This is a genomic window from Paenibacillus medicaginis (assembly GCF_042138635.1).
In the GTDB taxonomy this organism is placed as follows: Bacteria; Bacillota; Bacilli; order Paenibacillales; family Paenibacillaceae; genus Paenibacillus; species Paenibacillus medicaginis.
On record NZ_JBHIRY010000007.1, the window covers coordinates 1 to 115,343 of the forward strand.

The following is a 115,343-nucleotide window of genomic DNA, read 5'->3' on the forward strand; positions in this document are numbered from 1 at the left end:
AATAAAAATACCCGGCTACATCAGTAAAATCAATGCTTCCGGGTAATTAGACGATTAGATGTGCTGCAAAACTAGGGCGATTATGTATTGGATCCTGAAGAGGGCAGGCTGGTTGTGCAGGCCAGGTTGACAAACAAATGAAACCGTTATATTCTAGACACATCAAACAGAATAACAACCTAGGATTGTTACTGGTTATGCAGGCAAAACCTAAGTCGTGATGAATAGTGGAGCAGAAATGCCAACCCTATAATCATGGCTTAGGTTTTTTGTTTGTCTTGATTTCCTGTAATGTACTTTTCAACCACAAAATGGGGGTAATAGCTGTGAGCTACGAAAAATTAGCCAAAGAGATTGTGGAGGGCGTCGGCGGCGAAAAAAACGTCGACACGCTTGTTCACTGTGCAACACGGCTGCGCTTTGTCCTCAAGGACAACGCCAAAGCAGACAAAGCCAAGCTGGAGAAGACTGACGGAATTATTACGGTAAAGGAAAATGGCGGACAGTTTCAGGTTGTCATCGGGAATACCGTTCCCGAGGTGTACGCAGCCATCGGCAAGATTAGCGGCATTCTCGACGAATCAGGCTCCGGCTCAAAGGAAAAAGCGGACAGCGGCAAAAAAGGGCTTGGAAACGTCATCGAGGTGATCTCCAGTATCTTTGCCCCGCTGATGGGAGTAATGGCCGGTGCCGGTATTCTTAAAGGCTTGCTGCTCATTGCCAGCAATTTTGGCTGGCTGGACAAGGCTGGCTCGACTTATACGATCCTGTACGCTGCGGCAGATGCCTTATTTTACTTCCTGCCTATAATGTTAGCGGTTACTACAGCCAGAAAATTCGGCGGCAATACGTTTACTGCCGTAACGATTGCAGGCGCCTTGCTTTATCCTTCGGTCATTGAGCTGAAAAATGCAGGGACGGCAGCGGACTTCTTCGGGATTCCTGTTATTATGATGAGCTACTCGTCCACGGTTATTCCGATCATCCTGGCGGTCATCGTCATGAGCAAGCTGGAGAAATTCTGCAACCGTGTCATCCATGAGAGCGTTAAGAACTTCGTCACACCACTGATCTCACTGGTCGTAATGGTGCCGCTTACTTTGCTGGTTTTTGGACCATTCGGGGTCTATGTCGGAAACGGCATTGCAGCTGCATTGCTTGCAGCATTTTCCTTCAGCCCGCTCATTGCGGGGGCTATTCTGGGTGCAACCTGGCAGATGCTCGTTATTTTCGGCGTTCACTGGGGCCTTATTCCGGTGTTCATTAACAACATCGCAGTATATGGCAAAGACGGCATCAAGCCGGCGGCAACCGCTTCCGTCTTTGCCCAGGCTGGTGCTTCTTTAGGTGTCATGCTGAGAACGAAAAACAAGAAGCTGAGAACACTTGCAGGTTCCACTACGCTGTCTGCTCTGTTCGGCATTACCGAACCGGCCGTTTACGGGGTAACCCTGCCGCTCAAGCGCCCGTTCATCGCAGGTATTATTGGCGGTGCTGTTGGCGGCGCCATCATCGGCCAGGCCGGTACGCAGGCGTTTGCTTCCGGGGCTCCGGGTCTGCTGACCCTGCCGATTTTCTACGGTCCGGGCGGACAGGGCTTCCCGGGTTTGATCATGGGGATCACGGCATCATTCTTGATCTCGGCTGTTCTGACTTATATCCTTGGCTTTAAGGATCCTGTCGAAGAGGAAGTTGCCGCTCAAGCTGATGTTGAAAAAGACAATCATTTAAGCAAAGCTGACGGTAAAGCTAGTGATAAGGCGTTTAGCCCGCTGAGCGGAACTGTAGTTCCATTGTCGGAGGTCCCAGATCCGGCCTTCGCTTCAGAAGCCATGGGCAAAGGGGTTGCAATTGAGCCGGCTTCCGGACGGATCGTCGCCCCGTTTGACGGAACGGTAACGGTTGCATTTAAGAAAAAACATGCTTTGGCTGTCGTTTCGGATAAAGGTGCGGAAATTCTGGTTCATGTCGGGATTGATACGGTAAAGCTGGACGGTCAGCACTTCACATCCCACATTCAGGAAGGCGACCGAGTTAAGGCGGGACAGCTGCTGCTTGAATTTGATATGGAAAAAATCAAGGCTGCCGGTTATCATACAGTTACGCCGATCATTGTAACCAACAGTCATGATTACACAGATGTGCTCCCGCTCCAGCAAGGAAAGGTACGCGAGGGGGATGAACTGCTGCAGATCATTGGCGGTGGAGATGAAACTGACGTCCAATAAACATGTGTGATTCGTTAAGAATATAAACTTATTTTTTAGCAAAAACTATTATAATAGAACGGTAAGACATTCCGACACTGAGGTGATCATATTGGCATTAACATCCGAACATATCTTTGTAAACCTTCCGGTAAAGGATTTGCAAGTGTCCATGCAATTTTTTAGGAATCTCGGCTTCGAGTTCAATCCGCAGTTTACCGATGATAATGCAGCGTGTCTCGTCATCGGCCAAAACATATTTGCGATGCTGCTGGTTGAACAATATTTTAAAACCTTTACGAAGAAGGAATTAACGGATACCCATAACACCACAGAGGTGATCCTGGCTATTTCCGCTGCAAGCCGGGAACAGGTGGATGAGATCGTGAATAAAGCACTCGAAGGCGGTGGCAAGCACTTCAATGATCCTGTCGATCATGGTTTCATGTACAACGGCAGCTTTCAGGACCCTGATGGGCATCTTTGGGAAGTTGTCTATATGGAAGCAGGGGAGCAGTGATCAGAATTGCCGCAGAGATCGGTCCTTTATGAGAGGGCCGATTTTTTCATTATAATACCAATGTACCATGTTTATTCTGAACAAAAGAGGGGAGTTCATCGAAATGGAAGCTAATGCAAACGAAAGCAAGCCTTTTTTCACCAATTATATCAATCAGGTCCCGGAGGGAAATATCATTGAGATTGTTGCGACTCAAATTAAAGAAACGCTTTCCATTCTGCAACCTCTGAACGAGGAACAAGCAAACTTCAAATACGCCAGTGACAAATGGAGCATTAAAGAAGTGGTCGGTCATTTGACGGACAATGAGCGGGTATGGACTTATCGGCTGCTTCGGATCGCGCGTGGCGACAATCTGAATTATCCGGGATATGAGCAGGAACAGTTTGTCAAAGAAGCGCAGTTTGATCATGTTCCTTTTAAGGATTTGCTCGAGGAGTTTGAATCGCTCAGAAAATCTACGATTTTTTTGCTAAAAGGGCTTCCGGCAGAAGCGTGGCAGCGGCAGGGTGTGCTCAACCAGGACCCGCTGACGGTACAGCAGGCGGCTTATGTCATTGCTGGCCATGAGATTCATCACCGGACCATTCTTAAAGAGCGTTATCTGCCTGGAATCAAAAATTAAGTATATATGAATACAGTTGTATCCTTGAAGGAAATCATAAGACCCCTGTCTCTTGTTTATTTAAACAAGTCAGACAGGGGTTATTTTCATCCTTCCGTAACCAAATCCGGTGCTCATACGTCTTCCATATATCCGCTATTGACATGCTTTAATGGAACTGCTTTAATTATGTAGACCAGTTGTTATAATTTTAAGGATGTGGTTCCATTGGGTGAAAAATCTAACCCCAAAGAAGCGATTGTCACTACAGCGGCAAGGCTTTTCTTTTCCCAGGGATATCATGCTACCGGCCTTAATCAGATCATCAAGGAAAGCTGTACGCCGAAGGGGTCGTTGTATCATTATTTTCCGAACGGCAAAGAGGAGCTCGCGCATGTGTGCATCGGGAAGGCGAATGAGCATATTGTTCACAAATTTCGGGACACATTTGCCGCATATGACAATACAGGGGATGCGATCCGGCATTTTATTCATGAGACGGCAGATGAGGCGGAGGCTGCCGGTTTTACCGGATTTTTACCATTCAGCTTCTGGGCGGCAGTTGAAACTTCCTGCATAAGCGACAGGCTGCGCAAAGCTTGTCAGGAAGTGTTTACAGCCTGGCAGGAGATCGTAGCGGAGCGGCTTCGTTTGGACGGTTTTCATGAAACAAAGGCTTATGAGCTGGCGCTGCTGATCCTTTCCATGATGGAGGGCGCGCTGATTATCAGCCTGACCCATCAGACCAAAGAACCGATGCTGAATGCTGCTGATTATTTGTCAGTTCTGACGAAGAATGCTGATTTGATGAATTAAACAACTAGAAAGAGATAGATACACCAAGGAGGATGGAAACGTGGAGGCAACCATGAAAGCTGGTTCTGCAAAGGATCAGCAAGCTACAAAGCAATACAAGGTTATTCCGATATTATTTGCAATGCTGCTGAGCGGGTTTATCGGCCTGTTCAGTGAAACGGCCCTTAATGTGGCCATGACACCATTGATGGGCATCTTGCAGGTAGGGCCAACCACGATTCAATGGCTCACTACCGGCTATTTGCTGGTGATGGGCATACTGGTACCGGTTTCGGGACTGCTGCTGCAGTGGTTCACGACCCGGCAGCTGTTTACTGCATCATTGGTATTCTCAATTGCAGGAACTTTGGTTGCTGCGATGGCCCCGAGTTTTGAGCTGCTGATGGTCGCACGGGTGCTGCAGGCGGCAGGTACGGCGCTGCTGCTTCCTTTGCTGTTTAACACCATACTGGTCATTTTCCCGATTGAAAAGCGCGGCTCCGCGATGGGATTTATTGGTCTCGTCATCATGTTCGCGCCAGCCAGCGGACCGACGATTTCCGGATTGATCCTTGCCAATCTGACCTGGCACTGGATTTTCTGGATTTCACTTCCGTTTTTCATAATTTCCCTGATCTTCGGATTAATGTTTTTGCCCAATATTTCAAATCTGACCAAGCCTAAAATTGATATTGTATCCATCATTCTGTCTACCATCGGCTTTGGTGGAATCGTATATGGTTTCAGCAGCGCCGGCGGTCATGGCGAAGGCGGAGGAGGCTGGTCAAGTCCGGTTGTTATTGCCACCGTGGTCATTGGCGGGGTGTCGCTGCTGCTGTTCAGCATTCGCCAGCTGAGAATGAAGGAACCCATGATGGATCTGCGCGCATTCAAATATCCGATGTTCACGATTGGTCTGGTCCTGATCTTTATCTGTATGATGATGATGCTGTCATCCATGCTGATGCTGCCTATGTATTTGCAGCAAGGTCTTGCTTTGAGTGCTCTCACCGCCGGTCTGGTGTTGCTGCCTGGCAGCTTGCTGAACGGATTTCTATCTCCAGTAATGGGGCGTCTGTTTGACAAATTCGGTCCTAGATGGCTGGTCATTAGCGGCATGGTCATCGTATCGGCTATTCTGTTTGTGTATTCCAGAATCCAGCCGACAACGCCTTATGGATTGATCGTTGCCATGCACATACTTATGATGATCGGCATCTCGATGATTATGATGCCCGCTCAAACCAATGGCTTGAATCAGCTGCCACCTGCGTATTATCCTCACGGTACGGCGATCATGAACACGCTGCAGCAGGTAGCCGGAGCGATTGGTACAGCGGTTGCGGTTAGCATTCTCAGCGCTGGCCAGACGAATTATCTGAGCCATGCAGCCAATCCTCAAAGTGCTGAAAGCAAGCTGGCGGCCTTTACGGCCGGTGTACAGAACGCGTTCACTTTTGCCTTGATTCTGGCATTGATCGGGCTGGTATGCTCGTTCTTTGTAAAACGGGTTAAAGTAAATAAGCAAATGGGCCAGCAAGGCTCCATGCATTAAAATCATCATATATCCGCATAGACCATTTTAGCTGTGACAAAAAGCCTCCGGCAATTGCGGATTTCGCGTGGTTGCGGATATCGATTAAACTTCAAACAAGCAGGCTATCTCTATTAGGTTAGAGATGGCCTGCTTTTTGCTTGCCATATCATCCTAAATCTTCTCACAATCCCCTGTACGGATTCTTTGAAAGCGGTTATAATGGTGCCCACGCAGCCGGAGTTTTACAGGTTTTACCGGAAAATATAAAGAATACAGGTGTGAAGTTCAGTATGATTAAACTTAATTTTTATACAAAAATCGTCACATTGGCCGTCATTATGATGATTCCCATTATGCTGCTCTATTTTTATTCCAATAAAATCACGACCGATGTTCTTAGCGAGGAACTAGGCGCTTCCAACATCAATCAGCTGGTATTCTTTCAAAACCAGGTGAATACGAACATTGAGCTGGTGTCTTCCTGGCCCAATCTGCTTATCCATGACCCTGATATCCTGAGCTTTCAGGATATTTTTCTGGAGGACGAGTACCTGAATCTGGATGCCATCAATCTGGTCAAGCGCATCCAGACCAAGCTGAGCCTTCAGGAAAGCTCATCCAACTGGGACAGCAGCATTTCCATTTATTCTCCATCGCTGGGCAGAGTGGTATCGGAGCGGGATGCGCAAAGGTATGAAGCCAGCGACTTGAATAAGCAGATCAGGCCGGGCTGGCAGGTCGAGAAAGTCGCGGGTGATGAGGGAGAGCGGTTTGTGTTTTCCTGGTACACGGTGTCTCCATTCTCCGCGGAGCAGCATCCGGAGACAGCCAATACGATTATTAAAGTGGAGTTTGACAGCAGCAACATTCAGGATATGCTGGACCGCTTCAAAAGCGACGGGCGTGGTGATCCGTTTTATTTCAGAAAGGATATGGGGGTCATCTATAACCGCACTGCAAATTATGAGCTTATTGACCAACTGCTGCGCGGGTTGGGAGACGGCGAGTTTAAGATGAATGAAAACAGGACGCTGGAGGTGAATGGCAAACAGTATATGGTCAGCCTCGTTTTATCTGAGGATACCGGATGGTATTTGATCGACTATATGCCTCTCTCCGAAATTATGGCTCCTATCGATCAATCCAACCGTTTGTTCTATGTATCCGCAGGCGGGCTGCTGCTGTTCAGCTTCCTTGCCGCTTATATGCTGTATTCGCAGGTGCAGGTTCCCATCCGCCAGCTGGTCGCCGGCTTTAAGAGGCTTGCGGCCGGAGATTACGCTGTGCGCATGCAGCGCAAGGGCAGCCATGAGTTCAGCTTTGTGGCGGATCGGTTCAATCAGATGGTGGAGCAGATTCAGCAGCTTTTTGAAAAGGTGTATATGGAAAAGATTCATGTGCGGGAAGCACGGCTGAAGCAGCTGCAATCGCAGATTAATCCCCATTTCTTCTATAACTGCTTCTCATTCATGACCAGCATGGCGAAGCTGAAGAAGCACGAGGCGGTGATTGCCATGTCCCATCATCTGTCGAGATATTACCGTTATACGACAAGACAGGAGCGGGAGCTTGTGCCCTTGGAAGAGGAGATTGAATTTGTCACCCACTATCTGGAGATCCAGAACATGCGCATGCCCCGTCTCAGCTACAGCATTGATCTGCCGCAGCGAATGGACAGGCTGTCTGTTCCGCCGCTCATGCTGCAGCCTCTTGTGGAAAATGCGGTTATTCATGGCATCGAGCAAAATGCCGAGAATGGTCTGATTCACGTTACGGCGGAATTCGATCAAGGCTGTGTAAGAGTACATGTGGATGACAACGGCAAAGGCATGAGCGGGATGGACATCTTCGCGCTGGAACAGAAGCTGCACCGACAAATGGACGAAAATATGGGCTGCGGCGTGTGGAATGTATACCAGCGCATGCGGCTGCGGTTCGGCGAGAAGGCGGGTCTCGCTTTTTCCCGCTCTGTATACGGCGGCTTAAGGGCAACCCTGTACTGGACTGATCCCGAATCTATAAGTGCGCGTTCAAACCTCTATAAGTGTACTGGAGGAGGATGAAAGTGATTAATATATTGCTGGTTGATGATGAAATCTATGTAACGGAAAGCTTGGCCCTTACTCTTCCGTGGGAGGAAATGGGCATCAGCGGGATTTTCCAGGCGGCCTCGGGCACAGAGGCACTCACCGTTATGGAGCAGCAGGATATCGATATTCTCGTTACGGATATTCGCATGCCGGGTATGACAGGGCTAGAGTTAATCGAAATGGCAGGCAGCCGCTGGCCGCATATCCGTTACATTTTGCTGACAGGCCATTCGGATTTTGAATATGCGAAGAAAGCGATTCAACTGCAGGCCGTCGATTACATCCTGAAGCCGGTCAATGATGAGGAGCTGATGGAGAGTGTCACAAGTGCTGTTGCTTCCTTAAAGGGAGAGTGGGAGGCCTTCGACAAAATACACAAGCTGATGTACAGCCGTAAAGCGGACATCGGCATTTTACGGACCCAGCTAATGCATGATCTGCTGCTGGGCAGGCAGCTGTCAATAAGGGGTATTCAGGATAAATTGAGCGCTTATGAGATCTCCTTTTATACCGATGCTCCTGCTGTCATACTGCTGATCCAGCTTGGCAGGCATTTTACGGATATGGACCATCATTCGGTTTCTCTCATTGAATATGCGATCGGCAATATTGCGGAAGAGGTGTTTGTGGGCGGTTTTCATGTGTGGCACTGCAAAGCCCCGCATGACTGCCTCGTTCTGCTGGCGCAGCCGAAGGAAGGGAACCCTGGCAGCACAGATTGGGGTCCGGATGATGCCCGAATACGCCGGGAGCGGCTGGAGCAGGATGTCGAAGTTTTCAGCAAGCATGTCAGTAGCTATCTGAAAGGGAATATTACTGTGCTGATTACAGACTGGTTCAGCTTCCCGGAAGAGCTGCCGGCGGCATACCGAACGGGATTGAGCTCATTGTATTTGTCCCAGCATGCTCAGGCGAGAGCTGTGCTCTTTCTTGAAGATCAGCCGAATCGGCCCGCCGCAGTCAAACCCCTGGAAGCCTTATACAAACCGCCCACGCTTATTCACCTGCTGGAATCGATGCAGTGGGAGGCGGCGGGTGGCAAAATTGAACAGGTATTTGCCGATATGGAGAACAATGCCCATTCACGCGAGCATCTGTACGAGATGTACTTGTCCGTGACCAATGCATTCATGTACATATCTCACAAACAGGGCCGCCTGTTCTACCAGCTTGATCAAACTGGAATTGATCCGCTGGCCGTGCAGGAGGTGATCCATTCGCTGCCGCGGCTGAAAGAGTGGACGTATGCAGTCATGGATAAGCTGAAGGCGGAGCTGGCGGCGAATGAGCAGCAGTCCAAGCGTTTTGTGATCAAGCAGGTGCAGGAGCTCGTATCTAACGACAACGGACAGGAGCTGTCCGTAAAGACCATTGCGGATCAGGTATACTTGCATCCTGTATATTTGTCCAAAATCTATAAGGCGGAGACGGGCGAGGGATTAGGGGACTACATCATCCGCATGCGTATGGAAAAGGCATTGTATCTATTGAAGCATACAAACAAGAAAATCTATGAAATTACAACAGAGCTGGGCTACCAAAATCCGCAATATTTCAGCAAAATGTTCAAAAAGCATTACGGAATGACCCCGAACGAGTTCAGGGATCAATGATGTTGGCAAAGGTGCAGAAATGTTCATTTAATGACATAGGCTGGTGTGACTTAGCCCTCTATAATGACATTGTAGAACTGTAATGAAGGGGGAACATTCATGCAAGCCTTTTCAAGAAAACGCTTCCTGCCTGTCCTTGCCGCCACTTTGGTGCTGGGTGCAGGTCTTGCGGGATGCTCGGGGAAGGAAGCCGACAGCAATTCATCCGGCGCAGTAAATACTGAAAACGTGTACAAAGAGAAATACGACCCGGAAGTCACGATTAAAACGGTATGGGGAGTAGACCCTCAATTGAAGTTCAAGAATGGCGAGACGATCGAGAATAATGTCGCCACTCAATGGGCCAAGGAGAAGTTCGGAATTAATATCCAATCGCTTTGGTCGGTAACGGATACGAACGGCGCATTTGCTACCAAGCTGCGGCTGGCGATGTCGTCCGGGCAGGAAATGCCGGATGTGGTGACCATCGGTACGGAGAACAATACGCTGGCACAGGACTTGATCGATTCAGGCATGTATGCGGAAGTGGGGCCGCTGTTTGATAAGTATGCTTCCGACACCTGGAAGGAAGCGATGAACCAGGACCCGAACGTATGGAACCAGTACACCCGTGACGGCAAGAGGATGGGCATCCCGGTGCTGGATTTCGCCTACAACCATGATTATGTGCTTTGGATCCGACAGGATTGGCTCGACAAGCTGGGCATGACACCGCCGAAAACGATGGACGAGCTGGAAAAAGTCATGGATGCCTTCAAAAACAAGAACCCGGACGGCCTGTCACCGGACAAAGTGATTCCGCTCAGCATCGGCTTTAAAACATCCATGAACACCTGGATGGGTGATCCATCATGGGTATTCGGGGCTTACGGTACGCTGCCGCAGCAGTGGAATGCCGGAGCAGACGGCCAGCTGGAGTACGGCTCTATTCATCCGGGGATGAAGCAGGGGCTGGAGAAGCTCAAGGATTGGATGAGCAAAGGTTATATCCCTAAGGAAGCCGCGCTGTGGGACGAAAATAAAACGGCTGAGCCCACTGCTGCAGGTACGGCAGGCATTATTCCGGGACCTTACTGGATGAGCGGCTGGCCACTGCAGGATACGGTAAAGAACGCACCAAACGCCGTGTGGAAACCAATTACGATTCCCACGGGCCCAGACGGCACGGCCATGCGCCATGGTACCCAGTTTACAAACGGTGTTGTGCTGATCAACAAAAAGATGGAGCATCCTGAAGCCTTCTTCACGTACCAGAACTATCTTTTTGATCATTTCGCGACCTCTGACCCGGACAGTGAATTTAAGAATGGCCTCTTTAAAGGATATGACTACGATCTTGATGCGAACGGGAAGATGGTTCCCATGGACCAGATTGAAGGCGGATATGTGAATGTGGTGCGCTATTTGCTCGTCCGAGACGGGGCGCGCATTCCTGACGCTCAAATGAAAGCTTTGCTTAAGCTGGCTGAAGGAGGCGAGCCGGTGACACGTCTGGAAAAGGATGTTGCGGTAAACTACGGCAAGGATACACCTGAAGCGGCTCAAGTCCTTCTGCAGCAGCAGGATATATCCAAGAAAAACATGTTCACAGGGCCGACTACGGAAACGATGAAATCCAAGCTGGACTATCTGAACAAAATTGAAAGCCAGACTTTTAATGAAATCATTTACGGCAGACAGGGACTCGACACATTCGATACATTCGTGCAGACCTGGAAGGCAGGCGGCGACCAGATCACGAAGGAAGTCAACGAGTGGTATAAAAGCGTGAAATAATGTTTGCATTTCCTCCGGAGACAGCTGCCGGAAAGGGAAGCGGCCGGAAGTTCCGGCCGCTTTGACATATAGATTGAAGCTACAGGAGGACCTCTCATGAGAAGTTTGCGTAAAACATGGCCGTTTCACGTCATGCTGCTGCCTGCGGTCATCTTTCTGATCATTTTCAGCTACATCCCGATGGGCGGCATCATCATGGCCTTTCAGGATTATAAACCATGGCTGGGGATTGGCGGCTCGGAATGGATCGGCCTGGACAATTTCCGTTACTTGTTTGAACGTGAGGACAGCGTCCAGGTTATCTGGAACACGCTGATCATCGCCGTCCTCAAAATGGTGTTTAACCTGCTGGTTCCGTTCGGATTTGCCATATTGCTGAATGAGATCCGGCAGGTTGGTCTGCAGCGCTCCATTCAGACGCTCGTTTATTTGCCGCATTTTCTGTCCTGGGTCATTCTTGGCGGTATTCTGATTGATCTCTTGGCCGCTGATGGATTTGCCAACCGAGTGTTGGGCATGATCGGCATCGATCCTATATTTTTCCTCGGGGATAATAACTGGTTCCGCTTTACGGTCGTCGTATCGGATGTCTGGAAGGAATTTGGTTATAACACGATCATTTTCCTGGCCGCGCTGGCCGGTATCAATCCTTCTCTGTATGAAGCGGCTGAAATGGACGGAGCGGGCCGCTGGAAGCAGACCTTGCACATCACGGTGCCTTCCTTGCTGCCCATGGTGATCGTTGTTGGTACGCTGGCGCTTGGCAATGTGCTCAACGCAGGCTTTGACCAGATTTTCAATCTGTACAATCCGCTTGTGTATGAGAAGGGCGATATCATCGATACCTTCGTGTACAGAACAGCGATTCTGAACGGGGAAATGGGCTTCGGCACTGCAATAGGACTGTTCAAATCAGTCATCAGTATGATTTTGATTCTGGTGTCCTACCGACTAGCCTACAAGTGGGCCGGCTACCGGATATTTTAAGAGGTAGTTTTGAACACGTACTTTAAAGCAAAGAGGGAGAGCTATGTATCAAAAAACAGTGCCTTACCGTATTTTTAATGTGTTTAATACCTGCTTTCTGATCCTGCTGGCTGTTATGTGCATTATTCCGCTCATTCATGTGCTGGCGGTGTCGTTCAGCGCCAAGGCGGCGGCGGACGCCAATCTGGTCGGCTTATGGCCTGTCAATTTTTCGCTGGAGGCCTACAAGAAAACAATTGATAACCCGATTTTCCTGCACTCCATTTGGGTGTCCGTCAAACGGACAGTGCTCGGTACGGCGCTGACGCTGCTCGTGACTTTCCTGGCCGCCTACCCGCTGTCCAAGGAAACGGCCGTATTTCGCAGCAGAAACATCTATTCCTGGCTGTTCGTATTCAGCATGGTGTTCAGCGGGGGGCTTGTGCCTTTTTACATCGTCATTCAAAAGCTCGGCCTGATTGACAGCTTCTGGGTACTGGTGCTGCCAAGCGCAGTGAATACGTTCCTGATCATTCTGATGCTGAACTTTTTCCGCGGCATCCCGAAGGAACTGGAGGAGGCGTCCCTCATTGATGGAGCTGGTCATTTTCGCACGCTGTTCAGCATCTATCTGCCGGTGTCCTTGCCGTCCATCGCCACCATCGGCCTGTTCAGTATGGTATATCATTGGAATTCCTGGTTTGACGGACTGCTGTATCTCAGCAATTCCAAAGACTATCCGTTAGCTACGTTTCTGCAAACTGTCATCATCCAGCGGGACATGAGCTCCATGAGCGTGAGCCCAACGGAGATGGAGCTGCTGTCGCAGACGACGGTGAATGCCGCGCAGATTTTTATTGGTGCAGCTCCTGTTTTGATCGTATATCCTTTCCTGCAAAAATATTTTGTTAAAGGAATGACACTGGGTTCTGTTAAAGAATAAGTGTGGACTTGGTTGTCAGAGCATCCAATATATTTCCAAAACATCCTGTTTTCTCATAGAAATGACGAATACAATTAGCTGCATAGACATTACCTTACGTGAGAAGGAGGATATGATTTTGAGGAACAAGCCAAGATTTTTGATGCTGCTCGTTCTTTGTGCTTCTATGATCATGTTTGCGCCGGGTCTGCAGGGAAATTACAGGGCCTCCGCTGCGCCAGCTTTTGCCAAAGGTACCGATATCAGCTGGGTTGCAGGCATGGAAAAGCAGGGGTATACTTGGAAAGACAAACGTGGTGTCCAGAAGGATGTTCTGCAAATTTTACGGGATGACTACCAGATCAACTCGGTACGCATCAGAGTGTGGGTCAATCCTAATATGAATGATTATGCAAACGGATACATGAATGCTGACAAGGCCGCCGAGCTCGCGGCCCGCGCCAAAAAGCTGGGCATGAGCGTCATGCTGACACTTCATTACAGCGACTCCTGGGCGGACCCGGGGCAGCAGAACAAACCGTATGCGTGGAGAAGTTTTACCTTCCAGCAGCTGATGGATGCGGTATGGGCCCACACGGTATATGTCATGAACACGATGAAGGAGCATGGGGTAACGCCGGATTGGGTGCAGATCGGCAATGAAACGAACAACGGCATGCTGTGGGAAGACGGCAAGGCCTCGGTCAATATGAAAAACTATGCCTGGCTGGTGAATACGGGTCATAATGCGGTAAAATCGGTAAGCAGCAGTACCAAGACCATTGTTCACTTGGCCAACGGCTTTGATAATTCTCTATTTCAATGGAACATCGGCGGTCTGGTAAGTAATGGGGCCCATTTCGATATTATCGGCATGTCGCTTTATCCGTCTGCATCGGACTGGTCCACCAAAGTAACACAGACGGTAAGCAATGCCAATAATATGATCACCACCTACGGCAAGCCGGTGATGATCACGGAAATTGGCATGGATTATAATCAACCTGCTGCGGCCAAAAGCTTTATTTCCGATATCAAATCGAAAATACGCGGCATTGCCGGAAGTAAGGGGCTGGGCGTGTTCTATTGGGAACCGGAAGCCGTACCCGGCTACAATGACGGCTACAATAAGGGAGCCTGGCAGGCGGACGGTAAGCCGACAATCGCCCTGGAAGGATTTCTTAACTAACATGAACATATTTGGAGGAGACTATGGGAACGATTCGCCATATGAACAAAATTCAGGAACCATCCTTGCAAAATGTATTGTGCAAGCTGTACGGTCCTGATCAGCTGACTTTGCAGACAGAACGTTATCAGAAGCTGTTTGCGAATTATCGGGAGCATTACGGTGAGGAGAGTGCCGTGAGCCTGTTCAGCTCTCCGGGACGAACGGAAATCGGTGGTAATCATACCGATCATAATCATGGCAGGGTGCTGGCGGCAAGCATTGATCTGGATACGATCGCAGCGGCTGCTCCTACGGAAGAGGCTGTAATCACAGTTGTGTCCGAGGGTTATCCCGATCAATACCGGATTGAGCTTTCCGATCTGGAGCCAAAGCCGGAGGAAACCGGAACAATATCGCTGTTGCGCGGCATAACGGCAGGATTTGTACAGCATGGCTTCAAAATCGGCGGGTTTAACGCTTATGTCAGCAGCAACGTGCTCTCCGCATCAGGCTTGAGCTCGTCCGCCTCGTTTGAAATGCTGATCTGTGCAATTTTAAATACATTTTATAATCAAGGATCGCTGGATACGGTGATGATGGCGAAAATCGGGCAGTATGCCGAAAATCATTTCTGGAACAAGCCTTCAGGACTGCTGGACCAAATGGCCTGCGCTTATGGCGGATTGATCACCATTGATTTTAAAGATCCGGAGCAGCCCTTCATCGAACCTGTTCCATCTCAATTCCGCAATCAAGGCTATTCGCTTGTGATTGTCGCTACGGGAGGCAATCATGCTGACCTGACGGAGGATTACGCTGCGGTACCGGGAGAAATGAAGTCTGTCGCAAGAGCGCTTGGTGGTGAAGTGGTCCGTGATGTGACCTTGGAGCAAGTCTACGGCAATTTGCATATGCTGCGGGAACAGACGGGAGACCGGGCGGTACTGCGGGCATTGCATTTTCTGGAGGAAAACGAACGGGTAGGTGAGGAGATTGCGGCGCTGCAGGCAGGCAGGTTCGAGGATTTTCTCCAGCTCGTAACTGCGTCGGGAAATTCATCGTGGAAATGGCTGCAGAACGTATACCGGAATTCGGAGGTACGGGAACAAGGGATTTCCATTGCGCTTGCTATAACGGAGCTTTTCCTGAAGCGTATCGGTGATGGCGCTTGCCGGGTGCATGGAGGCGGCTTTGCGGGTGTCATTCTGGCAATTTTGCCGGACGAGCATGTGTCTGAGTACATCTCTTTGATGAAGAGCACGCTTGCAACTCCTGTTTTTAATATTCAAATCCGGGATTACGGTGCTGTTTGTCTTAATGATATGGATGAAGCAGATTAACACATCGAATATTATGTAAACCAAGTGATTTTTTTGCATACGTCACTATTAAAACAAGGAGCTTCTGCTGATCAGGGGCTCCTTGTTCCATGAACTTTTACGGCACACGGCTGGGAAAAGGGTTTGGCATGCGAAGAAAAGTAAGCGCTATCTTCTTGCTAATTCTAGTATTCCGGATATGGAGGAAGCTCATTTATGATGAAAAAATTATTATACGGTGTCGCTTATTATGACGAATACATGCCTTATGACAGGCTGGATCAGGATATCCGGATGATGAAGGAGGCCGGCATTAACGTTGTTCGTATTGCGGAATCCACCTGGAGTACGCATGAGCCGCAAAATGGGGTGTTCGATTTCACATCTGTTGACAGAGTGCTGAACGCCATGCATGAAGCGGGGATCCACGTCATTGTCGGAACGCCGACTTACGCCGTTCCGACCTGGATGGTCAAGCAGCACCCTGACATTTTAGCCACAACCGAGAATGGACCCGGAAAATATGGGGCAAGACAGATTATGGACATCACACATCCTGCCTATCTTTTTTACGCCGAACGCATTATCCGCAAGCTGATTTCAAGAGTCTGCAAGCATCCGGCCGTCATCGGCTACCAGACCGACAATGAAACGAAGCATTATCACACAGCCGGACCTAATGTACAGTTGCAATTTGTGAAATATATAAGAGAGAAATTCAAATCACTGGACGAGTTAAATAAAACTTTCGGACTGGATTATTGGAGCAACCGGATTAACAGCTGGGAGGATTTCCCGTCTGTTGTTGGCACCATTAATGGCAGTCTCGGCGCGGAATTTGCCAAGTTTCAGCGCAAGCTCGTCACGGACTTCCTGAGCTGGCAGGTGTCGATTGTCAATGAGTATAAACAACCGCATCAGTTTGTTACGCAAAATTTCGATTTTGAATGGCGTGGCTATTCCTATGGGGTGCAGCCGGACGTTGACCATTTTGCCGCGTCCAAACCGTTTGATATTACCGGCGTGGACATCTATCATCCTTCACAGGATGATTTAACGGGCATTGAGATTTCCTTTGGCGGGGATATGGCCCGTTCCACGAAAGGCACCAACTATCTGGTGCTGGAAACGGAAGCCCAGGCTTTTCTGAATTGGGTGCCGTATCTCGGTCAGCTCAGGCTGCAGGCTTTCAGCCATCTGGCATCCGGGGCGAACATGGTGGCTTATTGGCACTGGCATTCTATACACAATTCATTCGAGACCTACTGGAAGGGACTGCTGAGCCATGACTTCGAGCCGAACCCTGTCTATAATGAAGCGAAAACGATTGGAGCGGATTTTGCCAGACTTTCGGATAAGCTGGTGAATTTGCAGAAGACGAATAGGACGGCCATTCTGGTCAGCAATGAATCGTTAACGGCGATGGAGTGGTTCAAATTCAGCTTTACGAGCACTAAAAAATACAATGATGTGGTCCGCCTGGTCTATGATGAGCTTTATCGTATGAATGTCGGATGTGATTTTGTGGATGCGTCTGCTGAACATTTTGACGGCTACGACTTGCTTGTCGTACCGGCGTTATATACCGCTTCGGACCGGCTGCTGGAACGCCTGAATGATTTTGTGCGCCGCGGCGGCCATATCGTATATACCTTCAAAAGCGGTTTTACCGACGAGAACGTAAAAGTAAGGACCGTTCGGCAGCCAGGAATCATCAGTGAGGCATGCGGTATTGCTTATCAAATGTTTGTTGAACCAAAGAGGGTAACCCTGAAGGATAACCCGTTTAATGTAGAGCCGGAACACAATGAGGTCCATACCTGGATGGAATTGATCACCCCGGACACCGCAGAAGTTCTTGCATACTATGACCATCCGCATTGGGGCCAGTATGCTGCGATTACGCAGAATGAATATGGCAAAGGCATGGCCATCTACATTGGCTGCATGGTAAGTCCGCAGGTGATGAATAAAATACTGGCACATGCGGTCATACAGGTGGGATTATGGGGAGCGGATCAGAAATTGGCGTTCCCGCTGATCACGAAAACAGGTGTCAACGAGGCGGGTAAGACCATACGTTATTATTTTAACTACTCGGACCATCCGGCGGAACTTGTATACCTTCATAGACAAGGAATGGAACTGTTCGAGGATAGTAAGGTCCAAAACGGCCAGACGATCGGGGTTGAGCGCTGGGGAGTCAAGATTATCGAGGAAGGTTAACCTGCACAACCAAAAGCCTCTGCCGATGAGTCTTGAAGTGAATGGTATTATTATCCAAAAAATGTTGAATAATAACAATAAAACACTTATAATGTAATTGTATCAAAAAACTGTAAATACTTTATTGATCATGAATACTCTAGTAATTATTATACATATCGATCTGATTGATAAAGTAAACAGGCAAAAAATTTAAATAAAGTGGGAATTGAGGATGAAAAACATTAAGCAAGCCACGTTTCTGTCTGCATTGTCTTTAGCTGTAGCAATTCCGTTAACTGCTTCTGCGGCAGCTACAACTGATGCTGCACCAGCTACGACAGAACCAGCACAAGCAGTTCAATCTGCCATTGAATCAATTAATGGAGGAGACCAAGTAATTGTTCCCTTTGCCACACAATCTGCGTTTGATACAACATTAGGCGGTCAACAAACGGTATCTTATTTTAAGATTCCAGCTGGGTTGGGTTACGTTAAAATCTGGGTAAAAAATACAGGCAGTGAATCTATTAAATTTGCCCTGCATAAGGGATCAGCAAGTGGGCCGGTCGTAAAAGAAGCGACGATACCGGCTGATGGTAAAGCATGGGAGTGGAGAAGCCCCTCAGCTTTATCAACTGGCGATTTTTATGCTACTTTTAACGCGAGTAATACTAATATGAAAGGTCAAGCTTACGGCAAAATGGCTTCAACACAAAGTGAATTATAATCCAAAAATGCAAGTGATCTAATTGGTAATATGCCCCCTACTACATAGTTTTATGATATGTAGTAGGGGGCATTTATATAGCTTCATTTTTCTAAAGCGGCATTTACGGCCTCAATGGCATGGATTATTGTCGTATCGAATAGTGGGCTTTCTGAGTCCTTCGGTTTAATTAACAAGCCAATTTCTGTGCAACCCAAAATGACTCCCTCAGCCCCATGATCAACCAGATGTTGAATTACTTTTTTATAATAATCCCTGGAGGATTCTATAATCTGTCCAAAACCTAACTCTTCGTAAATGATTTTATTGACAATAACCCGCTCTTCCTCGTTGGGAATGAGCACCTTGATTCCGTTCGATTCTATGCGGGATTTATAAAAATCTTGTTCCATCGTGTATCGGGTACCAAGCAAGCCAACGGTTTTTAGGTTAGAGCTTTTAATTTGCTTTGCTGTTGCATCAGCAATGTTCTTCAATATGATCCACGACCTTGTGCATTGTATTTGTACAGATCACTATAAACTCTGCGCCCGCTTTTTCCAAAGCTGCAGCTGCTTTCCCTAATATTTTACCTGCTTTCTCCCAATCTCCTTCAGATTGACAGCGTTCAATCTCGTCAAAATCGACACTGTACAACAGACACTTTGCCGAATGAAATCCCCCTAACCTGCCATTTATTTCTTCATTAATGATCCGATAGTACTCCAGCGTAGATTTCCAGGTCATTCCACCGATAAGTCCAATAGTTTTCATAGGCCCTCCTTATTAGACAGTGTTCACTTATTTTATCCTGATTGATTGAAAATTTTAACAGGACATCAGCTGCTTCTATAATGGGTCAATCCTTGTCACTCCGTCAAGTCAAGAAAAAGCTTAGCGTCTCGGAACTATTCGCGGCTTCAAAAGTTCTACATATGTATTGGCTATGATTGATCTATTGGATTTTCAATACAGAAAGGAATGAAGGTAATGGGGACTGGTTACAAGCTCAAAAGCATGATTATAGTCGGGGTTTTATCTGTTATACTGGCTGGTTGTTCCGGTTCTTCGCAGACATCGGCTGCTCAAACGGAAAAAACAACTGTTTTAACAGGCAAAGAAATTAATTTGACCACCTCTGTAAGCAATCAGGAAATCGCTCCAGGCAAAACTTTGCCGGTATGGACATTCAATAATTCTGTTCCTGGCCCGCAAATTCGGGTCAAACAAGGTGAAACGGTAAAAGTCAACTTGAAGAATCAGTTGCCGGAGCCAGTCACCATTCATTGGCACGGCGTTCCTGTCCCGAATGCAATGGACGGCATTCCAGGCGTAACGCAAAACGCGGTTCAACCTGGCCAATCGTTTACGTACGAGTTTAAAGCAGATGTCCCTGGCACCTATTGGTACCATTCACATCAGGATAGTGTAAATCAGTTGGATCGCGGATTGTATGGATCTTTTATCGTCGAACCGAAGGAAGGCACCGGCGTTGACCGTGATTATACGCTTGTTCTCGATGAATGGGTAAGCTCCGGGGAAATGTCTGGCAAGAGCATGTCTAGTGATAATATGTCCGGCATGGATCACGGTACGATGAATATGGGAGAAGATATGAGTATGTACGACCTGTATACTATAAATGGAAAATCCGGTTCGCTTGTGGAGCAGCTTCCTGTTACACAGGGGGATAAAGTCCGAATTCGATTGATCAATGCGGGTTATCTGTCTCACCAAATTCATTTGCATGGACATGAATTCAAAGTTATTGCTACCGATGGGCAGCCGATCAACAATCCAGGCATACTGAAAGATAATGTCGTAAGCATTGCCCCAGGAGAGCGTTACGATATTGAATTTACCGCCAACAATCCGGGCCGATGGCTGATCGAGGACCATGGCGACAAAGCAGCTGTTGCAGGGATGAAAGCCACCATCGCTTATGAAGGTGCTCCCGCCGGTTCCGACAAAGCAAATGAGTCGGAGAAACTGACAGTTGTCGATATAAGTCGTTATGGCCAAGCAGGCAAAGCCAACTTTACGTTAGATCAGAAATATACGTTGCAATACACGATGAATTTGAACACAAGTATGAAAAACGGCGAAATGGTCTACACCATCAACGGAAAGACGTTTCCAGAAACCGAACCGATCAAGGTCAAGAAAGGAGATACCATCAAGGTCCGCCTCGTCAATAACTCGAAAACCGAGGATCATCCGATGCATCTACACGGTCACTTCTTTCAAATGCTAAGCAAGAACGGGAAACCGCTTGAAGGGTCTCCAATCATCAAGGATACGCTGAATTTGCGGCCAGGCGAAGAATACGTCGTTGCATTCGAAGCAAATAATGAAGGGAACTGGATGTTCCATTGTCATGATCTTCATCACGCCTCAGCCGGTATGGTGACAGAATTAAAATATACAGATTACAAAACCGGCTTTGTTGCAGATACAAATGCAGGGAACAAGCCGGAATAGCTTCAAGAATAGGGCGAGCTGAACAGATCCTTTTACGGATCATGATTTGGCTCGCCCGCTTGCATAAAAACATTACGAGTCTGTTTATAATCGTATTCCTGATAAAAATCAGGTATAATACAGCCAAAAAGAAACGGCATCATAGGGCAGTCACCATTATTGCAGGTCTTTCTGGCATCATTTATGAAAGCGCCTTCCTGATGCGAGGCGCGTTTTTTGTGTTTATCGTTGAAAGGACAAACTGTAGGGGAAAGCAGGTGCATCTGCATTGTTAAAAGATTTTTCCCGGCGTTTTATCCATCCTGTGCAGCGAAGTATCCGCAGCAAGCTGATCATCACGATGGTGCTGCTTGCTGTGCTGCCCATTATCGCCATCACGGCGCTGGCTGCCGAAAACAGCAGGACGTCCATGGAGTCTGAAGTCATCGACACCAATTTATCCAATATGAAATGGACCGGTATTTATTTGGGGGAACAGTTTTCGCAGCTGAACAACCTGATTTATACGATTCAAGTCAACCCGGCGCTAAGTGAGTACCTGGGGGATCAGGAAGAGGACAACCTTTCAAGCCGCTTGGCCGAGCAGCGCAAAATTTTTGAAATTCTGAACAGCGTCTATTACTCGGCAGGCAATCATGTGGTCGGGATCAGCTTGTACGTACATGAAACCGGTACACTGTTCACGATTAATTCCATGCAAAATGATGTGCAGACGCTTTCTGCTCCTCCTGTGGTCTACAATGATCTTGCGCGTCAGCATAAGGATTTCATCATTGATACCAGTAGCGATGATCCGGAAAAATTCAGGCTCATCCGCAGCATTAATCGCTTTGAGAATCAGGAAAGGCTCGGAGCCATCAGCCTGGAGATCCGCTGGTCAGCCTTTAACCAAACGCTTGAGCTGCTGGGCGGTATGGATAAGCAGGGAGTACTTATTGTCGGAAGCGACGGCAAGACCATGTACACGCCATTAGTTGAAAGCGTTTTATCCGGTGAAGCTGCAGAACATCTTGCCGCCTTGAGTCCAGGTCCTGGCTATTTCCGTACATCTCAGGCATATGTGTTTTATAGTACCGTCGATCCGATCGGGCTGCGGCTGGTCAAAGTCATTCCGAAGCGGGATATTGACCAGAGCGCGATAAACACCATGACCTACGGCCTGCTTGTAGGCGCCGTCTCCGCGGCACTATCGGTGCTGCTTGCTGTTATTGTCGCCTGGAGAACGGCGCGGCCCATCGTCAAGCTTGCCAAATCGATGCGTGGTATCGATCTAATTGATGAGCGCAAGGAACTGCCCGCCCGCAGCGGAAGAACGGATGAGATCGGCTTGCTGGAAAATAATCTGCACGATATGGCCGTTCGTATCCGCAGTCATATTCAGAATGAATACAAGATCAACTTGGAAAAGAGAACGGCCGAGCTTAAAGCGCTGCAATCACAGATCAACCCCCATTTTCTGCAAAACACGCTGCAGCTCATCGGCGGTATGATCTATGCCCGCAAGCCAGAGGAGAGCTATGAAATTATCCGCTCCTTAAGCGAAATGTTCCGTTATATCGTGCGCGAGCCGGATCATCTCGCTTCCCTACAGGCGGAGCTGAATCATCTGCAGCACTACATGCATATCCAGCAGAAGCGGTTCTCAGGCAGGCTCCATTATACGCTTGAGGTAGAGGGTGAGGTGCTGCAGAGTGAGCTGCCCAAGCTCTCCTTGCAGCCGATTGTCGAAAATGCATTTGCACACGGGCTGGAGTTCAGACAGGAGGATTGGAAGCTGGAAGTATCGATCAAGCGCAGCGGTGCCGGGGTGCTGATCCGGATCAGGGATAACGGAGCCGGGATGAACCCTGAACGGCTGTCAAAGCTGCGCAGCAAGCTCGCTGCCGGTACAGACGGCCACTGGGCGAGCGGAAAGAGCATAGGACTGATTAACGTTGCTGCCCGCATTCGTATGTATTTCGGTCCGATGTATGGAATCAGCATAAGCAGTGAGCAGGGGAAAGGCACGGACGTTTGCATCCGTATTCCATGGGAATCAGGGGGGTGGCAGATTGATGATCAAAGTGCTTTTGGTGGATGATGAAAACTGGAACAGGGACATGATCCGGACGCTCGGAGAATGGGAGCGGCTTGATCTGCAAATCGTTGGTGAAGCCGGAGACGGGATCGAGGCTGTACGGCTGACGGAAGCATTAAAACCCGAAATTGTCATTACGGATATGCGCATGCCCGCTGCCGATGGTGTGGAGCTGCTGCGGATTTTAAACGACTGCTTTCCGGAGATTAAAGCGATTGTCATCAGCGGGTATGACGACTTTAATTATGCCAGGCATGCGCTAAAATACAGGGCGGTCGATTATCTGCTCAAGCCAATTGATCCGCTGGAGCTTAATGCAACACTGCAAAAATGCAAAACAGAGCTGCAAAACAGCACGAACTCCGAGCTGGAGCCGCTTGATCTTGAATTTTCGCAGCATCTTGCCGGGTATAAGCAAAGGCTGCGTTCTCATTTCAATGCATTGAACAGGGAGGCCATAACTGTCGTATTCGGACAGCTTCAACAGGATTTGGATGCGGACATAGGCAGACGCAAGCTGGGACGGGTGGTGCAGGAGCTGCTGCTTCATTTAAAAGAGCTGCTCACTGCCGCCATGCCGGGAGCGGAGCAGCAGGAGCTCAAGGTGACGCCACATACGTTATCGTCTGCCGACACAGCAGTACATGAAGTGCAGCAGTACTATATGCAGGCGATTGATGCGCTGGTTCAGCACCGTAAATTCAAGAACAAGCTGAATTTGGAGGAAGTCAGGCAGTATATGGAGCAGCATTTCAGTGAACCGGTTACGCTGGAGTTTTTGGCCAAGGTGTTTTTTGTCAGCAAAGAATATCTCAGCAAGGCATTTAAGCAGGAATACGGGCTGAATGTGACCGACTATATTTTACAGCTGCGGATGGAAAAGGCCAGGGAATGGATAACGGAGGACCAGCTTCCTATAAAAAGTGTGTGCGAGATGGCTGGTTACGAGGATGTATCCTATTTTTACCGTGTATTCAAGAAGTATTTTGGAATAGCGCCGGGGGAAATGCGCAAACAGAGTTAAGTTTAAAAATGTCCAATAAAATGGTCTAAATCCGTCCAATGGAGCGCTTACATCATTGTTTTACAATGAAAGCGTAAACAAAAAAGAACAGTGAACATCAGGGAGGTCATGGATGTGAGGAAGATATGGAAAGGCTTGACGGGCTCTGTATTGACTGCTGTACTGCTGGCCGGATGCGGTGCCAATGCGGGTACAAATGATGCAGAGGGCGGGTCCTCCGCAGGAAACACCGCCACGCTCAAAATGTTCATTGCCCTGCCAAGACTGAAAGAGCATTACGACAAGTACATTGAACAGTTTAAGGCAAAGATGAAAGCGGAGAAAAATATCGACGTAACGGTGCAGCTGGAAATGCCGCCGTCAGATAATGCGGCTCAGATTCTGAAAACCCGACTTGCCTCCAATGATGCGCCGGACGTGTTCGCGCTGCATGCGGTCAATGAGATTCCCTCCTTCTACAAAGCCGGTTATCTGGAAGACCTGTCGAATCAGCCGTTTGTAGATAAGCTGCTGGACAGTGTAAAGCCGTCTGTAACGACAACTGACGGGAAAATCGTAGCTGTTCCTATGGAGACACTCTCTTGGGGATACCTGTACAACAAGAAAATTTTTGAAGAACAGGGCATTACCCCGCCGACAACGCTGACAGAGATGAAAGCCGCAGTCGATAAGCTGAAGGCGGCGAATATTACGCCATTTGAAATCTCCTACAAGGAAGCCTGGATTCCACAGCTGTTCCTGCCGCTCGCGGCCGGTGCCACGATCAATACGGGAGACAAGGATTTCGTGGAACGGATGAATAGTGACCAAGGTTCCTTCAGTGAAATTAAGGCTTCTCTGTTCGGTATAATGGATCTGGTCAACGCCAATGGCACGGATCGAGCCCTGGAGGTGGGCGGAGATGACGGAGCGGCCGCCTTTGCTGCAGGCAAAGCTGCGATGTGGGTGCAAGGCCCATGGTATGCGGAGACGATCCTGAAATCGAACCCGGATCTGGACTTCGGTGTGGCCCCGCTCCCCATCAATGATGACCCGAATGCCACGATGATCGACCTGAGCACATCGACTTCGTTAGCCGTGTCTTCCTCCAGCAAGAACAAGGAGCTGGCGCTGGATTTCATCAACTACGTGCTGGATGACCAGGATTCAAGCGAATTTTACCAAGCCCTGAAATTCAATCCGGTTGCCAAAACCCACACGTATGAAAGTTATCCATGGGTGAATGACGCTATGGAATATGTGAAGGTTGGCAAGTCCTATCAGGACCCGGCCATTCCACAGGCGGTTAAAGATGAAGCTGGTAAAGCGCTGCAGTCCTACTATGCCGGACAAATGTCTCAGGATGATGTCATTGCCGCTTTGGATAAAGCATGGAAATCGTTCAACAAGGTGAACAAGTAAAAGAAAGTGCCAAGCAAAACTTGATGCAGCCATACCTGGAGTGGGGAAGAGAGCACTCTTCCCGCTCCTTTTCCCAAAGCTGCACGGAGAGGAGGAGCCATTGGTGTATAACGGGGTATACAAAAAGTACATGTCACTGCTGCTGTTCACGGCCCCGGCGTTTGTTCTCTATACGATCTTCCTGCTCATCCCGACGATTGGCGGCATGTACTACAGCTTTACGGACTGGAACGGGCTGAACGCGGATTACGATTTTATTGGCTTGGCCAACTTTACGGAGGCGCTGCGGGAAGACCCGGATTTTATGAATTCACTATGGTTCACGCTGAAATATGTGCTGTTCATGATCGTTTTGCAAAATGGAATCGCCCTGCTGCTGGCGGTGCTGATCGAGTCCCGTACGAAGAGCAAAGGCTTTTTCCGGACGATCTTTTTTATGCCCAACATGATTAGTACCATCATCAGCGCATTTATGTGGACGTTTGTATTTTCCCAGGTGCTGCCGCAGCTGGCCGAGCGGTTCGCCATCACCTTTCTGAACCAGTCCTGGCTGGGTGATCCGCAGTATTCCTTTTACTCCATTCTGACCGTGTCACTCTGGAATGGGGTAGGGTACATGATGATCATCTATCTGGCTGCCCTGCAGGGAGTTCCGCAAAGCCTGAAGGAAGCCGCGATTATTGACGGAGCCAGTCCGCTCCAGACATTGCGCAGTGTGGTGCTGCCGATGATTACCCATGCGGTCACGATCTGTTTTTTCCTGACATTGAACGGTGCCTTTAAGGTATTCGAGGTCGTGTACGGATTGACAGGCGGGGGACCAGGCCGCGCCACACAGGTGATTACGATGAACATTTACGAGGAAGCATTCTCCAATAACTTTCGCTACGGATATGCAAGCGCAAAATCTGTCATTCTGTTTGTCATCGTCCTGATTTTCACCCTGATCCAGATTACGGTCATGAAGAAAAGGGAGGTGGAGGCATGAAAAAACACACAGCCAGCTCCCTGCTGATAAGATTGTTCCTGATCTTTGGTGCTGTCATTGCCTGCTTTCCGATCTATATGGCGGTCGTCAATTCGTTCAAGACCCAGGGCGAAATGTTTGCATCCTTTATAGCGCTGCCGACAACAATGCATTGGGAAAACTATGGCGACGCATTTGTTAAAATCAATCTGTTGGGCAGCACGCTGAATTCCGCCACGATATCCATCATCGGCATTGCCGGCATTATTCTGACCGCCTCCATGGCAGGATATAAATTATCCCGCACACGTGGCAGATTAAGCGGTGCGATTTTCTTTCTGTTTGTCGCTTCCATGCTGGTACCGTTCCATTCCATCATGATCCCGCTCACGAGAATGGCTAAAGCGATGCATGTGCAGGGCACCACCTACGGTCTCGCTTTGATCTATATCGGGCTTGGCGTAAATATGGCCATCTTCCTCTATCACGGGTTTGTCAAATCAATCCCGCGTGAGCTGGAGGAATCTGCGCAGATCGACGGCTGCAACGAGTTTCAGACATTCTTCCGGATCATTTTCCCGCTGCTGCTGCCGATTACAGTCACCATTGCGATTTTGGATTTCCTGTGGATCTGGAACGATTTCCTGCTGCCGCTGCTGATGCTCACGGATGTGAACACATACACGCTAATCCTGTCGACGAACATGCTGTTCGGGGAGTATAACAAAGATTGGCCCTTGATTCTCTCCTCACTGGTGCTGACGGCGATCCCGGTTGTTATTATTTACGGATTCTTTCAGAAATTCATTATGGAGGGCATCGCGGAAGGCGCGGTGAAGGGTTAGGAATAAACTTTGGTGCCATTATAGAACACAGCATCTTTCCCTTCTTATACAAGTAAAATTCCCCTTCAAAAAACTTGAAGGGGAATTTTGCGTATTCTCATAAATGATGTAATAAGGAGATACTGTTATATAGAATGTGAGAATACTGGTAAATGGAGAAAAGTGTATTTAGCACGCTTTTTATTTACTGATCGTTCTCAAATATGTTAAATTAATTGAAGGAGGGAAATGAAGTGTCGAGAAGTAAGGAGTTTGATGAGACCGAGGTATTGGATAAAGCGATGCGGCTTTTTTGGGAACAAGGTTGTACACTTTTTATTGCTAGTATTCGCTGTGACTTAGAAAATGCCATGAACCGATAATTGTTCACACAAAAAATAGAGGTGAAATTGTAGTTAGTGGCTCGTAATAAGGGGAAACTTCTTCAGCTTGCAACATGATTGATGTTAATATTAAGGCTTTGACAATTATGACAAAACTGTTCTTGCCGGACATGGTCAAAAGAGGTCAGGGCGGCGTGATGAATGTAGCTTCCTTGGTGGCTTTCTTTCCGGGATCTATGATGTCCATTTACTACGCAACGAAAGCATATGTTTTATCATTCACCGAAGCTCTTGAAAACGAACTGAGTGGTGCGGGAGTGACTGTGACGGCATTATGCCCAGGAGTTACGTCAACCGGCTTTGTAGACCGTTCGGGCATGGGCGATTCAAAATTGATAAAGAATGGTGCAATCATGGAGGCTGGTCAGGTGGCTGAGGAAGGGTATAGGGGCTTCTTGCGTGGCGATACGATCATCATACCTGGGGCTCGCAACCGACTAATGGCATTTATTCCGCGGTTACTGCCACGCAAATTGGTTACTCATATGGTTAGATCCACACAAAACAGAACGGGGCATTGATTTCATTTCACTTTCTACAAGTCAAATTCCCTTGATAAAAATACTTTACTGATCGTTCTAAAAATGATAAGATTGCTCTAGGTTAAAAATCTTCATTGTGATCAAAATAGAACGATCATTCTCTAATGGTCGCTCAAATTAAAAGGAGAGAATTGCATGAAGTATACAGTAATTACAGGAGCAAGTTCAGGAATTGGTTATGAGACTGCATTGGCGTTTGCTGCTCGGGGCAAAAACTTGATCATTGTTGCCAGAAGATTAGATAAGTTAGAAGAACTTAAATCAAAGGTTAAGGAGATAAATTCAGATCTTGATGTTGTTGTTGTTACGAGTGACCTTTCGGTTACTGATCAGGCATACAATTTATATAAGGATTTAAAGAGATATCAAATTGAAACATGGATTAATAACGCAGGGCTTGGAGAAGGAGCCTTTGTTGCTGATCAAAAATTGGAAAAAGTAGAGAATATGCTGAGAGTGAACATTGAATCCTTGACTATTCTTTCTACGCTCTATGTTAGAGACTATGCTGATGTAGAAGGCGCTCAGTTGATTAACGTATCTTCAGCACTTGGATATGCTATCGCTGTAGGCAGTGTCACATACTCTGCAACCAAATATTATGTTAGTGCCTTTACTGAAGGGCTTGCTAAAGAATTGGAACTAAAAGGTGCAAAATTAAAGGCGAAAATTCTGGCACCAGCTATTACGGAGTCAGAATTTGCACAAAAATCAATAGATGCTGAAGCTTTTGATTTTAAAGCAAACATGCCTAAATATCATACTTCTAAGCAAATGGCTGGTTTCATGATGGACCTGTATGATAGCCATGAAGTGGTAGGAATTGTAGATCAAAATTATACCTTCAATTTAAGAGGACAAATTTATCCACTGATTTCAGAATTCTAAATATAGTTGTAAATCTGTCCATACAATTAATCTCACTTAAATAGGAGGAATAAAGTTGGATAAAATATGGGATAAAACAAAAATTGGAAACATAGAACTGCCTCATCGACTAGCGATGGCCCCAATGACACGCAGTAGAGCACAAGAAGATGGTACACCTGGAGAGTTGGCTGCACTCTATTATGCTCAACGCGCTTCCTTGGGACTTCTAATTACGGAAGGTGCACAACCATCCGACGATGGTCAAGGATACTTAATGACACCTGGGATTTATACAGAAAAGCATATTGAAGGATGGAAAAAGGTGACGAGTGCTGTACATGAAGCAGGCGGATACATCTATATCCAGTTAATGCATGCTGGTCGTGTGTCACACCCTGACAATACACCGCATCATCGACAACCTGTTGCGCCATCTGCAATTGCTCCGGGGATAGAAACGTTTACAGCTACAGGTATGCAGGAGATCCCGGTACCACGTGAACTAAGTAAAGAAGAAATTCAAACAACCATTCAAGATTATCGAAAGGCCGCGGCTGCAGCTATTGCAGCAGGTGCAGACGGTGTTGAAATTCATGGAGCAAACGGATATTTAATCAACCAATTTATTGGAGAAAATTCAAACACGCGGACTGATGAGTATGGTGGTTCTATAGAAAATCGCGCTCGCTTTGCGATTGAAGTAGCCAAAGCTGTCGTTGATGAGATTGGCCCAGAGAGAACTGGCTTCCGCATTTCTCCAGGGACGCCTCTTGGCGGAATTCAAGATGGTGAACAAGGGCCAGAGCTTTACCGTTACTTGACGAAAGAATTAGCTAAATTGAATTTGGCTTATCTTCACGTCATGCACCTTGGAAATGATGAATTGCTCCAAGACATTCGTTCCTTATGGACTAATCCGCTATTAGTCAATCGGGCTGGACGGACAATAGACAATATCAGTGTTGATATTGATAGTGGCCTTGCTGATTTAGCTCCTGTTGGAGTGTGGTCATTAGCTAATCCTGATTTTGTGGAACGGCTTAAAGCAGGCGCTCCATTAAATGAAGCAGATCCTGCAACATTTTATGGTGGCGGAAGCAAGGGGTATACGGATTATCCTACATTGAAAGAATTAGAGCACCAGGAAAGTAAGTAATTGGCTTCAAATTAAAATTGGGTACAGCCTCATTTGCACTTCTATAAGGAAACAAACGGAAGGATGTTAATGAATAATGAAAACACTTATGAAAGCAGCTCAAATTACCAAGTATTCAAAAGAACTGCATGCTCAAGTCAATGATATTCCAATTCCAGAAATTGCTGGCAACGAAATTTTGGTAAAGGTCAAATCTGCCGCCGTCAATCCACTCGAAATGTTAGTTATTACAGGTAGCGTGAAACTGATTCAAGATTATAAATTCCCGCTGACTCTTGGTAATGAATTGGCAGGAATTGTTGAAAAAGTAGGGAGAAATGTAAAAGGATTTTATATAGGTGATGAAGTCTACACACGACTGCCACTAAATAAAATTGGTGCTTTTGCGGAATATGCTGCGATTGATGCTGACGCAATTGCGCCTATGCCTAAAAATTTGTCCTATGCAGAAGCCGCTGCCGCAGCATTGACTGGGCTTACGGCGTATCAGGGCTTGCATGAAGAGCTTGAGGCACAGTCTGGAAAGTCTGTATTTATCCCAGGTGGATCGGGTAGTTTTGGTCAAATGGCTGTCCCGATTGCAAAGGCTATGGGGCTTAAGGTTATTGTTAGTGGCAACTCACAAGCACGCGAACGTACTTTAGAAATTGGTGCAGACCAATATTTAGATTACACCAGGGAAAACTATGTTGATTTGTTGTCAAATATTGATTATGTGATAGATACCTTGGGAGCCAAGGAATTCGACAATGAATTGAAAATTATTAAACCGGGTGGAAGATTACTTTCTCTCCGTACAGGGCCAAATAAGCGGTTTGCTGAAGATAAAAATTTTCCATGGTGGAAAAAGAAGCTTTTTTCTCTTGCTGGTGCAAAATATGATAACAAAGCCAAGAAGAATAATGTAGAATACCGATTTATTTTTGTTCGTTCCGATGGCGCACAGCTAAAAGAAATCACCAAAATTATTGAAGAGAATAATATTGTTCCACCGCTGCATCCAAAACAGTTTACAATTAGCGAAATAAATGAAGCGTTAGAATTAGTCGCAAATGGACGTCCAAAAGGGAAGGTGATTATAAATTTCTAAGGAGAACACGATGAAAGCAGTTCCAAATCGTCTCGCTTAAGGGGGGAGGTACTATAAGTTTGCTGAATGCTCACTCCAATGTATAATGAATGCACGAGGTGATGAATATGGCAAGACATAAAGAATTTGAGGTAAATGAAGTACTGGATAAAGCAATACATCTTTTTTGGGTGCAAGGTTATGAAAAAACTTCGATGCAAGAATTGGTTGAATATATGGGGATTCATAGAAGAAGCATCTATGATACTTTTGGTGATAAGCATGCTTTATTTATGAGTGCACTTAAAAGATATGAAGCTATTCAAAATAACAAAATGAGGCTATTGGTTGAGAAGCAAGAGCCGGTTAAACAATTATTACAATATTTTTTGCAGACCACTTTAGAGAAAGAAGGAGATCCTCAAGGGTGTTTCCTCGTGAATTCTGGTGTGGAACTAGGCGTGTTAGATCAAGAGGTATCTTCTTTTGTTGAAGATAGCTATACAAAAACTGAAAAATTATTATACGAACTTATTCTTATTGGTCAGCAAACAGGTGAGATCGCAGCTAAACTTGACCCTGATGTCCTTTCCCATTACTTTATGAATGCTTGGCTAGGATTACGTACAATGGTCAAAACAGCAACCAATCAAGAGAAGTTATCGGGTATTATTAATACAACACTAAGTATTTTAGAATGAACCTCCCCTACTTACACTTCACTTAGAAATAGGGGTTTCTTACCAACCACACCGTTACCTTCTGCAAACAAATAGGTTGGCTATTGGCTTTCGCTGCCAGCAGCGGAAATCTAGCGGAGTGGTTCAGTAAGCAACACTTTTGCAAGTGGGTGGGAACTCACCATCTACTACTTCTCGCGCATCTAAACGATCCGTAGATACTTAATCGATTTCGTTTCGCCCAAATATCGGATGTCTCCATGCAGATATTTGGACAATATTCCTTTGCTTCCATGAACGTCCCGATGTTCTTTATAGCCGCAGGAGCAGGTATAGTTTCTTGTAGAAGTCTTTTTCCTTCTACCGCAACAAGGACATTGTTGACTTGTGTAGCTTTCATTCACCTGTTTCACGTTTGTTCCATGGACTTCAAGCTTGTATTCGAGTTGTTTCCGGATCTTGCCGAAGCTCCAATTGGATAGTTTTTGCGTGACGGTTTTTCTTTTCTTCTTTTTCGTATGGCGTTGTACGCCTTCCACTTGGCCAATCACGACTTCCTTGACGTCATTTTCCGTACACCACTGCACAAATTGCTTGGTGGTTTTATGAATGACATCCTGGAGTTGACGTTCGCTTTTGCCGAGGATGTACGTTTTGGCTTTCTTGTATTTTTTCCATTGTCGGCTGCCTTTTTGACATTTGCTCATCCGCTTCTGAATTTCGGCCAGCTTTTTGTTGCGAAGCCGATGAATGCTTCTGGCTTTTCTTCCCGTGATGATGATCGACTGGTTTGTGGTGGTCGTTGCCGCAATCGAGTGAATCTCTCCCAAATCCACACCTGCGACCTCGCTACCCTCGTTGACTTTGGCTACTTTCCCATCCTCATAGCAAAGAGAAACCATCAGTTTTCGGTCATATACCAGTTCGATTTCTTTGATCTCGGCATCAGGCAAGTCGGCTACGATAATCTGAATCGGCTGCTGGCGCTTTCCGTTCTGGATGCCTAAGCTTAACTGGATGGTGTTGCCCTCGATTTTGAACGATTGGTCTACCCATTTCGTGTTGAAAACCTTTTTCTTTTTGTAGGGGTATTTGGTCTTCAGCCCTTGCCTTTTTGCTTGCCTGGCGCTCTCTCGGGCAAACAAATATTTATGACAAACAGCCTGTACAGATTGTGAGTGCAGGGGGAACTGATTTTTTATAGCGGTTTGAAGTTTGGTTTGTCCAATCCATCTTCCATGATGCTGCAGGGAATAGTTTTTGGCGATCAACAGACATTCATTCCAAACTTCGGCTGAAATCCGATTACACGCAAACAGTCGGTCCAGATCAGCTTTGGAAGCTCGGAATGCGGTTTTGACACAACGAATCACTCCGCTTTCACCTCCTTCCCTGGATGCTCAATATAGGTTTTCAATACTTCCAGAGCAGCCCCGCCTACGGTAATCAGACAGTAATTTTGCGACCAGAAATATTCTTTCCACCATTTCTTTTTGACATCGGGGAAATCTTTCTTGATCAGACGAGAGTTGGCGCTCTTATAAGCGTTGATAGGGACTGTTTGAAGTAGAACATATATTCCCATCATACCACACAAACATTCGACTAGGAAAGCACGAGCCTTATACAATATACAAGTGCATTTAGGCCTCGCCTAACCGAGATTCATCCCCTACCTGCAGAGGAAGGGGACTTCTCCCGGAAACATGTTAAAAAACGAATCTTAAAGCCCCTGATCTGAATTGGGTAGGTCAGTGGTACTTTAAGATCGATCTCTGCGCGAGAAGTGAATAAATTTCAAATTATGTGATGAATGAAGGAAGCTCGACTTCATTAAAGATAATCTCAAGTAATTATATGGAAATAATAGAATGAACATTCTATAAACAAAAAATTTTTTGGGCAATGAAGAAGATGAATAACATGTTTACATATATCATATATACCAAGTAGATCATTTTATGTACCATATGTGCCCAATCTATATTGACAGAGGAGGAGGAGATGCAGAGCGTACATAAAGTCTATTCAAAGAAACTTGATAACTAAGGGATCTTAACGAAATAACCTACCTGTTTTGAGGTGAAATGGTGTAATTCCATTCTCCATGAAAGGAATCTTTTTCAAGTTTTACTTCGGATAATTGGGCATCAGTTACTTTGATTCCTTTCGGGTAGATCGACGTATCAAGTGAGGCTTGTACCTTCAGTCCGGTCGTAGTCGTTGTGGAAGCAATCAAATTGACAATGACTTCGTGACTCGAGAGCGGCTTCCCGCGCCAATTTTGTGTAATGCAAGAGAACAAGCGGTGCTCAATCTTATTCCACTTGCTGGTCCCAGGAGGGAAGTGGCTCACGGAAATCGACAGGCCCGTTTCGTTGGAAAGGTTCTGTAATTCGGTTTTCCATAGTCGAACCCGAGAGCCATTACTTCCACCGCCATCGGCTGTAATCATGAGTTTCGTCGCGTTTGGATACGTCTGTTGCCCCATCGTATTCCACCAACGCCGAATACTTTCGACGGCAAATGCGGCTGTATCATGATCGGTTCCGACACTTACCCATCCTGCATTTGCCGTCAGATCGTAGACGCCGTAGGGATTCACTTTCCCGAGCTCCGGGATTTGAAAGTCATGAACACGTACGTTTTCTGGGCTGCCTTTGGGTTGCCACTCGACGCCGCCATTCTTAAAGTCGCCGACCAACTCTTTCTTTTTGGTATCGACCGAAATGACCGGCTGTCCCTCGGACTGAAAGCGTTGTACGTGATCGTGGATATGTTGGAACTGCGCATCCCGATCTTCATGGCGGCTTCCTTCATCCGTTTTACGATTGGCTTGCAGACTATACCCAAGCTCATGAAGCAACTTCATGACCATTTGGGCACTGGTCGCATGTCCCATTTCTTGCAAAGCTGCCGCGAGCTTCAGGGTACTTTTGGACGTCCAGCGTAGAGGGGAATCCGGTTCTCCTCGCGTGACGGGATCAATCAAGGCTTGGAGATCTTGGAGCAACGTAGGATCGGTATCGACTGTCCGCTTACGACCTCCACCGGGCTTACGAATCCGGTCTTTATCGATCTGTTCGGGATGTTCCAGTTCCCGGATGCCTTGTTGAATGACTTTGTGCGAAACGCCCAGTTCTCGTTCTATGAATGCTATGCCGCCGCGTCCATATGCGAGTGCTTCGGTTGCGACGAATAATCTCCTCTGGAGCTCATTCAGGAATGGGTATAACTGTTCGTAGCGTTGCTTTACCGTACTTTGCATGGGAATCCCTCCTTCGGGTCGGAGGAGGGTTCCTACCAATCCCTTGTTGCTCTTAGTCTAACAAATTCTGAGAGCGTTTTGGGATTTCCAGTTCCTTCACCATTGTTCCAGGGTCATTATTTCGTTGAGTTCCCTAACGTATTGCCTTTGCATGAAATAAATTTTTTCCACGTATTTGTAAGCGCTTGCTTAGTGAGGTAGGCTATACCTATACCATTGCGGAAACGGGGAGATTCTTCTGATGGGATTGAGCAAATACAAGAGATTGGCAACGATTTGTTTGGTAACAGGTGGCTTGCTGTTAAGCACGGCTTGTTCCAGCGGCGGCTCGGGTACGGATGCGGGCGGCGGAGAAAATGATAAAAATGTGATCAGCATTACGTTCCGCTCCGGCGGCGGAGCCAATCAGGCCTTAACGGAGTGGCTGGAGCAGGAGGTCATTCCGGAATTCAAAAAAGCGCATCCGGATGCAGAAGTAAAGCTGTCTCCGCTGAATGTGTCGGAAGGCGATTATTTTGCCAAGGTTGCTCTGATGCTGAAATCCGCCAATACCGCACCGGATGTGGTGACAGAGGATACGTTCATGGTCAACTCGGATGCCAGCGCAGGGTATTTGGAGCCCTTGGACGACAAGGTGAAAGACTGGAGCGAGTGGGGACAGTTTACCGAGAACGTCAAAAACGGGGTCATCGCCCAGGACGGTAAAGTGTACGGAGTACCTTATAATACCGACTCCCGTGGACTGTGGTATAACAAGCAGCTATTCCAGCAGGCCGGTCTTCCGGTGCCATGGGAGCCCAAGACGTGGGACGACATTTTGACTGCTGCCAAAACGATCAAGGAGGAGCTGCCTGCGGACGTCGTTCCGCTCTGGATGAACTCAGGCAAAGCGACCGGGGAAGCCACCTCCATGCAGACTTTTGAAATGCTGCTATATGGCACAGGAGACCCACTGTATGACACGGAGTCCAAGAAATGGATTGTGAAGAGCGAAGGGCTGACGAATACGTTCAAATTTATCGACCAGGTCTACAAGCAAAAGCTTGGGCCGAACCTGTCCCAGGTATTGAACGGCCAGGCGGGTGCGGTGGCCTATCAGCAGCTCATGCCGAAGGGCAAGCTGGCCATCGGTCTTGACGGCGTTTGGCAGATTGGCACCTGGCGCGAGGGCGGCTCTGCCCCATGGCCGGAGTCCAAGGAGGTTATAGGTTTTGCAGCGATGCCAACGGAAAAAGGGCAGGCTCCCGGCTCTACTTCCATGTCCGGCGGCTGGGCCTGGTCCATCCCCAAAAATTCGGACAATAAAGAACTGGCTTGGGAATTTGTAAAACTGGCATCCAACAAGGAGCATAATTTGTCGCTTCTGCTGAAGGAGAACAATCTGTCTCCACGCAGTGACGTATCCGAGGATCCGAAGTACCAGGCGATCCCTATGTTCAAGGAAGCTTCCGCTTTCCTGAAGAACACCCATTTCCGTCCTGCCGTTGATAAATACCCTTCGGTATCGACCCAGATCCAGACGCTGGTTGAGGATGTCGTCACAGGAAGATTGACACCTGAACAGGCTGCCGAGCAGTATCAGGCGAATGTCACGAAAATTGTGGGCGAGGATCTTGTTACTACACGCTAACCAGCAGATGAACAAGAGAGGAGTGGTACTGTGGCTGCAAATCCGGCTGTTTCCGGGACGGTGCAGACGAATCGCTCTGCCAAACGGGATTACACGGCGCTCAGGTCGGTTCTGTTCTTATTTCCCGCATGGCTGCTGCTGCTTGTCTTTTTTGCCGGACCGATTCTGTTGACGTTCTATTTTGCATTTACGAACCTGTCCTTGACGGGTGCTGCCGCGCAAAACATACAGTTTGTCGGCTTCCAGAACTTCGCCGCGATGTTCCAGGATCCGAATTTCCGCATCAGCATGGTGAATACAATCCTGTTTTTGCTGGCATCCGCTGTGCTGGGACAGCAGATTTTAGGATTTATATTGGCTCTGCTCATGAAGGAAAGAAATCCGACGTTCCGGCGTTTGATCGGCATTATCGTCATCGCGGGCTGGGTTACTCCGGAAATTGTGGTGGCCTTTTGCTGGGTAGCTTTTCTCAGCGATAACGGCACCTTGAATGCCATACTCGGATATGCCGGGCTGCAGCCGGTAGCCTGGTTGTATACCTTCCCGATGGTCAGCGTGATCGTGGCCAATATATGGCATGGCACCGCTTTTTCCATGATGGTGTTCCAGGCTGCGCTGGATGATGTGCCCAAAACGATTGAGGAAGCGGCGGTCATTGACGGAGCAAGCCGGTTCCAGGTGCTTACCCGGGTCGTTATCCCGACGGTCAAGGGCTCCATTGTAACGAACATGATTCTGGTAACGCTGCAAACGCTGGGCGTATTCACCCTGATCTATGCCATGACAGGCGGCGGGCCGGGTACGGCCACGCAGACACTGCCGATTTTTATGTATAATCAGGCTTTTGTTAATTACCAGCTTGGTTATGGTACAGCCATTTCCCTAATCCTGCTGCTGATCGGCATCCTGGCGAGTCTGGTGTACATGCGGTCCATGAACGTCAAAGTATAGGGAAAGGCGGGTGAATGCACGATGAATCGTTTTAAAGCTGAAATAACCGTCCCCTATATCATTCTGACGTTTATAGGGGTGCTGTTTCTGCTGCCACTGCTGTGGGTGATTGTGGCTTCGGTTGACCCTGCTGCGCAGCAGGCTTTGAAAATTCCGGATTCCTTGACACTGCAAAATTTTACGTCAATCCTTACGGATCCGGCGAATATTCGCTCTTTTATCATCGGTCTGCTGCTCTCCTTCGGGCAAGCTGTACTGGTCGTGGTCATCGCAGGACTGGCGGCTTATCCGCTGTCCCGTTACAGTCTGAAGTACAAAAAACCTTTTATGTACACCATTCTGTTCATGACCTCACTCCCGATCACGGCGGTGATGGTACCTGTTTATCAGCTGTTTATTTACTTGAAGTTGGACGATTCCATACTGGGCACGATGCTGTTTCTAACGGCATCCGGTCTGCCTTACGGGATATGGATGATGAAAAATTTCATGGATGCCGTGCCGCTTGAGCTGGAGGAATCCGCTTGGGTGGATGGCGCCGCGATATGGACAGGGTTGCGGAGAATCGTGGCCCCCTTGATGGTGCCGGGCATCTGCACTGTTGCTATTTTTACGTTCTCAGGAAGCTGGGGCAACTTTTTCGTTCCTTACATTCTGATTCAGACACCGGAGAATTTTCCTGCTTCCGTCAGCATCTATCAGTTTTTTGGCAGCTACGGCATGGTGGAATACGGCAAGCTTGCGGCATTTTCACTGATTTATACGATGCCAGCCGTTGTGCTGTACATCTTCTCACAGCGTTATATGTCAAAAGGATTCAGTCTCGGCGGAGCATCCAAAGGATAAAGATTCGACGTTGAAGGGAGCTGCACGTAATGTTTTGGACGATTGAAAAGCTTGAACGCCGTATCCGTGAATTGAGCACATGGCGTTACCGCAATATCCGGCCTATTACTTCCTTCCAGGCTCAACTGGACAGGGAAGGGGCGGTAGGCCAGCGTCCTCCCCAAGAGGGAGAATGGTCGGTGATGAATACAGGAGACCGCTGGGAAGGGCGGGACAAATATACATGGATCAAGGCGGATGCAGATATTCCGGCGGACTGGAAAAGTGAAAAAATTGTTGGTGTGTTCGACTTCGGGAAAACGGGCGGGGGTGGCAATTCCGGTTTTGAATCCCTGCTTTATCTTAACGGAGAGCCCTATCAGGGCGTGGATATGAATCATCAGGAGGTGTTCATCAGTGACGAACTGGTTGGCACCAGCCTGAACCTGTGCTTCAGGCTGTGGTCTGGACTTGAGGGCGGCGGCAAACCAACGGTGCAGGAGCACCAGATCAAGACGGCGTATATCGCTTGTCTTGATACGAGGACCGATGATCTGTATTTTACAGCGAAAGCGGCTCTTGATACCGTCAATTATTTGCCAGAGACGCAGCCGGAAAGACAAACGCTGTTAAAAGCTCTGGATCAGGCTTTTCTGCTGATTGACTGGTCCGCCCCGGGATCGGATGCGTTCTACGAGAGCGTATATCGTGCGGGTTCCAGTTTAAATGAAGCGATTGAGAATATCCCGAAGCATTATCCGGTAACCGTGACATGTATCGGCCATACGCATATTGATGTGGCATGGTTGTGGCGGCTGAAGCATACGAGGGAAAAGGCCGCCCGTTCCTTCTCGACCGTGCTGCGACTGATGGAGCTTTTTCCGGAATATATCTTTTTGCAGACCCAGCCGCAATTGTACGATTATATCCGGCAGGATTACCCGGATCTTTACGAACAGCTCGGAAAGCGGGTGCAGGAAGGACGCTGGGAGACGGATGGTGGCATGTGGCTGGAGGCGGACTGCAACCTCACTTCCGGCGAGTCCCTTGTGCGGCAACTGCTCTATGGAACAAAGTTTTTCCGGGAACAGTACGGCAGGGAGTGTGAATATTTATGGCTCCCTGATGTATTCGGATATAGCTGGGCCTTGCCGCAGATTTTGATCAAATCGGGAATCCGCACATTTATGACGACCAAAATCAGCTGGAGCCAGTTCAACAAAATGCCGCATGATACGTTCAAATGGCGGGGCATTGACGGCACGGAGATTCTCACCCATTTTATTACGACACCTGAAGACGAGTATTGGTTCTACACCTACAACGGGCGCATTACGCCCCGTACGGTCAAGGGAAGCTGGGAGGTATACCGCGACAAGGCGGTGAATCAGGAGCTGCTGCTCTCCTACGGCTATGGGGACGGGGGAGGCGGCGTCAACCGCGAGATGCTGGAAATGCGCAGACGGCTGGATCGGATGCCTGGACTGCCGGCGGTGAAGACGGGAAGAGCGGACGAATTTTTTGCGCGCCTGCATGAAACGGTCGAGCATACGGACCAGTATGTGCATACCTGGGATGGGGAGCTGTATCTGGAGTACCATCGCGGCACCTACACGAGCCAGGCGTACAACAAGCGCATGAATCGGAAAATGGAGCTGCTGCTGCGTGAGGCTGAATGGAGAAGTGTATTGCAAAGTGTCTTATCCGGGGACTGGTCAGCCTATCCGGCACAGGAGCTTGAGGAAAGCTGGAAAATCGTGCTGCGCAACCAGTTCCATGACATTATTCCCGGCTCATCGATCCGGGAGGTGTACGAGGATAGCAGGGCTGAATATGAAGAGGCGGAACGTCTTGCGAGCGGGGCGCTGTCGGAAGTGGTCAAAGGACTCGTACACGGACATGATCGGCAATCTTTTACCGTCTTCAATTCCGCTTCCTGGAGCCGCAGCGGCATCGTTCAGATTGCCGGGCAGGGCGATGAAGAGCTGATCTGGAAAAATGAGAATGGTGCTCTCTTGCAGTACCAGCAGACCGCCGCTGGAAGCTGGCTCGTGTGGCTGGAGCAGATTCCGTCAATGGGAGCCGCAGTCATTACCTGCGAACAAGGTGGAGAGGAGCAAGCTAAAGAGGAGCAAGCTGGCTCTGTATTTCAAACGACGAACAACTCCATCACATCACCTTATTATGAAATTACATGGAATGAATACGGCCAACTGATTCGTATTTTTGATGTGAAGAACAGGCGTGATGTGCTGGCTCCGGGGGCCAGAGGCAATGTGCTGCAGGTATTCGAGGATAAACCGATGCAGTATGATGCCTGGGATATTGATATTTACTACCAGGAGAAGATGAAGGAAATTACCGAATTGACCGAGTGCAAAGTCATTGAGAATGGCTCGGTTCGCACTGTCATTCAGTTCATCTGGTCGTATAGCCGGTCCGTGATCACACAGAATATGGTTCTGTATGCAGCCAGTCCACGCATTGATTTTGAAACACATATCGATTGGCATGAGCAGGATCAGCTGCTGAAAGCGGCCTTCACTGTGGACGTGCGGGCAACGGAAGCGACCTATGACATTCAGTATGGCAACGTCAAGCGGCCGACTCACTGGAATACGAGCTGGGATTACGCGCGCTTTGAAACGGTGGGCCATCAATGGGCGGATCTGTCGGAAACCGGTTATGGTGTCAGCCTGCTGAATGATTGCAAATACGGCCATGACATCAAGGACAATGTGATGCGCCTGACTCTGCTGAAATCGGCAACCTACCCGGATGTGCAGGCGGATCAGGGTGAACACGTATTTACGTATGCACTGCTACCGCACGCATCTGGCTGGTATGAGGGCGGCACAGTCCGGGAAGCATGGGATCTCAATAATCCACTTACCGGTGCCCAGGGACGGACGCCTAGCCTGTCTATGTTTTCGCTGAACTGTGATCATGTCGTAATTGATGCCGTTAAAAAAGCCGAATTAGGCGAGGATCTCGTCATCCGGCTGCATGAATTTGCAGGGGCCAGAGGACGGGTGGAGATCAGCAGCGGGCTGAACGTCGAATCCTGGCAGGAATGTGATCTAATGGAGAGAGCAGCAGATGGTACTCCTGTGCAGGGGCCGTTCTCCTTTGACATTAAGCCCTATGAAATCAAAACCTTTCTTGTTAAGTTGAAAAAACAGTAAACGAACCTCAAGCCCTTTCGGTATAATAGAGATGATTATACTTGGAAGGGCTGTTTTTAAATAGAAAGGGATGCGCCCGATTCCCGATAGAAGGATGTAGAAGGCTATGAGGTGGAGGCTGGGATGAAAGCTTTATATGAACAAGTATACCAGGCATTAAAGCAGGACATCGTGTCTGGAAAATACAAGGCAGGCGACCGTGTCCCGTCGGAAAAGGAGCTGTCTGAAGACTTTCGCGTCAGCCGGATTACGAGCAAGAAAGCGCTGGAAAAATTGGTTGAGGACGGTACAGTCTATCGGCAGCGGGGGAAAGGCACATTTGTGTCAGGAGATCAGGCAGCAAGCCGGATCGTACAAGACAACGAGCGCAAACCGCTGTTTGGTCTGATCGTGACCGCCTTCGACGATACCTATGGGACCAAGCTCATTTCAAGCATCGAGGAAGCCTCTGACGGCAAATGCTTTGTGATTTTGAAGCGTTCCCTGGGCCAGCCTACCAAAGAGGAGAGAATGATCAAAGAGCTGCTGGAATTCGGCGTTGACGGACTTCTTATTTATCCAGCCGAAGCGGAGCATTACAGCTCGGAAATTTTGAAAATGGTGGTTAACCGCTTCCCGTTTGTCCTGATCGACAGGTGCTTCAAGGGGGTCGCCGCGACTTCCGTGTCCAGCGATAATACAGCCGCCGCCAAAATGGGAGTGGAATACTTATTTGGCCTGGGTCACGAGCATGTCGGCATTGTATCGCCGCGCGCGATCGGAATCACGACGGTGGAAGACCGTTTGGACGGTATCGTGCAGGCCTATGCGGAAAGAAACGCGGTCGTCGACAGGCAGCTGTGGCTTACCGCGATCGAGAGCACACAGCCTTCCTCCGAGGCAACGATGGAGCAGGATATCGAGCTAATCAAAAGGCATCTGGTGCGCAATCCGCACATCACCGCTTTATTCGCCATGGAATATAACATCGCGGTTTTGGCCAAGAGAGCGGCAGAGCAGCTCGGTTTACGCGTCCCGGAGGACCTTTCTATTTTATGCTTTGACGGGCCGGAGCCCAGTCTGCAGAGCTGGAATTTCACCCGTATTCTGCAGGATGAGAAAGCGCTCGGCAATCTTGCCATCCAGTGGTTGCTGGAAATGATGGAGGGCAAGTTCACAAACCGGCAGGATTTCCTTCCTGCAACCTTGGTAGAAGGCAACAGTGTCATCGCCAATATTGCTGCCAGTAAATCGGTGTCCTCATGAACATAAATGATACCCAAAAGCAGACCGCTTAGCCTAAACAACGGCAAGCGGTCTTTTAGCGTTAATTACATAAATCCTTTTCCAGCAGAAGTTCAATAAATTTGTTGGCCGCACTGGACAACGGCAAATTCTGCATGGTCATGATGCCGACACGCGAAGGTGGCAGCTTCACATCCAACTGGATTTCGAACAACGACCCCTCCTCAAGCTCCTTTGTTACAAATTCCCTGGTCACGTAGGATATTCCGAGTCCCCGCCGCGCAAACTCGATGAGCAGATCCACGCTGCCGACCTCGATATCCGGCTTCAGATGGTAGCCGTAGCTTTCGAACAGCTCCGTAATGCCCACCCGTACCCGGCTGTTGCGTGAGAACAATATGACCGGATACTGCTGCAGCTTTTCCAATGGCAAAATCTCGTGCTTCAGCTCGGCATACCGCTCACCCGCCACAAAGCATTCCCTCAACTGAAAGCTTTCCTTGACGTCCAATTGAGCATCAACAATCGGCATGCGCACAACGCCCAAATCAATTCTGCCTTCCTTGAGAAAAGAGATAATTTCCGGGGTCGTCCCATGGTTGAGCTGCAATCTGACATCCGGGTACTGCCCATGGAATTTCTCTATGAAAGGAAGCAGATAATGCTTGAACAGCGATTCACTGCCGCCGACCCGCAGCTCGCCGCTTTCCAGATTTTTCAGCGCAGCCATTCTTTCCTCGGCCAATGTGATTAAAATTTGCGATTGCTCGATATAGGAGTACAAAACAGCACCCTCCTGCGTAAGGATCACACCTTTGGCATTTCTGTGAAACAGCGTGATGCCGAAGCTGTCCTCCAACTGCTTGATCGCATGACTGACACTGGGCTGGGTGAGATACAAAGCCTTGGCTGCCTGGGACAAGCTGCCTGTTTTGGCCGCCCAATAAAAAACTTTGTAAAGCTCATAATTTATACTCATAAATGTGATCTATATCTCCTCTTAAATTTATCAATTACTTATATGGCTTCTAAAAGTATTATAGTAGAACCAGAAAGAACAAACCAGAGCTTGCCAAAAACAACCGTCAATGAAAAGCAGCAAAGACATCTTTGCCATGCGGGAGATAAGCAGCTCTTTGGAAGGAGTAAGGAAGATGGAGCCAACAACCTTTATTTTGTTTGGAGCAACAGGCGATCTAGCCAAAAGAAAAATTTATCCCGCTTTATATAATCTGTTTATCGACCAGAAGCTGCCGGAATCCTTTTCCCTGATTGGACTTGGACGGAGAGAATGGTCTGACGAGACCTTCCAGGCGAATGTCGAGCAATCGCTGCACGAATTCTCCAGACGGGAGGCAGCGGATTCAATAAAAATCAAGCAATTTGTGCAGGCGTTCCGCTTCAGCATGCTGGATATCGGCCGTAAGGAAGACTACGAGAAGCTGCTGCAACTGGTGGAAAAGCGGGAACAAGAACTCGGCATTCCGCAAAACCGTCTCTTTTACCTGTCTGTAGGACCTGAGTTTTTCGAACCGATCGCAGCGAACATTCAGGCCAGCGGACTTGGTTCAACACAGGGCTGGAAACGCCTTGTCATTGAAAAGCCTTTCGGTCATGACTTGCAGTCAGCCAGAGAGCTTCAAGAGAACCTGAGCAAATCATTTATGGAAGACGAAGTGTACCGGATTGACCACTATCTCGGCAAACCGATGGTGCAGGGACTGGAAACGCTGCGGGCAACGAACCCTGTCCTGCAGGCCCTGCTGAAAAACCGCTATATCTCCAACGTCCAGATTACCGCCAATGAAACGGTGGGCGTCGAAGAAAGAGCAGGCTATTACGATCATGTAGGCGCGCTGCGTGACATGTTCCAAAACCATATGCTGCAGCTGCTCATGATGACGGCGATCCAGCTTCCGCATGACAGCACCATTGATCAGATGCGCGAGAAGAAGAAACAGGTCGTCAAAGCGCTGGAGCCGATCCGCAAGCAGGATGTCAGCCTGAATATCATTCGCGGCCAGTACCAGGAAGGAAGCATCAAGGGTCTTCCTCCGGCAGCCGGTTATACTTCCGAGCCAGGAATCGCTCCGGATTCGATGAACGAAACCTTTATCGCGGCGAAATTGCAGATCGAAGATTATTTCTGGAAGGGTGTTCCTTTCTATATCCGCACGGGTAAAAGAATGAAAGAGAAGTCCACACGGATTGTCATTGAGTTTAAAGATCCGTTAACCCAATTGGGTGCCGCATCCAAGGACAGCTCCCTGCAGCCAAATCTGCTTGTTATCGAGATGAGCCCGGATGAAAGCATCACGCTGCAGTTGAATATGAATGACCCTCAACATAAAGGGGAGATCAAGCCTGCAAACATCGAGCTGCATTCGAGCCGGGCAGATCTGCCGGAGGCGTATGAAAACCTGATTTATGACGCGATCAACGGCGATGCAACGTATTTTGCCCATTGGGACGAAGTTGAATTGTCCTGGCAGTGGGTGCAGCCGATCCTGGAAGCCTTCGAGGAAAATCTCGTTCCGCTGTATCCTTATGCCGCAGGCAGCTACGGCCCCGCCGAAGCGGATGAATTGCTCGCTAAGGACGGTCATCACTGGTTGTTTGATTCCAAGGATGAACAGAACAAAGAAAGCAAGCAGGACAGCACTGCATATTCCCTGGTAACCCCTTAATTCATATATATTAATCATTTATTACATGGAGGTAATTTACGATGAAATTTTTTGTAGACACTGCAAACCTGGAAGACATTAAGAAAGCATACAAAATCGGCGTACTGTCTGGTGTAACAACCAACCCGTCCCTTGTGGTTAAAGAAGGCGTGTCCTTCGAAAAACGGATTGAAGAAATTTTGCAAGCTGTGCCTGAGGTAGAATCGGTGTCCGCCGAGGTGACTCCTGACGCAATAACAGCCGAAGAAATGATTGCCCAGGCTGAAGAGCTGATCAAAATCAACAATAACGATAAAAACATTACCATTAAACTGCCGATGACACTGCCTGGTCTTGAGGCTTGCCGTTACCTGACGAAAAAAGGCGTGAAAACGAACGTGACGCTGATTTTCACACCGAACCAAGCTCTGCTGGCAGCCCGTGCAGGTGCTACTTATGTTTCTCCATTCTTGGGCCGTCTGGACGATATTTCCGAAGATGGCGTGCAACTGATTGTCAGAGTTGCTGAATTGTTCCGCATTCATAACCTGGATTCGCAAATCATCGCAGCTTCCGTCAGACATCCGGATCACGTAACTCGTGTTGCTATGGCCGGCGCTCATATCGCAACCGTTCCGTTTAGCGTTATTGAACAAATCTCCAAACATCCATTGACAGATCAAGGTCTGGAGAAATTCGCAAACGACTGGAAAAAAGCAGTGCAATAATTCAGAAATGCAAGTGATCAGTATTTAACCTTGTTCAGGCGAGCGCGGCGGCTGGCAGCAAAAGGCCGCCGCTGGTCGCAGTGCCTTTTCAAATAGATTAATGACGAAAAGAGGATATAACAATGAGCAAACAACAAATTGGTGTCGTTGGCCTTGCGGTCATGGGTAAAAACCTGGCCCTGAATATCGAAAGCAAGGGATTCTCGGTCTCTTTATATAATCGTTCTGCTGAAAAAACGAAGGAGCTGCTGGAAGAAAGCCCAGGGAAAAATTTTGCGGGTACATACAGCATTGAAGAATTCGTTCAATCCCTGGAAGTGCCCCGCAGAATCTTAATTATGGTTAAGGCTGGACAACCAACCGATGACACCATTAATCAACTGGTACCGTACCTGGATGAAGGGGATATTCTGATTGACGGTGGCAACGCCTATTTCCCTGATACACAAAGAAGAAATAAAGAATTGTCAGCCAAAGGACTGCGCTTTATCGGGGCAGGTGTTTCCGGCGGTGAAGAGGGCGCGTTGAAAGGACCGGCCATCATGCCTGGCGGCCAGAAGGAAGCGTATGAGCTGGTAGAGCCTATCCTGACAGCCATTTCCGCGAAAGTGAACGGGGACGCTTGCTCGACCTACATCGGACCGGACGGTGCCGGCCATTATGTGAAAATGGTGCACAACGGCATCGAGTACGGTGATATGCAGCTGATCGGCGAAGCGTACCACATCCTGAAGGATGTTTTGAATGTAAGCACTAGCGAATTGCATGAAATCTTCTCCGAATGGAACAATGGCGAGCTGGACAGCTACCTGATCGAAATTACGGCTGACATCTTCTCCAAGGTAGACCCGGAAACAGGCAAACCGATGGTCGATGTAATTCTTGATTCCGCTGGCCAAAAAGGAACGGGCAAATGGACCAGCCAAAGCGCCCTTGATCTGGGTGTACCGCTTTCCATTATTACGGAATCCGTATTCTCCCGCTTCATCTCGGCCATGAAGGAAGAGCGTGTGGCGGCAAGCCAAAAGCTGAACGGCCCGGCTACGGCAAGCTATGACGGCGATGCTAAAGAACTTATTGAAGCCGTCCGCCAAGCACTGTATGCGAGCAAAATCGCTTCGTATGCGCAAGGTTTTGCACAAATGAGAGCCGCATCCGAAGAATACAACTGGAACCTCGACTATGGCAAAATTGCGATGATCTTCCGCGGCGGCTGCATTATCCGCGCCAGATTCCTGCAAAACATCAAGGACGCGTATGACCGCAACCCTGAGCTGAAAAATCTGTTCCTGGACGATTACTTCGGCGGCGTAATTGAAAGCTACCAGGAAGCATGGAGAAAAGTGGTAGCCATTGCCGTAACGAGAGGCATTCCAGTTCCTGCTTTTGCATCCGCTCTGGCATACTACGATAGCTATCGTTCTGAGCGTCTGCCAGCGAATCTGCTGCAAGCACAACGGGACTACTTCGGAGCCCATACCTTCCAGCGCACAGACCGCGAAGGAACCTTCCATTTTCAATGGATGGATAAAAACTGAGTATAGATAAATGAAGATAAACTCCTACAGATGATCATGGATTTAACGATGATTAATTTGTAGGAGTTTTTTGACTGAATGTGGTCACCACCACACTTTTATTTGCCCACAGAGAATTCGCCTTTGGATGCGCGACCAGTCTTATGGGAGGTTACCTGTGCTACTCGCTGAAAAAGCCTAACTCCACGTGTCAGGCTTTTCCTTTTTTACGGAAATGGTAGGGGGAAATATCTTTGTATTTTCTGAACTGCTGGATGAAATAGCTGGAGCTAGAAAAACCGACTTCCAGCGCGATATCGGTCATGCTTTTATCTGTTATGAGGAGAAGTTTCTCCGCCTCGGTAATCCGGATGTAGCTCAAATAATTGGTGAATGTTTTGCCCATGATTGCCTTGAATCTTCTGGAAAAATAGCTGTAGCTCATATTGCACAGGCGGGCGGCGGTTTGGGCATTAATATCGTTCATATAGTTATAGTCGATATATTCGAACACTTTCTGCAGCATCTGGTAGTCGCTGTCATTCAGCGAATGCGCCACCTCCCAGTTCCAATGCTGGTGACGGGTCTGGCGCAGGAACCATAAAAAAACGCGGCAGATGAGGGTACGCACGGCAAGTTCGAAGCCAAAGCTTTTGGCGCTGAATTCATTGTAAATCTCCCAGATCATGCCGGGAATCGGCGTATCCTTAATTTCTGGCTCGGTAAAAACGCGCTGACTACTGGATTCGGCTAGGGTAAACGGCAGAATATATTTTGATTCCAGAATGGTCCGGGAAGTCGAATACAGAATCTCGGGATCAAATTTAACGACGATATAAGAGACCTTGTCATCCAAGGAATAAACCGAATGCGTTTCATGGGAATGAATCAGAATCAGATCGCCTTGCCCAAGGACATGGCATTTGCCTCCCAAATAAACCTTGGCCTTGCCGGAAAGAAAATATAAGATTTCAATATACAGATGCCAGTGGGGTTCCACAAGGCAGCGCGGCTCTTTACCGAAGTGGATCATGCTTTCATAAGGATAGTGGATCGACCCGGATTGGGACCGGTTGGATTCAAAATACGGTTCGGTCATCATTTCAGCACCTCGATTAACCATGACAAATATTTTATACTTTCGAATAGCTTCATTGTATTACTTCTGAGTCGATTTTGATATCCTTACGTTACTTGTTAATGAAGGAGGTATTTCAATGGAGAATGTAGCGCTGCAGCTCTATTCGATCAAAGAATTTACGAGTGAGGATTTTTTGGGGACGCTGAAAAAGGTGGCGGAAATAGGGTATGACGGCGTTGAGTTCGCCGGGTATTTTGGCACATCGGCTGCGCAGCTGAAGACGGCATTGGATGAATACGGACTGCGGGCCGCGGGCAGCCATATCGGCATGCCTGACCTTGTGAAGCGGTTGGAGGAAATGATCGAATATTCGCTTGTCATCGGCAGTCCTTACATTATTTGTCCGGGGATTCCCGAAGAATTGCGTGAAAACGCTGACAGCTATAAGCGGGCAGCCGAAATCTTCGATCGGATCGGTGAACGCTGCAAAGAGCAGGGCCTTCGCTTCGGCTACCACAACCACGGCTTCGAATTCCAAAAGCATGACGGCCTGACAGGTCTCGAGCTGCTTGCAAGCAACACACGGCCTGAGCATATGTTCCTGGAGCTGGATACATATTGGGCTGAGTATGCGGGCTTTAGCGCCGCGGATTGGATTGAATCGTTCAAAGACCGCTGCCGTATTTTGCATATCAAGGATATGAAAAGCGAGCAGGATAAGCGGAATACGGAGATCGGCTCCGGCATCTTGGACTTCAAGGCAATTACGGCGGCCGGCAAACGTAGTGGTGTGGAATGGTACACGGTGGAGCAGGAGGAATACGAGATTCCCCAACTGGAATCGATCGAAACCAGTCTTACCTTTCTTCGGCAAATATTATAAACAAAATGTCTATCGAAGCACCTTCACAGAAGAACAATGAAAACCAAGGAGATGACCAAGCCAATGACTATACAGAAACAAAAAATATTACGTGTCGGCATTATCGGCTGCGGCGGAATCGCTAACGGCAAACATATACCAAGTCTGAGTGCCCAGAAAAACGTCGAATTGGTGGCATTCTGCGATATTATCGAGGAGCGCGCAATCGAATCAGCCCGCAAAATCGGCCGGGAGGATATCGCCATATATACGGATTATAAAGAATTGCTTAAAGATGAGAGCATCGATTTGATTCATGTGTGCACACCTAACAAATCCCACTCCTTTATTACGATCGATGCCTTGGAAGCTGGAAAACACGTCATGTGCGAAAAACCTATGGCTAAAACGGCCAAAGAAGCCAGAGCGATGCTGGAAACCGCGAAACGCACAGGCAAAAAGCTCACCATCGGCTATGACAACCGCTACCGGCCGGATTCGCTGCTGCTGAAAAAAATAGCAGAACGCGGCGATTTGGGCGATATTTATTTTGCCAAAGCCCATGCGATCCGCAGACGTGCCGTACCGACTTGGGGCGTATTCTTGAACGAAGAGGAACAGGGGGGTGGCCCGCTGATCGACATCGGCACCCATGCGCTTGATTTGACCTTGTGGCTGATGGACAACTATAAGGTGAAAAGCGTTGTCGGGAATGTGTACCATAAACTCGGCGGCAAAAAAGACGCTGCGAATGCATTCGGTCCATGGGATCCGGAGAGGTTTACCGTCGAAGATTCGGCATTTGGTTTCATTACGATGGAAAACGGCGCAACCGTTGTGCTGGAATCCAGTTGGGCGCTGAACACGCTGGACGTAGACGAGGCCAAATCTACGTTGTGCGGAACCGAGGCTGGTGCTGATATGCGCGACGGGTTGCGGATCAACGGGGAAGAGTTTGGTCATCTGTATACGAAACTGCCTGAACTGAATACGGGAGGAGTCGCATATTTTGACGGGAAATCGGAAAGCCAAGCAGCCCGCGAGTGCAGACTTTGGATCGAGAGTATCCTATCCGGTACAGAACCGATGGTGAAACCGGAACAGGCGCTTGTTGTAACGGAAGTGTTGGAAGCGATCTACGAGTCGGCGCGAACGGGGAAAACGGTCTATTTTGAAGAGGTGGCGGGAAATGATCAGAATCGGAAAAATTAGCTATTGGCATGTTCATGCATGGGATTACACCAAGCAGGCGGGGGCGCATTCTGATGCCGAAATCGTAGCGGTTTGGGATGAAAATCAGGAGCGGGGTAAAGAAGCTGCAGATCAGCAAGGTGTGCCGTTTTATGCTTCTTTGGATGAAATGCTCGCGCAGGATGACATCGATGCGGTCATTGTGGATGCTCCAACCTATATGCACCGCGATGTGATGTTGAAGGCGGCTGCCGCAGGCAAGCATATTTTTACCGAAAAGGTGCTGGCGCCGACGCTGCATGAAGTGAACGAAATATTGGATGCCGTGGATTGTAACAAGGTGAAGTTGACCGTGTCACTGCCAAGGCTGAACGACGGCTACACACTGGCGATTCGCGACATTCTGGATCAGGAGCTGCTCGGCCAGGTCACTCAGGTGAGAGTCCGCTTATCCCATAACGGGGCGACAGCGGGCTGGCTGCCATCCTCTTTCTACAAGCTGGAAGATTGCCTGGGCGGTGCTTTGATTGATCTGGGCTGCCATCCGATGTATTTGACAAGGCTGTTCCTGCAGCAGGATGTGGAGGAAGTGAAGGCGGAGTTTGGCTATGTTACGGGAAAAGAAGTAGAGGATAACGCCGTTGCAACGCTGTCGACGCCATCGGGTGCAATCGGAATTGTTGAAGCGGGGTTCGTGAACAACTTCTCTCCATTCAGTGTCGAAATTCATGGAACGGAAGGTTCGATTCTCTACGGAACGCCGGATGAAAAGCTGTTGATCCGTACTTCGCGGAAAGAAGAATATAAGGATGCTTGGGTAGAACTTCCGGTTCCAGGACCACGGGAGAGTGCGTTTGAGCAATGGATTAGTCATATTCAGCAAGATACCACGGCTGATGAGAATGTGGCTTATGCCGTTGAACTGACCAAGCTCATGGAAGCGGCTAACCAGTCGGCGCGCGAGCATCGCGGCATCCGGCTGTCCGAGCTGCAAGGCTAAGCGAATAAAAGCATAACGTATATAAATGGAATTAGGGAAACTAGAAACATGCATTGATCTGGATTCAATTAAAAAGCAAATACCAACTATTTCATCGGCGAAGCGTACCACATCCTGAAGGATGTGTTGAATGTAAGCACCAGCGAACTGCATGAGATTTTCTCCGAATGGAACAAAGGTGAGTTGGACAGCTACCTGATCGAAATTACGGCTGACATTTTCTCCATGACAGACCCTGTAACAGGTAAACCGATGGTCGATGTGATCCTCGATTCCGCAGGCCAAAAGGTACGGGCAAATGGACCAACCAAAGCTCCCTTGATCTTGGCGTACCGCTCTCCATTATTACGGAATCCGTATTCTCCCGCTTCATCTCGGCCATGAAGGAAGAGCGTGTGGCAGCAAGCAAAAAGCTGAACGGCCCGGCTACGGCAAGCTTTGACGGCGATGCCAACGAACTTATCGAGGCAGTCCGTAAAGCGCTGTATGCGAGCAAAATCGCTTCCTATGCCCAAGGCTTTGCACAAATGAGAGCCGCTTCCGAAGAATATAACTGGAACCTTGACTATGGCAAAATTGCGATGATCTTCCGTGGCGGCTGCATCATCCGCGCCAGATTCCTGCAAAACATCAAGGATGCGTACGACCGCAACCCTGAGCTGAAAAACCTGTTCCTGGACGATTACTTCGGCGGAATAATTGAAAGCTATCAGGAAGCATGGAGAAAAGTTGTAGCGATTGCGGTAACGAGAGGCATTCCGGTCCCTGCTTTTGCATCCGCTTTGTCTTATTATGACAGCTACCGTTCCGAGCGTCTGCCAGCAAATCTGCTTCAAGCGCAGCGTGACTACTTCGGAGCCCATACCTTCCAGCGCACAGACCGCGAAGGAAGCTTCCATTTTCAGTGGATGGATAAAAAAAAACTGAGTATAGATAAATGAAGATAAACTTCTATAGATAATCATGGATTTAAAGATGATTATTTGTAGGAGTTTTTTTCTTTATGACTGAGGAAGGTTAAAGGTGGGACTTTACCGGCTTCTGGTAAGATAAAAATGCTGCTATACAACGACGAATATCTATAGAAAATAGAAATTAACCACATAATAACCCGCAATTATGAAAAAAAATGTAACGAAATCTCATTTTTATTGTTATATAATTACTATTGTTGGATAGATGAAAGGAGGGATCAAAATTTCTTGCACCTTAGATTGTAACAGCAGAAGTAATAAAAAGCGTTATTTCTCTCACGTAACTGCTAAAAAATTACTACTGATTAGGAGGCAAGAAAGCATGAAATCGTCCAAGCCAACTTTTAAATGGGTAACTCTAAGTCTCTCTGCTGCTTTATTTTTGTCATCCACTTTAGTGGCAAGTGCTGCCGAGGATTCTCTTGCGAATAGCGAGGTATCGCAAGATGTACTGCTTGACCTTGATACGATCAAACACCAAATTCCTACCACTTTTGAACCCAGAGCAATTCTTACTTATGATGCAGACCTGGAGCCAATTGTAACCTATGACACAAGTGCCGAGGAGCATGCTGACGAACAGCAAGGTTTGAAGGGTTTAGGGCAAGAAGAAGTGCCAGATATTGAGGGAAGAGCTGCAGAGGATGAGTTTTTTAAATCTGTAGCAGAATCTGTTAAGGATCGGCCTGTTGTTGACCTTGGATGGGATCTGCCTAAGCCAGCTCCAGGAATAGCTGTTATGTATGGTACTGACGGACGTATCAATCGTGTATATGTGGATGAAAGTATAGCTTCTAAGCAAGCTATATCGGCAACAATTCCAACGACTACTGTTCCTTATCCAGGACGTTTGCCTGCAGATACATACTCATATGGAAATGGACAACAAATAACTATCTCAGCAGGTGCAGTGACGGGAGAAGGTAGATTTACCGTTTTCCGGGCGGGTGTTGGTGGCTCCGGAACAGTAGGATCGAGTGGTAAAACGCTTGGTGCGGGTGACGTTGCTACTAAACGGCAAATCGATAATCCAGTACACAATACTCCGATAACAGCAAGAGCTCTAGATACGGATATTTCGAAAACCGTATATAAAAATGATATTGGATCTCTTCCTGATGCAGTATTAGATAATTATTTCTGGGGATGGAGTAGTCAACAATTCGGTTATACGTATAGTGACTCGCTATCCTTCCCAGGTAGATACTATTATCGATTTTAGTTTAATAAGTATGCCTATGGCTTTCTGCCATAGGCATACTTGATTATAGAACCTGGGAATTGAGGAGAGAGTGACTTGAAGAAACAATTAAAAATCCTGATATCTTTATTGCTGATAGTTGTACTACTGGTCGCATGCTCGTCTAAAGAAGTCATTTCAGAAGAAAAAAACATTCAAAATAACAATCCTGATGCTAATTCAGACGTGAAAATAACAAAGCCTGCAGCAGATTACATTACCATGTCTTACTCGGAATATGCAACGACCAATGAAAATGGAGAAGTAAAAACGCAGGTTTTAAGTTATGATACTTCTACAAAAAAAACGGAGAAGATTTTTGAATTCGATTATACAGCTCAATATCCTTTGGGCTATTATGATAAAGCGAATCAGTTAGTTTATTACACACAAAGAGTAGGCACTGATCAGGAATACGGAGATCAAATCTTTGTTAGAGATTTAAGCAGCAATAATAGCACTCAGCTTACTGATAATTTGTTTGCCGTCAATTATGTGATTCCATCAGGAGATCAGTTGTTTTTTGTTGCTAATATTAAAGGAGAACAGGCGATAAGACTAGGATCGATCAATCTCAAAACCAGAAAAATGACACTTTGGGGAGATCAAGATACACTCATAGAAGCCATTACAGTGGATCACAAAAATAAAAAAATCTATGCTTCTGCGTATTCCTTAAAGCAGAGAAATTATAGTCTTGCACACCAGGACGGACCGGCTGGGCAAAATAATTTTAAAATGCCAACTCATACGGTATATGAGACAGACTTTGATTTAAAAGAGAAGAGAAAGCTTTTTAGTAAGAATTACTGGATTCGGATGCTGATGCATAAAGATGGTCACGTCATTGCTTTTTCTGATAAGGAATATAACCGAGGCCCGTCTACTGTGATTGATTTTGAACTTGCTGATCGTTCAACCGATGTGAGCCAATGGGAAGCGGCAAGATTACAAAGAGGTGATGCTAATTACTCAAGTGAGGGCAACAAGATCTATACCATTGCTATTGTAAAAAATAAACGTGGGTTATACGAATATGATGTGAAGAGTAAAAAGTTTACCCCGATATTTACACCAGAAGATGGCTTTATCAATAACATCCAGGTTGTCAATGGATCATGACAGCAATAGGGCATCCTCACTGGATGCCCTATTGGCATGTTTACGCGCAATCAGCCTTGTTGAGAAATCAACTCTCTCAGAACCTCTCTCAAACTCATTGGGGGGCGACCGATCAAATTAGCCAGAGAAGGATCGACTTCTGAGAAATCACCCTGACGGCTGGCCCGAAACACACCTAACCGCATATTTATACTCGCTTCTGGCACGCCTTGAGACAGCATATGCTCCCTAAATTCTTCGTCAGACACAACGATTCGGCGGATAGTCCGCCCCAGAACCTCGGAAGCGATTGTCGCAATGTCTCCCATATCTATGGCTTCGGATGCGGTAAGATTGGGAGTTAGGCCATCAAATTTCTGCTCATATATAATCGCCGCAATAGCTTCGGCCAAGTCAGAATGGGCTGTCCAGGCAACCGGACCGTCCTCAGGAGCGATCAGTTCCCCTGTTTGTAAAGCTCCACCGATCAACATTAGTGCCGAAGCGATATAGAAACCATTACGGAGGGACGTGAAAGCCATACCTGATGCTTGCAGCAGTTTTTCGGTAGCATCATGGTGAATCATGGGAGCGAAGTGCGAAGTCGGGGAAGAGCCCATGTGACTTGTGTATAACACCCGGCTAGCCCCTGCCTTCTTTGCCGTGTCAATCGCTGTTTGATGCTGCCTGATACCAGCCTCACCCAGGGTGCCTGACGAAACGATGAGAACCTGTGATGCCCCTTCAAAGGCGTGATACAGACTCTCGGCATCGTCAAAATCACCCTGACGGACACGAACTCCAAGTTCCTGAAGCTTCTGTGCCTGATGCGGATCGCGCACGCTGACACCGATCTGTCCGGCAGGCACGCGCTTAAGCAACTGCTCTACTACTGCCCCACCCAATTTCCCGCTGGCTCCGGTAACGATAATCATGATAACAACATCCTCTCATTATGTTTTACAATGTCCTACCGAACCCTTTTTCACGATATTACGTAGTCGTCTACATGTTTGTTGAAAAAAATAAACATGCACATAACAAATTCATCTTTTTGACAGGTGCTTTTCAACATTTTCAAAAGCACGGGTCAGTAAAGACGCAAACATAGCCTTCTCGGCATCCGACATCCCTTCAGTGATCAATTCTTCCGATTTCGAAAAGGCATCACTCCTCTCATCAAGAAATTGTTTGGCTTTGGCTGTGATCTCAACACGGAGATTGCGTCCGTCGGCAGGGTTACTGCTGCGTATGATAAATCCGGATTTCTCCAGACCGTTCAACAGGTTTGTCACAGACGGACCGCTTAAAGCCATTGTTTTCTCCAGAAACTTGCGGTTGACCTCCACATTCTCTTCTATGGATTGATGAATATGTGACAGAAGAATCGCTTGTGAGCTATTCAAGCCATGATTCTTCAGCAGCTGGTCAAGGATTTCCCGAACCTTTTGCGCGATATGTTTAATGTATAGACTATAGGGGTACGTATCGAAAATGCTGTGCATAAAATTCTCCTTTGATTTGTGTAGATGTCTACACTATATATTCAGCTTTTGATTTTGTCAACGATATGAAAGTGACAAAAGTTGGATGACATATCCGATTGCTGCTGATGCAATTTTGATGCATTTTTCAAGTATAATCAATGGATGCAACATCAACACTTAACAAAATTGGATTCGGAAGAAAGGAAAGCATGATTAATATACTGATTGTTGAAGATGAAAAAAACATATCCGACCTCATTAAAATAAATCTTACAGATGCCGGCTACCACTGTAGTTGTGCCTTTGATGGGGGACAGGCTGCAGAGCTGATTGAGCACAACAGCTATGACTTGATTTTGCTTGATATTATGCTGCCTGTGATCAATGGATACGAGCTGCTTGAATATATCAAACCACGGGATATTCCCGTTATTTTTATTACAGCTAAAGCGGGCGTGGAGGAGAGAGTAAAGGGGCTGAAGCTGGGGGCAGACGATTATCTGGGCAAACCCTTTGAGATTATTGAGCTGCTGGCCCGTGTCGAAAGTGTTTTACGCCGTAATAAAAAAAATGATCGCTATTTGGAAATTGCTGATATCTCTATCGATACCCTTTCCCGCATTGTTACCAGGGGAGAGGACACGATTACACTAACATTGAAAGAGTATGAGCTGCTGTTGCTCTTTGTTCGCAGTAAAAACATTGCCCTTTTCCGGGAACAAATCTATGAAAAAATATGGGGTGATGATTATATGGGAGACAGCCGCACCGTTGACTTGCACGTGCAGAGGCTGCGAAAAAAGATAGGATGGGAAGATAAAATTATTGCGGTCTACAAAGTTGGCTACCGTTTTGTGGTGAACTCATGAAGCTCTTTTGGAAGTTTTTTTTCAGTACAAGCATTATTACTTTGTTTATGTTCAGCCTGGGCAGCTCAATTATGATCAACACGCTTTTTCAATCTGCTTTAAAGCAGGAAATAGGCTATTCTTTCAAAGAAAATGATATTCTGCGGGCATCCCTGGACAAAGAGCTTTCGAAAACATACCAAAATGCCGCCGCATCTCATACCGATGAAGCTGTTTCGAAATCGGAGCAGCGTCAACTGCAGGATGTCCTGATTAAAAGCGCCTTACAGACCATTACCGTAAGCACTTCCAATGGGACCGTACCATTCCGGATTAGCAACAGTAATTATCAAACCATCCATACAACCGGAACTTCGGGATTTGACAATGAGTTGATCAAAAGGGTGGATAGTAATACCCAAGGTTATGAAGTGGTGCCGCTAGGCGACCGGTATTTCATCAGGGTTGCCAGCACGATTGTGTCTGACGGAGAAACCTTTTATCTGGAAACCTACCGGGACATTACCTCTATATTTAAAAGCAGGGAAAATCAATACCAGATTTTTTACGGCTTGATTTTTGGCATGATTGGGTTGAGCTTTATTCTGATTTTGTTTGTTGCTTACTGGCTGACTAAACCCATCAAAACACTTGCAAGGGCAACCATGAGCATTGCTGAAGGGGATTTCAAACTTCCGGCTTTCCAGGACAGTAATGATGAAATCGGTTTGCTTGGCAAGGCTTTCAGCCATATGTCCAAGAGCCTGGAGCATATGGTAGCGGAGTTGGAAGATGCTGCACGGCGCCAGGAAAATTTTATTGCAAGCTTTGCCCATGAGTTAAAGACACCAATGACCTCGATTATCGGTTACGCAGATATGCTTCGTTCGAGAAAAGTTGAACAGGAGCAGATGATTCTGTATACCAATCATATTTTTCAGGAAGGAAGAAGGCTGGAAGCCCTTTCGCTCAAATTAATGGATCTGATCGTATTAAAAAAACAGCAATTCAACATGAAAAGGGTTCCTGCGTCTCATTTATTTGAATCCGTGCAAAGTGTGATTTCACCTATACTCAAGCGTGAAGGGATAGAACTGGTCATGGAGGCGGATGAAGCGGATTTGTTCATAGAGCCTGATTTAATGAAAACGGTTTGTCTCAATCTGCTGGATAACGCAAGAAAATCCATAGAGACTAAGGGGTGTATCCGTTTACTGGGTAAAATGGAGAACGAGGGATATAACATCATCGTTACGGACAATGGTAAAGGGATGGAGCCGGAGGAGCTATCCAGAATCACAGAAGCCTTTTATATGGTGGATCAATCGCGATCCAGAGCAGAGGGCGGTGCAGGCCTGGGGCTGACCCTATGTTCGCAGATTATCGAATTGCATCATGCTGACATGGATTTTGAAAGCGTTTCTGGCTGCGGGACTTCCGTATATATTCGTTTTAAGGAGATATATGGAAAATGAAAAAATTTAAAATTATAACCCTATTTCTTTTACTCATTTCATTGATGGTATTTGCTGCAGTATTTCCATTGCTGCTTTCCAAAGTCAATGATCAGCAACTGCTGGGACAAATTCATTTGCAGAAAATTGAAGCTCAAGCAAGCAATCCTTCCACACAGTATAGTGTAATCGATAAACTGCGCGTTCTCTATGATAAACGTGTTCATTCCAAAGACATTGTGGTCGTCCAGAACGCGCAATTATCAGCAGCCGACCTGGAAAAGCTTAACGCTATATGTTATGCCCAATTGCAGACATTGAGAGAAAAAAAGCTGCTTCCTAATCTGGAAGACGACGTAAGTGAGGGATTTCAGGGATCCTCATTTACCAGCTTTGATACGTCGAGGCCGGACCTGGTCGTGAATTATTATGTCATGACAATGTACTCCAACTCGTATCGGATCTCTTTTACGATGGACGCGGACACCAATAAAATTTACGAGCTGAATATTGATTCGACCGTCAAGCCCCTGGTCATGGATTATGACAATGCATACCTTCATTGGCGAGACTATTTAGGGCTTTCCCTTGAGCAATCAGATCATGCCAGGAAATTACCTGAAGGCGGTTATAGCAATGATAACAGGCCGTTCCCTCCTTTGAACAGTATGTCAGAGGGGGCGGATCAGGATTATCCCGTTGATGATCAAACATCCGGCATGTCCAGGGCATTAATACATGATTATACCGATGGCAGCCAAACGGTTGTATATTCATTTCTCATCGCCAAAGACAAAAAAAGCTTCACCATCTCCTGGTCTTTTCAATAAAAACGAAAAAATGATGCTAAAATGATGGAATTATGATAAGTCTAGGATGCAATCACTTGATAAAGTAATATTACAGAACGGCCGTATCTGTATCTTGAATATAAAGTATCTGATTAAAAATTGAATTACTTATAAGGAGATCACTGAAATGAAAAGAGTATTGATCGCATCCACAATCATGGCATCACTGGCGCTTACTTCAACTGCAGCATTTGCAATGGCAACACAACCTGCAACTGCAGGAACTCAGTCCGCAAACAAAGAGGCTGGAGGAATCCAGTCTGCAAACAAAGAAACCCAAGGCCGTATTGAATATACCAAGGAGATTTCTTACCTTGATGACGGCAGTGTGAATGCGGTTGTGGAAACGTGGGTAGATCCTGTAACTCATGACAAAAGGATCGACATGATGGCCAAAGAAGAGGATGGAACAGTCCATCCAATAAGTCAGTACTTAAAAGAAAACGGAACGAAATGGGTAGAGGTTTCAAGAGATAAAAACGGGAAGGCTGTAAGCGGAAAATACTACAAGCTGACAGAAAAGGAAAAGCAGAGTGTTGACACATGGACATCCTTTGCCGACAGCAAAGCTGAGTTTGCCAAAACAGGGTGGAAAAATGAAGGGCTGCTGGAATCGAAGGACGGGAAGAAGCTGATCAAGCTTTCCGGTCAGAATTTGCTGGAAGACGATATCCAGCCAGAAGGAAGTAAAGTGGTTATAAATGAATATGTCCAGATCGACAAAGCTACCGGGTTGCCTGTTAAATTGGAAGCTTACTCTGAATATAAAGGGATCAAAACACAACAATATTCTGTTGCTTATGAGCATAAATATGTTGATGATAAAAGTTTGTTTGATACAACCGGAATCCCCATGAAGCAGTATTCAAAATTGCAATGGATTCATGGAGTTGAATATTAATTAAGCTTAAAAAAACTAAGTTGCAAGCTGACGTCGGTACCCAACCGGCGTCAGCTTGTTTATTTTTCCTTGAAGTCATGATCGAGGACCGCATGAAGGGGCAAAATATGAAAGCCAGGCTGATGCGAATTGCGGCTTTTAGACTTCATTTCCAGTTCTGCCTTGATAGCTATGGGTGTGCGGAATTCTGCCGTTCACGGTGGTATAACCCTCAAAATAGTGGTAGTGCCCGCCGCTTGGCAAAGGAATGGCGGGACCTGTAGTTCCTCTTAGCAAATGAACATGCTGGTCATTGAAAGTGGTTTCTATATTATAGTGGTGAACATGGGGGACTCCGCTGGGAGCCGGTTCCGTTGTCCCTGCATACTGGTGGTAATGCCCCACGTCAAAAGAGGTTTTTCCGGCCATGGGATGAACATGCATGTTCACTAGCCTTCCATCCCACGAGGTGATAACTAGCTTATGATCGTGCTGGGACCTCTGATCATGCCTGGATTTGTGATCATATTCCGAGTCGAAGTTGGATCTGTTCATGCAAAACAGTATCCCTTTAACTGGTATTTCCATCATAAATCCTCCATTCTCATGGTTAATCAAAACAAGATTTCTCTTTTGTTTACCTTCATGCCCGACAAGGACCTCTCAAACATCTCCAGAATAAACAGAAAACGCTCTGCTTCCCGGAATACATGGTCTGCTAATAAAGGGTGGATAATGCTTTTTATACGGCATTCCTCAATTAAATCACGTGCTGTTTTTTTGAAATCCCGCAGGGATTTTACAGATACCCGATTCTCGTCAACAAATTGGCTCAGCAAAGGAATGGTTTGTGATTGCGGACGCATTGAACTTAAATCAATTGCTTGATACATGAGAGTATCAAAATCATTACTAAACTCCCTTGCCTGTTCAACCAGTTTCTGCTCAGAAGGATCAAGCAAATGACCGATGAACTTTGCGTGGTCTGCCATTATTTTCAGAAAGAAAATATTCTCATCAATGATTGCATCGTGCGGTACTTAAAGCGAACTCATTAGATCTTCTTTCAATGTCCTCAAAAATAGCTTGATACTGCTGAGCCTCATGGATTAATTGCGTGTCCTCACACCTAAAACCCAACCGCAGAAACAAAGCGTGTTCCTTTATCACCCGGGACCAGAAACGGATTTCGTCAAGTGACCGGGCCACAAATGCACCTGACAATGACATTCCCCCCCAATAGGACATTCCTCAATAAAAAGATATGTAGTTCGCTTGTACCGTTATGCAGGCGGGGAACTCATAAATTACAATCTGTCTTTTTTGTGCAGCAAAATGAAATGCGCTGTTGATAGCTTATTTCGCAGAATGAGGGATTTCCCTGTCCGCTTTAGGATATTCCCTAATGGGAACGGGAGCGGGAGAAAGGGATAATGGCAGTAATCGAGTGAATCAACAATGGAATCATTATAAGTTTCTTGTATTCCGCAAAGGAGAGTTCGGACTTGATGAGAAAAAAACATCTCAACTTCTTCAAACCTGTCGAAAGCTATTCTGATAGCTGGTCCATTCTGGAAGAAAAAAATAGAGAATGGGAGAATGTATACCGCCAGCGCTGGTCCCACGACAAAGTGGTCCGTACGACACATGGCGTCAACTGTACCGGATCCTGCAGCTGGAAGGTTTTTGTGAAAAACGGCATTATTACGTGGGAAAATCAACAAATCGATTACCCGTCCTGCGGTGCTGACATGCCTGAGTTTGAGCCGCGCGGCTGCCCGCGGGGAGCGTCGTTCTCCTGGTACGAATACAGCCCGCTGCGCGTGAAATTTCCATATATGCGCGGCAAGCTGTGGCGTCTCTGGCAGGCTGCGCTGGCCGAAAATGACAACCCGGTAGATGCATGGGCGAGCATTGTCGAAGATCCGAAGAAAGCACAGTTTTACAAATCAGCACGTGGCAAAGGCGGCCACATCCGTGTCAAATGGGAAGATGCGCTGCACCTGATTTCGGCGCAATTAATCTATACCATCCGTAAATACGGGCCTGACCGCATTGCCGGCTTCACGCCCATTCCGGCGATGTCGATGGTCAGCTATGCATCCGGTGCCCGCTTTATCTCCCTGCTTGGCGGGGAAATGCTGAGCTTTTATGACTGGTATGCCGACCTGCCGCCAGCTTCTCCACAAATCTGGGGCGAGCAGACGGATGTACCGGAGTCCTCGGACTGGTACAACGCCGGTTACCTAATCATGTGGGGCTCCAATGTGCCGTTGACACGGACACCTGACGCTCACTTTATGACCGAGGTACGGTATAAGGGAACCAAGGTGGTGTCAGTGGCGCCGGATCATGCGGAGAACGTAAAGTTTGCCGACAACTGGCTCGCCCCTAATCCCGGTACGGATGCGGCACTGGCCCAGGCCATGACACATGTCATTCTGGATGAGTTCTATCATATACGCAAAGAACCGATGTTTATCAACTATGCCAAGCAGTATACGGATATGCCGTTTCTGATTTTGCTTGATCCGTATGAGGACGTCTGGAAAGGCGGACGCTTCCTGCGCGCAAGTGATCTCGGGGAAACTTCGCCGCATGCGGATTGGAAGCCGGTCATCTATGATGAGGCTGCTGATGAATGCATGGTTCCGAACGGCACAATGGGACAGCGCTGGGAGCAGGACAAGAAGTGGAATCTGATTTTGGAGCATGAGGACGGAACGAAGGTTGAGCCCGCGCTTACAGTTGAGGGACATGGAGAGCAGTGGCTGGAAATCGTGTTCCCGTACTTTGACAATACCGGCAATGGGACGTTCAAACGAATGATTCCTGTCATGAAGATACAAATGGCGGACGGAACGGAGCGGTATGCGGCGACCGTGTACGATCTGATGATGAGCCAGTACGGAGTGGCGCGCATCGATAGCCCGTTAAACAGCAAAGGCTATGATGATGAAGCATCCCATTACACCCCCGCCTGGCAGGAGAAAATCACTGGTGTGAAGGCGTCCGTGGTTGTGCAGATCGCCCGTGAATTTGCGCAGAATGCCATCGATACAGGGGGCCGTTCCATGATTATTATGGGGGCGGGTATCAATCACTGGTTCAACAGCGATACCATCTACCGTGCCGTATTGAATCTGGTCGTGCTGACTGCCTCTCAAGGAGTAAACGGCGGCGGCTGGGCCCATTATGTCGGACAGGAGAAATGCCGTCCGATCGAAGGCTGGTCAGCTGTGGCCTTTGCGAAGGACTGGCAGGGAGCTGCCCGTCAGCAGAATGCAACCTCCTTCTTTTATTTTGCGACAGAGCAATGGCGTTATGAAGAAAGCGGCACGGACACGCTGAAATCACCGACGGGCGGAGAAGTCCGCTACCAGCATCCGGCCGATTACAATGTGCTTGCCGCAAGACTGGGCTGGTTGCCTTCATATCCGCAGTTCGACAAAAACAGTCTGATGTTCGCGGAAGAGGCGGCACAGCAGGGGAAAAAGACGAATGAAGAAATCATTGCCCACGCTGTGGAGCAGATCAAAGACCGTACTACCCGTTTTGCCGTGGAGGACCCCGGTGCTCAGCAGAACTACCCGCGTTCACTGTTCGTCTGGCGCTCGAATCTGATTTCCAGCTCGGCGAAGGGGCAGGAATATTTCATGAAGCATTTGCTCGGCGCATCTGATGCGCTGTTGGCCCGTCCGAATGAGGAGCAGAAGCCGGAAGAGATCGTGTGGCGTGAAGATGTCGAAGGCAAGCTTGATCTGCTGGTTGCCCTTGATTTCCGCATGACGACAACCCCGCTCTATGCGGATATTGTACTGCCTGCGGCTACCTGGTACGAAAAAACGGACCTGTCTTCCACCGACATGCATCCCTTCGTGCATCCGTTCAACCCGGCGGTTAATCCGTTGTGGGAGTCACGGTCGGACTGGGATATTTACCGCTCGCTGGCCAAGGTTTTCTCGGAGATGGCAGAAACGCATTTACCTGGAGTTTACAAGGACCTGGTGGCATCCCCACTTGGCCATGACTCAGTCGGCGAAATTGCACAGCCGCTCGGAGCTGTAAAGGACTGGGCGAAAGGAGAGATTGAAGCGGTACCGGGTAAAACGATGCCGAACTTCAGTATTGTAGAGCGCGATTATACCAAAATTTACGATAAATACACTTCGCTAGGCCCGAATCTGGCGAAAGGAAAAATAGGGGCCCACGGCATCAGCTTCTCCGTTGCAGACGAATATGAGGAACTGAAACGGATAAACGGCACCCATGATGACGAATCCATTAAAAGCGGACTGCCGAAGCTGGAGACGGCCCGTCAGGCAGTGGATACGATTCTTCATTTGTCCTCCGCGACGAATGGACGCGTGTCGCAAAAAGCCTATGAGCAGGCGGAGAAGGATTCCGGTGTACCGCTCAAGGATATTTCCGCCGACCGGGCAGCCGAAAAAATCACGTTCCACAGCATTACGGCACAGCCGCGTGAAGTGATCCCGACACCGGTGTTCAGCGGCTCGAACAAGCAGGGGCGCCGCTACTCACCGTTTACGACAAATATTGAACGGCTTGTGCCGTTCCGGACGCTGACCGGAAGACAGCACTTCTATATTGACCACGAAATCTTCCAACAGTTTGGGGAAGCGCTGCCGGTATACAAGCCGACTCTTCCACCGATGGTATTCGGCCCGCGTGACAAAGAAATCAAGGGCGGGCAGGACTCGTTGGTGCTGCGGTATTTGACTCCGCATGGCAAATGGAATATTCACTCCACCTACCAGGACAACCAGCACATGCTGACCCTGTTCCGTGGGGGACCGGTCGTATGGATCAACAACGAGGATGCACAGGCCCACGGGCTTGCAGATAACGACTGGGTGGAAGTATACAACCGGAACGGCGTGGTGACAGCACGGGCGGTGGTCAGCCACCGGATGCCACGTGGCACTATGTTCATGTACCACGCCCAGGACAAACATATTCAGGTGCCTGGCTCCGAAATCACGGATACGCGCGGCGGCAGCCACAATGCGCCCACCCGGATTCACCTGAAGCCGACCCAGATGGTCGGCGGTTATGCCCAGCTCAGCTACGGGTTCAACTATTACGGCCCGATCGGCAACCAGCGTGATGTCTACGTGGCGGTCCGTAAAATGAAGGAGGTCAACTGGCTTGAAAATTAAAGCACAAATCGCAATGGTGTTGAACCTGGATAAATGCATCGGCTGTCATACCTGCAGCGTTACCTGCAAAACGACCTGGACGAACCGTAAAGGTGCGGAGTATATGTGGTTCAACAACGTGGAGACCAAGCCGGGCATCGGTTATCCCAAACGGTGGGAGGATCAGGAGGTCTATAAGGGAGGCTGGCAGCTCAAAAAGGGAAAATTGGAGCTGAAATCCGGCAGCAAGCTGTCCAAGGTAGCGCTCGGTAAAATCTTTTATAACCCTGATATGCCTGAAATGAAGGATTATTATGAGCCATGGACTTATAACTATGAGCATCTGACGACAGCGAAGGAGCAGAAGCATTCGCCGGTGGCGCGGGCCCATTCCGCCGTGACGGGCGAGAAAATGGAGCTGGATTGGGGACCAAACTGGGAGGATGACTTGGCAGGTGCGCATGTCACAGGACCGCAGGACCCGAATATTCAGAAGATTGAAGAAGAAATTAAATTCAATTTCGAGAAATCGTTCATGATGTACCTGCCACGGTTATGTGAGCACTGCCTGAATCCGGGATGCGTGGCTTCCTGCCCGTCCGGTGCTATGTACAAGCGGGACGAGGACGGCATTGTCCTCGTCGACCAGGAGGCGTGCCGGGGTTGGAGATACTGCATGACAGGCTGTCCTTACAAAAAAGTATATTTCAACTGGCAAACCAACAAGGCGGAGAAATGCACCTTCTGTTTCCCGCGTATCGAAGCCGGTCTGCCGACGGTTTGCTCGGAGACGTGTACAGGCAGAATCCGTTATCTCGGCGTTCTGCTGTATGATGCCGACCGGGTGCAGGAAGCCGCTTCGGTAGAGGATGAGAAGGATCTGTATAAAGCGCAACTTGACCTGTTTCTGGACCCGCATGATCCGGAAATCATCGCTCAGGCGAAGAGAGACGGCATAACGACGGACTGGATTGAAGCGGCCCAGAATTCACCGGTGTATAAGCTGGCGATCGAGTATAAGCTGGCGTTCCCGCTTCATCCTGAATACCGCACGCTCCCCATGGTCTGGTATGTGCCGCCACTCAGCCCGATTATGAACTACTTTGAAGGCAAGGATTCCATCAGCAATCCTGACTTAATTTTTCCGGCCATAGAAGAGATGCGCACGCCGATCCAATACCTGGCTAATATGCTCACGGCAGGGGATACGCAGGCGGTGAAGGAGGCCTTGCAGCGGATGGCCATGATGCGGTCCTACATGCGCTCCCATTCGACCGGACAGGAGTTTGATCAGAGCCGGCTTGAGCGGCTGGGCATGACGGCCCGCCAGACGGAGCAGATGTACCGGCTGCTCGCCATCGCCAAGTATGAGGATCGGTTTGTCATTCCAACTTCACATAAAGAAGCCCATATGGATCCGTATCGGGCGCAGGGCGCAGCCGGTTATGGCGATACGCTAGGAGGTCCGGTGGCGGGAAGCGGCTGCAGCGGATGTGCGGCCATCAATCCGATGAGCACCGGAACGGAAAAGACGGGCAAGCAAATGTACGAGGAGAATTTTTACGGAGGGATATGGCGTGATTGATGTAAAAACACTCTATGATCTTAAGCCGTCCTTCGGTTTTTTCTCCCGTCAGCTGATGTATCCTGACAAGACGGATTTTCATCCGGATTTCCTGGAGAGGTCCTTCCTCCCCGGAAATCCGGCTTATACGCACGCTCGTGCTTATTGGTCCCTTATGCAGGAACTCAGCTTGGAAGAAATTCAGGAAATGTACACTTCCACCTTCGACTTCAATAAAGATTGTGCACTTTATATGACGTATTTTAAATATGAGGACTCCAAAGAGCGGGGACAAATGCTGGCCAAATTGAAAATACTTTATGAAATGTTTGGCCTTGAAATGCCGGAGGAGGAACTGCCCGACTATCTTCCGCTGATGTGCGAGTTTCTGTATGCCGCCGAGTGGATGGCGAATCCGCAAGCACCTGACAATTTCCGGATGCTGATCGCCATCCTTGAGGATGGCACCTATCATTTACTCAAGGCCTTGGAGAACAAGCACAGTCCCTACTTTCATCTGGTAAAGGGGCTCCGTGAAACGCTTAAAGCGAGTGTGAGACAGGAGGAGGCCCGTTAATGGCGATGCTTGAACAATTTTTATGGGTGATTTACCCTTATGTATGTTTGGTTGTATTTATCGTCGGACATATTTTCCGCTATCGAACCGATCAATTCAATTGGACGGCGAAATCGAGTGAATTTATTGAGAAAAAGCAATTGATGGCCGGGAGCCTGCTGTTCCATCTCGGAATTATCCCGGTTATCATGGGGCATGTTGCGGGACTTGGCATCCCGAAATCGTGGATGCGGGCGCTTGGTGTAGATGATCATCTATACCATATTGGCGCGGTTTATGTGGGGGGCTTTTTTGGAATCATCACGCTTCTGGGCATGTTGATTCTTACCTGGCGCCGTTTCACCCTCCGTAATGTGCGCCGTTTAAGCTCGGCCTCCGACTTGGCCGTCAACGCCTTGTTGCTGCTGATTGTTTTTATGGGCATGTACGCTACGCTTGTTACCAATGCCGTACAGCCTGAGTTTGATTACCGGGAGACGATCTCGATCTGGTTCCGCGGCCTGTTTGTATTCAGTCCGGATGCCTCCCTGATGCGGGAAGTGCCGCTGTCCTTCAAGCTGCACGCGCTTGCGGGTTTTACCATTTTCGCTTTCTGGCCGTTCACCCGCCTGGTGCATGTGTGGAGCGTTCCATTGAATTATATTAGCAGAAGTTATATTCTTTATAGAAGACATAGATCTAACTAGAAAAGCGGGCTTGGCCCGCTGTTCCAGCTTATGCAAACAGTTTGATGAAGATTAAATTAGGAGATAAGGCTGATGAATAATAAGGTGGATTATCAACGGAAGCTTGACCAGGTCCGCGAAGCATTCGGTTACGATTTCATGGCTCTTTCTCTTGTGGAATCCGAAGAGTACCATTATGTGATCAAATGGAAATACGCCTCAGGCAACCTGAATGACCGCTTCCGGCGCATTGTGCTGCAATCCGGCAAGGGGATAGCGGGAATCGTATTCAAAACAGGGAAGCCGCTGTTAATTCCATCCGTTCATCAACAGTTGGGTTTGGAAAGTCTGTTTAATTACCCGATAGTACAGTCGGAAAAGCTGAGGAGCCTCTGGGCCGTGCCGTTATGGAATGACGCCCGCGTAGCGGGAGTGCTGCTGGGCGGCTTTCGCGGCGAGGAACGGCGTGTAACGGAGGAAATGCTTAAATCCATGGTGGAATATGCACGGGGCGGATTCGGAGATTTAAACGGGAAGGAACTGATGGCCAATTGACAACACAAGCAGAGACAGGCCAGATCATTCCGATGATGATGAAGCTGTTTGAAAACAGTATTGAAGCGATCTTCTTTTTCAATAAGGAAGGAAAGACCCTCGCGATGAACCCGGCCGCCGAGAAAATTGTCGGTGATGAGGTGATCATGCAGCTTCACCAAGGGGCAGATCGGGCTCTATGCGGGACCTGCCGGGGCTACACAAGCGAGACGGAGAATCGTACCTGCCTGGATTGCTTTTTCAGCATGCCGGAAAGTGAGGAATTCTCGTCTTTCCAGGTCTATATGGAAACGAAGGGAAAAGGGGTCGTGCCTTATGCCGCTTCCTTCCATACCGTTGATCGGGAGAATGGCGTCCGTGTGTTTATGCTGAGGGATTTGACAAGACAGTTCCAGACCCAGGAAAGATTCTTTCAAAATAAAATGATGAAACACGTGATTGAAGCGCAGGAGAATGAGCGCAAACGGATTTCCCGCGAGCTGCATGACAGTGTGGCGCAGGAGCTGATGAGCGCCGTCGTTGATATGAGGGTACTCAAATATGTGACGAATGATGAGCAGGTGCTCAAAAAAGTGAAGCACACCGAGGCTTCCATGATGAGGCTGCTTGATGATATCCGCAATCTGTCCGTGGAGCTGCGCCCGGCCGCCCTGGATGATCTGGGGCTGGAGGCTGCTTTCCGCACGTATTTCAAGCGGATTGAACAAAGCTACGGGCTTGTCATTAATTTTGCATCTCATCTGTCCCGGAAGCGCTATGGCAGTGAAGTGGAGACCGTTATTTACCGGGTCTGTCAGGAAGCTGTATTAAATGCGTTAAAATATGCGCATGTGGACAGCGTGACTGTTACTATAACCGAGATCGGTCGCAACCTGCAATTGGTCATTGAAGATGAAGGAGCCGGCTTTGAGCTGCAAGGCGAGCCGATCGGCACCGGACTCGGGTTATATGGCATGCAGGAGCGGGCTGAACTGGTCGGAGGCAGCTTCAGTGTATTTTCGGAGCTTGGGAAAGGCACAAGGATTTTTCTGCAGGTTCCGGTCGGTCAGGGCGAAGGGGAGGAATAACACTTGATAAAAATAGTCATTGCGGATGACCATGCGATCGTACGGAGCGGCTTCTCCATGATCCTGAATTTTCAGGAGGACATGGAGGTCATCGGCGGGGCGGCTGACGGCCTGGAGGCCTATTCCCTGGTGGCGAAGCTGCGGCCGGACGTGCTCATTATGGATCTCAGCATGCCTCCAGGAGAAAGCGGACTGATCGCCACCGGCAAGATCAAGGAGGAATACCCGGACACCAAAATTCTGATCCTGACGATGCATGATGATGAGGAATATCTGTTTCATGTGCTCAAAAACGGCGCTTCTGGTTATGTATTGAAAAATGCGCCGGATGAAGAGCTGCTGCTGGCCGTTCGCACCATTTACCGGGGGGAGACCTATATACATCCCAAAATGGCCACCTCGCTGGTGCGTGAATTTTTCAAGAAGGATAAGACAGCTGAACCTGCGGACATGTTCGACCTGCTGTCCAACCGCGAGCTGGAAATCCTGCCATTGATCGCCAAAGGCTACGGTAACAAGGAAATCGCCGAAATGATCTTTGTGTCGGTCAAGACGGTGGAGGCCCACAAAGCCAAAATCATGGAGAAACTGAACCTGAAAAGCCGCCCTGAGCTGGTAGAGTATGCATTAAAGAAAAAAATGCTGGAATTCTAATCTGAAATCCTGATACACCCTGGAAATTCACAGGATCGACAATTGTTGATCCGGTGTACTTCCAGGGTGTTTTTTGCTTTACCGGAAAGGAGGGGGGAGTTTTAGGGTTTTCCCAAATTTGCAAAGGGAACTCCCTTATATATGGTGCTTTCTCCGCCAGCTACAATAGGGACAGAAACTGAGGACCAAAATGCTCAGCGACAAAAATAACGAAAAGGTGAGTCCAAATGGTTAAAAAGCTGCAGTTGCCCCTGCAATCCTTAAACCTCGTTGTCGGGTTCATGGTGTGGGTCATCATTTCATCCCTTATGCCCTACATTAAAGAGGACATCGGCATTCCTGCCGACAGGCTGGCGATGGTCACCGCCATCCCCGTTGTGCTCGGATCGGTACTGCGAATCCCGCTCGGCTATTATGCCAATATATTTGGAGCGAGAATCATTTTCCTGGTCAGCTTCATTCTGCTTCTTTTTCCCGTCTATTACATAAGTGAAGCGTCTTCGTACGCCGATCTGATCATTGGCGGACTATTCCTTGGCATAGGCGGGGCGGTGTTCTCAGTCGGGGTTACTTCACTGCCAAAGTATTACCCAAAGGAAAAGCTTGGCTTCATCAACGGCATCTATGGCATGGGCAACATCGGAACAGCCATCACCACATTCTCGGCTCCGATTGTGGCAACACAGATCGGGTGGACGGCGGCAGTGAAGCTGTATCTCATTCTTTTGCTCGTATTTATCGTATTAAATCTGATCTTCGGAGACCGGCATGAAACGAAAGTCAAAACGCCCATTATCGAACAGCTTAAAGGTGTTTATAAAAACGAAAAGATGTGGTTGTTCTCTTTGTTTTACTTTATAACGTTCGGCTCGTTCGTCGCGTTTACCGTCTACCTGCCGAATTTTCTGGTGTCGAATTTCGAACTGGACAAAGTCGATGCCGGGATGCGCACCGCCGGTTTTATTGCGCTGGCTACCTTTATGCGCCCGGTCGGCGGCTGGCTGGCGGACCGCTTTCAGCCGTTATTCCTGCTGATCGGCACATTTGCCACCTATACATTGGCTGCCATTCTCCTTGCCTTCTCGCCTTCCATCGGGCTGTATACGGCAGGCAGTCTCGCCATTGCGGTTTGTGCGGGAATCGGCAACGGAGTCATTTTCAAGCTGGTGCCTTTTTATTTCAACAAGCAGGCCGGCATCGTGAACGGCATTGTATCCATGATGGGCGGTCTGGGCGGTTTCTTCCCGCCGCTGATGCTGTCGGCCATTCACTCGCTTACAGGCCAATATTCCATCGGATTTATGCTGCTGTCGCAGGTAGCTTTGGCGAGTCTGGTGATCGTTGTCTGGCTCTACTTTCAGGATCGTCTGGCACTCTCGGCTGAGGTGTTTGCATCGACCGGACAGGGTATTCTGGTGACGGATGTGGCGGGAACCATCAAAGCAGTCAATCCTGCCTTTTCCAAGCTTACTGGCTACGCGGAAGAAGAGGTGATTGGCAAAAATCCGAACATTCTGAAATCCGGCAGACAGTCGAAAGCATTTTACGGTGAAATGTGGAAGGCCATCAAAAATCACGGCATGTGGCAAGGAGGCATCTGGAACCGCCGCAAAAACGGCGAGGAGTATTTGCAGTGGCTGAACATCAGTGCGGTGAAGGACGAGAGCGGCGAGGATATCCGTTATGTGGGAACGTTCAGCGACATCACCGAGCAGCACCGGAAGGGAAAAGAAATTCATTCATAGCTTATTTGAACTACCTCTAAAAGAAGGAAGGTGGCCGCATGACATCCTATACACTAAAAGACAGCCTGCTGCGGCCGATGCGCGATTTGCGCCTGTCGGTAACGGACCGCTGTAATTTCCGCTGCACCTATTGCATGCCAAAAGAAGTGTATGGTCATGATTTTGCGTTTTTGCCCAAGTGTGAGCTGTTATCGTTCGAGGAGATGGAGCGGCTGATCAGGCTCTTTGTTTCCCTTGGGGTGGAGAAAATCCGTCTTACCGGGGGAGAGCCACTCATGCGGCCGGGTCTTCCCGGATTTATAGCCAGAATCCGGTCCATTGAAGGCGTAGAGGACATCGGTTTAACCACCAACGGCTCGCTGCTTGGACAGCAGGCGTTGCCTCTTTATGAGGCCGGGCTGCGCCGCCTGAACATCAGCCTTGACGCCCTGGCCCCCGGAATTTTCGGCCGGATGAACGGCAGAGAGGTGGGCCCTGCACACATTCTGGAGCAGATCGAGTGTGCCAGAAAGCTTGGTTTTACGGTCAAAGTCAACATGGTTGTGCAAAAAGGCGTAAATGACAGCGAGATTTTACCCATGGCGGGGTATTTCAAGGAACGGGGCGTTACGCTCCGTTTTATTGAGTTTATGGATGCGGGAAATGGAAACGGCTGGAGTTATGCCGGTGTGGTAACCAAACAGGAGATATTGGATCTGCTCGCGAAGGCTTATGAACTGGAGCCTGTGCACCAAAGTTATTTCGGAGAGGTGGCACAGCGCTACCGTTACCTGGATGGTTCTGCAGAGGTCGGTTTTATCACCTCGGTAAGTGAAGCCTTTTGCTCATCCTGTACCCGGGCCCGCCTGTCTTCCGACGGAAAGCTCTATACATGCCTGTTTGCAGGCCAAGGTTTTGATCTGCGCAAACTGCTGCGGTCCGGAGCGGATGACACGCATATGCTCAATGCGATTGTGGACGTGTGGGAGCGGAGGGCAGACCGGTATTCCGAAGAAAGAACGGAGCAAACGGCCAAAACCAGAAATAAAATCGGCATGTCCTATATTGGCGGATAACAGCTGGCTGCAGACATTGAGCTGCCAACGTCATGACACGCAAGGGATTAAACTGCAAAATCACGTGAAAACCTGCACAATTATAGACGCTTAAAGTGAGCAGCTTGTCTGAAAAAAAGTCGGTCAAGTGAAAGGAGATTCATGGTATGAACAGGTACATTCCCAAACAGCATGGCGCGTGGGTCATGCTCATTCTTCCGTTTTTGACGGGGCTGGCAGTCAGTGGACCGCACGGCATTCACATCCCGCTGTTTGTCTGCTGGCTGGTGCTCTATTTATTCACTTTCCCCGCGCTGCAGTGGATTAAAACAGGTAAAGGGGAGCGATATTGCAAGCCTGCCATACTATATGGGGCCATATCGCTGCCTTTGCTAATTTTTCTTGTGTGGTATGAGCCTCAACTCATCTGGTATGGAGCGCTGCTGCTGCCTTTTTTTGCGCTGAATGTGTATTATGCCAGAATCAAACAGGAACGCGCTTTATTGAATGACATTGCCGCCGTTTTGCTTTTTTGCTCCTTTATATATCCTGTCGTCTATCTCGGAGGGGGAACAACGGAGTGGCGGACAGTGAACGAACTGTTTGTGCTGCTGGTGCTCTATTTTGCGGGGACTGCCTTGTATGTCAAAACTGTGCTCAGGGAAAAAAACAATCCACGTTACTACTACGCATCTGTGGTTTATCATCTGGTGATTATGCTGGCAGCAGCCTCGATCAAGCCGCTGTTGTTTATTCCCTTCCTTATTTTGCTATTGCGGGCTGTCCTGCTTCCCGGCCAGGGGCTGAAGGCAAAACCGACAGGGATTGCGGAGATGGTGTTTGCGGCTGTTCTGTATGGTTCTTTCTTGATTTTAGTTGTTTAAAATTCGGCTCCATAGGAGGAGATTTGCATGATCGCTTCAGGGTCTGTACGGGATTATCATAAAGACCCCTTTATCGTGATTTGGGAGGTCACGCGGGCGTGTGCCTTAAAGTGTCTGCATTGCCGGGCGGAGGCCCAGTACAGACCCGACCCCCGCCAGCTTACATTTGAGGAGGGCAAGAGGTTGCTGGACCAGATTGCTGAATTGAATCATCCACTCTGTGTTTTCACAGGTGGAGATCCGTTAATGCGTCCCGACCTGTTTGAGCTGGCCAGGTATGCCATTGCAGAGAAAAAGCTGTCACTGTCCATAACACCAAGCGCCACCCCCAAAGTGACACGCACCGCAGTCGAGAAGGCAAAGGAAGCGGGCTTGTCCCGTTGGGCATTCAGTCTGGATGGTTCATGCGCGGATATCCATGATCATTTTCGTGGCACTCGCGGTTCCTTTACAATGACGATGCGCGGCATCGGTTATTTGCGGGAGGCGGGCATTCCCATTCAAATCAATACGACGGTTTCACAATATAATCTGCATGATCTTGCGCAAATTGCTGAGAGAGTCAAGGAGATGCAGGCTGTGCTGTGGAGTGTGTTTTTTCTGGTGCCCACTGGCCGTGCCATGGAGAAGGACATGATTTCGCCGGCACAGCACGAAGAAGTCATGAGATGGCTATACGAGCTGCAGCAGCGGATGCCCTTCGGAATCAAAGCGACAGAAGCTCCTCATTACCGGCGGGTTATTTTGCAAGAGCAGCGCAAGAAGCGCGATGGTGAGGAGAATAAAGCCACTGCGGGAGTCCGCAGGACGACGGATGCGTTGGGACGTGCTCCGAAAGGTGTCAATGACGGCGACGGGTTTGTGTTTATCAGCCACACGGGCGAGGTATATCCCAGCGGGTTTCTGCCGCTGGCCTGCGGAAATATACGGGAGAAATCGCTGGCGGATATTTACCGCGGCTCTACCGTCATGCAGCAGCTTCGGAACAAATCATTACTCAAAGGAAAATGCGGAGTTTGCGAATTCAAAACGGTCTGCGGCGGCTCCAGAGCGAGGGCTTTTGCACTGACGGGGGACTACTTGGAAAGCGACCCTTACTGTGTGCATGTTCCACAAGACTGGAAAGGAGAACGGCGGAATGCAGAGGGCTGTTAAACGGATCGTTGTGCTTGGTGGAGGAATCACGGGTTTAAGCGCGGCGTTTTATTTGCAGAAGCAGGCGGGGGGAAAAGGGATTCCGCTGGAAATCACGCTTGTTGAACAAAGCGACAGACTTGGTGGCAAGCTGCATACGGTTCACAGGGACGGATTCATGATTGAAAAAGGACCGGACGCTTTCCTGGCACGCAAGACCTCCGTCCTGGAACTAACGGCGGAGCTCGGCATGGAGGCGGACCTGGTCTCAACCCGTCCGAGCGCCAAGACAACCTGCATTCTGCACAAAGGCAAGCTGCACCCGATGCCGATGGGGTTTATTCTGGGTATTCCGACCAGGATGAGCCCTTTCATCCGTACAGGGCTTATCTCTCCCTGGGGCAAAGCAAGAGCGGTCCTGGACCTGATCCTGCCTGCAAGAAAAGGCAGTGAGGACGAGTCGCTTGGCGACTTTATCGAACGGCGGCTGGGGAAAGAAGTATTGGAACAGATTACCGAGCCGCTGCTTTCCGGCATCTATGCGGGTGACACCCGCTACTTAAGTCTGCTGTCAACCTTTCCGCAGTTCAGGCAGATGGAGCAGAGACACCGCAGTCTGATTAAAGGCATGGCTCTGGGAGGCGGGCAAAAGTCTTCATCGTTGCAGGGCCTGCCGGAGATTGCCCAAAAGAGCATGTTTCTATCCTATAAAAATGGAATGTCTGCTGTGATCGATCGGTTGGCGAAAAGGCTCGACTCTGTGCGGTTTATCATGGGTCAGTCTGTGGTCAAGGTTCGTAAAGAAGATGAATATCGAATTCACCTGGAAAATGGAGAAACGCTGGGAGCTGATGGAGTGATCTGCACGGTACCGGCTTTTGTGGCCGCCCAAATATTTGCCGGTGCGGCGGATGTCGGCTGGCTTAATAAAATCAACTATGTCTCCGTGGCCAATATCGGGCTGGCATATCGGAATGAAGATGTGAATCATGCCTTTGCCGCGTCAGGCTTCCTGGTTCCGCGCAAGGAGGGCAAGAGGATCACCGCCTGCACCTGGTCCTCCGCCAAATGGGCTCATGCCGCTCCCGAAGGTCATACCTTGCTGCGGACATATATCGGGCGGGCCGGCGCGGAGGACTGGGTCCATTGGACTGACGAAGAGCTGGCGGGTGCCGCACGTAAAGACCTGAAAGACCTGCAGGGCATAACGGCCGAGCCTGAGCTGGTCGAAATCTCCCGCTGCAATCGTGCAATGCCGCAATACCCGGTCGGCCATATGGAGCAGATGAGGCTGCTGAGGGAACAATTTGCACGCCATTTGCCCGAAGTACAGCTATGCGGAGCAGGTTATGGGGGCGTAGGAATTCCGGATTGCATACGACAGGGAAAGGAAGCGGCAGAGCAATTGCTTAACACTGTATCGGATATGCGGAATCAATAAGAACGAAATTAGGAATAAATTTGGAAAAATGATGGATTGTGAGCACAATCACATTGTTCGAAATGCGGTATCGTTAAACTTTAAATTACAAGGAACATTTGCATAAAAATCCAACCAATTCATCAAGGAATGAGGAATGCCAATTGTCCATTTTACCTCAGAAAAACAGGCTGGGATTTTATGAAATCCGGCTGGAGTCGATAGGAGGCCTTGGCGCGAATCTGGCAGGAAAAATGCTGGCTGAAGCCGGCGTAACCGGCTCCGGTCTGAATGGATCGAATTTTTCCAGCTACGGCTCCGAGAAAAAAGGTTCCCCTGTCAAGGCTTTTGTCCGCTTCTGCGATGCGCAGGTGGAGATTCGGGACCACAGCCCGATCGAGCAGCCTCATGTGGTCGGGGTATTCCATGAAGCTCTGTATAAAACCGTGGACGTCTGTGCAGGCTTGCTTCCGGGCGGAACGGTGCTCGTGAATTCCGCACGCGAAGCTGAACAGGTAGCACGGGACATCAAGCTGACCCGCGGCACGCTGGCCGTTGTGGATGGGTTGAACATTGCCGTGGAGGAGAAAACGAAGGTAAATACGGCCATGCTGGGAGCGCTGTTCCGGATCTGCGGTTTTCTGGATCCGGACAATATGCGGGAGGTCATTCGCCGCACTTTTCAGAAGAAGCTACCGCACTTGGTAGAATCGAATATCAGAACCTTCAATCGTGGTTATGAGGAAGTCCGTTTCCTCACACTGCAGAGCCAAGCTGAAGAAAGTCAGGACGGGTATATACGGCAGGAGCCTTTGCTTGGTTATTCCACGCAGGAGCCGGGAGGCATTCTTACCGTTACAGCGAGCAGTGTATTGAAGGATTTGAGCGGCTCCAGACAGGGCTTTATTCCAAAATTCAATAAAGAGGACTGCATTAACTGTGCCGCTTGCGATACCGTTTGCCCCGACTTTTGTTTTGTATGGGAGAGAAGGCCCGACAAGCGGGGCAATTCGCAAATGTTCATGGAGGGAATTGACTATCAATACTGTAAAGGCTGCCTGAAATGCGTGGAAGCTTGTCCGACGTCTGCGCTAAGCGAGATGCTGGAGGTCCAGCATTATGCCGAGCAGCATCGGGTGCCACAGAAATTCCCATATCTGACGATGGGGGGAGTACACTAAATGAGCCTGCAAACGAAAGAAAAGAATACGAAATTGGCATCAGCCCATGATCAGAAAACGGTGTTTGAGTCAGGCAACGAGCTGGCCGCCATGGCGGCAGCCCAGATCAACTATCATATTATGGGTTATTTCCCCATCACACCTTCAACCGAAATTGCCCAATACCTTGATATGATGAAAACACGCGGAGAGCATGATATCCGGCTTATTCCGGCTGACGGCGAGCATGGATCGGCGGGGATTTGTTACGGAGCGGCGGCAGCCGGCGCGCGTGTGCTCAATGCCACCAGCGCGAACGGATTGCTCTATATGATCGAACAGTTGCCTGTACAGGCAGGCACCCGTTTTCCCATGGTAATGAATCTGGTGACAAGGGCTGTCAGCGGGCCGCTTGACATCCGCGGGGACCACTCGGATCTCTACTACGCCTTGAACACGGGGTGGGTGATTCTCACCGCCCGCTCGCCGCAGGCCGTATACGACATGAATATTATGGCGCTGCGCATTGCGGAGCATGAGGAGGTGCGATTGCCGGTCATCGTGGCTTACGACGGCTTCTTCACCTCCCATCAGAAGCGGCGGGTACAGATTTTCAGCGACCGTGAGACTGTGCAGCGTTTTGTGGGAGAAAAGCCTTCCGCACAGCCGCACGTGCTGGATCCGGAGCGGTCCATTGTAGTCGGCGCGTACATGAATGGCGAAGACCTGACGAACAACCATTATCAGCAATCTGAGGCCATTCTGCGCGCAGGTGAAGTTTTCCGCGAGGTGGCGGAAGAATATGCGGCCCTGTCGGGAAGAAGTTATGGGGCGCTGGATGTGTATCAGATGGAGGATGCCGAGGTCGCATTATTCCTGCTGAATTCAGCGGCTGAATCCTCTAAGGATGTCGTTGACCGGCTGCGCTCACAGGGAATTAAGGCGGGACTGATCAGCCCGAATATTTTGCGCCCGTTTCCGGCCGCAGCCGTCCGTGATGCCCTGCGCGGGGTCAAAGCGCTGCTTGTCGGAGAGCGTGCGGATTCTTACGGTGCCAATGGCGCAAATCTCACGCATGAGGTGAAATCGGCGATTCAGGATATTCGCGGGCCACAGCCTGTCGTGCTTTCCCGCATCTTTGGCTTGGGCGGCAAGGATTTTTATGCGGACGATGCGGAAGCCTTTTTTGCCCTTGCTCTGGATGTCGTGGAGAAAGGGTTTGCCGAAAAGCCGTTTGATTATTACGGTCATACACCCGGCAGAAATGAACAGAAGCTGGTTCCTGTCATTTCCCCCATGGCGGGAGAAGCGTTCAAGTCGGGGCTGATTACCGTGAGGATGAACGAGGAAACCCGCAAGCTTGCAGTTAAAATCCCGCCAATGCGCTCATTAACGGCCAAGCCGAAGCGGATCGCTTCGGGACACGGAGCCTGCCCCGGCTGCGGCATTTTTCCCGGCCTGGAGTTGTTTTTCAAGGGAATTGAGGGCAATGTTGTGACCCTGTTCCATACCGGCTGTGCATATATTACGACAACAGGTTATCCCTATAACTCTCATAAACAGAGTTTCATTCATAATCTGTTTCAGAACGGCCCGGCGACATTGTCGGGTACGGTAGAAGCTTTCTTTGAGCAGAAGCGGCGCGGGGAATTGGATGTGCCGGACGATTTCACTTTTGTCATGATCACTGGTGACGGGGGCATGGACATCGGCATGGGCTCAGCGATCGGTACGGCGCTGCGCAATCATAAAATGATCATTCTTGAATATGACAATGAAGGATATATGAATACCGGGGCACAGCTGTCCTATTCCACTCCCTTGGGGCATATGACCAGCACCTCCGGTGTGGGCAAAAAGCAGCAGGGCAAGCCATACCAGCACAAGGATACGGCTCAGATTATGGCGGCCACCCACATCCCTTATGTGTTCACGGGCACCGAGGCGTTTCCGCAGGATTTGGTGAAAAAGGCGGCCAAGGCCCAGTGGTATGCCCAAAACGAAGGAATGGTGTATGGCAAGCTGCTGATTACTTGCCCGTTGAACTGGAAATCGGAGGACAAGGAAGGGGAGAACATCGTCCGGGCGGCGGTGGATTCCTGTTTCTTTCCTCTCTATGAAGTGGAGCGCGGAGAGACGAACATCACGTACAATCCGGAAGACAAGAACAAGCGTGTGCCGCTCACCGATTGGCTCAAGTACATGGGCAAATCCAGACATTTGCTGAAGGAAGAAAACAAAGAACTGCTGGCGGAATTTGAGCGGGAGGTTGAGCGCCGCTGGTCTATTCTGAAAGCCAAGCACGAGAATCCATTATTATAAGTTTTACGAAGGAATATTGACGCTGAAAAAAAGGCATGATTGATAGGGTCGTCCCAAAAATGTTCGTATGACATGGGAATGTCCCGATTTACAACACAAAAGGACCTCAAATTCCACTGGATAGTGGAGATTGAGGTCCTTTTTCTGTAGAAAATCGGATCATCCAGTTCGTGTCTTTCAAGGCAACAATCTGACCGTTGGGGTCGGATTGTTGTCAGGGCATTATACGTCAGCCTTTGGACAAGAGGGGAAGCAAGTAGTCCAAGAGCGATTGGGTATCTTCAATCAAAGCGCGCATCGCTACGTATCCGTCCGGCCGAATCAATACGAGCTCGTTATTTTCCGCAGCGTAGGCGCGGTGCGCGTTCCCCTCGTGATCTACGATCACGTCCGCGTCCTGTAGTTGCGTTCGTACGATTCGGTGAACATGAAGTTGACTGTTGTCGATATCCGGCAGCGACGTGCTGCCATCGACAAAGGCGAGAAGCGTCCAGTGCGGCCCGCGCAGCAAATCAAAGACGCTTCCTTCAAAGGCCCTTCCTTGAAGGCCGTTTGCCTCAGGCGCCCGATCTCCGGGCAGGGGACCCTTTTCAGGGGAATCGGTTGCAGCTCGTGAGAGAGAGCTGAACCGATAGGAGACAAGAAGTCCGGTTGTCAAATCATCGGAAATCGTGCTCAGCGATTTCGACAGTTTCCCCGTGTCTGTATCGTTGCCCATCACAGCGCCTATCTTCGCGGTGCTGTCCTCCAGAACAGCACGAGCGACGGGGCGGCGCTCCTCGTCATACGTATCGAGCAACGCCGCATCCGCACCGCGCAGCACGGCTGCCAGCTTCCACCCCAGGTTGTAAGAGTCCTGCATTCCTGTATTCATGCCTTGACCACCTGCTGGCGAATGCACATGGGCCGCATCGCCGGCAAGGAAAACCCGTCCTTTGCGGTAATGTTCGACCATGCGCACGTTGACCCGGTAGATGGACAACCAAGAGGCATCAGTAACTCGGACTCGTCCCGCTCCGGCCCGGCGGTCAAGCATAGCTTGATAAAGCTCAAGTGACGGCTGCTCCGGCTCTTCGATCTCTTCCGAAATCGTGGCTTGCAACTGAAAGAGATCGCTATTCGGAAGGGGGGTAAGACCAAACATGCCTTCCTTCGAAACCCAGATGTGAATGCGGTCTCGATCCAGCCCTTCCAAGCGGATGTCTCCCAAGTACCAGCGTTTATTTTCATAGGTTTCCCCGACAAGTGACAAGTTCAAGAGCTTGCGAACGTGGCTCTTGCCGCCGTCCGCGCCGACGGCATAGCGTGTTCGGATTTGCCGGATTCCTTCGGGCGTTTCTACGGTCACGGTGACACCATCCTCATCTTGGCTCAGATCAACGGCTGTAGTTCCAAGTTCTACTTGGCCGCCGAACCGGGCATACTGTTCACGCAGTGATGCTTCCACATCAAATTGGGCAATCCAGAGCGGATCAGGGTAAGGTGACCGGAGATTTGCGTTTGCGGAGACCGTGATGCTTGACTTGTCGACGAACGAGCCATCCGCGTTGTAGTACCGAACCGGAATATCAACGACCCCTTTCCGAACGATGCTGTCCACGACCCCCAGATCGTCCAAGACTTCGAGGGCACGGGGTTGGATGGCTTTTGCCTTGGATGCTGTATTAAAGGAACTGGAACGCTCGATGATGCGATGAGAGATGCCATAGCGGGCTAGATCGCAGGCCAGTGTAAGTCCGGTTGGACCGGCTCCGATAATAAGAACATCAATGGTTGGCAAAGTGAAATTCATGTTGAATGCCTCCTTATATGTTTGATTAATTATTATACTACACCGTGCAGTGTAGTTAGTAAAGTGAAAAAAATTCCATGCCTGCTTTCCTTCATTACGGAGTTGATATGAAACGAAATACATTTTATACTTTACCGTGTAGTGTAGTGTAGTGTAGTGTAGTGTAGTGTAGTGTAGTGTAGTGTAGTGTAGTGTAGTGTAGTGTAGTGTAGTGTATTACTTTATATATAGCCGAGATCTTTTGGAAACTATAGTCCGGGGGTAAAGATCATGACAGCCAATTTGACGAACAAACCACGGCGCGAAAGCGCCATGCGAAAACGCGCCGACATTCTTGCGGCAGCGCGTCATTTGTTCCTGACGGAAGGATTCGACCGCTCAAGCGTCGACACAGTGGCGGCGCAGGCGAACGTGTCCAAGCGGACGGTCTACGATTATTTCGGCGATAAACGGGCCTTGCTGCTCGCCGTCGTTGAGGAGACGGCGCAAGCAATTATGGTCTCGATTGAACAGGCGATCGAAGACAGGCTTCAGGAAGTCTCCGACCTTGAGCAAGCGCTTATCGCGTTCTGCGAGCAAATTATGACGTCAACCATCGGGTCGGCCGATTATGCTGCGCTTCTACGGCTCGTGACGATGGAAGCAGAGCACTTGCCGGATTCGATGTATGACCAAATGGACAGGATGCCGGAGGAAGCGCTCGCCAGGCGCTTGGCCGAATTCGGGCAGCGCGGATGGTTGACGGTGCCGGATGCCCAGCTTGCCGCGAAACATTTCGCTGCTTTGACATTTTTGTTGGTTTTGAGTTATCCGGGACAGGAACGCCAAGAGGAAGATATCCGGAGCCAGCGGCTTATTGTCGAAGGGGTTCGTGCCTTCCTCCGCGCCTATGCGCAGGAGCATCGGGAATGACCCTGTTTACAATAGATTTTGTATAAACACAATGGTGTACCAGGGTCTGAATTTCGAGTCCAGGTACACCATTCAGTTTTACTGTTCATTTTTAAGTGTTTGAATACTGTTCTCGCACCAACTGATTAAACTGCTAAACTGACTTTTCCCATATTGAATAGTAATCATCCAATATTTAAAATTGTTATCTTTCTTCTCTGTATTTTGCAGCCACGTCTCGAGTTCTTCAAAAATTTTCAGGCTTTCCTCAAGTTTTCTTTTATGTTCTTCGATGTGCATGATGATCGTCTCGGGTGAAGTATTACTGCCAAAAAATACTCTTAGCAGCAGCTCATTTTTTTTAAGCATGACCACATGCTCCATCGGTTGGGACAGCCAGTGCGATAATGTCTGCCTGCCTTGGTCGGTGATACTGTATAGTTTTTTATCAGGTTTTCCTTTTTGACGAATGATTTTAACCTCAATATCATGTTGATCGAGCAACTCAGCCAAAGTAGGGTAGATTTGTCCATAATTCTCATTCCAAAAGTAACTCGTGCTCTGTTCCATATGTTGTTTTATATCGTAACCGGTATGGGGTCCCAGAGCCAGTATGCCTAACACGGCAAACTTCGTATTGGTTTTCCCCGACTGCTTTGCCATTACATTCTCCCCCAGTACATCAAACAATGTCATGATTTATTATATCTCATCAAAGGGAATGTCACATCTTTATAATATATATTAAAATAATATATATTATTTTAATAATAAGTGTTGACAACGTTTATAGGCGGATTTATAGTTTTCTTATCACCACCAAATTTACGAGTCAAAGGGAGAATTCAAATATGACTATGATTAATGTTAATTATCCTGTAGGCCGTATTTCCGTTGAACAGCGTCGTCTTTTGGCGGAAGCCTTAACAGATGCGGTTCTAGTTCCGGAAGTCGGGCAATACTGCCCACCTGCAAGGGAAGGATTCCAGGTTCATTTCACCGAGTGTCCGGCTGATTACATGGCGATCGGAGGGAAACTGTTATCAGACCAGCCAGAACGTGATGTAATTACAGTTAATGTTTTGGTGATGGATGGAGACTGGCCGAATGAAGTCCGCAAAGAGGTGATTGAAAATATTTTTGGGAGTCTCACCAAAATACTTGAGGTGCCAGAAGCATCTCCGAGTTGGTGGGTAAGCTTCCAGGTTATCGAAGAGGGAAGCTGGGGTTCTCGTGGAGGCGTGCTCTCCGTTTTGGATTTGTTAGATTCAGGGGTTTTTACCGAGGAGAAGAAGCAAGCAATCTGGAATAACATTTCATCGGCAAACTGATTCCGGTTACGACATAAACAGCGCAGAGTTGAAGTGTATGGGAATGATGCGTATGTATCAAGTACAAGCTTTTTAAAAATAAATCCCCTCTGGCAGACAGTGAATAAACACTGAAAACCAGAAGGGATTTTTTTCAAGCGCCAAGGAACATTTTCATGTCATCTTCCACGTTTGTTATGCCGCCGATTCCGAAGCTTTCCACCAACACTTTGGCGACATTGGGGGACAGGAAAGCGGGCAGTGTAGGGCCGAGATGAATATTTTTCACACCAAGATGCAGCAGGGCAAGCAGGACGATAACCGCCTTCTGTTCATACCAGGCAATGTTATAAGAGATCGGCAGCTCGTTAATATCGTCAAGTCCGAAAACCTCTTTCAGTTTCATGGCGATCACGGCGAGTGAATAAGAGTCGTTGCATTGGCCCGCGTCCAGCACACGGGGGATGCCGCCAATTTCACCAAGGTCAAGCTTATTGTATTTATATTTGGCGCAGCCTGCCGTCAAAATGACGGTATCGCGCGGGAGCTGCTCGGCAAAATCGGTATAATAGCTGCGCGATTTCATGCGGCCGTCGCAGCCTGCCATGACAAAAAATCTTTTAATGGCTCCCGTCTTGACCGCTTCCACCACCTGGTCGGCCACGCTCATAACGGCCTCATGGGCGAAACCTCCGATGATTTCACCCGTCTCAAGCTCTGTCGGAGGCAGACAGCGTTTGGCTTGCTCGATTAGAGCAGAGAAGTCCTTAGGCTGGCCATTCTCACCTTCCGGGATATGGCGAACTCCCGGATATCCGGTGTTGCCTGTCGTATAAATACGGTCGATATAGCTTTTTCTGGGGGGAACAATGCAGTTGGTCGTCATCAGAATCGGACCGTTGAAGGCTTCGAATTCTGCGTTCTGCTTCCACCATGCGTTGCCGTAGTTGCCGACGAAATGATCATATTTCTTGAAAGCAGGGTAGTAGTGGGCGGGAAGCATCTCGCTGTGGGTGTATACGTCAACACTCGTGCCCTTGGTTTGTTTCAACAGCTCTTCCAGGTCCTTCAAATCATGTCCGCTAATCAGGATACCCGGGCGATTTTGCACTCCAATATTCACCTTTGTTATTTCTGGCTGCCCATAGGTGCTGGTGTTGGCCTCATCGAGCAGGGACATGACCTTCACGCCAAATTTGCCCGCTTCCATGTTCAAGCTGATCAGATCGGCTGCTTCAAGGGTATCGTCAAGTGTCGCAGCAAGCGCCCGCCGCATGAACAGGTCAACTTCCTTGTCCGTGTAATTCAGCTGCCAGGCATGATAAGTGTAGGCGGCCATACCTTTCAAACCATAAGTCAGAAGCTCGCGCAGGGAGCGGATATCTTCATTGGATGTGGAAAGGACACCAACCTGGCGGGCTTTGACATCAAAATGCTGCTCGCTATCGGCTTGCCATACGGCTGCGTCAGGGAGAGCTGCGGCTGCATCCGGAAACTGCTCATTCCGGTATGCAAGCACCTTTTGCCGGAGAATCAGCGCTTCCCGAATTTTGTTTACAAAGACAGCCCGGTCGAAGTTCGCATTCGTAATTGTGGCAAATAAGGAATCTGTGATAAACAGGGAGACACGGTGATCCAGCTCCTCAGGAAGCCGTACATCCAGGCTGAGCAAGGAGATTCCTTTCAGCAGATAGACAAGCAAATCCTGCAGATTGGCCACATCATGCGGCTTGCCGCAGACCCCGGCCACAGTACAGCCTGTGCCTTTGGAAGCTTCCTGGCACTGGAAACAGAACATGGACGGCTGGTGGGTTAATCGGTCCGTTTCATTTTTATTCATAAGTAAATACCTCCCGGATCAGATTGAATGAATGACGGTTAGGGGTTGGTTTCTTTACTGATATAGGAAGCATAACCCATGATAAAATGAGACCTTGTGATTCGAGTCACAACTTTTCAAACTTGTCGTGATTCCGCAAATTCTCCGGACAGTTTGTCCGTGTCCCTTAAACAAGCTTGACCGTATGATACTTTATCCGGTACGGGAGGTGATTCCCTATGAAAATCAGTGAACAGATGCTCGCATCACATACCAGGTATAAAACTCCATACAGCATGATCAAGGGCAAGAATCCAGGTCCGACCGTGATCCTCACTGCCGGGGTTCACGGCAATGAAGTTGCCAGTATCCGTGCCGCTGAGCAATGGCTGAAAAAATTCCGGCAAGGAGATTTCGTCATCAGCAGAGGAATGTTGATTCTTGTCCCCATATTCAATCAGGCTGCTTACAAACAGCGTACCCGCGGCAAGCCTGATTTAAATAGAACCTTTCCCAAGAGCCCCGGGAATACAGCGAGACATCCATTGTCTAAAGATCTGTTTGAGCTGGCCGAGAAATTGCGCCCTGATTGGTATATTGATCTCCATGAAGCTAACGGTCTTTCCAGCGTAAATCCCAAACGCTTGGGCCAGACGCTCATTACCAATCCCGGCAGCAAAGCCATACCTGCAGCCAGAAGAATCGTAAGCAAAATGAACGGCAGCATTTCCGATTCCACCAAGCATTTTACAGTCCGTCTCAAGCATAAAGAAGGATCAGGTCGTACGGCGGCAAGCCGGCTGCTTTATGCCAAAGCCATTACCGTAGAGACCTGCTGGAGCCTGTCGCTTACGAAAAGAATTGATTATCAAAGCCGGATTATTCACTATCTTCTTGAAGAAGCCCGTTTAATAGACAGGTGATCCGATAACAACCATCAGAGCATCCCTGAGGGGAAATCAATGAGAAGAGGTGATTAGGAATTGCCTGCTCAAGAAAACAATGCACGACAGCAACTTGCTACTTTAGGAAGTAAATGGTCAAAAACTAAATTTTTACTTAAAAACCCAATTCTCCGTAAATATGTTCCCGATACGAGTCTGTATTCTTACGATGCACTGCTTAATATGTTGAACAAGCACAAAATGGTCTACGTAAAGCCGGTTAAAGGCACAAGCGGAAATGGAGTTATTAAGGTTGTCAAACATAACAACACCAAATTCGCTTATCATGCCGGAACCAGCCCGCGAAGCTTTGCAACATATAAGGAGATGTTCACATCCTTGGAACAAACGAAGTACAAAGGTGAGCATATTGTGCAAAAAGGCATTGATCTGCTTACTTATAAAGGACTTATTTTCGATCTCCGTGTTATGGTGCAAAAAAACGAAAAGAAACAATGGGAGGCCACTGCTTACATTGGTAGACTGGCCGATCCCCAAAAAGCCGTAACCAATTTCCATAACGGCGGGACACCGATGCCGCTAGAAGCCCTTTTTCGTACCTATTTAAGTGAAGACAAGAACACTAAATATATCCAATCTTTAAAAGACCTCGGCTTACGGATTGCAACCGAATTTCATAAAAGCTATCCGAAGTTTATGGAAATCGGAATCGATTTCGGGCTGGACTCGTCCCTGAAGCCTTGGATTATTGAAGTGAACACACGCCCGGACGCTTATATTTTCGATCAGCTAAAAGATAAAAAAATGTTTCAGCGGGTTATTTTCCTTAAAAGGTTTCACGGCCTGATAAGCAGCAGCAGATTTCGTAAGAAAATCAGAGGCAGTAGCAGAATTCGCAAGAAAATCAGAAGCAGCAGCAGATTAAAGCTTCGTGAAAAAACCAGAAACCGATGAAAAAAGACCAACTTGGGCATTTCCAAGTTGGTTTTTTGCTTAGTCGTGTGGTTATTTGATGTGGTTAAAGATGTGATCCACCGCTGGCGTCGATGATCTGTCCGGTGATCCAGCGGCTGTCCGGGGATGCGAGAAATGCAGCGATATCCGCGATATCCTCCGGTTCACCCCAGCGCCCGAAAATTGAAAAATCGGCACCGGCCTTGCGGCCATCCGGGTCCTGCAGCATGCCTGTATTCATATCAGTAGCTACATATCCGGGGGCGATGGCATTGATCGTTATGCCGCGCGGACCGAGATGATTGGCAAGCGAGAGCGTTAAGGCGTTGATGGCCCCCTTGGTCATGCTATACGCCGGAATCATGGGTAAAGATATTCGCGCAACCGCTGATGAAAGCTGGATAATGCGTCCTTCATTCCGAAGGCGGGACAGGGCCTCTTGAATGATGAAAAACGGCGCCTTCACATTTAATGCCATCAACTGATCAAATGCATGCTCCTTTGTATCTTCAATGGCAGCGACCTGAGCCATTCCCGCATTATTTACGAGAATATCCATGCCGTTATTGCCGAATCGCTCCGAAAGCTCCCGGTCCAGTTCAGAGTACAGCACACGTACTCCTTCAGTCGAGCCAAGATCTGCTTGAACGGTGAAGCCGGAGCCCCCGCTACGCTCAATTTCTGCTACCGTTTCTTTAGCATCAGCCTGATTGGAGAAGTAGTGTACGGCAACGACCGCTCCTTCCTCCCCAAGCCTGCGGGCGATAGCCCTGCCGATGCCGCGGCTTCCTCCCGTTACTAACGCAACTTTATTTCTCAGTTTATCCATTTCATCATCTCCTGGTGAGTTTTTTGCTTGCAAGCCAGTTTTACCATATTTCGAATTACGGGATGTTGCGGTCTAATTGACGGATAAGCCAGGCTATAGGCAAAGGATTTCGTAATCTTGCTATTCCATTTTGAGGTTGAGACACAGGGCGGGGAGAGGGGTTATACTTAGGGAAGTGGAGGGGAAGCTATGATCCATTCAATCGAAAATGAACCATTGCTGACAGATGAACGCTGGCAAGCGATTATGCAAAATAATACGGCATATGATCATCAGTTTATTTACGCAGTCAAGACGACAGGGATTTTCTGCAGACCTTCCTGCAGATCAAGAGCGCCCAGGAAAGAGCATGTCCGGATTTTTAACAATGCGAGCGCGGCTGCGGCTGCTAACTTCAGACCGTGCAAGCGCTGCAAACCAACGGGCGGCCGCTTGCCTGACCAGGAGTGGGTAGATCAAATGATGCAATACATCGATCAGCATTATCGTGAAACGATTACGCTGGATACCTTGGCGGCCATTTGCCACGGGAGCCCTTATCACCTGCAGCGGACCTTCAAGAGAATTACAGGGACTACGCCTGCCGAGTATATTCAGCAGAAAAGAATAAGCGAAGCGATATCCCTTTTGCTTCATACAAATAAATCCGTAGCTGAAACAGCGGTTATAGTCGGTTTCTCCAATGCGCCCTACTTCATTACACTTTTCAAGAAAATGATAGGGCAGACACCGAATGACTACCGGCGTGCTTATGAGATCAAACAAAGCGAGGGCTTGATATAATGAACATACAAACAAATGCCGAGATTTACTGGACTTTACTGACCTGTGAAAATCAGAGCATTCATTTGGCCGCATCGGACAAGGGGCTTGCATTTGTTGGCTCCGGCAATGGTCCGTTCCATGAAATGGCGGATTGGTTAAAATCGCGCTTTCCTGGCTGCCGGCTGGTGAAGGACGACAGAAAACTGCAAATCTATTCCGATGCGCTGACAGAGTATTTGGAGGGGAAATGCAGCAGCTTTTCCCTGCCTTTGCATCTTCAGGGCACACCTTTTCAAAAAGCGGTATGGAACGCGCTTGGCCATATTCCCTATGGAGAAACAAGGACCTATTCCGAGATCGCCATCCAGTTTGGTAAACCAAGCTCGGTCCGCGCCGTGGCGGCAGCAATCGGGGCGAATCCGGCCCTGATCTTTGTCCCGTGTCACCGGGTCATTGGCAAAAATGGAACATTGACGGGCTATCGCGGCGGACTTGATATGAAAAAGGAGCTTTTAACACTGGAAAATGCTGTCCCATCTGTGAACCGTTTTTAATTTAAAAGAGCTAGTGTTGGCGGTTTGGAACCACCAACACTAGCTCTTTTCCTTGGTTGTTTAAACAAGTTGTTCTGATGCCAGATGGAAACGTCGAAAATCCTTTGTCAAATATTTAATTTTTTTCTCGATCTTTCTTTTGATTTTAGGATCGGAACATTCCATAAGGCTATCTATATGCCGATCGAGCGTCTCTTTAATTTCAATTAACCAGAACGCATTATTATACGGGCGCAACTCCTGTAAATCTTCCGCAAAAGCTTCGGATAGAAAACGAATATTCGGTTTATCCAACCATTTGAGAACAGGAAAATAAGGAGGTGTGAAGTCTTCTCGATAATCTTGTCCTGGTACTTGATCCCAGAATTGTTTCCACTCTTGGATTAAGCCAACTTCGTAGAATATATACTTTAAGAACCCGCAAAGCCATGCCGTGCAACTCGTATTTCGTTTTTGACAACCGACGACCTGTTTTAAAGAGAGGCAGCCCAAGCAGCAAGAACCACCGCCAGCAATACAAACTTTACAGATATGATCTGCCCCTGCCCCATGGAGAAATTCAAGACCGACTTCGATTACTTTTTGTTTTGTTGTAGAGCATACAATCTCTTGAATATCAGACATGCATCCACACCTTTCTGTTTTTAGAAAAGGACTTCTACCGAATTGAATATTTGATTATTTGAATTTATAATGTATTATACCTTTTGAAGTTTGTTTTACAAAGAGCTTGTTACTTGTGTTATTATATTTGCATATTCAAAGCTTTAAGTTTTAAGGGGGTTAGATCATGACTCGTGCGATTCAGCAATTTAAGGCTGAATTTTTTAAAGCGTTGGCTCATCCCATGCGCATTCAAATTCTTGAGTTGTTATGCGAAGGGGATAAAAATGTAAATGAACTCCAAGCCATATTAGGAAGCGAAGGTTCTGCCGTATCCCAGCAGTTGACCGTGCTTCGCAATAAGAATGTGGTGAGTGGAACCAAAGAGGGGACTTCCGTCATTTATTCCCTCCGAGATCCCCTGATAAAAGATCTGCTCGGGGTTGCCAGACAAATATTTGATAACCATCTGGTGGACGCAATATCCATGTTAGAGAACATAAGGAATGATGAAACGGGCAAATAATCAAATATATGAAGAAGAAGGTTTTTTATGAAATGGTCGGACAGATTTGAAGGATACAACTTCCAGTCGTTACGTCGAGATCTCGTTGCAGGGTTGATTGTCGGTATCGTCGCCATTCCGCTTGCCATGTCTTTCGCTATTGCTTCCGGTGTAAAACCTCAATTCGGAATTTATACGACCATTGTAGCAGGATTCCTCATTTCCTTGCTTGGCGGGTCCAAGTTTCAGATCGGGGGTCCAACCGGAGCGTTTGTGCCGATCTTGTTAGTTATTGTCCTCCAGTATGGATATGAAAATTTGCTCCTCGCCGGAATGCTCGCGGGGATTATTCTTGTTTTGATGGGGATTTTTAAGCTCGGCATATTGATTCAATTTATTCCGCGCCCCGTTACGATCGGGTTTACATCAGGCATCGCGGTCATCATTTTTTCCGGACAAATCGCCAATTTTTTGGGCCTGCAACATATGAAAAGCCATGAATACTTTTTGTCCAACATGAAAGAAATCGGAGCTCATCTTTCCACCTGGAACATTTACAGTGTCTTGACTGCGGCTATATGTCTTGCTGTCATCCTTATTCTTCCAAAATTACTCCCGAAAATTCCAGCGCCTTTAGTTGGACTTATCATATCAAGTGTTGTGGCGACATTATTTTTTGATGGCAAAATAGCAACCATCAGTTCAACTTATGGAGCGATTCCGGATACGCTTCCAACATTCGCCATGCCGCATTTTACGATGGAAAAAATAAATCAGATGCTCGCGCCTGCTTTCGTTATAGCGATGCTTGGCGGAATTGAATCGCTCCTGTCCGCCGTTGTCGCAGATGGCATGACAGGGAGCAGACATAATAGCAATCGTGAACTCATCGGGCAAGGGATTGCGAATATCGTTACTCCGCTTTTTGGGGGAATTCCTGCAACCGGGGCGATTGCACGTACGGCTACGAATATTAAGAACGGCGCTGCTTCTCCTGTTTCGGGAATGGTTCACGTGGTAGTCGTTTTGTTGGTCTTGATCTTATTCGCTTCATTCGCTTCCGCCATTCCGCTGGCCAGTATGGCGCCAATTCTGATGGTGGTGGCTTGGAATATGAGCGAGCGGAAAGAATTTGCCTATGTTTTAAAAACGAAAACGAGCGATTCTGTCGTTTTGGTAATTACGTTTCTTCTTACGGTCTTTACGAGTCTGACTACGGCAGTCGAAGTGGGCTTGGTTCTTGCGGTTATTATTTTTGTAAAGCGGATGCGGGATATCCTTACGGTAACAAAGGTTTTACCCGATCCGTCGATAAGAAATGAGAAAGTCAAATCTTATATGGTGGGCGAAGATCATGACTGTCCCCAGACCAGCATTTATACGATTGAGGGACCTCTTTTCTTTGGTGCAGCCAATATGTTTGAAAAATCCATTATGGATAATATTCACTTGTATCCGAAAGTATTGTTGCTTCGCATGGGGAAAGTTCCTTTCATCGATGCGACCGGTGTATCCAACCTTGCCAGTATCGTGAAGCATTTCAACAATTCCGGCGGCAGTGTACTCATTTCAGGCATTCAACCACAACCTAAAGCGTTTTTGAAAAAAACTGGAGTCGACCAAATGATTGGAGAAGACCACTTCTTTGACCATACCGGCGAAGCGATTACCTTTGCGTTAGGTAAATTGGATCATAACAAATGCTTAGGCTGCAAACACTTCGCCTTTCGTGAATGCGCCGCGTTATCTTCCGGTACCGGGCAAAAGCAGGTTATGGAGCAGCTTCAGAAGAGCTGAAATTATGGATATGTACGAAGTCCGCTTTATACTGGAGGTGGAGATTTCCAAACTTGCTGCTGAACGTCGGGATGACCGCGACCTGGAGCATATCCACGAATGTTTGATGCTGCGCAGCATTACTTCGTTAATTTATTGCGAAATAAACGTCAGATGATAAGACGCTATATGGAGAGGAAGAGGGGATATATCAATGGAAACGGTGATCCGGCTTGAGCAGGTTTCTTACCGCAGAGAGAAGAGTGAAATTCTGAAAAATATCAATTGGACCGTTAGAAAAGGCGAGCATTGGGCGCTCCTGGGTTTGAATGGCTCAGGCAAAACAACGATTCTTAATCTGATCAATGGATACATATGGCCAACGCTGGGCAAGGTCTCAGCCCTTGGGGAATTATACGGTTCGGTCGATGTGCGGGAAATGCGCAAACAGATCGGCTGGGTCAGCTCCTCGCTGCAGGAAAGGCTGCACAGTAATGACAAAACGCAAAATATCGTGATCAGCGGAAAGCATGCCTCCATCGGTTTATATGAAAAAATAACGGAGCAAGAGGTAGAGGAAGCCCGGTCCTTGATGAACCAGTTGGGCTGCAGCCATTTGTTTGACCGCTCTTATCAAACCTGCTCGCAGGGTGAAAAGCAAAAAATCTTGATTGCCCGGGCTTTGATGGCATCGCCAAAAATCCTTATTTTAGATGAGGCAACCAATGGTCTGGATTTCTTGTCCAGAGAGTCTCTATTGGCCAGCATTCAGCAATTGGCAGAGCAACCGGATTCACCTACGATCCTTTATGTAACCCACCATATTGAGGAAATCATGCCTGTCTTTAATCAAACCCTGATGATTCGCAGGGGAGAAGTGTTTCGGCAAGGTCCGAGCACAGAGGTTCTTACGAATGACACACTATCCTCTTTCTTCGAGACGCCAATCCAGGTGCAGCGGCTTAATAACAGAGCCTGGATTTCTATTCCTTAAACTAAAAAGCCAGTATAATGCCCATCACACTGCAAGTCACAGGTGATGGGTTTAACTTTTATAACAATACGAATCGGGGAATGCATGTTCCTGTTTTTTTTGTAAAAAACCGTTCTTCCGATCTCTAAAATGGTATAATGGTTCCTACTCAAACGCTTAACCAAGCGGAAATCGCTGTGAGGGATCAGAATGGATAATAAGAGTGCACAGGACATCGGCTTTGCGGAATTGTTCATTGATGAAGAAGAACCGGAAGTCCGACGGACGCCAAAGGCAGCGCCTCCAGTCCGCAATTATGCTTCACTTGAAGGCTTCAGCCTGCTGGAGGGGGAACCCGGGTATCTGGCGACACGAGAAGCGAATTTTGTGCATCAGGCCAGACAATGGGGGGATAGAAAGGGGAGTTGTGTGCCTTTTCAGCCATTCATGAGCTATTGGCCGACCTATTCGCAAATGAATGGCTCGCAAACTGAATGGTATTTCTACTGGCGCCGCGAAGTGCGCGGGAAGAGGTATCCTGAGACGGATTTGTCCTATATTTTTATTTATATTTATGAGCTTATTCACGGCGTCGGCTGGACAGAGCCTGAAGAGGGATTTCAACTTCTGCTTGAGCTGAGAGAGGCCTACGCCGACAGCTATCCCGGGCTGCTTGAATATATGGCGGACTGGCTGCGGATTTCGTGCTGGTTCACCGCCTGCCAGTACCTCTCGATGAGATCATCATCTCCAGTCCTGCGGTGATGCGTGGTGATCTGTTTGATCTGGCGCTGACGAGGCTGCTGGAGGAAGAGAAACCGGTGCTGCCCCTGGAAATTGTGCTGGGGCTGTCCGATTACAATATGCGGCGCAGTACTTTCTACAGCTCGGGCGGAAAGGAATCGTTGGCAAAGCTTGTCCCACGCGTCATCACACTGGTTGATACTTACATGGGCAAAACACAGGGCCGCCGGCTTAAGGATGCGTTTGCTCCCGGCAGGAGCAAAACGGTCAACAGGTATCTTTTCCAGCGGGCAGTGTACGATCCTTCCTTCCACGGCCGTACGATTCTACTCAAATTTATACCCTACCGGGAATACAAGCCTTTTCGACAGTATATAACACAGCTGATCCGCTGCACGGAGAACAAGCTGAGGGAAATGGCAGGTTTCAAAGGCAGACTGAAAGAAATTGTGCTACTGCCGGAGACACAGGCTTTAATAGAGCGTTTTATTGAGAAGGAACAGCTGCAGGCCCGGCGGACGAGCAGGGAAATCCAGATTGACACGGAGAGGCTGGCTTCCCTGCAGGAGGATACTGAAGTGGTACAGCGTCTGCTTACCGTTGAATATGATGAGGAGAGTGAAGGAGGAGGAGAAGCGGAAACCGTTTACTCTGAGCTGGCAGAGCGGCGGTCTTGGAGGGAGCTTTCATCCAGTGTGGAGCATTCACCAAGCAAAGAGTCTTCTTCATCCGGCATCAAGGAAGCAGAGGATATGGGTGCTGATTCTGCTGAGGAATGGCAGGAAATAAAGGCAGGACTCCAGCCTGTTCATCTGCAGGTGTTATCTCTTCTGTTGTCCGGGGGACCCGTTGTGAAGGAGTTGGCATCGCTGGCGGCGCAGCACGGCTCCATGCCAGAACTGCTCATTGATGAGATTAATGACGCTGCCATGGAAACGATTGGCGATTTGCTGATCGAGGATTTTACAGTGATGGACGAGCATATAGATTTGGTACGAGAAATCATAGGGGAGCAGTTGGATGAATCAACTTAAAATACCGAAGAGATTAACGACGGCCCTTGTCAATTCATTAACGGCCGGAGTCGTGCCGCGTGTCGGGCTTGAGCATATCGCCGTCGGACGCAAGCCTGAGGTAGAGGCTATTTTGCGGGATATGGACAGCATTGCCGAAGGGGGAGCGGCCTTCAGGCTGATCACAGGACGCTACGGAAGCGGGAAAAGCTTCCTGCTGCAGACGATTCGCAATTATGCGATGGACCGCGACTTTGTAGTGGCAGATGCCGATTTGTCGCCTGAGCGCAGACTTGTAGGCACCAAGGGGCAGGGGCTGGCTACCTACCGGGAGCTGATGTCCAACCTGTCCACCCGTACACGTCCCGACGGGGGCGCGCTGGAAGCCGTTCTGCAGAGATGGTTCTCTACCATCCAGCAGGCGGTCATGCAGGAGCAGGGGCTGCGTCCGGATGACCCGACACTGAGTACGGAAGTCGAGCAGCAAATTTACAAGGTCACGAATGAAATGCATGCGATGGTGCACGGCTTTGATTTCGCCAAGGTGATGGCTGCTTACTGGAACGGGTACAGACACGGGGACGATGACGTAAAGCAGGCTGCATTGCGCTGGCTTCGCGGCGAGTATGCCACCAAAACGGAGGCCCGCAGCGAGCTGGGAGTTGGAGTGATCATCGATGACGACTCCTGGTATGATTACATGAAGCTGTGGTCGGAATTTATGGCACGTATCGGTTACGAGGGGCTGCTGCTCTTCATCGATGAAGGGGTCAATTTATACAAAATTACGAACAGCGTGTCCCGCCAAAACAATTATGAGAAGCTGCTCACCATGTTTAATGACACCATGCAGGGACAGGCGGAATATCTGGGGATTTTCGTAGGCGGCACTCCGCAGTTCGTGGAGGATGAACGGCGCGGCTTGTTCAGTTATGACGCTTTGCGAACCCGGCTGATCGACGGCAGATATTCGGCGGTTGGCTACCGCAATTACACGGGGCCGATCCTCCGGCTGGAGATGCTGTCCCATGAAGAAATTCTCATTTTGCTGCAAAAGCTGACCCGAATTCATGCGCTTCATTTCGGTTATAACGCAGTTCTGGTGGATGAACAGCTGATCCGGTTTATGGAGGAGGCGACAGGCAGGCTGGGGGCGGACGAGTTGCTCACCCCGCGTGAGGTCATCCGTGATTTTATGGATTTGCTTCATACGCTTCATCAGCATCCGAACGCGTCTTACGACGATTTGCTGGCAGAACGGGGGTCACTGGCTTCAGGCGGCTCCACAGCTCATGAGGCCGATGATTTCCTGGCGGATTTTGAGCTATGAGCGGCCAATATTTTTCCAGGCTGGCACCGTTTATTCAAGAGTTTATTTATAAAAGAAAATGGGACAAGCTGCGAGATGCCCAACTGGAAGCATGCCGTATTCTGCTCGATACGCCCCATCATATGCTGCTCGCTGCGGGAACCGCATCAGGGAAGACGGAGGCGGCCTTTTTCCCCGCGCTGACCGAATTGCATGAAAAACCGTCCGCTTCGGTGGGTATTTTGTACATCGGCCCCCTAAAGGCGCTCATTAACGATCAGTTTGAACGGCTGAATGATCTGCTGCGGGAGGCAGGTATTCCGGCCTGGCATTGGCATGGCGACGTGCCGCAGGCCGAGAAGACCAAGCTGATGAACAAGCCGTCCGGTGTGCTGCAAATTACGCCTGAATCACTGGAAGGGCTGCTCATGAACCGCCCCAATGCGATCCCGGCGCTTTTTCACGATTTGCGTTATGTCATCATTGATGAAGTGCACGCGTTTATGGGAGTCGACCGGGGAATCCAGTTGCTCAGCCAGATAACGCGTGTGGAACGGATGGCGTCCTGTCGGCCGCGCAGAATCGGATTATCCGCGACACTTAGCGATTATGGAGAGGCGGCGGACTGGCTGGGAGCGGGCAGTCCGCTGCCGGTGGAAGTCGCGGCTTCAAACGGCAAGAAACGGCTGAAGCTGAGGGTGGAGCATTTCTCCTTCCCGGACGCCCGTGATGAAGAGCAGGCTGAGCAGCTGCAATTGGCACAGCAGGCTTATTATGATTTCATTTATGACAGCACTCATTTGAAGAAGTCGCTCGTATTTACCAACAGCCGCACGGATGCCGAACTGACGATTCTGGAGCTGCGGCGCATCGCGGCAAGGCGGCAGCAGCCAGACATTTTCCATGTCCATCACGGCAGCATCTCCGCGATGCTGCGGGAAGAAGCGGAGGCCGCTCTGCGTAGCGGGCCTGAACCTGCGGTGGCTGCAGCCACACTTACCTTGGAGCTGGGCATCGACCTGGGGGAACTGGAGCGGGTCGTGCAGCTTGGGGCTCCCTACAGCACATCCAGCTTTGTGCAGCGGCTGGGCCGTTCCGGCAGAAGAGAGGAGCAGCCCTCGGAAATGCTCTTTGTCTGTCCGGAAGAGGAGGACGAAGAGGCACAGCTGCCTGCCCGCATGCCATGGACGCTGCTGCGCGCCATTGCCGTCATCGAGCTGTATGTCCGTCACAAGTGGGTCGAACCGCTGTCCATCCGGAAGCTGCCGGTCGGCCTGCTGTACCATCAGACGATGAGTGTGCTGAAAAGCATGGGGGAAGCCGAGCCGGCCGAATTGGTCAAAGCGGTATTGACGCTGCCCTCATTCCGCTTTATAGAACCTGAGCAATACAAATTGTTCCTTCACTATCTGCTGCAGACGGATCATATTCAGCGGACGGACGAAGGAACGCTGCTGATCGGGCTGACCGGTGAAAAAATCGTGAACAATTACCGTTTCTATGCCGTGTTTAAAGATGAAGAGGAGCATGCCGTCTATAACGGTTCCGAGGAGATCGGCTCCATTACGACCGTACCGCCACCGGGATATTGCTTTTCTCTGGCAGGCAAGCTGTGGAAGGTGGTTGAGGTGGATACCAAGCACAAGGCTGTGTATGTAAAGGCGGCCAAAGGCAAGGTCGACACGCTTTGGCTTGGAGCGGGCGGTGATATTCATACGCTTGTCGTATGGAAAATGAGAGAGGTCCTAGCCGAAAATACGCTGTATTCCTATCTGTCGCCGCGGGCGGTGAACCGTCTGGAAAGGGCCAGAAGGTTAGCCAGAGAAAGCGGCCTGCTGGAGAAAACGGTGCTTCCGGCTGGCGGAGATTCTTATTTTATCCTGCCCTGGACGGGAAGCAAGCCGTTCCGCACCCTGGAAAGAATGCTGAAACACAGGCTGGCTGACACCCACGCACTGCGTTCGGTTGTACCGATGGAGCCTTATTATTTTGTAGTGGCAGGGCAGACGGACGAGGCGGCATTAATGGACGGTATTATCGCAGAATGTAAGAGAGAGCTGAATCCGCTCGAATTGCTTAAGCCGGATGAGGCGCCTTATCTCGGGAAATATGATGAGTTTGTAGCCCCGGATTTGGTGCGCGAGGCATTTGCCGTGGATGGACTGGATTTGCAGGGATTGAGGGAAAGCCTTAATCTTTCAAAATAAATATACAAGTTTTGTGTTTGAAGACCGCATACCGCAGCCAGATTTGGCCGGTTATTGCGGTCTTCTTTGTTGTCAGGATTTTGAGCCTATGCATAATATCAGCTTAACCAACCAAACTAGGTAAATCAGCAAATAGAAAATAAGACATCAGGTGATATGAATGGAAGCGAATTCGGTTGTGAAAAACTCCTTTGGACCAAAGGAGCCCATTTCAAAGCAGCTCGATGAAAATGTGAGCAAGATCCGCTCTGTTATTGGCGAAAGCACCGATTTTATCATGCGAGAATGGTCTTACGGCCCGAATATGGGCTATAGAGCTGTATCCTTCTATTTTGAAACACTCATGCAAAGCTCAGAAAACTATATGAAACGTACGCTTCAGGATCTCGTCGATCACAAGGTCGGTCCGGGGATGGACAGCACACTTGAGGATCTGGTGAAGTTTTTCATGCACGATGGGGTCTCGCAAAAGAAGGCGGTCCTGCTCGATCATATAGATCAGGCCGTGAAGGATATCATTGACGGGCATATGGTTATTTTCCTTGATCAGTGGGATAAAGCGTTAAGCTATGATGCATTTTCGGTGGAAACGAGGCAGGTCACAGAACCTGTTAACGAATCCGTTGTGCAGGGACCGCGCGAGAGTACAGTAGAAAGTCTGGAAAAAAACATGGGTCTTTTGCGGATTCGTCTTAAAACACCGAGCTTCAAGATGGTTAAAGCAAGTGGCGGCGGCAAAACGAATACCGATATCGTTTATGCATATCTCAGCGACGTGGTAGACAGCGAGCTGCTTAAGGAATTCGAGAGAAGGTTTGAAGAGGCCAAGCAGATGGAAGTGCTGGAAACCTCCTATATTGAGCAGATTTTGGAGGACTCGACTTATTCTCCTTTCCCGCAGCACCAGTATACGGAACGGCCCGATGTGGTGACCGCTGCACTGCTTAGGGGGAAAATCGCAGTGTTGGTGCAGGGCAGCAGCGGTGTGCTGTTGTGTCCGGGAATGTTTACGGATTTTTTCCAATCCAGCGAGGATTACTATCAGCGGACGGTCATTTCGTCTTTGATTCGTTTCCTGAGGGTGTTTGCTTTTATTATCGCATTAATGCTGCCAAGCATTTATATTGCTTTGACAACGTATCATACTGAGCTTGTGCCCACTGTACTGCTGCTTGCTGTCATCAATTCACGGGAAGGAATTCCTCTCCCGGCGTTCTTCGAAGCATTGCTGATGGAGTTTTTCTTCGAGCTGCTGCGTGAAGCGGGGGTTCGGCTCCCCAGACCCGTCGGTTCTGCAGTCAGTATTGTCGGAGCTCTCATTATTGGAGATGCTGCGATCAGCGCAGGTATTGCGTCACCGATTATGGTCATTATTGTGGCCCTTACAGGTATTGCTTCTTTCGCCATTCCTCAATACGGCATTGCTATCGCACTGCGGATTCTGCAGTTTCCCATGATGATCGCCGCATCATTGCTCGGTGGATTCGGAGTGATGATTATGCTGATTCTGATTCTGCTTCATCTGACCAAGCTGCGCACCCTTGGTCAGCCTTATCTTGCGCCATTAGCTCCCCTGAAGTTTTCACTCCTGAGGGATGTGTTTATACGGGCGCCGATCCGGATACTGCAGCGAGGTTTGAGGACACGGCAGTTTAACCGGCCAGGGAGATAAGAAGGTTACATTTTTAGGAAAGAGACAAGGTGAGAGAATGCACAGATACGGGATACTCCTTATGTTGGGGGGGCTGCTGTTTGTCTCCGGCTGCTGGAGCAAGCATGAATTGGTAGAATTGGGGTTTGTCCTCGGTGTGGCTCTTGATGCGGGAAAAGATGACCCAATTGAATTGACCGCCCAGATTTATCGTCCCAGCTCGGGAGGCAAGGGGCAGGTACCCTCTACAGGCCAGTCGACGATTAATGTCAAAGCCAAGAACAAAACCGTCATGGAAGCGGTCCGTGATATTCCAATGCATCTGGGAAGGAAATCCCAGTGGAGTCACATGCGGGTTATTATTGTAAGTGAGAAGCTGGCCCGCTCGCAGGATATTGGCAAGCTGCTCGATTTTTTCTACCGCGATCATGAGTCTCGCGGGGACGTGCATGTGATGATAACAGCCGGCCGGGCAGATGCTGCGCTCAAGCTGCGGCCCAAGATCGAGAAATCCACAAGCCAGGAGCTGCTGCGGGCAAATATGATTTCCCACAGCGCTTCAGGCAAAACATTAGCCACTACATTGCTGCTATTGGGGATTCAAGCGCGGAATGCTCATGAGGATGGCGTTATTTCCTATTTATATAAAGTAAAGCCGGGACAGAAAGTATTCACGAATGCCGGTATTGCACTTACGAAAAATGGGAAAATGGTAGGTGTGCTTTCGCCGAGGGAGTCTCAGGGGCTTGCGATGCTTCGCAATGAATTTATGTCAGGCGTTGTCGGCTTCCCCTGTCCGGGGGAGAAGCGGAAGACGGAATCGTTAGAGGTGTTGAAACTGCAGACAAAGCTGAAGATCGAGTGGGCGGCGGGCAAGCCCTCCTACGTGAAGGCTTACACAGATGTAGATGCCGCGATCTCAGAATTAAAGTGCAGCTATATACGTACAGTGGCAGAAGAGAAAAAAATGTTGGATACAGCCGAAAGCCAGATTAAACGAATCATGCTGGACAGCTACCATGAACTGCAGAAGCAGCGGATTGAGGCGCTAGGCATTAGTAACCAGATCTATCGTAAACATCCGCAGGCGTGGGAATCTCTGAAAGAGGAGTGGGATTACCAATTCACCAAACTGCCGATTCAAGTGGACGTTACGATCAAGTTAACTACCCCTGGAACAAGCAATACAGTACCGCTCTTATAGAAAAACGTCTATTGACGTACAGTCACAGAAGACAGACCGTGTTAGCGGAAATTTTTCTTGCGATATTAGGATACCGGGCAGAAATAAAGGGGTTTTCATATGAGGGAACGGATATTTGTGATGGTTTTGGTTTACATTGCAGTTTTGGTGTATGGATTTCTTAACCGGAACAGGGTGACAGCTTCAAGAGATCGGCTTGTGTATGGCATCCTTCTGGTTGGATCATTATACCTGTCACTTGATTTTATAGTGAATCAGGACTGGCCGGATACTACTGATTTCATACCCGGCTTCATCAGGGAGCTGGCAAAGAAGATTGATTCTTTTCTGCATGTAAAAATGGGGGAAATATCCATTCGGTGAAAGGGGAAGAAGCATGGACAAGGAACAGACGATAAGCTCGGGCCAGTTAAGTATCCTGTTTTTTGTATTTATGACGGGCTCCGCCATTATTAATGTTCCGGGTCCGCTTGTTTTGCGGGCGGGTAATGGTGCCTGGCTGTCCCTCATCCTTGCAGGCATGATCGGAGCCGGAGTACTGACCTGCATGCTGTATCTTCACCGCAAGTACCCCGGGTTGAATTACATAGCTTACAGCAGGAAGCTGGTGGGGCCGTTTTTTACTTACGTATTCGGTTTTATGGCCATGTTCTTTCTGCACTACATGCAATCGGCCATTGTACTGGATGCCGGGTTATTCATGGTCACCTCCATGCTAAGGGAAACACCATTGTATGCATTTAACTTCCTGCTCTTTATGGTGGCCGCATTGACTGCTCGTGCAGGTATTGAAGTGATGGCAAGGATGTTCACGTTAATTATCGGGTTAGTAATATTTAGTACGACCGCAGTCCTGCTGCTGGCCATTCCCCTTTACCATGCGGACTATTTGCTCCCGATATTGCCTAAAGGAATAAAGCCGGTGATGCACGGGACATACACTGCTTCAGGTTTTCCTTACATGGAGGCGATTGTATTCGCCATGCTGCTTCCGTGTGTACGTGCCGATCAACGGAGAAAGACAGGAAAGTATATGTTCCTGTCCCTGGGACTAAATATTATCCTGCTGTGTATTTCAACGGTATGTGCCATCATGACCCTGGGTCCGCTGACAGGGGATACCATGTATAGTTTATTTGCGCTCGCCCGGCTGATTGAGTTTCAGGAGATTATCCAACGGATCGAATCGGTAATAGGAATGTCGCTTATTGCCGATTCTTACATGAAAGCTGCCATTGCACTTTACGTGCTGAATGAAATATTGTGCGAGTTGTTCCATATCCGGGATCGGACGATATTGATTGTGCCATTGGCCTTGATCGGTTTTCTTAATACGCTGGTCATCTTTGATGGAACGACAGAATGGTTCAATTTGGTGTTTGTGATACATCCTGTATGGAATTTCTTTTTCTTCGTGCTCCCGCTGCTCATTCTTACTTTGATCGCAGCCATCCGAAAGCGGACATAGGATATAGTTATAAATTAGAAATTATGGATTTTGTTTCACGATTTGATCTGCGGTGCGTATAGCCAGCGCGATGACAGACAGTGCCGGATTGGAGGCTCCCATTGAAGGCAGCACACTTGCATCCGCCACATACAAACCCGGTACGCCGTGGATTTGCCCGAACTGATCCGTCGCCGAGGTGTTCGGGTCTTCACCCATACGGCAGGTGCCGGCATCGTGGTTATCGGCTCCCGGCGGCATCAGGCAAATCGAAGGAACGCCATCTGTCGTCTCCAGTTGCATTTGCATCGCTCCAGCCGATTGAACGGCAGCGTCATACATTTGCTCAATAATAGCCTCGTCTTTTGCACTGTAAGAAAAGTTGACCTGCAGCTCCGGCATTCCGTAGGCATCCTTCCGGCTTGGATCAATAAGAACCCGGTTTTCATACCTTGGCTCCACGACACCGGATATATAATAATCACTGATGTTCCACACATGTTTATCCGGTCTGGTCAGATAATGATAGTCAAAATATTGCTCCGGTCCTTGAATTTGAATCCGGTAAGGACGATTCTCAAGCTCGGGAATCACAATGCCAAGCGTTCCCAGCGGATCAGGGAAGCTGGTGGTATTCAGAGTAGCCCTTACAACCAGATAGGAATGGTTGAGCAGATACCTGCCAATGGCGCTCCCTTGAATGCCGGAATTGAGCAAAATACGCGGGGTCTGCAGGGCACTGGCGGACAGGATAACCGTTTTCGCTTTAATAACATGAGACCTTTTGTCCGGGGTAATCACACGAACTCCTGCTGCTCTCCCCCCTTCAGTCAGGACTTCGGCACAATAAGTATCGACCGCTAGATCAAAGGAACGGCGGTTCAAGGCTTTCGCCAGCAGGTTAATGGTGCTGGAAAAGACATTGGAATTGACCTTGCCCAGCAAGGTTGGTGACAGATCAGCCGCAATGGGGATATCATCTGCATTGGCAAACCCTTGTCTGCGAAGCCGTTCCAGCAAAATTTGCGTGATTAAAGAATTTCTTGTGTATTCCTGTGTGACACTCATAACCTCTTCGGCAATGTTATAATACAAAACCATCTCGGAAGGAGAGATCGGCCAGTTCTTTGCAATATCAAAATCAGGAACCCGGGGAGTGATGCACCCCCATAAAGTGCCTCTGCCACCTAATGCGTATATTAGCTTAAGTCCGCTAAACTGCGGAAGATGCTCGCCAACCAGATCCGTAATTTGTGAGGGGCGGAATAATCGGAAATTGACTCCGTCCATCGTTGACACGTTCATAATGTGGGTCGCCAGATACTGCGGTCCCCGCTCTACCATCCCGATACGTTTGCCGTTCTGGCCCCACTGGTCGCATAACCGCCACAGAGCCGCGCAGCCCCCAATACCGGAGCCCACAATAAGAACATCGTATTCAGTCGCGGCCATTTCCTCCGCAGATGAAAGAGGTATCCAATTGTGGATAAACGCTTCCGGCGGCGGAGGCGGGCAGAAGGGAGGGACCACCCGGGGGGCGGAAGAGGCAGGTGGGGAGGGAATCCGTACCTGCATGCCAGTAATCATACGATCAGGACGGTCAATATGCGGATTGCTGGACATCAACTGATCGATGCCGATTTGGTAATGACTCGCCAGACGGTACAGTGTATCTCCTTCGCCTGCTACGTAGATTCTCACAACACTGCAACTCCTTCTAGTCGAAAATAATCACCCTTTTATACGTATGATTCATTGCCCTGCTTAATACCATAAACTATAGCCACAACTGTGACCCGTGCCAGGAAGGGGGAGAATGCAGCTCATGAAAATGCATAAGCCGTACGGGGCTTCCGGTCGAATCGTTCCGATACGTGTCACCATCTGGAACGAATATGTTCATGAACGAATAAATCCGTTAGTCGCACGCCACTATCCGCAAGGTATCCATGAAGCGCTTGCAGCAGGAATCGGGCCATACGGATTTGGACTGCGGACCGCAACACTGGCGGAGCCGGAGCATGGACTGAGCAATGAAGTTCTGAACGAGACGGATGTGCTCATCTGGTGGGGCCATCTGGCTCATGATCAAGTATCCGATGAAATCGTCACCCGCATTCAGATGAGGGTGCTTCAAGGAATGGGGCTGATTGTACTGCATGCGGGACACCGGTCGAAAATTTTCAAGCGGCTCATGGGGACGACTTGTGACTTGAAGTGGCGGGAGGATGCCGAAAGGGAGCGGCTTTGGGTCGTGGACCCCTCTCATCCGATCACTCACGGAATAGGCGAGTATTTTGAAATAGAAGAGGAGGAAATGTACGGTGAGTTCTTCGACATTCCGGCACCGGACCAACTCGTCTTTATCAGCTGGTTTCAGGGAGGAGAGTTATTCCGCAGCGGATGTGTGTTTCAGCGTGGATTAGGGAAGATATTTTATTTCCGGCCAGGTCATGAGACATATCCAACCTACTATCATCCGCAGGTACTGCGGGTTATTGCCAATGCCGTCTTCTGGGCTGCCTCGCCTCACGGTGCACAGCCTACATATGGAGAGGTCCCCCCGCTGGAGTCTATGCCTGGCCATCCCCTGAAGGGACGCCCGTAAGCCTTGATGGTTCAAACCCAAAAAAGCTGTGCCGACGAGTGGTCGGCATGTTTTTTTTTGCGCTTCTTGCAAGGCAATTTCTCAGCCATCGTCGGAAGTTTTACTTTGAAACACAGTTTGGATTGTAAAATGTAAAAATACAACGTATACTAATCGTATTGATAATGATAATCATTTACATAAAAGTGCTTGTTAAGACTTTGGAATGGTGAGGAGACCGATGAATACAAATCATATATTCGATGTAACTATAATAGGCGGTGGGCCTGCAGGTTTATATTCTGCTTTTTACAGCGGATTACGCGGTTTGAAAACCAAGATTATTGAATATCAGCCTAGACTGGGCGGCAAGTTGCATGTTTATCCGGAGAAAATGATTTGGGACGTCGGCGGACTGGCTCCGGTTCCCGGGGCAAAGCTGATCGAGCAGCTGGTTCAGCAGGGATTAACGTTTAATCCGGAAGTGCTGCTGAACGAGAAGGTAGAGTCCCTTGCCCGCAATGAAGAGGGACTATTTGAATTGTACACCTCGACCTCAGGCGTGCATCTGTCCAGGACGGTTATTGTCGCCGTCGGTGGCGGCATCCTGAACCCGCAGAAGCTTGAGATTGAGGGCGCGGAGCGCTTCGAAGTGTCCAATCTGAATTACACGGTAAAATCACTGCAATATTTCAAGGACAAAACGGTCATCGTATCCGGCGGAGGCAATTCGGCTGTGGATTGGGCCAACGAACTGGAGCCTGTCGCGAAGAAAGTATATCTGGCTTACCGTAAAGAGGCGTTAAGCGGGCATGAGGCGCAGGTGGAACAGCTCCTGAACAGCTCGGCAACCTGTTTTTTTCATACACAGATTACAAAGCTGATGGCCTGTGATAATCATGAAATGATTGAGAGCGTGGAACTGACTAACAACGAAACCGGTGAGGTCCAGACGCTGTCTGTGGATGAGATTATTATTAACCATGGATATGAACGGGATATTTCGCTGCTGGAGAACAGTCCGCTGGATATCAATCTGGTGGACAACTACTATATTGGGGGAACGGCCAACAGCCAGTCTTCCATTCCGGGTCTGTATGCTGCGGGAGATATTCTCCATCATGACGGGAAGCTGCATCTAATTGCTGGAGCCTTTCAGGATGCCGCCAACGCGGTAAACAGCGCGAAGCGCTTTATCGATCCGGAAGCGCACAAGAGCGCGATGGTATCATCGCATAACGAGATGTTTAAAGAGCGCAACCGTGAGCTTATCAAGCAAATGATCAAATAGCAGACATGGATTCATTACAGGAGAAAGCCCGTTTCGACGGGCTTTTTCTGATATAATCAAAATCAAGATGCCTGAGTGCTCTATGTCATTCCAGGAGGTAGTATAGAAAATGGACTATGTATTTTCAAACCGCGTTGCATCGCTTCAGCCCTCGATCATTCGTGAAATTTTGAAAGCGAGCTCGGGTCAGAATGTCATTCCTTTCTCCGCAGGCAATCCGGCGGCAGAAACTTTTCCGGTAGAGGTGATCAGCTCCTTTACGCAAGAGATTCTTACCCAAGACCCTGTGGCGGCTCTGCAGTATGGAGTAACGGAGGGTTATAGTCCGCTGCGTGAAACGCTGAAGGTACAGCTAAAAGAACGCTTTGACATGGGACAGCCGCAGGATGATCTTTTCATTGTCTCCGGTGCGCAGCAGGGGATAGAGCTGGCCTGTAAGGTGCTGTGCAACGAAGGCGACACGATTATTTGTGAAAGCCCAAGCTTTATCGGTTCGCTGAATTCTTTCCGGTCATCGGGTGCAAGACTTGTGGGAGTGCCGATGGAGAGTGACGGCATACATATCGAAATGCTGGAGCAAGCGCTTAAAACGGAGAAAAATGTAAAGCTCATTTATCTGATCCCAAGCTTCCAAAATCCGACCGGTATGACGACAAGCCTGGAAAAGCGCAAGGCTGTCTATGCACTTGCGAAGAAATACGGGGTCATGATTCTGGAGGATAACCCATACGGCGAGCTAAGGTTCAAAGGTACTGATGTGCCGACTATCAAGTCGATGGATGACGAGGGTCTGGTCATTTACGTCGGGTCTTTCTCCAAAGTTCTTTCTCCCGGCCTGCGTGTCGGGTTTGTCCTGGCTCCTGCGGAGGTCATGCAAAAGATGGTCGTGGCCAAGCAGGGGGAGGATGTGCACAGCGCCATGCTGCCGCAGATCCTGGCTCACAAATTTATGACAGAGTACGATTACCAGGGTCATATCGAGCGCATCCGGGACATTTATCGGCGCAAATGCGGGCTGATGACGGAGCACCTGGAAAAATTAATGGGTGACAGCATTACCTACACAAATCCGGATGGCGGACTGTTCCTGTGGTGCAGCTTGCCTGATAACGTACCGATGCTGGAGTATTGTAAAACAGCGGCAGCGAAGGGAGTGGCCGTTGTTCCAGGCACAGCCTTCCTGGTACAGGAAAATGAGCCGTGCAATTCGTTCCGCATCAACTTCTCGACTCCTTCGGATGAGCAGATCGTGAAGGGGATCGAAATCCTGAGTACGGTCTGAGTTGGGTATTACATTTGTGTTGTGAGGCGCTCCGAGAACGAAGCATTCCTACAATCGCTGTTGACCCTTCGGGCCAAAGGCGAACGCTGCGCTTTTCCGGAATTGCTTCGTTCTCTCCGCTGCTGCGTGCATAACCCTATGTAATACCAGGACAGAAAACGAATCTCTGTGATTTCTATTTTGGAAAAAGATCAAGAACAGAAGCGTGTTTCCTTCTGTTTTCGGCCCATCGTCCTGGTTTCGGACAGGAAAGCTCTTATTGCTGCAAAATCCGGCTTATTTCGGTTTTTTCGGACAGAGAAGCCGTTATCCGTACATTCTTGCGCCTGTTTGTTCCATATAATGTTCAATAGGGTCTGTGTGGTCCGAAAGCTCGCAAAGAGTGACTTTATTTCACAAATAGAGTCTTTCCAGTCCGCAATAACATCAATTGAACATACCGCATGGAGTCGTGAAGGAGAAAGAGCGAGTATTGGTGGAAATAAGGAACACCGAATACTCGCTCTTTCACATCCAAAAAGGTGACTTTCTTACACTTTACTTAAGTTAACAACAGGGACGACGTAGTAATGAGACTCAGCCGAAATCTCAAACCCTGCAGACTGGTAGAGGTTTAAAGCACGCCTATTATCGGTGACTACACTGAGGCGAATCTGGGTGCAGTTCTTGGCGAGCAGCATACTGACTATACAAGCGAGAATTTCACGCCCGTAGCCTTTGCCCTGGCATAAGGGAAGCACACAAAAATCATGAATAACGGCAGTATCTGTTGAAATATGATTTACTCTGATCATTCCGACCGGTGACAGGTTGTCCCAGGCGATGTAGGTAACACGTTCAGGATCACTCGTATGCAACAAATAATTTCGTGTCCAGGACTCGGAATCACCAAAGGCTTGTGATGAGCATTGCACCATAAACTCGAAGTCACGAGCTTCCGCCGATCTTACAGCTAAACCGAAAGGATGCGTCAGATCCGTTGGGAAACGGGTCAGATTCATGGTGAACTCAGATGATGACAGGTCAGCCTCCAAGTGCTGGATACAAGCCATACCTGGCTGGGAATTTGCGGGAATTCTAAACCGGCAGGTTTGCATGCCGTGTCTTTGCAACTCGGCAATAACTCTTTTCATTAACTCACGAAATATGCCTTGGCTGCGATAGTCCGGATGAACCATAGCATTGATGTTGGCTTCAATTTCATCCGATGTATACCAGCTCACAAAACCAATGATCTGACCGCCATAAAGACATAAAAAAGCATGATCTCCCCCGACTGCCTTCAGACTTTCTACGCCGACCCTTAAGCTTGATTTGTCAACATTTTTGCACAGCTGCTCCAGCATTCGGATTCGTTCAATCTGATGAGCTGAGAAGTCCATCATTTTAACTATTTGGTAATCGTTCAAAATACGCCCTCCATTAGAGGAAGGAAACACGCAGTTTATGGACGAGCAGGCGCTGTCCTTCCAAAGTCTGTCCGCTTATTCATAGTTACCATGATAACGCCCCCTGAAGTCATTTAATCATAATTGTATCTTAGTTGGTGTTAAAAGTCAGGTGCCAAATACTTAAAATCCGAAGATCCGGCCCGCTGCTTAAGGAAAGCGCGATGTTTGTCGATATTGTGAAAGAGTTTGATTTTCAGGAAATTATATCGTAATATTAGAATATATAAATTAATAGATGTAAAGGCGGGACCATATGAATAGTAATTTCAAAGCATATACACAGACTGCCGAAATACTGAAAGCAATTGCCCATCCGGTCAGGCTTTGCATCCTCAACGGTCTGCTTGAGAAAGGAAGCTGTAACGTTACTTATATGCAAGAATGTTTGGAGCTTCCACAATCTACCGTGTCCCAGCATCTGCAGAAGCTTCGCTCCTTGGGGATCGTGGAAACCGAGCGGAACGGTCTTGAAATCAATTACTCCGTAAAGGATGAGAAAATCAAGCAACTTATTACATTATTTTTGGGGGAAGAGCAATCATGAGTAAAAAAGTACTAATCGTCGGCGGAGTGGCAGGGGGAGCTTCGGCCGCAGCCCGTCTGCGCAGACTGGATGAAGAGGCTGAAATCATTATGTTTGAGCGGGATCCGTACATTTCTTTTGCCAATTGCGGTCTTCCTTATTATATTGGCGGCTCCATTCAGGACCGCTCCAAGCTACTGGTTCAAACACCCGAAGCTATGAATAAACGCTTTAATATCGATGTTCGCACACAGAGCGAGGTGGTTTCCATCGATCCGTTTAATAAAAAGGTACGTGTGCAGAATCTGGAGCTTGGCAGCTATGAAGAGAGTTATGACGCCCTGATCCTGTCCCCTGGGGCTAAACCGATCCGCCCGGATCTGCCGGGCATACAAAGTTCCAGGATTCATACCCTGCGGAACATCCCGGATACCGATAAAATCAAGAGCAGAATTCAAGAAGAAGCGACCCGCTCTGCGGTTGTCATTGGTGGTGGTTTTATTGGCGTGGAGATGGCGGAGAACCTTAGGGAGGCCGGTTTGGCGGTCACCTTAATTCAGGCAGGGCAGCAACTGCTGACGGCATTTGATGCTGAAATGGCTTCCGTGCTGGCCAAAGAGTTGGAAGATCAGGGTGTGCGGCTGATATTCTCCGACAAAGTCCAGGGATTCGAGGAAACAGCAGGGCAGGTCATCACCCGGTTGGCGAGCGGCATGGTACTGCAGAGTGAGATTGTGCTGCTGGCTACCGGGGTTACGCCAGATACCGCGTTTCTGCAGGACAGCGGACTGCAGCTCGGCCCGCGAGGGCATATTCTGGTAAATGAACGGATGCAGACCAACCAGCAGGATGTGTATGCAGTTGGTGACGCCGTGCAGGTCGTTGATTTCGTGAACGGCCAGACAACCGCAATTCCGCTCGCAGGGCCGGCCAACAAGCAGGGCAGAATAGCGGCAGACAATGTCTGCGGTCTTGGCACCACCTATAAGGGCTCGCAAGGAACATCCATTATTAAAGCTTTTGGCCTGACGGGTGCAGCAACCGGCAGTAATGAGAAAACACTGCAGCGTCTCAACATTGCTCATCATGTGATTTATGTGCACCCGAGTTCACATGCCTCCTATTATCCGGGCGCCACTCCGATCTCTTTAAAACTGCTGTTCGATCAGCAGGGTATGGTGCTGGGAGCGCAAGCTGTCGGTTATGACGGGGTGGACAAACGAATCGATGATATTGCAACGGTGATCCGCTTTAGAGGCAGTGTCACGGATTTGACCGAGCTGGAGCTGGCGTATGCCCCGCCGTATTCCTCGGCCAAGGACCCGGTGAATATGGCAGGTTATGCAGCGGAAAATGTGTTGCATGGCATGACAGAGGTGTTGCTCCCGGCGGAATTGGCTGAACGCGACCCGGACAAAGTCATGCTGGTGGATGTCCGGACAGAGATAGAATATATGAATGGACATATTGAAGGGGCCATCAACATTCCGGTGGATGATCTCCGGGCCCGTCTGAGCGAATTGGACTCATCAAAAGAAATATGGGTGTACTGTCAAGTCGGGTTGAGAGGTTATACAGCATCCCGGATTCTTACACAAAAAGGATATCGGGTAAAAAATCTGACTGGCGGATACAAAACCTATCAAATGAGCAGATATACACCAAAGAAGGCGAGTATGCAACCGATTGGGCATGAAACCTCCCGTACTACCGCCAACACCACCAGCCATGCAACCGCTGAATATGAAATACCTGCGGTCACAGCGACGGCGGCGTCCATCACCCCTAAAGCTCCCGATATTGTTCTGGATGCTTGCGGACTCAGTTGCCCGGGACCGCTCATCCAGGTGAAACAAACCATTGATACCATGCAGGAAGGGCAGGTGCTCAAGGTTACCGCGTCGGACCCGGGCTTTCAGGAGGATATTAAAGCATGGGCACAGATGTCTCGAAATGAGCTTCTTCAATTAAGCAAAAGGCCAGACGGCATGATCGAGGCCTACCTAAGCAAGGGGAACAACACCCCGGAAGCTAATCCCGGACAAGCGCCGGTCATTTCCGGTGAAGGGAGCACGATGGTTGTATTTAGCGGGGACCTGGATAAAGCTATTGCATCCTTCATCATTGCTAATGGAGCTGCAGCAAGCGGCAAGAAGGTAACGATGTTCTTTACTTTCTGGGGCCTGAATATCATCCGTAAGCATCATAAGGTGCCTGTTGCAAAAAGCATGATAGGCAGAGCCTTCGAGACATTAATGCCCCGTGGCAGTCATAAGCTGTCTTTGTCCAAAATGAATATGCTGGGCATGGGCCCCCGAATGATCCGTTCATTAATGAAGAGCAAAAATGTGCCTTCATTAGAGGAGTTGATCCAGACAGCTATGGATCAGGGAGTGGAGATGATTGCCTGCCAGATGTCCATGGATCTGATGGGTATAGACCGCAAAGAGTTAGTTGATGGAATAGGAATCGGGGGAGTAGGCGCTTACCTTGGCAGAGCCGAGCAATCCGGTCACAATTTATTCATCTGATTTTCTCGGGAGGGATGGCATGAACGACCTGAACCGTTCGGAACAGCTGCGGAGCCGGATTCCAACTCTTCACAGCTGCTTAAGGCTGGAAAAAATTCATAAGGGGTACTCCAGTGACGATAAATATATGGTTTATGACGGCAGCGGGTGTCCCCAATATATATTAAGAACTTTCAGTATGGATCACGAAAATACCAAGCAGCTGGAATTCAGAAGTCTTGAATGGATGGAGCAGCATGACGTTAAATGTTCCAGACCTGTTGAAATGGGCGTGCTGCCTGATCAGGGACTCGGTTACATGATCGTCTCGTTCATTGAAGGGAACGACGCATCAGAAGAGCTTCCGCTTCTGACCCCGGAAGATCAATTTAAGATAGGCGTTGAGGCCGGTCTGGAGCTGCGAAAAATCCATCAGATTCGTTGCCCGGACGGTTTTACCCCTTGGCATGAAAGAATGGCCCTCAAGCATCACCGTTACCGGACTGCATATAACAAATGTGGAATCGTAATCAGAGAAGAAGAGAGGCTGCTGTCCTTTATTGATCAAAATTTGCACATCATGCAGGACAGACCGAGCCTGTTCCAGCATGATGATTTCCATGTCGGTAATCTTATCGTCAAGAATGGCAGGCTCTCAGGCGTCATCGATTTCAATCGACAGGACTGGGGAGACCCTGTCCATGAATTTGTGAAGATTGGGATGTTTAGTGCTGAAGTTAGCGTCCCATTTTCTGTTGGACAAATGTATGGTTACCATGAAAGCAAGGCACCTGACGAGCATTTCTGGCGGTTGTATTCATTATATCTGGCTATGACGCTAATCTCGTCAGTTGTCTGGGTTTTGAAAGTGAAGCCTGCAGAGCTGGAGCTTATGTTAAGCAAGATCAACAGAGTTATGGAGGATCATGAGTGCTTTGAGCTGATGAGCCCGAAATGGTACAGGGGGAGGGATTGAAAATGGGGGAATGCAGGATCAGAGATTAATGAATATGTTTTTTGCTGTTAGCATTTACCCAACCCTATTCATATCTTTTGCATAATATGTAACTAGATAGAGAGTTTCTAAGAATAGGGGGATGTTGTTTATGAAAGGATTAATCTTATGTGCCGGCAAGGGGACAAGACTGCAGCCTTCGACATATACAAAACCGAAGTGCATGCTGCCAGTGAACGGAGAATATATTCTTGTCTCCATCATAAAAAAGCTTGTTGCAGCCGGAATTACGGAAATTGGAATCGTAGTAAATCCCTCGCAAAATGAAATTCAGGAAACGATTGGAGATGGAGCGCGCTGGAACGCCACTTTGGTTTATCTGCTGCAGGATGAGGCAAGAGGGCTCGCGGATGCTGTCAAAAGCGCGCGGACTTTTATGGCGGATTCCCCCTTTTTATTAATGCTTGGCGATAATTTGTATGAGGGAGAGGTAGAACCGCTGATTCAATCATTGGATGGAACCGAAGCATCGGCTTCTATTTTGCTGCAGCAGGTCAAGGATCCCCGTCAATTCGGGGTTGCCGTCATTGAAGATGGACAAATCGTCAAACTGGAGGAAAAGCCCGCTCATCCCCAATCCAATTTGGCTATTGTCGGGGTG

96 protein-coding genes and 4 pseudogenes (1 of these 100 running past the window's edge) are annotated in these 115,343 nt (G+C 48.6%); 82 read left to right on the forward strand and 18 right to left on the reverse strand.

What is annotated here, in order from left to right; all coding sequences use genetic code 11:
• Positions 1–326: 326 nt before the first annotated feature.
• The 14 genes from ACE5LO_RS09320 to ACE5LO_RS09385 all read left to right on the forward strand — a co-directional run bounded on the left by ACE5LO_RS09320 (position 327) and on the right by ACE5LO_RS09385 (position 18,455).
• Positions 327–2,228 carry a beta-glucoside-specific PTS transporter subunit IIABC gene (locus tag ACE5LO_RS09320; RefSeq protein ID WP_375519754.1) on the forward strand — a complete coding sequence of 634 codons (1,902 nt, stop codon included), beginning with the start codon at positions 327–329 and terminating at the stop codon, positions 2,226–2,228.
• 91 nt (positions 2,229–2,319) lie between these two features.
• Positions 2,320–2,727 carry a VOC family protein gene (locus tag ACE5LO_RS09325; RefSeq protein ID WP_375519755.1) on the forward strand — a complete coding sequence of 136 codons (408 nt, stop codon included), beginning with the start codon at positions 2,320–2,322 and terminating at the stop codon, positions 2,725–2,727.
• Positions 2,728–2,830: 103 nt separating this feature from the next.
• Positions 2,831–3,352, forward strand: coding sequence for a DinB family protein (locus ACE5LO_RS09330; protein WP_375519756.1), 522 nt, complete (start codon positions 2,831–2,833; stop codon positions 3,350–3,352).
• A gap of 207 nt (positions 3,353–3,559) precedes the next feature.
• A complete protein-coding gene (locus ACE5LO_RS09335; RefSeq protein WP_375519757.1) occupies positions 3,560–4,147 on the forward strand; it encodes a TetR/AcrR family transcriptional regulator in 588 nt (195 codons plus the stop codon).
• 52 nt (positions 4,148–4,199) lie between these two features.
• Positions 4,200–5,681 carry a DHA2 family efflux MFS transporter permease subunit gene (locus ACE5LO_RS09340; protein WP_375519926.1) on the forward strand — a complete coding sequence of 494 codons (1,482 nt, stop codon included), beginning with the start codon at positions 4,200–4,202 and terminating at the stop codon, positions 5,679–5,681.
• Between the two features lie 272 nt (positions 5,682–5,953).
• On the forward strand, positions 5,954–7,726 hold the full coding sequence (locus ACE5LO_RS09345; RefSeq protein ID WP_375519758.1) for a sensor histidine kinase: 1,773 nt from the start codon (positions 5,954–5,956) through the stop codon (positions 7,724–7,726).
• 2 nt (positions 7,727–7,728) lie between these two features.
• A complete protein-coding gene (locus ACE5LO_RS09350) occupies positions 7,729–9,366 on the forward strand; it encodes a response regulator (protein ID WP_375519759.1) in 1,638 nt (545 codons plus the stop codon).
• Between the two features lie 99 nt (positions 9,367–9,465).
• On the forward strand, positions 9,466–11,142 hold the full coding sequence (locus ACE5LO_RS09355) for a type 2 periplasmic-binding domain-containing protein (protein WP_375519760.1): 1,677 nt from the start codon (positions 9,466–9,468) through the stop codon (positions 11,140–11,142).
• Positions 11,143–11,238: 96 nt separating this feature from the next.
• Entirely contained in the window at positions 11,239–12,129 is an 891-nt protein-coding gene (locus tag ACE5LO_RS09360; protein ID WP_375519761.1) for an ABC transporter permease, read from the forward strand.
• A gap of 43 nt (positions 12,130–12,172) precedes the next feature.
• Positions 12,173–13,051 (forward strand): carbohydrate ABC transporter permease, encoded by an 879-nt coding sequence (locus tag ACE5LO_RS09365; protein ID WP_375519762.1) that lies wholly within the window; start codon positions 12,173–12,175, stop codon positions 13,049–13,051.
• A gap of 142 nt (positions 13,052–13,193) precedes the next feature.
• Positions 13,194–14,219: a glycoside hydrolase family 53 protein gene (locus ACE5LO_RS09370; protein WP_375519927.1), complete on the forward strand. Its 1,026-nt coding sequence runs from the start codon at positions 13,194–13,196 to the stop codon at positions 14,217–14,219.
• Between the two features lie 23 nt (positions 14,220–14,242).
• Entirely contained in the window at positions 14,243–15,541 is a 1,299-nt protein-coding gene (locus tag ACE5LO_RS09375; RefSeq protein WP_375519763.1) for a galactokinase, read from the forward strand.
• Between the two features lie 198 nt (positions 15,542–15,739).
• A complete protein-coding gene (locus ACE5LO_RS09380) occupies positions 15,740–17,746 on the forward strand; it encodes a beta-galactosidase (RefSeq protein WP_375519928.1) in 2,007 nt (668 codons plus the stop codon).
• A 214-nt stretch (positions 17,747–17,960) separates the two neighbouring features.
• Complete coding sequence (locus ACE5LO_RS09385; RefSeq protein ID WP_375519764.1) at positions 17,961–18,455, forward strand: hypothetical protein; 495 nt, start codon at positions 17,961–17,963, stop codon at positions 18,453–18,455.
• A gap of 83 nt (positions 18,456–18,538) precedes the next feature.
• Here ACE5LO_RS09385 and ACE5LO_RS09390 read toward each other — a convergent pair.
• Positions 18,539–19,208 (reverse strand): annotated as a pseudogene (locus ACE5LO_RS09390) (aspartate/glutamate racemase family protein).
• Positions 19,209–19,415: 207 nt separating this feature from the next.
• Between ACE5LO_RS09390 and ACE5LO_RS09395 the strand changes: the two are divergent.
• Positions 19,416–20,915 carry a multicopper oxidase family protein gene (locus tag ACE5LO_RS09395; protein ID WP_445993904.1) on the forward strand — a complete coding sequence of 500 codons (1,500 nt, stop codon included), beginning with the start codon at positions 19,416–19,418 and terminating at the stop codon, positions 20,913–20,915.
• Between the two features lie 32 nt (positions 20,916–20,947).
• Here the strand turns inward: ACE5LO_RS09395 and ACE5LO_RS09400 are convergent, their stop codons facing one another.
• On the reverse strand, positions 20,948–21,184 hold the full coding sequence (locus ACE5LO_RS09400; protein ID WP_375519766.1) for a hypothetical protein: 237 nt from the start codon (positions 21,182–21,184) through the stop codon (positions 20,948–20,950).
• Between ACE5LO_RS09400 and ACE5LO_RS09405 the strand changes: the two genes are divergently transcribed.
• The 10 genes from ACE5LO_RS09405 (at position 21,184) to ACE5LO_RS09450 (ending at position 31,950) form a co-directional block, all read left to right on the forward strand.
• Positions 21,184–22,995, forward strand: coding sequence for a sensor histidine kinase (locus tag ACE5LO_RS09405; RefSeq protein WP_375519767.1), 1,812 nt, complete (start codon positions 21,184–21,186; stop codon positions 22,993–22,995). The genes ACE5LO_RS09400 and ACE5LO_RS09405 overlap by 1 nt on opposite strands.
• Positions 22,970–24,016, forward strand: a complete 1,047-nt coding sequence (locus ACE5LO_RS09410) for a response regulator transcription factor (protein WP_375519768.1) — start codon at positions 22,970–22,972, stop codon at positions 24,014–24,016. The genes ACE5LO_RS09405 and ACE5LO_RS09410 overlap by 26 nt, the downstream gene beginning before the upstream one ends.
• 108 nt (positions 24,017–24,124) lie before the next feature.
• On the forward strand, positions 24,125–25,417 hold the full coding sequence (locus tag ACE5LO_RS09415; RefSeq protein ID WP_375519769.1) for an ABC transporter substrate-binding protein: 1,293 nt from the start codon (positions 24,125–24,127) through the stop codon (positions 25,415–25,417).
• Positions 25,418–25,547: 130 nt separating this feature from the next.
• Entirely contained in the window at positions 25,548–26,405 is an 858-nt protein-coding gene (locus ACE5LO_RS09420) for a carbohydrate ABC transporter permease (RefSeq protein ID WP_375519929.1), read from the forward strand.
• Entirely contained in the window at positions 26,402–27,229 is an 828-nt protein-coding gene (locus ACE5LO_RS09425) for a carbohydrate ABC transporter permease (protein ID WP_375519770.1), read from the forward strand. The genes ACE5LO_RS09420 and ACE5LO_RS09425 overlap by 4 nt, the downstream gene beginning before the upstream one ends.
• Before the next feature lie 436 nt (positions 27,230–27,665).
• Positions 27,666–28,133, forward strand: coding sequence for an SDR family NAD(P)-dependent oxidoreductase (locus ACE5LO_RS09430; RefSeq protein ID WP_375519771.1), 468 nt, complete (start codon positions 27,666–27,668; stop codon positions 28,131–28,133).
• Positions 28,134–28,289: 156 nt separating this feature from the next.
• Positions 28,290–29,042: an SDR family NAD(P)-dependent oxidoreductase gene (locus tag ACE5LO_RS09435; RefSeq protein ID WP_375519772.1), complete on the forward strand. Its 753-nt coding sequence runs from the start codon at positions 28,290–28,292 to the stop codon at positions 29,040–29,042.
• Between the two features lie 55 nt (positions 29,043–29,097).
• Positions 29,098–30,180, forward strand: coding sequence for an alkene reductase (locus tag ACE5LO_RS09440; RefSeq protein ID WP_375519773.1), 1,083 nt, complete (start codon positions 29,098–29,100; stop codon positions 30,178–30,180).
• A gap of 76 nt (positions 30,181–30,256) precedes the next feature.
• Positions 30,257–31,270, forward strand: coding sequence for an NADP-dependent oxidoreductase (locus tag ACE5LO_RS09445; RefSeq protein WP_375519774.1), 1,014 nt, complete (start codon positions 30,257–30,259; stop codon positions 31,268–31,270).
• A 107-nt stretch (positions 31,271–31,377) separates the two neighbouring features.
• Positions 31,378–31,950 (forward strand): TetR/AcrR family transcriptional regulator, encoded by a 573-nt coding sequence (locus ACE5LO_RS09450; RefSeq protein ID WP_375519775.1) that lies wholly within the window; start codon positions 31,378–31,380, stop codon positions 31,948–31,950.
• 182 nt (positions 31,951–32,132) lie between these two features.
• Here ACE5LO_RS09450 and ACE5LO_RS09455 read toward each other — a convergent pair whose 3' ends face one another.
• The 3 genes and pseudogenes from ACE5LO_RS09455 to ACE5LO_RS09465 all read right to left on the reverse strand — a co-directional run bounded on the left by ACE5LO_RS09455 (position 32,133) and on the right by ACE5LO_RS09465 (position 35,197).
• Positions 32,133–33,302 carry an RNA-guided endonuclease InsQ/TnpB family protein gene (locus ACE5LO_RS09455; protein WP_375519776.1) on the reverse strand — a complete coding sequence of 390 codons (1,170 nt, stop codon included), beginning with the start codon at positions 33,300–33,302 and terminating at the stop codon, positions 32,133–32,135.
• Positions 33,299–33,481, reverse strand: a pseudogene (locus tag ACE5LO_RS09460) (transposase); the annotation flags it as partial. The gene ACE5LO_RS09455 and the pseudogene ACE5LO_RS09460, both read right to left, overlap by 4 nt.
• 516 nt (positions 33,482–33,997) lie before the next feature.
• Positions 33,998–35,197: an ISAzo13 family transposase gene (locus ACE5LO_RS09465; protein WP_375519777.1), complete on the reverse strand. Its 1,200-nt coding sequence runs from the start codon at positions 35,195–35,197 to the stop codon at positions 33,998–34,000.
• A gap of 241 nt (positions 35,198–35,438) precedes the next feature.
• Here ACE5LO_RS09465 and ACE5LO_RS09470 point away from each other — a divergent pair, with 241 nt between their 5' ends.
• The 5 genes from ACE5LO_RS09470 to ACE5LO_RS09490 all read left to right on the forward strand — a co-directional run bounded on the left by ACE5LO_RS09470 (position 35,439) and on the right by ACE5LO_RS09490 (position 43,033).
• Complete coding sequence (locus ACE5LO_RS09470; protein WP_375519778.1) at positions 35,439–36,827, forward strand: ABC transporter substrate-binding protein; 1,389 nt, start codon at positions 35,439–35,441, stop codon at positions 36,825–36,827.
• A 60-nt stretch (positions 36,828–36,887) separates the two neighbouring features.
• Positions 36,888–37,778 carry a carbohydrate ABC transporter permease gene (locus ACE5LO_RS09475; RefSeq protein ID WP_375519930.1) on the forward strand — a complete coding sequence of 297 codons (891 nt, stop codon included), beginning with the start codon at positions 36,888–36,890 and terminating at the stop codon, positions 37,776–37,778.
• Between the two features lie 21 nt (positions 37,779–37,799).
• Positions 37,800–38,624, forward strand: a complete 825-nt coding sequence (locus ACE5LO_RS09480; protein WP_375519779.1) for a carbohydrate ABC transporter permease — start codon at positions 37,800–37,802, stop codon at positions 38,622–38,624.
• Between the two features lie 29 nt (positions 38,625–38,653).
• A complete protein-coding gene (locus ACE5LO_RS09485) occupies positions 38,654–41,788 on the forward strand; it encodes an alpha-mannosidase (protein WP_375519780.1) in 3,135 nt (1,044 codons plus the stop codon).
• Between the two features lie 123 nt (positions 41,789–41,911).
• The gene (locus ACE5LO_RS09490; RefSeq protein ID WP_375519781.1) at positions 41,912–43,033 is read left to right on the forward strand and encodes a GntR family transcriptional regulator; all 1,122 of its coding nucleotides are present in this window, start codon (positions 41,912–41,914) and stop codon (positions 43,031–43,033) included.
• Positions 43,034–43,094: 61 nt separating this feature from the next.
• On the opposite strand, the gene ACE5LO_RS09495 is transcribed toward ACE5LO_RS09490, so the two are convergent.
• Positions 43,095–43,991: a LysR family transcriptional regulator gene (locus ACE5LO_RS09495; RefSeq protein ID WP_375519782.1), complete on the reverse strand. Its 897-nt coding sequence runs from the start codon at positions 43,989–43,991 to the stop codon at positions 43,095–43,097.
• Between the two features lie 175 nt (positions 43,992–44,166).
• Between ACE5LO_RS09495 and zwf the strand changes: the two genes are divergently transcribed.
• The 3 genes from zwf (at position 44,167) to gnd (ending at position 47,944) form a co-directional block, all read left to right on the forward strand.
• Complete coding sequence (zwf, locus tag ACE5LO_RS09500; RefSeq protein ID WP_375519783.1) at positions 44,167–45,699, forward strand: glucose-6-phosphate dehydrogenase; 1,533 nt, start codon at positions 44,167–44,169, stop codon at positions 45,697–45,699.
• A 41-nt stretch (positions 45,700–45,740) separates the two neighbouring features.
• Positions 45,741–46,406, forward strand: coding sequence for a fructose-6-phosphate aldolase (fsa, locus tag ACE5LO_RS09505; protein ID WP_375519784.1), 666 nt, complete (start codon positions 45,741–45,743; stop codon positions 46,404–46,406).
• Between the two features lie 122 nt (positions 46,407–46,528).
• On the forward strand, positions 46,529–47,944 hold the full coding sequence (gene gnd / locus ACE5LO_RS09510; RefSeq protein ID WP_375519785.1) for an NADP-dependent phosphogluconate dehydrogenase: 1,416 nt from the start codon (positions 46,529–46,531) through the stop codon (positions 47,942–47,944).
• 190 nt (positions 47,945–48,134) lie between these two features.
• Here gnd and ACE5LO_RS09515 read toward each other — a convergent pair whose 3' ends face one another.
• A complete protein-coding gene (locus ACE5LO_RS09515; RefSeq protein ID WP_375519786.1) occupies positions 48,135–49,025 on the reverse strand; it encodes a helix-turn-helix transcriptional regulator in 891 nt (296 codons plus the stop codon).
• Positions 49,026–49,140: 115 nt separating this feature from the next.
• Here ACE5LO_RS09515 and ACE5LO_RS09520 point away from each other — a divergent pair, with 115 nt between their 5' ends.
• From ACE5LO_RS09520 to ACE5LO_RS09545, 6 genes and pseudogenes are all read left to right on the forward strand, one after another.
• A complete protein-coding gene (locus ACE5LO_RS09520; protein WP_375519787.1) occupies positions 49,141–49,887 on the forward strand; it encodes a sugar phosphate isomerase/epimerase family protein in 747 nt (248 codons plus the stop codon).
• A 63-nt stretch (positions 49,888–49,950) separates the two neighbouring features.
• A complete protein-coding gene (locus tag ACE5LO_RS09525) occupies positions 49,951–51,078 on the forward strand; it encodes a Gfo/Idh/MocA family protein (protein ID WP_375519788.1) in 1,128 nt (375 codons plus the stop codon).
• Complete coding sequence (locus ACE5LO_RS09530) at positions 51,056–52,057, forward strand: Gfo/Idh/MocA family protein (RefSeq protein WP_375519789.1); 1,002 nt, start codon at positions 51,056–51,058, stop codon at positions 52,055–52,057. Before ACE5LO_RS09525 ends, ACE5LO_RS09530 begins: the two co-directional genes overlap by 23 nt.
• A 93-nt stretch (positions 52,058–52,150) precedes the next feature.
• Positions 52,151–52,998 (forward strand): annotated as a pseudogene (locus ACE5LO_RS09535) (NADP(+)-dependent, decarboxylating phosphogluconate dehydrogenase); the annotation flags it as partial.
• Positions 52,999–53,353: 355 nt separating this feature from the next.
• Entirely contained in the window at positions 53,354–54,253 is a 900-nt protein-coding gene (locus ACE5LO_RS09540; protein ID WP_375519790.1) for a hypothetical protein, read from the forward strand.
• Between the two features lie 75 nt (positions 54,254–54,328).
• Positions 54,329–55,393, forward strand: coding sequence for a hypothetical protein (locus tag ACE5LO_RS09545; protein WP_375519791.1), 1,065 nt, complete (start codon positions 54,329–54,331; stop codon positions 55,391–55,393).
• 50 nt (positions 55,394–55,443) lie between these two features.
• Here ACE5LO_RS09545 and ACE5LO_RS09550 read toward each other — a convergent pair whose 3' ends face one another.
• Positions 55,444–56,307, reverse strand: a complete 864-nt coding sequence (locus tag ACE5LO_RS09550) for an SDR family oxidoreductase (protein WP_375519792.1) — start codon at positions 56,305–56,307, stop codon at positions 55,444–55,446.
• 111 nt (positions 56,308–56,418) lie between these two features.
• Positions 56,419–56,877: a MarR family winged helix-turn-helix transcriptional regulator gene (locus tag ACE5LO_RS09555; protein ID WP_375519793.1), complete on the reverse strand. Its 459-nt coding sequence runs from the start codon at positions 56,875–56,877 to the stop codon at positions 56,419–56,421.
• A 191-nt stretch (positions 56,878–57,068) separates the two neighbouring features.
• On the opposite strand from ACE5LO_RS09555, the gene ACE5LO_RS09560 reads away from it, so the two are divergent.
• From ACE5LO_RS09560 to ACE5LO_RS09575, 4 genes are all read left to right on the forward strand, one after another.
• Positions 57,069–57,728, forward strand: coding sequence for a response regulator transcription factor (locus ACE5LO_RS09560; RefSeq protein WP_375519794.1), 660 nt, complete (start codon positions 57,069–57,071; stop codon positions 57,726–57,728).
• Positions 57,725–59,182: a sensor histidine kinase gene (locus tag ACE5LO_RS09565; RefSeq protein ID WP_375519795.1), complete on the forward strand. Its 1,458-nt coding sequence runs from the start codon at positions 57,725–57,727 to the stop codon at positions 59,180–59,182. The genes ACE5LO_RS09560 and ACE5LO_RS09565 overlap by 4 nt, the downstream gene beginning before the upstream one ends.
• Positions 59,179–59,991, forward strand: coding sequence for a hypothetical protein (locus ACE5LO_RS09570; RefSeq protein WP_375519796.1), 813 nt, complete (start codon positions 59,179–59,181; stop codon positions 59,989–59,991). The genes ACE5LO_RS09565 and ACE5LO_RS09570 overlap by 4 nt, the downstream gene beginning before the upstream one ends.
• A gap of 148 nt (positions 59,992–60,139) precedes the next feature.
• Entirely contained in the window at positions 60,140–60,913 is a 774-nt protein-coding gene (locus ACE5LO_RS09575) for a hypothetical protein (RefSeq protein WP_375519797.1), read from the forward strand.
• A gap of 138 nt (positions 60,914–61,051) precedes the next feature.
• Here ACE5LO_RS09575 and ACE5LO_RS09580 read toward each other — a convergent pair whose 3' ends face one another.
• Positions 61,052–61,480: a YmaF family protein gene (locus ACE5LO_RS09580; RefSeq protein ID WP_375519931.1), complete on the reverse strand. Its 429-nt coding sequence runs from the start codon at positions 61,478–61,480 to the stop codon at positions 61,052–61,054.
• 26 nt (positions 61,481–61,506) lie between these two features.
• Positions 61,507–62,122, reverse strand: a pseudogene (locus tag ACE5LO_RS09585) (DUF2935 domain-containing protein).
• A 278-nt stretch (positions 62,123–62,400) separates the two neighbouring features.
• Between ACE5LO_RS09585 and ACE5LO_RS09590 the strand changes: the two are divergent.
• The 14 genes from ACE5LO_RS09590 (at position 62,401) to ACE5LO_RS09655 (ending at position 80,832) form a co-directional block, all read left to right on the forward strand.
• Positions 62,401–66,072, forward strand: coding sequence for a nitrate reductase subunit alpha (locus tag ACE5LO_RS09590; RefSeq protein ID WP_375519932.1), 3,672 nt, complete (start codon positions 62,401–62,403; stop codon positions 66,070–66,072).
• Positions 66,062–67,636, forward strand: a complete 1,575-nt coding sequence (narH, locus tag ACE5LO_RS09595) for a nitrate reductase subunit beta (protein WP_375519798.1) — start codon at positions 66,062–66,064, stop codon at positions 67,634–67,636. The genes ACE5LO_RS09590 and narH overlap by 11 nt, the downstream gene beginning before the upstream one ends.
• Complete coding sequence (narJ, locus tag ACE5LO_RS09600; protein ID WP_375519799.1) at positions 67,629–68,192, forward strand: nitrate reductase molybdenum cofactor assembly chaperone; 564 nt, start codon at positions 67,629–67,631, stop codon at positions 68,190–68,192. The genes narH and narJ overlap by 8 nt, the downstream gene beginning before the upstream one ends.
• Positions 68,192–68,878: a respiratory nitrate reductase subunit gamma gene (gene narI, locus ACE5LO_RS09605; RefSeq protein WP_375519800.1), complete on the forward strand. Its 687-nt coding sequence runs from the start codon at positions 68,192–68,194 to the stop codon at positions 68,876–68,878. Before narJ ends, narI begins: the two co-directional genes overlap by 1 nt.
• A 72-nt stretch (positions 68,879–68,950) precedes the next feature.
• On the forward strand, positions 68,951–69,412 hold the full coding sequence (locus ACE5LO_RS09610) for a GAF domain-containing protein (protein WP_375519801.1): 462 nt from the start codon (positions 68,951–68,953) through the stop codon (positions 69,410–69,412).
• Positions 69,413–69,447: 35 nt separating this feature from the next.
• On the forward strand, positions 69,448–70,479 hold the full coding sequence (locus ACE5LO_RS09615) for a sensor histidine kinase (protein ID WP_375519933.1): 1,032 nt from the start codon (positions 69,448–69,450) through the stop codon (positions 70,477–70,479).
• A 6-nt stretch (positions 70,480–70,485) separates the two neighbouring features.
• Positions 70,486–71,133: a response regulator transcription factor gene (locus ACE5LO_RS09620; protein ID WP_375519934.1), complete on the forward strand. Its 648-nt coding sequence runs from the start codon at positions 70,486–70,488 to the stop codon at positions 71,131–71,133.
• Positions 71,134–71,360: 227 nt separating this feature from the next.
• Positions 71,361–72,878, forward strand: a complete 1,518-nt coding sequence (locus ACE5LO_RS09625; RefSeq protein WP_375519802.1) for a nitrate/nitrite transporter — start codon at positions 71,361–71,363, stop codon at positions 72,876–72,878.
• A 38-nt stretch (positions 72,879–72,916) separates the two neighbouring features.
• A complete protein-coding gene (moaA, locus tag ACE5LO_RS09630) occupies positions 72,917–73,933 on the forward strand; it encodes a GTP 3',8-cyclase MoaA (protein ID WP_375519803.1) in 1,017 nt (338 codons plus the stop codon).
• Positions 73,934–74,079: 146 nt separating this feature from the next.
• A complete protein-coding gene (locus ACE5LO_RS09635; RefSeq protein WP_375519804.1) occupies positions 74,080–74,796 on the forward strand; it encodes a YwiC-like family protein in 717 nt (238 codons plus the stop codon).
• A gap of 27 nt (positions 74,797–74,823) precedes the next feature.
• On the forward strand, positions 74,824–75,951 hold the full coding sequence (locus ACE5LO_RS09640; RefSeq protein WP_375519805.1) for a TIGR04053 family radical SAM/SPASM domain-containing protein: 1,128 nt from the start codon (positions 74,824–74,826) through the stop codon (positions 75,949–75,951).
• The gene (hemG, locus tag ACE5LO_RS09645) at positions 75,935–77,371 is read left to right on the forward strand and encodes a protoporphyrinogen oxidase (RefSeq protein WP_375519806.1); all 1,437 of its coding nucleotides are present in this window, start codon (positions 75,935–75,937) and stop codon (positions 77,369–77,371) included. Before ACE5LO_RS09640 ends, hemG begins: the two co-directional genes overlap by 17 nt.
• A 143-nt stretch (positions 77,372–77,514) precedes the next feature.
• Entirely contained in the window at positions 77,515–78,531 is a 1,017-nt protein-coding gene (locus ACE5LO_RS09650; RefSeq protein ID WP_375519807.1) for a 2-oxoacid:acceptor oxidoreductase family protein, read from the forward strand.
• Positions 78,532–80,832 (forward strand): thiamine pyrophosphate-dependent enzyme, encoded by a 2,301-nt coding sequence (locus ACE5LO_RS09655; protein WP_375519808.1) that lies wholly within the window; start codon positions 78,532–78,534, stop codon positions 80,830–80,832.
• 229 nt (positions 80,833–81,061) lie between these two features.
• Here ACE5LO_RS09655 and ACE5LO_RS09660 read toward each other — a convergent pair whose 3' ends face one another.
• Entirely contained in the window at positions 81,062–82,624 is a 1,563-nt protein-coding gene (locus ACE5LO_RS09660; protein ID WP_375519809.1) for an FAD-dependent monooxygenase, read from the reverse strand.
• 270 nt (positions 82,625–82,894) lie between these two features.
• Here ACE5LO_RS09660 and ACE5LO_RS09665 point away from each other — a divergent pair, with 270 nt between their 5' ends.
• On the forward strand, positions 82,895–83,536 hold the full coding sequence (locus tag ACE5LO_RS09665) for a TetR/AcrR family transcriptional regulator (RefSeq protein WP_375519810.1): 642 nt from the start codon (positions 82,895–82,897) through the stop codon (positions 83,534–83,536).
• Positions 83,537–83,614: 78 nt separating this feature from the next.
• Here the strand turns inward: ACE5LO_RS09665 and ACE5LO_RS09670 are convergent, their stop codons facing one another.
• Positions 83,615–84,178, reverse strand: a complete 564-nt coding sequence (locus ACE5LO_RS09670; protein ID WP_375519811.1) for a PadR family transcriptional regulator — start codon at positions 84,176–84,178, stop codon at positions 83,615–83,617.
• A gap of 188 nt (positions 84,179–84,366) precedes the next feature.
• Between ACE5LO_RS09670 and ACE5LO_RS09675 the strand changes: the two genes are divergently transcribed.
• Positions 84,367–84,846 (forward strand): tautomerase family protein, encoded by a 480-nt coding sequence (locus tag ACE5LO_RS09675; protein WP_375519812.1) that lies wholly within the window; start codon positions 84,367–84,369, stop codon positions 84,844–84,846.
• Positions 84,847–84,979: 133 nt separating this feature from the next.
• Here ACE5LO_RS09675 and hcp read toward each other — a convergent pair whose 3' ends face one another.
• A complete protein-coding gene (hcp, locus tag ACE5LO_RS09680) occupies positions 84,980–86,665 on the reverse strand; it encodes a hydroxylamine reductase (RefSeq protein WP_375519813.1) in 1,686 nt (561 codons plus the stop codon).
• Between the two features lie 218 nt (positions 86,666–86,883).
• Between hcp and ACE5LO_RS09685 the strand changes: the two genes are divergently transcribed.
• Positions 86,884–87,567: a succinylglutamate desuccinylase/aspartoacylase family protein gene (locus tag ACE5LO_RS09685; protein ID WP_375519814.1), complete on the forward strand. Its 684-nt coding sequence runs from the start codon at positions 86,884–86,886 to the stop codon at positions 87,565–87,567.
• Between the two features lie 60 nt (positions 87,568–87,627).
• Complete coding sequence (locus ACE5LO_RS09690; protein WP_375519815.1) at positions 87,628–88,503, forward strand: YheC/YheD family protein; 876 nt, start codon at positions 87,628–87,630, stop codon at positions 88,501–88,503.
• Positions 88,504–88,567: 64 nt separating this feature from the next.
• Here ACE5LO_RS09690 and ACE5LO_RS09695 read toward each other — a convergent pair whose 3' ends face one another.
• Complete coding sequence (locus tag ACE5LO_RS09695; RefSeq protein ID WP_375519816.1) at positions 88,568–89,332, reverse strand: SDR family oxidoreductase; 765 nt, start codon at positions 89,330–89,332, stop codon at positions 88,568–88,570.
• Between the two features lie 189 nt (positions 89,333–89,521).
• On the opposite strand from ACE5LO_RS09695, the gene ACE5LO_RS09700 reads away from it, so the two are divergent.
• Both ACE5LO_RS09700 and ACE5LO_RS09705 read left to right on the forward strand, forming a co-directional pair.
• A complete protein-coding gene (locus ACE5LO_RS09700) occupies positions 89,522–90,115 on the forward strand; it encodes a bifunctional transcriptional activator/DNA repair enzyme AdaA (RefSeq protein ID WP_375519817.1) in 594 nt (197 codons plus the stop codon).
• On the forward strand, positions 90,115–90,651 hold the full coding sequence (locus ACE5LO_RS09705; RefSeq protein ID WP_375519818.1) for a methylated-DNA--[protein]-cysteine S-methyltransferase: 537 nt from the start codon (positions 90,115–90,117) through the stop codon (positions 90,649–90,651). The genes ACE5LO_RS09700 and ACE5LO_RS09705 overlap by 1 nt, the downstream gene beginning before the upstream one ends.
• Positions 90,652–90,711: 60 nt before the next feature.
• Here ACE5LO_RS09705 and ACE5LO_RS09710 read toward each other — a convergent pair whose 3' ends face one another.
• Positions 90,712–91,275, reverse strand: coding sequence for a hypothetical protein (locus ACE5LO_RS09710; RefSeq protein WP_375519819.1), 564 nt, complete (start codon positions 91,273–91,275; stop codon positions 90,712–90,714).
• A gap of 166 nt (positions 91,276–91,441) precedes the next feature.
• On the opposite strand from ACE5LO_RS09710, the gene ACE5LO_RS09715 reads away from it, so the two are divergent.
• From ACE5LO_RS09715 to ACE5LO_RS09770, 12 genes are all read left to right on the forward strand, one after another.
• Complete coding sequence (locus tag ACE5LO_RS09715) at positions 91,442–91,780, forward strand: ArsR/SmtB family transcription factor (RefSeq protein WP_375519820.1); 339 nt, start codon at positions 91,442–91,444, stop codon at positions 91,778–91,780.
• A 27-nt stretch (positions 91,781–91,807) separates the two neighbouring features.
• Positions 91,808–93,556, forward strand: coding sequence for a SulP family inorganic anion transporter (locus tag ACE5LO_RS09720; RefSeq protein WP_375519821.1), 1,749 nt, complete (start codon positions 91,808–91,810; stop codon positions 93,554–93,556).
• A 4-nt stretch (positions 93,557–93,560) separates the two neighbouring features.
• Positions 93,561–93,713, forward strand: coding sequence for an FCD domain-containing protein (locus tag ACE5LO_RS09725; RefSeq protein WP_375519822.1), 153 nt, complete (start codon positions 93,561–93,563; stop codon positions 93,711–93,713).
• Positions 93,714–93,749: 36 nt separating this feature from the next.
• Entirely contained in the window at positions 93,750–94,529 is a 780-nt protein-coding gene (locus ACE5LO_RS09730; protein ID WP_375519823.1) for an ABC transporter ATP-binding protein, read from the forward strand.
• Positions 94,530–94,718: 189 nt separating this feature from the next.
• On the forward strand, positions 94,719–95,273 hold the full coding sequence (locus ACE5LO_RS09735) for a TerB N-terminal domain-containing protein (RefSeq protein ID WP_375519824.1): 555 nt from the start codon (positions 94,719–94,721) through the stop codon (positions 95,271–95,273).
• Positions 95,213–96,286 carry a tellurite resistance TerB C-terminal domain-containing protein gene (locus ACE5LO_RS09740; protein WP_375519825.1) on the forward strand — a complete coding sequence of 358 codons (1,074 nt, stop codon included), beginning with the start codon at positions 95,213–95,215 and terminating at the stop codon, positions 96,284–96,286. The genes ACE5LO_RS09735 and ACE5LO_RS09740 overlap by 61 nt, the downstream gene beginning before the upstream one ends.
• On the forward strand, positions 96,273–97,595 hold the full coding sequence (locus ACE5LO_RS09745; protein ID WP_375519826.1) for an ATP-binding protein: 1,323 nt from the start codon (positions 96,273–96,275) through the stop codon (positions 97,593–97,595). Before ACE5LO_RS09740 ends, ACE5LO_RS09745 begins: the two co-directional genes overlap by 14 nt.
• Positions 97,592–99,781 carry a DEAD/DEAH box helicase gene (locus ACE5LO_RS09750; RefSeq protein ID WP_375519827.1) on the forward strand — a complete coding sequence of 730 codons (2,190 nt, stop codon included), beginning with the start codon at positions 97,592–97,594 and terminating at the stop codon, positions 99,779–99,781. The genes ACE5LO_RS09745 and ACE5LO_RS09750 overlap by 4 nt, the downstream gene beginning before the upstream one ends.
• A 160-nt stretch (positions 99,782–99,941) precedes the next feature.
• Positions 99,942–101,453: a spore germination protein gene (locus ACE5LO_RS09755; protein WP_375519828.1), complete on the forward strand. Its 1,512-nt coding sequence runs from the start codon at positions 99,942–99,944 to the stop codon at positions 101,451–101,453.
• Between the two features lie 61 nt (positions 101,454–101,514).
• Complete coding sequence (locus tag ACE5LO_RS09760; RefSeq protein WP_375519829.1) at positions 101,515–102,636, forward strand: Ger(x)C family spore germination protein; 1,122 nt, start codon at positions 101,515–101,517, stop codon at positions 102,634–102,636.
• 99 nt (positions 102,637–102,735) lie between these two features.
• Positions 102,736–102,999 (forward strand): hypothetical protein, encoded by a 264-nt coding sequence (locus ACE5LO_RS09765; RefSeq protein ID WP_375519830.1) that lies wholly within the window; start codon positions 102,736–102,738, stop codon positions 102,997–102,999.
• A gap of 13 nt (positions 103,000–103,012) precedes the next feature.
• On the forward strand, positions 103,013–104,104 hold the full coding sequence (locus tag ACE5LO_RS09770; RefSeq protein WP_375519831.1) for a GerAB/ArcD/ProY family transporter: 1,092 nt from the start codon (positions 103,013–103,015) through the stop codon (positions 104,102–104,104).
• A 21-nt stretch (positions 104,105–104,125) separates the two neighbouring features.
• Here ACE5LO_RS09770 and ACE5LO_RS09775 read toward each other — a convergent pair whose 3' ends face one another.
• On the reverse strand, positions 104,126–105,784 hold the full coding sequence (locus ACE5LO_RS09775; RefSeq protein ID WP_375519832.1) for a GMC oxidoreductase: 1,659 nt from the start codon (positions 105,782–105,784) through the stop codon (positions 104,126–104,128).
• Between the two features lie 124 nt (positions 105,785–105,908).
• Between ACE5LO_RS09775 and ACE5LO_RS09780 the strand changes: the two genes are divergently transcribed.
• The 3 genes from ACE5LO_RS09780 to ACE5LO_RS09790 all read left to right on the forward strand — a co-directional run bounded on the left by ACE5LO_RS09780 (position 105,909) and on the right by ACE5LO_RS09790 (position 109,243).
• Positions 105,909–106,691, forward strand: a complete 783-nt coding sequence (locus tag ACE5LO_RS09780) for a ThuA domain-containing protein (protein ID WP_375519833.1) — start codon at positions 105,909–105,911, stop codon at positions 106,689–106,691.
• A 220-nt stretch (positions 106,692–106,911) separates the two neighbouring features.
• Positions 106,912–107,961, forward strand: a complete 1,050-nt coding sequence (locus ACE5LO_RS09785; RefSeq protein ID WP_375519834.1) for an NAD(P)/FAD-dependent oxidoreductase — start codon at positions 106,912–106,914, stop codon at positions 107,959–107,961.
• Between the two features lie 109 nt (positions 107,962–108,070).
• The gene (locus ACE5LO_RS09790) at positions 108,071–109,243 is read left to right on the forward strand and encodes an aminotransferase-like domain-containing protein (RefSeq protein ID WP_375519835.1); all 1,173 of its coding nucleotides are present in this window, start codon (positions 108,071–108,073) and stop codon (positions 109,241–109,243) included.
• 530 nt (positions 109,244–109,773) lie between these two features.
• Here the strand turns inward: ACE5LO_RS09790 and ACE5LO_RS09795 are convergent.
• Positions 109,774–110,652 (reverse strand): GNAT family N-acetyltransferase, encoded by an 879-nt coding sequence (locus ACE5LO_RS09795; protein WP_375519836.1) that lies wholly within the window; start codon positions 110,650–110,652, stop codon positions 109,774–109,776.
• A 295-nt stretch (positions 110,653–110,947) separates the two neighbouring features.
• On the opposite strand from ACE5LO_RS09795, the gene ACE5LO_RS09800 reads away from it, so the two are divergent.
• The 4 genes from ACE5LO_RS09800 to ACE5LO_RS09815 all read left to right on the forward strand — a co-directional run.
• Positions 110,948–111,238, forward strand: coding sequence for an ArsR/SmtB family transcription factor (locus tag ACE5LO_RS09800; RefSeq protein ID WP_375519837.1), 291 nt, complete (start codon positions 110,948–110,950; stop codon positions 111,236–111,238).
• The gene (locus tag ACE5LO_RS09805) at positions 111,235–113,748 is read left to right on the forward strand and encodes an FAD-dependent oxidoreductase (protein WP_375519838.1); all 2,514 of its coding nucleotides are present in this window, start codon (positions 111,235–111,237) and stop codon (positions 113,746–113,748) included. The genes ACE5LO_RS09800 and ACE5LO_RS09805 overlap by 4 nt, the downstream gene beginning before the upstream one ends.
• Before the next feature lie 19 nt (positions 113,749–113,767).
• A complete protein-coding gene (locus ACE5LO_RS09810; protein WP_375519839.1) occupies positions 113,768–114,703 on the forward strand; it encodes an aminoglycoside phosphotransferase family protein in 936 nt (311 codons plus the stop codon).
• 130 nt (positions 114,704–114,833) lie between these two features.
• Positions 114,834–115,343, forward strand: the start of a protein-coding gene (locus ACE5LO_RS09815) for a sugar phosphate nucleotidyltransferase (protein ID WP_375519840.1). The gene runs 531 nt beyond the window's last position; the window shows 510 of its 1,041 coding nt (coding positions 1–510); its start codon is at positions 114,834–114,836; its stop codon lies off the right edge, out of view.

Coding starts and splice junctions, on each gene's coding strand:
- ACE5LO_RS09480 (WP_375519779.1), top strand. CDS start 37,800: ATGAATCGTTTTAAAGCTGAAATAACCGTCCCCTATATCATTCTGACG.
- ACE5LO_RS09780 (WP_375519833.1), top strand. CDS start 105,909: ATGAAAATGCATAAGCCGTACGGGGCTTCCGGTCGAATCGTTCCGATA.
- hemG (WP_375519806.1), top strand. CDS start 75,935: ATGCAGAGGGCTGTTAAACGGATCGTTGTGCTTGGTGGAGGAATCACG.
- ACE5LO_RS09575 (WP_375519797.1), top strand. CDS start 60,140: ATGAAAAGAGTATTGATCGCATCCACAATCATGGCATCACTGGCGCTT.
- ACE5LO_RS09705 (WP_375519818.1), top strand. CDS start 90,115: ATGAACATACAAACAAATGCCGAGATTTACTGGACTTTACTGACCTGT.
- moaA (WP_375519803.1), top strand. CDS start 72,917: ATGACATCCTATACACTAAAAGACAGCCTGCTGCGGCCGATGCGCGAT.
- ACE5LO_RS09420 (WP_375519929.1), top strand. CDS start 25,548: ATGTCACTGCTGCTGTTCACGGCCCCGGCGTTTGTTCTCTATACGATC.
- ACE5LO_RS09750 (WP_375519827.1), top strand. CDS start 97,592: ATGAGCGGCCAATATTTTTCCAGGCTGGCACCGTTTATTCAAGAGTTT.
- ACE5LO_RS09565 (WP_375519795.1), top strand. CDS start 57,725: ATGAAGCTCTTTTGGAAGTTTTTTTTCAGTACAAGCATTATTACTTTG.
- ACE5LO_RS09525 (WP_375519788.1), top strand. CDS start 49,951: ATGACTATACAGAAACAAAAAATATTACGTGTCGGCATTATCGGCTGC.
- ACE5LO_RS09675 (WP_375519812.1), top strand. CDS start 84,367: ATGACTATGATTAATGTTAATTATCCTGTAGGCCGTATTTCCGTTGAA.
- ACE5LO_RS09375 (WP_375519763.1), top strand. CDS start 14,243: ATGGGAACGATTCGCCATATGAACAAAATTCAGGAACCATCCTTGCAA.
- ACE5LO_RS09380 (WP_375519928.1), top strand. CDS start 15,740: ATGAAAAAATTATTATACGGTGTCGCTTATTATGACGAATACATGCCT.
- ACE5LO_RS09550 (WP_375519792.1), bottom strand. CDS start 56,307: ATGATTATCGTTACCGGAGCCAGCGGGAAATTGGGTGGGGCAGTAGTA.
- ACE5LO_RS09655 (WP_375519808.1), top strand. CDS start 78,532: ATGAGCCTGCAAACGAAAGAAAAGAATACGAAATTGGCATCAGCCCAT.
- ACE5LO_RS09495 (WP_375519782.1), bottom strand. CDS start 43,991: ATGAGTATAAATTATGAGCTTTACAAAGTTTTTTATTGGGCGGCCAAA.
- ACE5LO_RS09685 (WP_375519814.1), top strand. CDS start 86,884: ATGAAAATCAGTGAACAGATGCTCGCATCACATACCAGGTATAAAACT.
- ACE5LO_RS09370 (WP_375519927.1), top strand. CDS start 13,194: ATGCTGCTCGTTCTTTGTGCTTCTATGATCATGTTTGCGCCGGGTCTG.
- ACE5LO_RS09765 (WP_375519830.1), top strand. CDS start 102,736: ATGAGGGAACGGATATTTGTGATGGTTTTGGTTTACATTGCAGTTTTG.
- ACE5LO_RS09670 (WP_375519811.1), bottom strand. CDS start 84,178: ATGGCAAAGCAGTCGGGGAAAACCAATACGAAGTTTGCCGTGTTAGGC.
- ACE5LO_RS09800 (WP_375519837.1), top strand. CDS start 110,948: ATGAATAGTAATTTCAAAGCATATACACAGACTGCCGAAATACTGAAA.
- ACE5LO_RS09715 (WP_375519820.1), top strand. CDS start 91,442: ATGACTCGTGCGATTCAGCAATTTAAGGCTGAATTTTTTAAAGCGTTG.
- ACE5LO_RS09745 (WP_375519826.1), top strand. CDS start 96,273: ATGAATCAACTTAAAATACCGAAGAGATTAACGACGGCCCTTGTCAAT.
- ACE5LO_RS09700 (WP_375519817.1), top strand. CDS start 89,522: ATGATCCATTCAATCGAAAATGAACCATTGCTGACAGATGAACGCTGG.
- ACE5LO_RS09515 (WP_375519786.1), bottom strand. CDS start 49,025: ATGATGACCGAACCGTATTTTGAATCCAACCGGTCCCAATCCGGGTCG.
- ACE5LO_RS09540 (WP_375519790.1), top strand. CDS start 53,354: ATGAAATCGTCCAAGCCAACTTTTAAATGGGTAACTCTAAGTCTCTCT.
- ACE5LO_RS09425 (WP_375519770.1), top strand. CDS start 26,402: ATGAAAAAACACACAGCCAGCTCCCTGCTGATAAGATTGTTCCTGATC.
- ACE5LO_RS09615 (WP_375519933.1), top strand. CDS start 69,448: ATGATGAAGCTGTTTGAAAACAGTATTGAAGCGATCTTCTTTTTCAAT.
- ACE5LO_RS09555 (WP_375519793.1), bottom strand. CDS start 56,877: ATGCACAGCATTTTCGATACGTACCCCTATAGTCTATACATTAAACAT.
- ACE5LO_RS09625 (WP_375519802.1), top strand. CDS start 71,361: ATGGTTAAAAAGCTGCAGTTGCCCCTGCAATCCTTAAACCTCGTTGTC.
- ACE5LO_RS09355 (WP_375519760.1), top strand. CDS start 9,466: ATGCAAGCCTTTTCAAGAAAACGCTTCCTGCCTGTCCTTGCCGCCACT.
- ACE5LO_RS09695 (WP_375519816.1), bottom strand. CDS start 89,332: ATGGATAAACTGAGAAATAAAGTTGCGTTAGTAACGGGAGGAAGCCGC.
- ACE5LO_RS09465 (WP_375519777.1), bottom strand. CDS start 35,197: ATGCAAAGTACGGTAAAGCAACGCTACGAACAGTTATACCCATTCCTG.
- ACE5LO_RS09590 (WP_375519932.1), top strand. CDS start 62,401: ATGAGAAAAAAACATCTCAACTTCTTCAAACCTGTCGAAAGCTATTCT.
- ACE5LO_RS09570 (WP_375519796.1), top strand. CDS start 59,179: ATGAAAAAATTTAAAATTATAACCCTATTTCTTTTACTCATTTCATTG.
- ACE5LO_RS09445 (WP_375519774.1), top strand. CDS start 30,257: ATGAAAACACTTATGAAAGCAGCTCAAATTACCAAGTATTCAAAAGAA.
- ACE5LO_RS09360 (WP_375519761.1), top strand. CDS start 11,239: ATGAGAAGTTTGCGTAAAACATGGCCGTTTCACGTCATGCTGCTGCCT.
- ACE5LO_RS09430 (WP_375519771.1), top strand. CDS start 27,666: ATGATTGATGTTAATATTAAGGCTTTGACAATTATGACAAAACTGTTC.
- ACE5LO_RS09730 (WP_375519823.1), top strand. CDS start 93,750: ATGGAAACGGTGATCCGGCTTGAGCAGGTTTCTTACCGCAGAGAGAAG.
- hcp (WP_375519813.1), bottom strand. CDS start 86,665: ATGAATAAAAATGAAACGGACCGATTAACCCACCAGCCGTCCATGTTC.
- ACE5LO_RS09810 (WP_375519839.1), top strand. CDS start 113,768: ATGAACGACCTGAACCGTTCGGAACAGCTGCGGAGCCGGATTCCAACT.
- ACE5LO_RS09805 (WP_375519838.1), top strand. CDS start 111,235: ATGAGTAAAAAAGTACTAATCGTCGGCGGAGTGGCAGGGGGAGCTTCG.
- ACE5LO_RS09330 (WP_375519756.1), top strand. CDS start 2,831: ATGGAAGCTAATGCAAACGAAAGCAAGCCTTTTTTCACCAATTATATC.
- zwf (WP_375519783.1), top strand. CDS start 44,167: ATGGAGCCAACAACCTTTATTTTGTTTGGAGCAACAGGCGATCTAGCC.
- ACE5LO_RS09520 (WP_375519787.1), top strand. CDS start 49,141: ATGGAGAATGTAGCGCTGCAGCTCTATTCGATCAAAGAATTTACGAGT.
- ACE5LO_RS09755 (WP_375519828.1), top strand. CDS start 99,942: ATGGAAGCGAATTCGGTTGTGAAAAACTCCTTTGGACCAAAGGAGCCC.
- ACE5LO_RS09395 (WP_445993904.1), top strand. CDS start 19,416: ATGAAGGTAATGGGGACTGGTTACAAGCTCAAAAGCATGATTATAGTC.
- ACE5LO_RS09635 (WP_375519804.1), top strand. CDS start 74,080: ATGAACAGGTACATTCCCAAACAGCATGGCGCGTGGGTCATGCTCATT.
- ACE5LO_RS09665 (WP_375519810.1), top strand. CDS start 82,895: ATGACAGCCAATTTGACGAACAAACCACGGCGCGAAAGCGCCATGCGA.
- ACE5LO_RS09340 (WP_375519926.1), top strand. CDS start 4,200: ATGAAAGCTGGTTCTGCAAAGGATCAGCAAGCTACAAAGCAATACAAG.
- ACE5LO_RS09760 (WP_375519829.1), top strand. CDS start 101,515: ATGTTGGGGGGGCTGCTGTTTGTCTCCGGCTGCTGGAGCAAGCATGAA.
- ACE5LO_RS09790 (WP_375519835.1), top strand. CDS start 108,071: ATGGACTATGTATTTTCAAACCGCGTTGCATCGCTTCAGCCCTCGATC.
- ACE5LO_RS09415 (WP_375519769.1), top strand. CDS start 24,125: ATGGATGTGAGGAAGATATGGAAAGGCTTGACGGGCTCTGTATTGACT.
- ACE5LO_RS09410 (WP_375519768.1), top strand. CDS start 22,970: ATGATCAAAGTGCTTTTGGTGGATGATGAAAACTGGAACAGGGACATG.
- ACE5LO_RS09660 (WP_375519809.1), bottom strand. CDS start 82,624: ATGAATTTCACTTTGCCAACCATTGATGTTCTTATTATCGGAGCCGGT.
- ACE5LO_RS09345 (WP_375519758.1), top strand. CDS start 5,954: ATGATTAAACTTAATTTTTATACAAAAATCGTCACATTGGCCGTCATT.
- narI (WP_375519800.1), top strand. CDS start 68,192: ATGGCGATGCTTGAACAATTTTTATGGGTGATTTACCCTTATGTATGT.
- ACE5LO_RS09435 (WP_375519772.1), top strand. CDS start 28,290: ATGAAGTATACAGTAATTACAGGAGCAAGTTCAGGAATTGGTTATGAG.
- ACE5LO_RS09710 (WP_375519819.1), bottom strand. CDS start 91,275: ATGTCTGATATTCAAGAGATTGTATGCTCTACAACAAAACAAAAAGTA.
- ACE5LO_RS09580 (WP_375519931.1), bottom strand. CDS start 61,480: ATGGAAATACCAGTTAAAGGGATACTGTTTTGCATGAACAGATCCAAC.
- ACE5LO_RS09725 (WP_375519822.1), top strand. CDS start 93,561: ATGGATATGTACGAAGTCCGCTTTATACTGGAGGTGGAGATTTCCAAA.
- ACE5LO_RS09490 (WP_375519781.1), top strand. CDS start 41,912: ATGAAAGCTTTATATGAACAAGTATACCAGGCATTAAAGCAGGACATC.
- ACE5LO_RS09720 (WP_375519821.1), top strand. CDS start 91,808: ATGAAATGGTCGGACAGATTTGAAGGATACAACTTCCAGTCGTTACGT.
- ACE5LO_RS09385 (WP_375519764.1), top strand. CDS start 17,961: ATGAAAAACATTAAGCAAGCCACGTTTCTGTCTGCATTGTCTTTAGCT.
- ACE5LO_RS09640 (WP_375519805.1), top strand. CDS start 74,824: ATGATCGCTTCAGGGTCTGTACGGGATTATCATAAAGACCCCTTTATC.
- ACE5LO_RS09450 (WP_375519775.1), top strand. CDS start 31,378: ATGGCAAGACATAAAGAATTTGAGGTAAATGAAGTACTGGATAAAGCA.
- ACE5LO_RS09365 (WP_375519762.1), top strand. CDS start 12,173: ATGTATCAAAAAACAGTGCCTTACCGTATTTTTAATGTGTTTAATACC.
- ACE5LO_RS09470 (WP_375519778.1), top strand. CDS start 35,439: ATGGGATTGAGCAAATACAAGAGATTGGCAACGATTTGTTTGGTAACA.
- ACE5LO_RS09560 (WP_375519794.1), top strand. CDS start 57,069: ATGATTAATATACTGATTGTTGAAGATGAAAAAAACATATCCGACCTC.
- ACE5LO_RS09610 (WP_375519801.1), top strand. CDS start 68,951: ATGAATAATAAGGTGGATTATCAACGGAAGCTTGACCAGGTCCGCGAA.
- ACE5LO_RS09530 (WP_375519789.1), top strand. CDS start 51,056: ATGATCAGAATCGGAAAAATTAGCTATTGGCATGTTCATGCATGGGAT.
- ACE5LO_RS09485 (WP_375519780.1), top strand. CDS start 38,654: ATGTTTTGGACGATTGAAAAGCTTGAACGCCGTATCCGTGAATTGAGC.
- ACE5LO_RS09400 (WP_375519766.1), bottom strand. CDS start 21,184: ATGCAGATGCACCTGCTTTCCCCTACAGTTTGTCCTTTCAACGATAAA.
- fsa (WP_375519784.1), top strand. CDS start 45,741: ATGAAATTTTTTGTAGACACTGCAAACCTGGAAGACATTAAGAAAGCA.
- ACE5LO_RS09735 (WP_375519824.1), top strand. CDS start 94,719: ATGGATAATAAGAGTGCACAGGACATCGGCTTTGCGGAATTGTTCATT.
- ACE5LO_RS09770 (WP_375519831.1), top strand. CDS start 103,013: ATGGACAAGGAACAGACGATAAGCTCGGGCCAGTTAAGTATCCTGTTT.
- gnd (WP_375519785.1), top strand. CDS start 46,529: ATGAGCAAACAACAAATTGGTGTCGTTGGCCTTGCGGTCATGGGTAAA.
- ACE5LO_RS09785 (WP_375519834.1), top strand. CDS start 106,912: ATGAATACAAATCATATATTCGATGTAACTATAATAGGCGGTGGGCCT.